Below are 113,550 nucleotides of genomic sequence, written 5' to 3'. Positions count from 1 at the left end.
AATGCCGGCTTTTTGCCTGGCTCGCGAATAATTGTGCATATAAAATAAGCATACAAAATAACGGCTATTTTGTATGCAATTTTATCTTGCCTTGGAGGTCGGAATTGGGTCTTATGCAACCAATCCAACAAAACCATCAGGGGGAACAGATGATTTTAACGCGCAGGTTGTTGACCAGAGCTCTGGCCATTACCGCCATCGGTGTATCCGCCGGCTTTTCGCTGCCAGCGGGGGAGGCGCGGGCAGAAACGCCGGTGAAATTCACGCTCGACTGGAAGTTCGAAGGTCCGGCCGCCGGTTTCCTGCTGGCACTCGACAAGGGGTACTTCAAGGCCGAGGGCCTCGACGTCACCATCGACAGCGGCAACGGCTCGGTCGAAGCCATTCCGCGTGTCGCGACCGGCGCCTACCAGATGGGTTTCGGCGACATCAACTCGGTGATGAAATTCCTCGATGAGGATCCAAGCCAGAAGGTCAAGGCCGTCTATATGGTTTATGAGCGGCCCACTTTCGCCGTTGTTGGCCGCAAGTCGCTTGGCGTCACCGGCGATCCGAAATCGCTGGAAGGCAAGAAGCTCGGCGCGCCGCCGCCGGATGGCGCTTTTGCGCAATGGCCGGCTTTCAAGCAGGTCGCCGGTCTCGATGACGGCAAGATCAAGATCGAATCGATCGGTTTCCCGGTGCGTGAGCCGATGCTCGCCAAGGGTGATGTCGATGCGGTTTTCGGTTTTGCCTTTTCGGTGATCCTCAATCTCAAGAAGCAGGGCATCGGTGACGATGATATCTCGACCATTCTGATGGCCGAGCACGGCTTGAATCTCTATGGCAATGCAGTGCTGGTAAACACTGATTTCGCTGAGAAAAACCCTGAAGCGGTGAAAGGTTTCCTGAAAGCGCTGGCGAAGGGTTTTGCTGATTCCGTCAAGAACCCCGAAGAGGGCGTGGCTGCTGTTCTCAAGCGCAACGAAACGCTCGACAGTGCCATCGAACTCGAACGCCTGAACATGGCCAACAGCATGAACATCAAGACGCCCTATGTGGTGGAAAACGGTATGGGCGGCGTCGAGCCAAGCCGGCTTGCCGCCTCGCTGGAGACGCTCAAGGTGTCCATGGGCCTGAAGGGCAACGTCAAGGCGGAGCAGGTGTTCGACGCGACCTACCTGCCGGCCAAGGCAGAACGCATGCTTCCCTGATGGGTAAAATGAGCGGGTGCCGCAGGTTTCTTCTCCCCGCCGGGGAGAAGTCCGCGGTAGCGGGATGAGGGAGCAAGCTCTCGGTCTACCGCTGACGTTTCCCCCCTCATCCGACCCTTCGGGCCACCTTCTCCCCCCTCGGGGAGAAGAAACAAGCGGCAACGCCGGGTATGGCCGGCAGCCTAGGGAATTGCGGCGGGAGTAACGAAGGCCATAAGCGCCCGTTCCAGCCTGAAAATGGGGATCGCGATGTCACATCTCGTGGAAATAGATAATGTCGACATGCGCTACGGCGGGTCGGCCGGCACGCTGGCCGTCTCCGGCTTGAACCTGACGGTCGACAAGGGTGAATTCGCGGCCGTGGTCGGCCCGTCTGGCTGCGGTAAGTCGACCCTGATGAAACTGGTGACGGGGCTGCATATTCCGCAGAAGGGCAATGTCATCGTCGCCGGACGGCAGGTCACGGAGCCGGTTTCCATTGTCGGCATGGCGTTTCAGAACCCGACGATGCTGCCCTGGCGCACGACGCTCGAAAATATCCTGCTGCCACTGGAGATCGTCGAAAAACATCGCCGTCGCCTGCGCGCCCACAAGGCGGAATATGTTGCGAAAGCCGAGCGCCTTCTGGAAATCGTCGGCCTGAAAGGTTTTGGCTCGAAGTATCCGTGGCAGCTTTCCGGCGGCATGCAGCAGCGCGCCAATCTTTGCCGTGCGCTGATTCACGAACCGGAACTGCTGATGCTGGACGAACCTTTCGGTGCGCTCGATGCTTTCACCCGCGAGGAATTGTGGTGCGTCATACGCGACCTGCACGCCGCGCAGCGCGTCACTATCATCCTGGTGACCCACGATCTGCGCGAGGCGACATTTCTGGCCGACAAGATTTTCGTGATGAGTGCGAGGCCGGGCCGGGTGCTCGCCGAACACCGCGTGCCATTTGCACGCCCGCGCCAGCTCGACATCATGTATGACAAGGGTTTTAACGACATGGTGCAGGAACTGCATGGCGAAATCGCGCAGGCGAGGGTGGCGGCATGAGCGCGATCGTGGAAAGCACCGTGGCGGCCGAACCGCCGAAGCCGCTGATCGCCCGCGTCAACTGGGTGAAAGCCGCTCCCTGGCTTTATACGCTGGCGCTCTTCGTGGTGTGGGAACTGCTCGTCCATGCGCTGAAAATGCCGCCCACGATCCTGCCATCCCCGGTAAGGGTGGGCCAGGCCATCATGCAATATTGGTCGCCGATCTGGAAAAACTCGCTGCAGACGCTTTATACGACGACACTGGGCTTTGCCCTTGCCGTGGTCGCCGGTCTTGCTATTGGCCTGTTCATTGGCTGGTCGAAAACCATCTATGCCGGGCTTTATCCGCTGATGATCGGTTTCAACGCCATCCCCAAGGTGGCGCTGGTGCCCATCCTCGTCATCTGGTTCGGCATCGGCACGGTTCCCGCCGTTCTGACCGCCTTTTTGATCTCCTTCTTCCCGATCGTCGTTAATGTGGCGACCGGGCTTGCCACCATTGAGCCGGAAACCGAAGACGTGCTGCGGGCACTCGGTGCCAAGAAGATGGACATCATGTTGAAGGTCGGTATTCCGCGGTCCATGCCCTATTTCTTCGGCTCGCTCAAAATCGCCATCACGCTCGCCTTCGTCGGCTCGGTCGTCTCGGAAACCGTCGCCTCCAATTATGGCCTCGGCAACATGATGAGTTCGGCGCAGAGCCAGTTCAATGTGCCGCTGGTCTTTGCCGGCCTGCTGATGCTCGCGGTGGAAGGCATCGCCATGTATGCCATCATGGCCTGGCTCGAAAAGCGCATGACGGGCTGGGCGCATCGCTCCACCATGGGGCAGTGAGTCTTTCTTTTCCCCGCCGGGGAGACGGTGGCCCGAAGGGCCAGATCAGGGGGCGAAGGCAGAGATATGCGGAGAGCTTGCCCCCTCAACCCGCTGCCGCGACCTTCTCCCCGGCGGGGAGAAGGCGAAAGACTTGCTTGCTCGGCATTCCTCACGCTCCGGAAAGCCGCGAGCCTGCTATAGCTCAATGCGCCGCCATTTCCTTGACGATATCGGCGCCGTCCATCAGGAACGGATAATACGTTGGCCAATTGGTCACTTCGTCCAGCAATGCCTTGCGGTCGTTGCCCCAATAGAGATGGTAATGGCCCGCCTTGACCGGGGCGATGGAGTGATCGCTGAACTGGATGAATTGCGGTGCGGCCTCATCGCCGCCGGTTTTCTTGAAGATGTAGCGGACCCCACGATTGCCCTTCTTGTAGGTCAGGATTTCGTGGCCGTCGCTGACATAGGTGCCTTCAGCGGGTTTGCCATCTTCATAAAACGCCACGCTGTCGCTCTTGATGACGATACGGTTCACGTCGGTCTTGTAGCCGACCTCGTAATAGGCGCGGTATTCGGCGGCCGTCTTGTCGCCATGAGCCGCCTTTTCCGCCATGACGGGATCGAGCGAGCCGTTCAGCAGGTAGGGATAAACGGATTGCCAGTCGCCTTCCCAATCGGAAAGTGTGCGTGGTTTCACCTGGGCATCCTCGAAATAACCCTTGTAGATCTGCTTTTCAGCTTCGGTCATCTGATGGCCGTGATCGTGCCCGTGCTCATGGCTGTGGGCTGCGGATTTGTCGCCACCGGCAGCCATTGCCGTGGTCGCCGCCAACAGCATGGAACCAAGTGCGACAGCGCCGGTGAGGCGGGTGATTGTCTTCTGCATTGTTTCGGCTCTCTCCTAAGACAAGTTACGTAATAACATTACGTATGAAGCTATAGAGATCGCATCAGCCGGATGCAAGTGCGCTACAGGGCGAGGCAGCGAAAAAGCGCGACGGCTCTTGCAGCCATCGCGCTTGCAGCAAAATGGGGGTGACGTCTCAGGCCGGCTGTGCGCTCACTTCCGCCTTACGCTCGTCGAACGCGAGTTTCATCGCTTTCGTCACATCGCGGGTCGTCGCGAAATAGCTGTCGCTACGCACCCAGTAACGCAACTTGACGGTGGCGCTGTCGGCGCTCACAGAATCGACAAAGGTGACAGGGGCTGGGTCAAGCAGCACCCGGCTTTCCGAGCGTACGACATTCATCAGCATGTCCTGCGCAGCGGCGAGATTCTCATCGTTTTTCACCGTCAGGCTCAATTCGTGACGGCGAGAAGGAAAGCGGCTGAAATTGGTGATCGGCACGTTCCAGAGCGTCGAGTTGGGCGCCAGACGGTAAAGGCCGTCGCTGGTCTTCAGCTCGGTCGCAAACAGCCCGATCTCGATGATCGTCCCGCTGACGCTGCTGGTTTCGATATATTCCCCGACCCGGAAGGGACGCAGCACCAGCAGCATGATGCCGGCGGCAATGTTCTGCAGCGTTCCCTGCAGCGCGAGGCCAATGGCAAGACCGGCGGCGCCGAGGGCCGCCAGAATGGAGGCCGTCTGCACCCCGAATTGGCCCAGCACCATCACGATGACGAGAATGAGGACGACATAACGAATGGCGCCCGCGAAGAATCCGGCGAGCGTCGCATCGAAGCCGCGAATGCGCGACAGGCCCTGAAAGGCCCAGCGTTGAAGAAAGGCAGCGGCCAGCCAGCCGACGATTAACAGCAGAAGTGCACCGATCACCGAAAAGGAATATTGCACCGCCAGTGCGCTCGCCTGTCTTACGGCCGCTTGCGATGCGACAATGATATCCGTTGCCTGTTGTTCCATGAATCGTCCCGTGATTTTATTTGCGTTCAGGGTTGGTAACGACTGCGTTCCGAAGGGGTTCCGCCAAAAGGGTTGTCAACTGCGAAGTGGCAGCACGAAAGGCACATTGCCATCTGTGTCCGCGCCCCTGCCAATCGCCTTGATAGCCGCCTCCAGACGACCCTTCCGGCCGAGCAGCCGGTCGCCGATGGCGATGATGCGGGCATTCGGAGTGGCATAGGGCGAGGCGGCGCGCAGACGCAGCGCAAGTTCAGTCTCATCCTGATCAGGGTAAAGACTGAGCGCGGCGATGACGGCAGCCGCAGGCGAGCGCGAAACGCCCATCCAGCAATGGATAAGCAACGGGGCCGTCTGATCCCATTCATGCGCGAACTCGATGAGCTTCAGCACATGCGCATCGTCAGGGGCGATAAGATTGCCGGTGCCCTTGAAGGAGATGTCGTTCATCGCAAGCGTCAGATGCCGTTCGGCGGCAATGACCGCGGGGCGGTGAAATGTCTGCTCCCTGGCGATCAATGTCACCATTTCCCGGGCCTTGTGCTTCACGGCCATTTCCGCGATCCGTCCGAGCGGTGAAACCACGATGGCCGTCATTTGGCACCCCCGGGGTTCGTCCCGCGCATGGCCTCGATGGCCTCAAAACGCTGGATGAACAGCTTTTGCGCTTCCGTGGAGGGAAGCGGCGTGATGTCGAACATGTCGCGGGTAATACCGCGTGGCAGGCCGAAAAATTTTTGCGCCTCGGCCGTGGAAAAACCGGCAAGCTCCGTCGCCTCGAAAAAGGCGGCGACCGTGTCGGCCTTCTTGATGCGGTCCTTCAACTCGCGCGATGCATGCGGCGGCAGGCCGAAGCGCAGATGCACGGCGGCCTCAAGCCGCTTTTCTACAGTCTTGTAACCGCCGCCGACCACGGATTTGAACGGAGAGATCATGTCGCCGATCACATATTCCGGCGCATCGTGCAGAAGCGCCATCTGCATTTCATCGGCGGTCGCGGCCGTGCACATGCGGCAGAAGATCGTCTCGACGATGAGGCAGTGCTGAGCGACTGAAAAGGCGTGGTCGCCACGCGTCTGGCCGTTCCAGCGGGCAACGCGGGCAAGCCCATGGGCAATATCGGCGATTTCCACGTCGAGCGGCGAAGGGTCGAGCAGATCGAGCCGCCGTCCGGACAGCATGCGCTGCCAGGCGCGCGGGCCTTTGACGGAGGCCACCTCTATTCCTCCGCCTGTGCCGCCGGATCGGCCGCCGGGAAGGAAAGACCGCTCCAGGCGGGCAGGGCAACGGCGACGGGAACAGTTTCCGCGAGAAGCGGCGTGCCGGACGCGAGCGCCGCGGCAATGCGGTCGATGCGCGCGATGGCGAGTGCCTTGTTGCCGCAGACGGTGCCGAGCGTACCGACGGATTTGCCCTGTGCGGTAATGTCCACGCCGCTGCCGGGGAGGGCGTCCTGCGCTGAAACAAGGACAACACGCCGCCTTGCCGTACCGCGATGTTTCATGCGCGATACAACTTCCTGGCCGACAAAGCAGCCCTTCTTGAATGACACCCCGTCGTTCACATCCATCAGCACGTCATGCGGAAAAGCATCCTGCAGCGCATAGTCGCGGCCAGCTTCGGCAATGCCGTATTCGACACGCAGCACATCATAGACGGCTGCGTCGCCAGCGGCAGTTGCGCCCGGAATGCGGAATAGATCGAGACCCGCCTTGGCGAAACGGCCGTCCCTTAACGCAGGCTGAGGTGCCTGTTCCTCCCAGAAAACGCTCACACCTTCGGCGGCTTCCGCTTTCAGATCGACGGGAGCGCGCAGCTTGTACATCGTCAGGCGGCGCAACAGCGCTTCCTGTTCGGAAGCGGTGATCTCGATGAGATAGTCCGTTCCGTCGCGCGCGATGAGGAAATCGAACAGGATCTTGCCCTGAGGGGTCAGAAGGGCGCAGGCGCGGGCTTCCCCTTCAGGCAGATGCTCCACATCGGTGGTAATGAGATTGTTCAGAAACTCCTCGGCGCCGGTGCCGGAAACCCGGATCAGGCGGCGGTCGGCAAGAAAAGCGGAAGGCATGGCGTCACCGTTCGGTTCGTCGAGACTATGCGTCTGGGCAACAGCACATGTACCGGTGCCGGACGCTCATTCCGCACAGTTAGGATTTTTGCAAAAGAACGGCAAGCGCCGGGATAGGATCAATCGCCGGCGGTAAAGAACTTCCACTTGCCATCAGGCGAGATGCCGATGCGATAGAAGCTGTAATTGCCGTATTCCTGCATATCCGCAAGGTCGCCGGCAGTGATGATGCGCAGCAGTTCCACTTTTTCCGGCGGTGTCAGCGTATTGAGCGGCTTTCCGGCGAAATAGGGGAAAACATAGGCTTCGTCCGGCGTGCCGGCATCAATATGGGCGTAACCGGTCGACAGGAGGTCGATGATGATCGCCAGCACTTCCAGCCCGTCGGTATCTCCTGAATAGCTTTTCAGTGCTGCGATCGGGTCTTCGCCGTCATTGCCGTCGATACGGAACTCTTTCTGGCCGGCAGCGATGAATGGCCGCAACTTTTCAATATCGCCCGTCGCTGCCGCGTCGATGATCTGTTGGCGCAGCTTGCGTACGGCTTCCGGTGCCTTGGAAATATCGTGTTCGATGACCACTGACATTTCGGGGGTATTGTCCGGCTTGGACGATTGCTGGTTCGTCTGCGCGGCAGATCGGTCGACCAGAGGGTCGGGCAGGGGAATGCCTTCCGAATCGCCCTCGATTTCGTCCGGCTCGGCGGGCGCGGTCTGCTCAGGCTGTTCGCCCTTCTGAGCCTGTGGCTCGCCTTCGTTGTTCTGGGCCGGCTTCAGCTCGGAAAGCGCAAAGGCTTGGCCCGGCAGGCCAATCGACCCGGCGGTCAGAGCGAGCACGATGGATAGCAGGGCGGAAGAGCGCAAAAGCCCCTTGCTCAGGCAAGACATGATAGACCCCGGCTTTACTGTATCACCCGCTGCGGAGAAAATTCGCCTTGAAGCATGCGCTGACGCAGCGATTCCAGCATTGCTTCCGCGCCAGCCTCGCCGTGGATCCGGATGGTTTCGCGCATGGCCAGAGCGATTGCAGCATCGGCGATGATCTCCGGCTCGATGCCGTCGGCCATGCCGTCAGCCCATGCCTCGTTCTGGTGTTCCAGAGCGACCTGCATCTTTTCATGCACGATCATATCGTCGATTTCGTTACGGCTTGTCTGCATTTTTCATCCTCGACAGGGCGGGCAAGTCCTTACCACCCTGTTAACAACACTAGCAGCCTTTTATCAAAACGGCACGGGCTGCGGCGAAAAGAGGTTAATAATCCTCTAATTTCCGAACCTGGACGCGATTTCCTGAGCGAGTGTTGCCCCTTCGTTACGGTAGTTCTCTTCTGCCATGATGGCGGCGCGTGTGCAACTGGTGTGAATGGCCGCAAAGGAGCGGTATCCACGGTTGAATGCAGCCGTCATGCGCTGACGTCGTTCAGGTTCGTTGGCCGTGTCCGCAGCCAGAAGGTCGCCCATCGATTTGCGCCAGTCCTCCGGTCCGGAAGAAGGGCACAGCGTTCTCAGATATTGCACCGCACCCAATATTTCCGACAGCCGTGCCAGCTTGTCGTCATAGGGCGCGGGTTTGGGAGGTGCCGTGTCCGCAGGACGTGCCTCGGATGCTGCCTTGGAAGGCTGCGCGTAAACGGCGCCGTTTTGCCCGGTCGGCAGCATGGTCAGGAAAAGAGACAGGAAAATGGTTGGTCGTATCAAAATTTTATTCTGCCCCACACATACTCGTGAACATCCGGCGGGCGGACGGGTCTAGATAATCGCGATTCTGCCCTGCTGGCAATCATGCTAGCAGCCGCTCGGCGCATTCCACCACGCTTTCCGGGGCCGGCATTCGGCGGATTTCCGCAAGCGTGTACCAGCCTGCGTCCGCTGCGTCATCGCCGACGGTCACAAGCGGATCGGCATCCGTTTCCACGGTGAAGACGGAGAGCAAAAAATGGCTCGTCAGGGTCCCATTTGCATCGTGCGAGGGAAGATCGTAGGTCGCGAAAAGTTGCGGATCGCGTGCGACAATGCCGGTTTCCTCGTGCAGTTCACGTAGCGCCGTCTCGGCCGGCGTTTCGCCTTCCTCGGCCCGGCCGCCGGGAAAGGCGAACATGTCCTTCGACGGGGGATTGATGCGGCGCACGAGCAAAAGCCGGTCGCCATTTCTGACGATGGTGGAGGAGGCGAGGCGGGGCTTGATACGAACGGTCATGTAAGGTTTCGCGTGTCTCGGTCGGACGGTCTGGAAAAATCGATTCCGGTTTCTGCGCCGATGTTATAGTCCAGAATCGGTTCGATTGTGCAGGCAGAAGACGGTGGAATGAAGATCTATCTTATCTATGCGTTGGCGGCTCTTGCCGAAATTGCCGGCTGTTTTTCCTTCTGGGCCTGGCTGAAACTTGGCAGAACGGCGTGGATATTGTTGCCGGGCATGTTGTCGCTGGCCGCTTTTGCCTGGCTCCTGACGGTGGTGCCAGCGGAGGCCGCAGGCAGGGCGTATGCCGCTTATGGCGGCATCTATATCGCCGCTTCCCTTTTGTGGCTCTGGGGGGTCGAGGGCCACGCGCCGGACAAATGGGATATCGCCGGCGGTGCCGTTTGTCTCGCAGGGGCCACCATCATCCTGTTCGGGCCGCGGGGTTGAGGAGAAACATATGTGCGGACGTTTCGTCCTGAAAGCGACGCCGGAAGAGATTGCCGATTATCTTGACCTGATCGGGCTAGAGGATTTCCCCGCCCGCTTCAATATCGCGCCCACGCAGCCGATATTGATTGTCATGGAGGGTGAACGGCAGGAGCGCGGCAGCAACCTGCCCAATCGCCGGGCAGTGCTGGTTCGGTGGGGTTTCCTGCCCGGATGGGTCAAGGACCCGAAGGATTTTCCGCTGCTCATCAACGCGCGTTCGGAAACGGCAATCGGCAAGGCCTCCTTCCGCGCCGCCATGCGCCATCGCCGTGTGCTCGTGCCTGCGACCGGCTTTTATGAATGGCGACGTCCGCCGAAGGAAGAGGGCGGCAAACCCCAGCCCTATTTCATTCGCCCGAAGAAAGGCGGCATCGTCGCCTTCGCCGGTCTCATGGAGACATGGTCTTCGGCCGATGGTTCGGAGGTCGATACCGGCGTTATCCTCACCACGGCCGCCAATGCCGCCATCGGGCGCATTCACGACCGCGTGCCCGTTGTCATCGCGCCTGAGGATTTCAGCCGTTGGCTCGATTGCAAGACCCAGGAACCACGCGAGGTCGCCGATCTGATGCGGCCGGTTCAGGATGATTTCTTTGAGATGATTCCCGTCTCGGACAAGGTCAACAAGGTCGCCAATGTCGGCGCCGATCTCATCGAGCCAGTGCCGGAAAGCGTGCCGCTGGCAAAGATCAAACCGGCGAAGGACGAGGGGCAGATGTCGCTGTTTTGACGTCTTTGCGCAGCGTGTGAGGCTGGTTATCTAAGCTCTGACATTGCCGCCAATTCTTCTCCCCGAGGGGGAGAAGGTGGCCGAAGGGTCGGATGAGGGGGCTACGGCAGAGATATACGGTGGGCTTGCCCCTCATCCCGCTGCCACGGGCTTCTCCCCGGCGGGGAGAAGAAACAAGCCTCATCCGCTGGCTCCCCATGCCTCAGTTCCGGAAGAAACTCAGCCGTTCCGCCCGATCTTCTGCAAACCTTCCTGGATCATGATATCGGAATAGACGCGGTTGCGGCCGTTCGCCTTGGCGAGATAGAGCAGCTGATCGGCGGCATTCAACTGGTTGTCGAAGGGCTCGCCCTTCTCGATCTCTACGACGCCGAGCGAGATCGTCAGTGCGAGGCTGCTGCCGCTCAATTGTCGGCCGCTTTTTTCCACATGGGCGCGCAATTCTTCGCAGAACGCATAGGCGGCGTGGGCATCCAGGCCACGCAGGAAGACCGCGAATTCCTCGCCGCCCAGACGGGCGGGGATATGGCGGTGCGCGTCGCACTTGTCGTGCAGAAGCTCCGCCAGCTTTTTTAGAGCCCGGTCGCCCGCATCGTGCCCCAGCGTGTCGTTGATCTTCTTGAAGTGATCGATGTCGAGGATGGCGACGGCGCCATTTTCGTCATTGTCATTGATAACGTCCATGAGCGCACGGGTGCGCTCGAAAAAGGAGCGGCGGTTTGGCAAGCCTGTCAGATGATCGCGCTCGGCCAGTTCGCGCAGGCGCTTGAGCTGTTTCAGCGTTTCTATGTTGTTGTCGATACGGCACTGCAACTCTTCCGGCACGAAGGGGCGATAGACGAAATCCGACGCGCCCGCCTTCAGGAAGCTTGCTGAAAGCAGCCGGTCCGTGGAGGATGATATGCCGATCACGCGCAGATCCTCCGAGGAGCGGCTGTCGCGAATGCGGCGCGTAAGTTCGTAACCGTCCATATCGGGCATGTGATAATCGGTGATGACGAGCTGGATGGACGGGTCCTGCGCCAGGATTTCCAGCGCGCGATTGCCCGAATGCGCCTCGCTGACCTTGAAGTTCTGCCGTTCCAGAATTTCCACGAGGCCGGAGCGCGCGGTCCGCGCATCATCACCACCAGAACGGAAAACTGTCTGTTGGTCAGAATCCTGTCGACAGTTTTGACCACCGCGTCGACGGTGCGGTGACCGTCCTTGACGATATAGTCGATGATCTTCTTCTCGGCATAACGCTTGCGGGCCTCCTCATCCACTGTCGCGGTGAAGACGATGGCGGGCACTTTGCGTTCGGAGAGCAGCGCCAGAATTTCACCCTTCGGAGCGTCGGGAAGATTGAGACCCGTCAGCGCCAGCGTGAAATCATGAGCGCGCAGCAGGGTATCGGCCGCGGCCATGCTGTCGCAGTGGATCACCTCGGCCTGCGTCTCTTCCGAAAGGCGCGTCTTCAGCAGCATGGACAGAGCAACGGAATCTTCAATCAGAAGGATTTTATCCTGCATGCCGCCCAAGCCCCCCATGGCCGTCTTCATGATGTCTCCACGAAACTTCATTCTTTCGCCACCGCACGTCACGGTATTGAAAATCTTGGTAACCGCAGAGGAATGAATCTCTAAAGTAGAAAATTTGTAATTTCTCAGTAATTGATGCGAGACTGTCCGTACAGTCGTCTCGTGGAAGTCGAATACTTTAGCATGGTTTTGTTGCAGTCACGTTACACTATAACGGATCGGCTCCATGGTCCTGGCCGGAATGGCGCATGACGGTAGCAAAAGAAAACGGCGCCATTCATAGCGCCGTGTTGTGCTCGGTTATCCCGGATTGACCGTCTTCGGTCAGCTGACCTATCAGGCGCCGACCTGTCCGATTTAAGAAAAATCGTTTATTTTCAAGCGGTTTTGGCTGCGGGCTTGCGCTTCAACATCAGCGCTGCGGCCGCGACGGCCTTCAGTCCGAGCGGGCGGTAGTGGCTTTTGAGGTCCGGCTTTGCCTGCGGCTGTGCCTTCGTCTCGTTCGTCATTTTCTCTCTCCACAATTCACGCCAAACGCCGTTGCGATGCGTGTGAGCCCCTTCTTTCGCGGCTAATCTTGACGGATTCGAGGCGGAAAACGCGAAGCCGGCCGTTCAGGGTGCGACATTTTGCGCCACGGCGCAGATAGGTGAAGCAAGAAAAATGATACCTGCGGTTTTAAATGCTGCGATCGAGGCCATTGCCGCCATTTCCGTCGTCATGCGCGTCCTCTTCGATCGTAAGCGTACCGTAGCGGCGGTGCCAGAGCCGCGCGCTGATGGGAATGAAGACGAGATAGGCGGCAACGGTGAGAACCAGCACCTCCCAGGTGAAGCTCATCAGCATGGCCACATAGAGAACGACGACGAGGATCATCGGCAGCACGAGATCGCGGCGGATACGGCTTGTGCCTGATTTTCCCGACCAGACCGGGAGGCGGCTGATAAGGAGATAACCGATCAGCACGGTATAGGCGGCAGCGACATAAGCGAATGGCTTGTCCGGCTCGACGCCGAGGAAGCCGAGATAGACCGGCAGCAGCACCAGCATGGCACCCATCGGGGCAGGGACGCCGACAAAAAACTCGTTCTGCCATGGCGCCTTGACCGGCCGTTCGATCATCACGTTGAAGCGCGCCAGGCGCAGACCCGCGGCGATGACATAGATGAGGGCGGCGATCCAGCCGATCGACCGCGCCTGATCGAGAAGATAGGCATAGACCACCAGCGCGGGCGCGACACCGAAATTGACGATATCGGCCAGACTATCCATCTGTTCGCCGAATTTGGACGTCGCTTTCATCATGCGGGCGATGCGCCCGTCTATGCCGTCGAGGAAGGCCGCGAGCAGCACCATGCCAACGGCGAGTTCGAAACGCCCTTCGATGGCCAGCCGCACGCCGCTGAGGCCGGCGCAGATGGCCAGAACGGTGATGAGATTGGGAACAAGCAGGCGAAAGGGAATTTCTCTCAGGCGCGGCCCGCGGCCGCTATCCTTTCTGCCCTCATGTTTTCCGTTCTGCGGCGGTTCGGCGATCGGCGTTTCCATGGCGCATGTCTTTCCTGATCGTCATCAGCCGCGGCGGCTGAGGAGCGGACCCTTGGCGGAACCGAACTCTGCCAGCACGGTCTCGCCGGCGATTGCCGTCTGACCCACGGATACACGCGGCTGGAAGCCTTCCGGGAGGAAGATGTCAAGGCGCGAGCCGAAGCGGATAAGGCCGAAACGCTCGCCGGCATCGACGGGCTCGTTTGGCTTGACCCAGCAGACGATGCGCCGAGCGACCATGCCGGCGATCTGCACCACGCCGACCTTGCCATGCGACGTTTCGATGACGAGGCCGTTGCGCTCATTGTCCTCGGAAGCCTTGTCCACCTCGGCATTGAGAAACAGGCCGGGACGGTAGGCAACATTGACGATGCGGCCGCGGACCGGCGAACGGTTCACGTGGCAGTTGAAGACGTTCATGAACACCGAGATACGCACCATCGGCTCCTTGCCCAGCTCCAGTTCCAGCGGCGGGATGACGGTCTGTACGGCGGAAACCCTGCCATCGGCGGGGCTGATGATCAGGTCGTCATCCTGCGGCGTCACGCGCTCGGGATCGCGGAAGAAATAGGCGCACCAGGCCGTCAGCACCAGGCCGACCCAGAACAGCGGTTCGGCGATCCAGCCGAGCACCAGCGATGCCACGAAGAAAGCGGCTACGAAGACATAACCTTCCTTGTGGATCGGTACGATGGTGTTGCGAATGGTGTCGAACAGATTCATATGGTTCCTTGCTCCGGTTTTGTCTGTCGCGTCTATATGTGGTCGTGATACGACATGATCCATACGGACGTGCGACAAATTTTGCCTAGCTGGTTACAGCCAAACGGACCGCCCGGCAATGGTCCCCTTGCCATGCGGGGGCCGTTATCAGGCGTTTATGCGCCTCAATGCGCTGGTTCGCCACGGTCCACGACACCGAGATCGTCGGTTTCGCGAACATGGCGCAGCATCTCTTCGGCCCGGATAGCTTCGCGCTGGCGGCTCCACATCGAGGCGTAAAGACCGTTCTGGGCCATCAGGGATGTGTGCGTGCCGCGCTCCGCGATCAGCCCTTCCTTCAGCACGATGATTTCATCTGCGCCGATCACCGTCGAGAGCCGGTGGGCGATGACCAGTGTGGTGCGGTTTTTCGAAACGATATCAAGCGCGCTCTGGATTTCCTGCTCCGTATGCGTATCGAGCGCCGAGGTCGCCTCGTCGAGGATCAGGATCGGCGGTGCCTTGAGGATCGTCCGGGCAATCGCCACACGCTGCTTTTCGCCACCGGAGAGCTTCAGCCCGCGCTCCCCGACCATGGTGGCGTAGCCATCCGGAAGCTTTCCGATGAAGGCGCTGATCTGGGCTGCATCCGCTGCCGCCGTGATGTCTTCGTCATTCGCCGAAGGGCGACCGTAACGGATATTGTAGGCCAGTGTATCGTTGAACAGCACCGTATCCTGCGGAACCATGCCGATGACGGAACGGAGGCTCTTTTGCGTCACGTCGCGGACATCCTGCCCGTCAATCGTGATCGCCCCTTCCTGGATATCGTAGAAACGGTAGAGCAGCCGCGAGATCGTTGATTTTCCTGCACCCGAAGGCCCGACAATGGCAACTGTCTTGCCCGCCGGCACGTCGAAGGAAATGCCCTTCAGGATCGGTCTCTCGGCATCATAGGCAAAATGCACGTCGCGGAACGAGATCGCGCCGGGACCGGCGGCGAGCGGCGTCGCACCCGGCCTGTCGGTAACCTCGGCTTCCACTTCCAGAAGCTCGAACATCTGCTCGATATCGGCGAGGCCCTGGCGGATTTCGCGATAGACGAAACCGATGAAATTGAGCGGCACGGAAAGCTGCAGCAAAAGTGCATTGATGAAGACGAAATCACCGATCGTCTGTTCGCCGCGCTGCACGGCAAGCGCCGACATCACCATCATGACGGTGGAGCCAAGGCCGAAAATTACACCCTGGCCGAAGTTCAGCCAGCCGAGTGAGGTCCAGATCGAGATCGCCGATTTTTCGTAACGCGCCATTGCGACATCGAAGCGCTGCGCCTCCATCTCTTCATTGCCGAAATATTTGACGGTCTCGAAATTCAGCAGCGAGTCGATTGCCTTGGTATTGGCATCGGTGTCGCTGTCGTTCATCGCGCGGCGGATGGAGATTCGCCAGTTGCTGGCCCGGACAGTGAACCAGATATAGGCCCAGACGGTGATGACCGTGACGAGAACGTAGGAAAAGCCGTAGGACGCCCAGAAGATGATTGCCGTCAGCAGGAATTCGATGAAGGTCGGTGCGGTGTTGAGGATGGTGAAGCGGACAATGGTCTCGATGCCCTTGGTGCCACGCTCGATAACCCGCGAGAGCCCGCCGGTCTTGCGCTCCAGATGGAAGCGCAGCGAAAGCCGGTGCATGTGTACGAATGTTCTGTAGGCCAGCTGGCGGACCGCGTGCTGACCGACGCTGGCGAAAAGCGAATCGCGCAGCTGGTTAAGCCCGACCTGTATCAGCCGCGTCAGATTATAGGCGATGACAAGGGCGACCGCGCCCAGCAGGAAGGCCGGGACCAGCCCCGCCATATCGAGCCTGCCATTCAGCGCGTCCGTCGCCCATTTGAAGAAATAGGGGACGGAGATGAGGACCAGCTTGGCGACAACAAGGTATACGGTGGCCCAGACCACCCGCATCTTCAGATCCCACCGCCCCTCCGGCCACATATATGGCCAGAGATTGATCAGCGTCTGTGTGGGATTGCTGGAATCCGCAGAAATGGTTTTTTTCTTCGTGGCCATCATACTCTCCGGGCACTGCCGGAAGCCGACAGCATGACGGCGGCTTTGGTCAAGCCGCCGCGCGCGTCACAGATAGGATCGTTGCGGATTTACCGCAACGGTTCAGTTGCTCAAGAGCCACCTTTCAGCCGCTTGCGGTGAAGTTCTTCCGCATTCGGCAGGGCCTCTTTCGGCACGCCGAAAATCTGGCCGGGCTCGATCAGGTCAGGGTTTTTGATCTGGTCCTCATTGGCGAGATAGATCGTGGTATAACGGACGCCCTGGCCATAGACGCGGCGCGAAATCTGCCACAGCGTGTCACCACGGCGGATGATGACGCTGTTCTGGCTTTCGGCCAGCGGCGCCTGCTCGAAGGTCTGCGGACCGGCTGGCGCCTGTGGCGTGGGAGCGGGCGGCGCGGTGATGTGGAGTTCGGCAAGCCTGCTGGCCAGCGAAGCCAGCCCCTTGCCGATTGCCGCCACGTCATTCGGCCAGGCTTCGACCGATGTCAGCAGCTGGCGCGCCTTGGCGGCGATGTCGCCGGCGAAGGCTGTGAAGTCCGGCTCGGTGGCTGCCGCGGTGCGGAACTCCGAAAGCGATTTCAGCGCGATCACCAAGGCGGAGCGGCCGGCAATTGCCTGATCGAGCGCCGGTGTCGCCTGGTCCCTATAGAGATTGGAGAGGATGCCGAAGGCCTTGGCGACATCGGTGCGCAGCTTTTCGAAAGCGGCGCGGTCGCTTGCCGTGCTCTGGTTTTCGGCCGGCGCTGCAGTCGTGGCCGCTGACGAAGAACCAGACGGCGTCTGCATCGCGACGGTTGCCTGGTCGGTCTGCGGCCTTTCGAACGGAACGCGCACGCGCACTTTCGCGGTGCCGTCGGCATTCAGCTCCTCGACGGTGATGATGTGGCTGCCAACGGCGAGATCAACGTCGCCTTCGATGACAAAATGCCCGGAGGCTTCCGTCGTGGCCTTGCCGATTTCCCTGTCATCGACCAGCGCGCGAACCGTCGAACCGGCGGGCGCGGAACCCGCGACGAAAATCTTCGATCCCTCGAACTCGACGGCAGTGACCTGGACGCTCGACGTCAACGGAGCGGCGGCAGCGGCCGCGCCGGCAAGCGGTACGGAGGCCGCATTGGCGTTGGTCGCAGCCGTTGCCGCAGGCTGTTGTGATGGCGTTTGCGGCTGAAGCGCCGGAGGGGCCGCCTCCGGCATGGCGAGGACCCGGCTTGCCTTGCCGGGCTTTGAAACCATGGCCAGAAGCTCGCCGGCCTTGCCTTCCGGAACGGAAACCGTCGCCACTTCCTCAGACTGCGTCGCCTTGCCGGCGGTATCGGTCGAACGCAGCACCAGTTCATGGTCGCCGGGCGGCAGGGGATTGTCGAAAACGGCTGCGAAATCGCCGGAGCCGTCGATCGTTGTCTGGGCGACGACCTTGCCGTTGCTCAGGATTTCAAGTTTCGCACCCGGCTGCGCCTTGCCGGCAACAACCGCCGAACCATCAGGCTCGACGCGCAGGACGTCGAAAGTCGGCGCGCCGGAAGAGGTCTGCGCGGCATCGGCTGGCGCCGCCGCCGGCTTCGCCGCTTCGGGCGCGCCATCGTCGGTGCCGGCGAAGACGCCCGCGAGACGACGCACCTGCGCCGCCGCTGCCGCCGCATTGTCAGGCAGGCCGCGCAGGAAGGCCGTGGTGCGCTCGGCGGCGGTGCGGGCTGTGGTGATGAGCCGCGACGTCGTTTCATCCAGCGACTCGGGAATTTCGATATTCGTCAGTTCCTTGAGCGAGGTCTCGACCTTCTTGCGCGCCGCTGCGAAATCGGCGTCGGAGGGAACCTTGCTGTCGGCGAAAAGCGTGGTCAGATCCTTGATCGACTGTGTGGCGGAAGCCGCCAGACGGCCGACCTTGTCGGCGATATTGGCGGTTTCTTCTGCCGCATCGGACAGGATGTCGCCCGCCTTGTCGGCGCCCATTTCCACGCTGTTCTTCACGGCGTTGCCCGCCTCGTTGATGGCGTCGCCGATCGGCTTGCCGTCGTTTGAAATCCGCGGCAGGACGAAAAAGATCATGAGCAGGGATGCAATCCCCAACACGATCAGCGCCAGCAAACCGGCTTTATTGTTTTTCATCCTGGGTGCTCCGGATAATTCAAGCTTTTCACACGAGTTGAGATTGCTAGCGTCTTACCTAGCGCCAGACAAGCGGTGAGTGGCCAAAAGGCCATATTTGCAAGGGATTTCCCAAATTTTCTTGACGTGCCGCATCGCACATAGTTCCTTCCCTTCATGACGGACAAAGATACAGCGATTCGATCCATCTGCGTTTATTGCGGCTCCCAGCCCGGACGTGATCCCGCCCACATGGAAGCAGGCCGTGCGCTTGGGAAATCCATTGCCGAAAACGGCATTCGCCTGGTTTATGGTGGCGGCACCAAGGGCATCATGGGCGCAGTTGCCAGCGGCGTTCTTTCCAATGGCGGCGAAGTGACGGGCATCATACCGGAATTTCTGGTCGATATGGAGGCAACACGCCATTCTCTCGGACAATTGAACGAGCTTGTCATCACAAAGGACATGCACGAGCGCAAACACATGATGTTCGAGCGCTCGGATGCTTTCGTCACCCTGCCGGGCGGTGTCGGCACGCTGGAAGAGATCGTGGAGATCATGACCTGGGCGCAGCTCGGCCGTCACGCGAAGCCAATGGTCTTCGCCAATATCAACGGTTTCTGGAACCCGATGCTGGAACTCGTGCAACATATGCGTGACCAGGGCTTCATCCACCGTGCGCATCTTCTCAACCCGCTCATCATTGACGAGGTGAAGGATATCGTCCCCGCCATCATCGACCGCGCGCTGGCGCAGCAGAACCCTGAAGGCGACCCTTCGGTGATTTCGCGCCTGTAGGCCCGGCGATTGTTAACGGCCGCTCAGGCGGCTCGTTACAATTTTAAATGTATATTAATATAGATTTAACGGCGGCATCCTTCCGCCCGTCCTTTTCGTGGCCCGGCGACTGATCCTGTGTCACCGTTTCCCAGGCGTTGGTTATCGCGGAATTTTGCTCCGCCGCCTCGGGTGGGTGTCATCGGCAATGATTGCTTTCGTGATGCGGCTGAAGAGCCGGACGCATTTCATTATCAAGAGAAACCCACTGCGGGGCAGGGAGGTCGTGTTCGGTTCGGTCGCCCGCCGCCGGGCGGAGGCAAAGACGCGGCTTGCGATCGTCATCGCCGTCTTCATTGCGATATATGGCGTTGCCGCGGCGCGCCTCGTTCAATATGGGCTCGCCGAACCCGTTTCCACCGCATGGATCAATTCCGGCGTCAACGCCATCGCCTCACGGCCTGACATCGTCGACCGCAACGGCACGCTTCTGGCGACCGATCTCAACATGGTATCGCTTTATGCGGATCCGCGCAGGATCGTCGATCCGGACGAGGTGGTGGAAAAACTCGCGACCGTCATTCCCAATCTGGATTGGCGCGAGACGCATCGTAGATTGCGTTCGGATACAGGCTTCCAGTGGTTGCGACGCCAGCTGACACCGCGGCAGCAGGCGGATATTCTCAATCTCGGCATACCGGGTATCGGTTTCCGCCCGGAAAAACGGCGGTTTTATCCGGGCGGCCCAACCGCTTCGCATATTATCGGCCACGTCAATGTCGACAATCAGGGTCTCGCTGGCATGGAGCGTTACCTGGACCAGCAGGGGCTGGCCGATCTGCGCGCTGTGGGTCTTGCCAGCGGCACGCCACTGGAACCGGTGCGGCTGTCCATCGATCTCAGGGTACAAAACATCGTTCGCGACGTGGTCGTGAAGGCGAAAAGTGCCTATCAGGCCGAAGCCGCCGGTTCGGTGATCCTCGATGTGGAGACGGGCGAAGTGCTGGCCATGGCTTCCGTCCCGGATTACGATCCGAACGAACCTTCCCGCACCCTCGCTGATGGCAGCGTCGACAAGGAGTATGAAAAAGGCTGGTTCAACAGGATGAGCAACGCCACCTTCGAGATGGGCTCCACATTCAAGAGCTTCACGCTCGCCATGGGTCTGGATGCCGGGGCGATTACGCTCAATTCGGTGGTGGATGCGTCGCGGCCGATCCGCATGGGCGGCTTCACCATCAGGGATTTCAAGGGAAGAAACCGGCCGCTCTCCATTCCGGAAGTGTTTCAATTTTCATCGAATATCGGCACGGCGGCGGTGGCCGACAGGGTCGGTGTCGAGGGCCATCAACAATTCCTGACGAAGCTTGGTCTGCTGACCAGAATGGACACGGAAATGCCCGGCGTTGCCACGCCGACCCAGCCGAGAAACTGGAAGAAGATCAATTCCGTCACCATCTCCTTCGGCCATGGCGTTGCTACCACTCCGTTGCAGACGGCGGTGGCCGCTGCAGCCCTTATCAATGGCGGAAGCCTGATCTCTCCGACCTTCCTGCCGCGTTCGAAAGAGGCTGCGGCATCGCTCGCGCGCAGCGTCATCAACGACAGGACGAGCGCCGACATGCGTTACCTCTTCAACTGGAACGGCATCAAGGGTTCCGGCCGTGGCGCACAGGTGGAGGGGTTTCATGTCGGCGGCAAGACGGGGACGGCAGACAAGGTGATCAATGGCCGTTACGCCAAGGACATCAATTTCAACGCCTTCGTGGCCGGTTTTCCCATGCACAAGCCGAAATATGTCGTGCTGACCATGATCGATGCGCCAAGGACCGGCGTGAACGGCGGCCGCACGGCAGCCTCGACAGCGGCCCCCATGACGCGCGAGATCATCGCCCAGACGGCGGGCCTCCTCGGTGTCAAGCCGCGCTTCGGCTATGAGGGAAACCCGCAATTGCTGGTGGATTACTGACGCCTGGCTACCTCACTCCTGTCTCAGGGAGCAGGAGTGAGAAAGGATTTGGTCATCGCTTGAGCCGCAGCAGGCTTGAGCCGGTGTAGATCGCAAGCGCCACCCAGATCATTGCGAAAGCCGCCAGACGCACCATGTCGAACGGTTCCTTGAAGACGAAAATGGCTATCAGGAAGATCATCGTCGGCGCGATATATTGCATGATGCCGATGGTGGAGAGCTTCAGCAGTTTCGCACCATTGCCATAGAGAATGAGGGGAACGGCGGTGATGAGGCCGCTTGCCGCCAGAAGCCAGGTATCGGCGGAATTGCCGCCCATGAAATGCGCCTGTCCGCTGAACGCAAGCCAGATCATGACCAGCACGGCGGGAATAGACAGCAGCATGACTTCCAGCAGGAAGCCCTGCGTCGCGCCTATGGGCAGGGTTTTGCGGAAAAAGGCGTAAAAGCCCCAGGAAACGGTGAGCGCGATGGAAACCCACGGCAGGCTGCCCGCATGCCAGGTGAGGATGGCCACCGCAACCGCCACGAGGCTGATGGCGGCGATCTGCGCCGGATAGAGTTTTTCCTTCAGCAGTACGGCACCGAGGAAGATGCTGAACAGCGGATTGATGAAATAGCCGAGCGCGGCATCAAGTGCGCGGCCCGCGCCGATCGACCAGATGTAGACGCCCCAGTTGATACTGATGAGCGCAGCCGTAAGACTCGCCATCGCAAGCATCTTCGGACTTCTCAGCGCCGTACGGATTTCAGCCGTGCGCCCGAGCACGATCAGCACCACCGCTGCGATCGGCACCGACCAGACGACGCGATGCACGATGACCTCGATCGGTGAAATATGTGCAACCGCCTTCATGTAGAAGGGCAGGAAACCCCACAAAAGATATGCGGAAAGCGCGAAAGCAAAACCGCGCGCGCTGTCGCCGCCCTCTTGGGCTGGAAGCGTTTTGTCGAGTGCCATGGGAGTACCGCCAATTGTTCGGATGGCGTTTTATAACGGATCGGCACAATGGCGGCCAATTCATTTCCGTGAAGGGTTCATGAGAAAAACTGCATGAATAAAAGGCGCTTTGCCTTTCAAACGTGCTGATCAGCGCCGGGTAAATGATTCCCGCAGGAAACCCCTGCGTGAATCATCATCTTATCCTGCCGCTACAACGTGCTGAAATAAATACTATTTCCCGGCAAAACGGTCGTTAGCGCGGATCAGTTGATCGAGAATGCCGGGCTCGCTCATCGCATGTCCCGCGGCCTCGATAATGTGGAAATCCGCGTCCGGCCAGGCCTTGGCCAGCTGCCAGGCATATTTCAGCGGGCAGGGCATGTCGTAACGTCCATGCACGATGACACCGGGAATATTCCTGAGCTTGCCGGCATCGCGCAGCAATTGTCCTTCCTCAAGCCAGCCGCCATTAACGAAGAAGTGGTTTTCGATGCGGGCGAAGGCAATCGCGTATTTGTCTTCACCGAAATCCTCGACGCGGTCGGGATCGGTGACGAGTGCAATGGTCGCGCCCTCCCATTGGCTCCATGCTTTCGCGCATTCCAGCTTCTTCGTTTCGTCAGTGCCTGTGAGATAGCGATTATAGGCCTGCATCATCTCGCCGCGTTCGGATTCGGGAATGGGTGCGATGAATTTTTCCCATTGATCCGGATAGATTTCAGAGACGCCGAACTGGTAGTACCAGTCGAGTTCCGGCCGGGTGACGGTGTAGATACCGCGCAGGACCAGTTCGCTGACGCGGTCCGGATGGGTTTCGGCATAGGCGAGCGCCAGCGTCGAACCCCAGGAGCCGCCGAACACCAGCCATTTCTCGAAGCCGCAGAGTTCACGCAGCCGTTCAATATCGGCAACCAGATGCCATGTGGTGTTGGCTTTGAGTTCCGCGTGTGGCGTGGAGCGACCGCAGCCGCGCTGATCGAACAGGATGACATCGTAAAGATCGGGATCGAATACCCGGCGATGGGTGGGATTCACTCCGCCGCCTGGGCCCCCGTGCAGGAAGACCGCCGGCTTAGCGCCGCGTGTGCCCACCCGCTCCCAATAGATCGTGTGGCCGTCACCCACGTCGAGCATGCCGGTCTCGAAGGGTTCGATCTCTGGATAAAAGCCGCGCAGTTCTTCAGTCATGTTTTATCGTTCCTCAGGCGGCCATTCGGCCGTGTCATGATCCGGATGTTGGTAGGAGGTGATCTCGGCCTCATCGACGCCCTGTTCGACTGCCGGTTTGGCGAAGAGTTGCTCGATCCACGGCATACGCTTGTGGATGTTCACCTGCACCTGCGGCTCTATCTTCTCGGGATGGTCGAAAGCGCCGATCGCGATCTCCACGCCGCCGGGATAATGATAGGTCAGCGGTGTGCCGCACTTGTTGCAGAAACCGCGATGGATTTTCTGCGACGAGCGGAAGAGGGCAGGCTGGCCGCGTGTCCAGGTCAGATGTGCCTGATCGGCAGTCACAAGTGCGCCAAAGAAATTGCCGAAATGTTTCTGGCACATGCGGCAGTGGCAGATGGAGGCCCTGCCGAGCTTGCCCGCATGGAACCGTACGGCGCCGCACTGGCAGCCGCCGGAAAAACCCGTTTCGCTCATTGTCTGTTCTCCGGTGGCCAGTTTTCGGTGTCGTGGTCGGGGTGCTGATAGGAAACGAGATTGGCAAGGTAGTCCACCTGCGTCAGGTCGTCCTCGGTCGCAACGGCGGGCAGGGTGTGGAGGTTGTCGACAAAACCGATCTTCCGTTCCACGCCCCACTGGATGGTTGGCGGCAGCGCGGCGGGATCGTCGAAGGCGCCGGCCGCCACCGCAATGCCATCCGGAGCCTCATAGGTTAGCGGCGTGCCGCATTCGGGGCAAAAGCCGCGCTTCACGACGCTGGAGGACTGGAAGCGTTTCGGCTCGCCGCGCGTCCATGTGAACTCCACATTGCGAACTGAAACCAGTGGCGCGTAATAAGCCCCGAAAGCCTTCTGGCACATGCGGCAATGGCAGATGGAACTGTCTTTCAGGTCGCCAGTGGCGCGAAAACGGACCGCGCCGCATTGGCATCCGCCGGTATATGTCGTCATCTTCGGTCCTCCCGGATCGTTCTGATAATGTGGAGACAGACATTATCTAAGTCTGTGAGGACGTCATGGTTCCAGAAGCGGAGGATGGTCCAGCCGTCTTTTTCAAGCCGCACGGTTCTTTCATGATCGTAGTGTAATGCTGCCTCGGATGTATGTTGAGAGCCATCGATCTCGATAATAAGTCGATGATCGGAACAGGCGAAATCGACGATAAAACCGGCAATCGGCATTTGTCTACGGAAACTCAAGCCTTCCAGGCGATGGGCGCGAATTGCGTTCCAGAGTTTCAGCTCGGCATCCGTCATTACTTTCCGCATTTGCTTCGCGTATTTGCGATGCATTGGGTCTACATCTGCATGCGGCATGATCTGGCTCGCCGTTTAGTGCCTCGCCTTAGATTGGTTGAGGGAACTTAAAATCGCAAGCGTATTGTGGTGGGCGAGGATACCCCCCTCTGCCCTGCCGGGCATCTCCCCCACAAGGAGGGAGATCGGCATGACGCGCCTGCGTCGCTCCATTTCGACCGAAGAGAAATGCGGGGCCTAACAACGAGTCGATCTCCCCACCTGTGGGGGAGATGCCCGGCAGGGCAGAGGGGGGTAAACCGCAAGCCGCAGCCTCAAGCGCTGGACGCAAGCCCTACCGCTTCAACTCCCAGGTCGTCGTCCGCTCGCCGGTCTCCTTGTCCTTGCCATCCTTCAACTGAATGCCCTTCTCCGAAAGCTCATCGCGCAACCGATCAGCCTCTGCAAAGTTCTTCGCCTTCAGCATCTCCAGACGCAATTCCACCAGAGCGTTGACCGCCGAAACGATGGCCTCGTCCATTTCAGTTGTCTTCGGCAGCACGCCCAAGAGGGCAGCACTCGCCGCGAAGGCCGGCAGCTTGGATGGGTTCACATTGGCCGCGTGTGCCGATGCATGCAGCGCCTGCACGGCCGCAACGGTGTTGAGATCGTCGGCAAGCGCCTCGAGCACGGTTTCATCCGGCGCGGCATCGGAGGCTTCCGCCGCCGGCCATTTGGCGAGCAGGCGTTCGGCCTCTTCCAGACGCTTTACCGAAAAATCGATCGGCTCTCTATAATGCGTCATCAGCATCGCAAGACGCAGAACCTCGCCCGGCCATTTCCGGCCGCCGAATTTCTCCGTGTGCAGCAATTCATAGATCGTCACGAAGTTGCCCTCGGACTTCGACATCTTGCGGCCTTCCACCTGCACAAAGCCGTTATGCATCCACACGTTCGCCATGACATGCGTGCCGTGCGCGCAACGGGACTGGGCGATTTCGTTCTCGTGATGTGGGAAGATGAGGTCGAGCCCGCCGCCGTGAATGTCGAAAACGTCACCGAGGTAGCGGCCGGACATAGCCGAGCATTCGATATGCCAGCCGGGACGGCCGCGGCCCCAAGGGCTTTCCCAGCCGGGCTCGTTGTGGGAGGAAAGCTTCCACAGCACGAAATCGCCGGGGTTCTTCTTGTGGGCATCCACCGCCACGCGCGCGCCCGCCTGCTGCTCGTCCAGCGGACGCTTCGAAAGCTGCCCGTAATCCGCCATGGAGCGAGTGTCGAACAAGACCTCGCCACCGGCCGCATAGGCGTGGCCGCGTGCGATCAGTTTCTCGATGATGTCGATCATCTGTGCGATATTGTCGGTCGCGCGCGGTTCGACACTTGGCTGAAGGCAGCCCAGCGCCGCGACGTCCGCATGGAACTGGTCAGCCGTCTTTTCCGTCACGGCGTGGATGGCATCGTTGAGCGGCAGATGCGGATAGTCCCGCAGCGCCCGCGCATTGATCTTGTCATCAACGTCAGTGATGTTGCGGGCATAGGTGACGTGATTTTCGCCATAGACATGGCGCAGCAGCCGGAAGAGAACATCGAACACGATGACGGGTCGCGCGTTGCCGATATGGGCGAAATCATAGACCGTCGGGCCGCAGACATACATGCGCACGTTTTCAGGATCGATGGGCGCAAATTCCGCCTTTTCGCGGGTCAGCGTGTTGTAAAGTTTCAGGCGCAAGGACATGCGGCAATTCCCTAGAGGCAGTCAGTTGTCCTGACCGGGCCGTTTGTCTGTAAGACCTTGCGGGAGACGAAAACGAGCCGGCCGGTGGCGAACCAGCAAAATTATTTCAGCAGCAGGTGCAGATCGTCGTTTTCATGACTTGCGTTATGGCGCGGCGGTCATGCGCGGTCAAGCGTTTCTCTCGTGACGTTGGCTGACCCGCCGACCGGCATCACTCCGGCGGACGGTAATCCACGAACCGGTTTTCCCGGACCAGGAAGAGCTTGCCGGTCTCTTTGAGATCGGGCGAAGCAAGCGGCAGGATGGCTGCGGCTACCTCTGACGGATGCGGCACGGTGGCGGGATCTTCGCCGGGCATGGCCTGCGCGCGCATTGCCGTGCGCGTGGCGCCGGGATTGATGCTGTTGACGCGAAGCGCGCTCTTCTGCGTCTCCGCCGCCCAGGTGCGGGCAAGTGCTTCCACAGCTGCCTTGGAGGTGGAGTAGACGCCCCAGAAGGGACGACAGCTATGAGCGGCACCCGAGGACAGGATCAATGCCCGACCGGCGTCAGATTTGAGAAGCAGCGGCTCGACCGAGCGGATCAGCCGCCAGGTGGCGGTGACGTTGATGGTCATGACCCTTTCGAAAACCTTTGCCTCGATATGGCCGACCGGCGAGATGACGCCGAGGACACCGGCATTGGCGACCAGAATATCCAGCTTGCCCCAGCGCTCGTAGATATTGGCGCCCAGCGCATCGATGGCTTTCATGTCGGAGAGATCGAAGGGAACCAGCGTCGCGGTGCCGCCGACGGCCTTGATGGCGTCGTCCAGTTCCTCAAGGCCGCCCACCGTGCGGGCGCAGGCGATGACATGCGCGCCGGCCTTGGCGAGTTCCAGCGCGGTGAAATAGCCGATGCCGCGCGACGCGCCGGTGACGAGAGCGATGCGGCCCTTGAGATCGATAGTCATGGTCTCCCCCGAAATGATTGCGCTTCCTTGTACGAAGCCGCAGCCGCCTGCTGCAAGCAATTAAATTGCCGCAGCTCGCGGGCTGATAAAAGGCAAGAAAAAAGCGGCCACCGGAGACCGGTGGCCGCTTGTTCTTTCGGGATTATCAGCCGTTGCTGGCCAGCATGGAAATCTTGCTGCCCATCGCCTCGCCGTTTTTGTCGAGGAGGCGGGTCGGATAATCGCCGGTGAAATAGTGGTCGGTGAACTGCGGCCGCGCCTGATTGCGGTTTTCACCGCCCACCGCGCGATAAAGCCCGTCGATCGACAGGAACGCCAGCGAATCGGCGCCGATATATTTCGCCATCGCCTCGACATCCGCATACTGGTTCGCCAGCAGCTTGTCGGCATCAGGTGTGTCGATGCCGTAGAAATCCGGATGGAAGATCATCGGGCTGGCAACGCGGATATGCACTTCCTTGGCGCCGGCCTCGCGGATCATCTGCACGATCTTGACCGAGGTCGTGCCGCGCACGATGGAATCATCCACCAGCACCACGCGCTTGCCTTCGATCATCGCCCGATTGGCGGAATGCTTGAGCTTGACACCGAAGGCGCGGATCTGCTGGGTCGGCTCGATGAAGGTGCGGCCGACATAATGGTTGCGGATGATACCGTATTCGAAGGGAATGCCGCTCTCCTGCGCAAAACCGAGCGCTGCGGGCGTGCCGCCATCGGGAACGGGCACCACCACATCGGCTTCGAGCGGTGCTTCCTTGGCAAGGTTCATGCCCATGTTCTTGCGCGTCGTGTAGACGTTGCGGCCGCCGACGACGGAATCGGGACGGGCGAAATAGACATATTCGAACAGGCAGAGACGCTCCGGCTGCGGTTTCGAGGGCTTGCGCGCATCGATGGTGATCGAACCGTCAGGCTGGATCTCGCAGATGATGACTTCGCCGTTTTCAACGTCGCGCACGAATTTCGCGCCGATGATATCGAGAGCACAGGTCTCCGAGCAGAAGATAGGCTTGCCGTCCAGCTCGCCCATGACCAGCGGGCGGATACCGATCGGGTCACGCGCGGCAATCAGCTTGGTGCGGGTCATCGCCAGCATCGAGTAACCGCCTTCCATCTGCCTGATGGCATCGATGAAACGGTCGGCGGTGGAGGCATGACGGGAGCGCGCGATGAGGTGCAGCACCACTTCGGTATCCGAGGTCGACTGACAGATGGCGCCCGTCGCGATGATCTGGCGGCGCAGCGTCAGGCCGTTGGTGAAGTTGCCGTTATGGGCAATCGAAATACCGCCTTCTTCCAGTTCGGCAAACAGCGGCTGTACGTTGCGCATCGCCACTTCGCCGGTGGTGGAATAACGGGTGTGGCCGATGGCGATGGAGCCGGGCAGGCGGGCAAGCGTTGCAGGATCGGTATAATGATCGCCGACGAGGCCCATATGGCGTTCCTGATGGAAGCGCTTGCCATCGAAGGAGACGATGCCGGCTGCTTCCTGGCCGCGATGCTGCAGGGCATGCAGGCCAAGCGCGGTCAGCGCCGAGGCGTCGGCATGGCCGAGAATGCCGAAAACGCCGCATTCTTCATGCAGCGTATCGCCGTCGATCTCTTCCTTGAAAGTGGTCCCATGGAATGTGGAATGCGAAAGCGGCTCAATCATCCGGCTTGCCCTTGCTCTCTACCGAGAAAAAAGAAAGACCTCGCCGGCGAGTATCTCTCCCGGTCGGTCCGTCTGTGTCGTGCTTGATATTTAGCACAAATAGCGCGCCTTGCATGCATTGCAAGACGCGACACTGTGTCAATTATTCGTTGCCGGCGGATTTGTTGCCGGCACATCTTCGGCAGGCGCCTGCGTGGTCGTCTGTTCCTGCGGTTTTCCAAGGATGCGAGCGCGAATCTGCGGCTCGATATCGTCAGGCAGAACCGCCTCCAGCTTGCCCACCAGCCCGTCGAGGAAGGGCTTGGACTTCGCCTGCGTCACCCATTCCGGCTGCGTCTTCACATCCACCAGCCAGTTCCAGAAGGCGACCGCAACCACTAGAAGCAGAATGCCGCGCGCCGCGCCGAACAGGAATCCGAGCGTACGGTCCAGTGCGCCGATGCGGCTGTCGATGATGAAATCGGCAATGCGCGAGGTGATGAAGGAAATCACGATCAGCGAGACGAGGAAAACGACGCCTGCGGAACCGGCAATGGCGATCTTGTCGTCATCGGTATAGTTGCGCGCATAGGGCAGCAGGACCGGATAAAGATAATAGGCGGCGGCGACCGAACCGGCCCAGCTCGCAATCGACAGGATTTCGCGGGAAAAACCGCGGACCATCGCGAGAATGGCGGAGAAAAGAACAACGGCGATGACGATGCCGTCGAAAATTGTAATGGGCATATACCAACTCCGGAGGTGCGACGCCCTGTCAGGCGCTGCCTTGCCAATTTTGCGATCCTCTTACACCACTGTTTCCTTTGGCGAAAGGATCAATATTCGTCGTCCTCAACCTGTTTGAACCGGTTGCCGGAGCCGGCGATGCGGGCCACGAGGTCCGGAAGGCTTTCGATTTCCGTCCAGCGCCCCTTGCCGCCTTTCGGCAATTCAGCCGAAGCAGAAGGCAGAAGTGCGGCGGAAAAGCCGAGTTTTTCAGCTTCTTTCAATCGCTGGCCCGTGTGCGAGACCGGGCGCACCGCGCCCGACAGGCTGATTTCGCCGAAATAGACGCAATCGGCGGGGAGGGCAAGACCGGCAAGCGAGGAAACCAGCGCAGAAGCAATAGCCATATCGGCGGCCGGTTCAGAAATCCGGTAGCCGCCGGCGACGTTGAGATAGACATCGTGCTGACCGAGCTTCACGCCGCAATGGGCCTCCAGTACCGCGAGAATCATGGCGAGTCGCGACGAATCCCAGCCGACCACCGCGCGGCGCGGTGTGCCGAGCGAGGTTGGCGCGACCAGCGCCTGCACTTCAACGAGCACGGGGCGTGTGCCCTCGATGCCTGCAAAAACCGCAGCGCCCGGTGATTTTTCGTTGCGTTCTCCCAGAAACAGTTCGGATGGATTGGACACTTCCCTGAGGCCGCGATCCGACATTTCGAACACGCCGATTTCATCGGTCGGCCCGAAGCGGTTCTTGACGGTTCGAAGAATGCGGTAATGGTGGCCGCGGTCACCTTCGAAATAAAGGACGGCATCGACCATGTGCTCCACCACGCGCGGGCCGGCGATCTGGCCTTCCTTGGTGACATGGCCGACAAGCACCATGGTCGCGCCCGTCTGCTTGGCGAAACGGATCATCGCCTGCACGCCGGTGCGCACCTGTGTCACCGTGCCGGGGGCGGAATCGGCGGTATCGCTCCACAATGTCTGGATGGAATCGATGATGACGAGATCGGGCCGCTTGCCTTCGGAAATCGTCGCCAGAATATCCTCGACATTGGTTTCCGCCGCCAGAAGCACATCGGTTTCCGCAGCCCCCAGACGTTGCGCACGCAGACGCACCTGCGCCACCGCCTCTTCGCCGGAGACATAGATGATGCGATGGCCGCGCCGCGAAAGGGCGGCGGCCGCCTGCATGAGGAGCGTCGATTTGCCGATACCGGGATCCCCACCGATCAGAACGGCCGAACCGCGCACGAAACCGCCGCCGGTCGCCCGATCAAGTTCGCTGATGCCGGTCGGGATGCGGGGGGCTTCTTCGATTTCACCTGATAGTGAGGTGAGTGTGACTGGCCGGCCCTTCTTGGGAGCCTTGCCCGGGCCGGATCCGATGCCGCCCATCGGGTCTTCCTCGACGATGGTATTCCACTCGCCGCAGCCTTCGCATTTTCCCGCCCATCGGGTATGAACCGTGCCGCAGTTCTGGCACACGAATTGAGTCTTGGCTTTGGCCATCTATGTCAGTTTTCTTCTTGTTTGAAATGATCTGCGGAGATGTCTTGGTGGCCGTGGAGGACGCGCAGGACCGTAAGCTCATTCTCGTTGACGCGGAAGAAAATCACGCGGTCCCGATAGGCAATGCTGCGAAGCCCTGTTCCATAGCTGCTTCGTGAGACGCCGGACAGGCCGAGCGCCGCTAGCGATTCGACCTTGTCAAAAATTTCAAGCGCGAGACGGTCGGCCGCGGCCGGATTTTCCACTGCGATATAGGCGTGATCTTCAGCGACGTCCTGCCTTGCCCGCGTGGTCCAGATAACGGTCCGGATATTAATGATCGGTCCCCGTTTTTCGTTGCGCGGACAGGTTCTTGATGTCGCTCAGGAAAGCATCTCGCGACCGATAGCTGTGAACACGGCCAGCGTCAGCATCATCAATTCCTTCCTGCAGCAGCAGCTTGAGTGCCGCTTTCTTTCCCTCATCGCTGCCCAGCAAACGAAGTCCAGCAGAAATCACTGCATCCGCATCGCTATAGACGCCAGCTGCCACCTGCTCCTCGATGAACTTCTCGTCCTGCTCGCTCAAATGGATTTCGGGCATTTCGATCTCCTTTTGTTCTCTTTTAACACAGGTCGCGTGAGCTTTCCAAGCGCTAAAGGCGCGTCTCAATCATCCGCCATCAGATATTGCCGCTCATATCGCAGACCAAGTCCTGTCAACATCTCATAGCCGATCGTTCCTGCCGCCCGTGCAGTCTCGTCTACGGGCACACTGGGACCGAAAAGCTCGACATAGTCTCCGGTTCGAATGGCATTGGCCGGAACATCCGTCACGTCGAAGATGGTGAGGTCCATGGTGACGCGGCCAGCAACCGGCACCTTGTGGCCGTTGACGACACCGTATGCGCCGCCATGGCCCATTTCGCGCAGCGGAATGCCGGAACCGGACAGCGAACGCTGGTATCCGTCCGCGTAACCGACAGTCGCGATGGCGAGGCGGCTTGCGCGTTTCAGCAGAAAGGTGCCGCCATAACTGACGGTCTGGCCTTCGCCCGCATCGCGGATCTGGATGATGCGCGCTTCGGCTTTGGCGACCGGCCGCATGGGACTTGCAACGTCGTTGACCGCCTCTCCGCCATAGAGCGCTATGCCGGGACGGGTAAGGTCGAAATGATAATCCGGGCCGAGAAAGATACCGGCGGAAGCCGAGAGGCTCGATTCGATACCTTCGAAAGCAGTGCTAACCATCCGGAATGATTCGAGCTGAGCCCTGTTCATCGGCGAGGAGGGCGTGTCGGCACAGGCGAGATGGGAAAGCACCAGAACCGGGTCAAAACTTGCCGGCCGGGTCACGTCGTCGGCCAGAAACAGCGCATCGTCGAGCGGCAGTCCGAGACGGTTGAAGCCGGTGTCCACATGCAGTGCGCAGGGGTGATCACCACGCTCGGCCACCGTCGCCATCCAGAAGGAAAGCTGCTCCTCGGAGGCAAGAACCGGCACCAGATCATTGTCGAAGACCTGCCGTTCCTGGCCCTGCCAGATGCCTGACAGGACGAAGATGCGTGCTTCAGGTGCATAGGAACGCAGGGTCTCACCCTCGGCAACCGTTGCCACGAAGAAGTCGCGCGCGCCGGCATGGTAGAGCGCTGCGCCGCAATCCTCGATGCCGAGGCCATAGGCATCAGCCTTCACGACGGCCGCTGTCCGCGCCTTACCGGAGCGTCTCCTCATGTCCCGCCAATTATCGGCCAGCGCACCGAGATCGACGGTCAGCCGCAGTGGCGCGTGTTCGAAAGCGTCGGTTTCGGTTTCAGCGAATGTATCCTCGAAGTCGTCTGTCATGCCATGCGTCCGGTTGATTTTGGAACCGACCAGACCCTAGCACTTTTGTTCAAGACGGTAAGGATCGAATGCTCTAAACTTCGCTCATGCACAATGTTTCGCAGGAACAGGCCCTCGATTTCATGCCCGTCGCCACGACGGAAACCACGCGTTTCTGGCGAGACGAACGTTTTGGCGGCATGGAATGCCTGAGTGCTACGTTTCTCACCCATGAATATTCGCCTCACGCCCATGACACGTTTTCGATAGGCGCCATCGAAAGTGGCTCGCAGATTTCCACCATTCAGGGCACTACCGAACAGACGGGGCCGGGGCATCTCTATCTCATCAATCCCGACGAGATTCACGATGGTGCACCAGGCGGCGGCGGTTACCGTTACCGGATGATCTATCCCGACACCGCACTGCTGCGCGATATCATCGAGGATGTGACAGGCAGGGCCTTCCACGGTACGCCTTCATTCCCGAAGTTTCTGCCGCGCGATCCGCAGATGGCGGCCGCCTTTCAGATGGCGCACCGGCGTCTGGAGGAGAAATCCGGTGCCCTCGAGGCGGATGAGGGCATGTTCTCGGTTCTCGCCGCCCTTTTCGGCAGGCATGGCAGCGCCATTATTCTGCAGGTCGAAACGCGCGAGAAAACGGCGGTTTACACCGCCCGCGACTACCTTTCCGACAATTACGAGACCGATATCGGCCTTGAGGAACTGGCTTCCATTGCCGGTCTCAGCCGCGCACACCTTATCCGTGCTTTCAGGAAAGAGTTCTACATCACCCCGCACGCCTATCTGACCGACGTGCGCATCCGCAGGGCGCGTCGGCTTCTGCGCGCCGGCGAGATGCCGGCCGAGGTGGCGGCGATGTGCGGTTTTGCGGACCAGGCGCATTTCACCCGCCATTTCAAGGCGCGCACCGGCATTACCCCGGGCCAGTTTCGCATGGGGTGATGCCGGCACACGCATTCCTGTGTGACGTCACTTTCGTACAAGACCGGTGGATGTCTTACGCGTAATCGCTCTCCTGAAAGGGAGAAAGCGATGTCAATATGGGACAAAAGGACGGAATTCGTCGCGGGATTACGGGCCGCCGCGCCATTGCTCGTGGCCATGGTGCCGATCGGCGTCGTGTTTGGCGCGGTCGCCATCGGCAAGGGCCTGTCGCCGCTCGAAGCCTCGCTGATGTCGCTGCTGGTCTTCGCCGGCGGCTCGCAATTCGTGGCGATGGACTTATGGACCCATCCGGCTAGCTGGAGCGCGCTCGGCTTTGCGGCGCTGCTCGTCAATCTGCGCCACGTGCTGATGAGCGCTTCCATCGCCGGCAAGCTGGACGATTTCCGGGGCTGGCGGAAATATGCGGCCATGCTGGTGCTGACGGATGAATCCTGGGCGTTGTCGGAGTTTCGTGTCATCGCCGGCAGGCTGACGGCGGGTTTCTTCACCGGCGCTGCATTGTCGATCTATATCGTCTGGAACCTGGCCACCCTCACCGGTGCTTTGCTGGGTTCGGTCATGGGCGACATGTCGGTCATCGGGCTGGATTTCGCCTTTCCCGCGGTGTTTATCGTGCTGCTCATAGGGTTCTGGAAGGGCCGGGAAACGGGCTCGGTGCTTCTGGCAAGCGCCTCCGCCGCCTTTCTCACCCATGCGCTGGTACCCGGAGCCTGGTATATCGCCGCCGGTGCGCTCGCGGGCCTCGCTGTCGCCGCCTTCGGCCATGATGAACAGGCGGAGCAGCCGGCATGACGCTCGACCTTAATACGCTGCTGACGATTCTCGCCATGATGGCGGCAACCGTCGCAACACGCCTCGGCGGCCTGTTGCTTGTCAGTCGGTTTACCCTGACCGCGCGCCTTAAAAAGGCCCTCGGCGTAGTGCCGCCCGCCGTCCTGATGGCCGTCGTCACGCCGACTGCGCTTGCCAGCGGACCGGCGGAAACCATCGCCTGCGCGGTCACCGCTGTCGCGGCGCTGCGCCTCAGCCTTCTGCCGGCGGCAACAGTCGGCGTGGCGGCCGTGGCGCTGCTGCGCGGAATCGGTTTGTGAGAAAAAGCCACCAACGTCTTGAAAGGACTCGAGCCTTGTTTCCGGAACGTGGGAAATAGCCGAGACGGTAAACATACGGCAATTATTGCCGCCTCAATGTTCTTCGTATTGGCTGAAGCTCGGATCGGCCAAGTCCGTAAAGCGGGTGAATTCGGACTGGAAGGCAAGCTTCACGGTGCCAGTCGGTCCGTGACGCTGCTTGGCGATGATGACGTCAGCCGTGCCTTTTACCTTGTCGAACAGCGCTTCCCACTCGGCATATTTCGGATCGGCAGGATCGCGCGGCTCCATGTTCTTGACGTAATATTCCTCGCGGAACACGAACAGCACCACGTCGGCGTCCTGCTCGATGGAACCTGATTCACGCAGGTCGGAAAGCTGCGGGCGCTTGTCTTCGCGGCTCTCCACCGCACGGGAGAGCTGTGACAGCGCGATGATCGGAACATTGAGTTCCTTGCCCAACGCCTTCAGGCCCGTGGTGATCTGGGTGATTTCCTGCACGCGGTTTTCGCCGCTCTTGCCGGAGCCGGTCATCAGCTGAACGTAGTCGACCACCAGAACATCGAGGCCGCGCTGGCGCTTCAGGCGGCGGGCGCGCGCGGAAAGCTGGGCAATCGAGATACCACCGGTCTGGTCGATGTAAAGCGGCACCTTCTGCATCATCTGTGAGCAGGCGACGAGTTTTTCGAAATCGGCCTCGGTGATGTCACCGCGACGGATTTTCGACGAGGAAACTTCGGTCTGCTCTGAAATGATACGCGTTGCCAGCTGTTCGGAGGACATTTCGAGCGAGTAGAAACCGACAACGCCGCCATTTTTCGCCTTGAACGAGCCGTCCGGCTGCACTTCCTGCTCATAGGAAGCGGCGATATTGTAGGCGATGTTGGTCGCAAGCGAGGTCTTGCCCATACCCGGACGACCGGCAAGCACGATAAGGTCGGAACGCTGCAAGCCACCCATGCGGGCGTCAAGCGAGTGGATGCCGGTGGAGATGCCGGAGAGGTTTCCGTCGCGCTCGAAGGCCGCGCCCGCCATGTCGATCGCCAGCGCCACCGCGTCGTTGAACGACTGGAAGCCGCCGTCGTAACGGCCGGTTTCCGCCAGTTCGAACAGGCGCCGTTCGGTGTCTTCGATCTGTGCCTGCGGCGGCATGTCGAGCGGCGCGTCATAGGCGATGTTGACGACATCCTCGCCGATCTGGATCAGCGCGCGGCGCAGCGCCAGATCATAGATCGCCCGGCCGTAATCTTCCGCGTTGATGATCGACACGGCTTCTGCCGCCAGACGCGCGAGATACTGCGCCACCGTCAGGTCGCCGATCTTGTCGTCGGCCGGCAGGAAGGTCTTGATCGTCACCGGATTGGCGGTCTTGCCCATGCGGATGATATCGCCTGCCACCTCGAAAATCTTGCGGTGCAGCGGTTCGTAGAGGTGCACGGGCTTCAAGAAGTCCGATACGCGGTAATAGGCGTCGTTATTGACGAGGATGGCGCCGAGCAGCGCCTGTTCGGCCTCGATATTGTTCGGCGCTTCGCGGTAATGCGGTTCCGCCGGTTGCGCGGGGGTGATCTTTCTCACAGCGTCGTTCATGGTTTGCGCGATCTCCCTTTGCCTGTTCTTACACCTCGGGTTTGGCTTTCTGTGCCATTGCAGTCAATGATATTGTTGCAACACTCCATGGCAGGCCGACGTCCGCTGAGCGAAGTCGGATCACATCTTCAGTTGTCCCCAGCAATCCACAGGCGGGATGGGGACAAAGCGGGAAATTTCCCGGCAACGTGATTCGCCGCCATGAGTTTACCGCATGGCAGACCCGGCACGAAAGAAACTTGAAAATCGTCAGCCTTACGAATAAATAGGCAGAAAATAAGTAGTGTACTAATTATAAGGCTTGCTGACATGTCCCGCGAGACCGACAAGGAACAGCTTCTCGATGAAGTTTCCGCTTTCACCCGCAAACTGCGCGCGTTTTTCGATGCGCGGGTAGGGGAAAGCGGGCTGACGCTGGCGCGTGCGCGTGCGCTTTTCGCGCTCTCGCGGCGCGGACCGTTGACGCAGACGGAGCTCGCGGAGGAAATGGAAATCGAGACGCCGACACTGGTGCGAGTGCTTGATGGCATGGAGAAGCAGAACCTCATCGAACGCCGATCCGATGAGAACGACCGGCGTGCCAAACGTATTCACATGACGGCGGAGGGCGAAGAAACCTCGCAGACGGTGCAGGAAATGGCAAAGTCGCTGCGTTCGGAAATCGCCGCCGATATCTCCTCGCAGGAGCTGGCAATGGCGCTGGATGTCATGCGGCGGCTTTCGGCCAATCTGCAAAATCTTGCAGCGGGGAGGGCGCAATCGTGAGCACCTCTTTACCGCTAACGGCAGCGTCGGACGCCGCCGAAAAGGACAGGCCCGCCAATGGCCCCACAGAGACGACGGGCCCGGCTCAATCACCGGACGCCGGCGCCGGGAGCGGCACGCAGGCTCCGTCTGCCGCAGCTGCACCTCAGCCGGTGGAGCGGCCATTGTGGCTGCGGCTGTGTTTCATTTTTGCAGGCCTGTCGTTTTTCATTACGCAGGGCCTCGGCATGAACCTCGTCATGGCCAATATCTACCAGCTGCAGGGCGAGTTTTCGGCGACGGTGGCCGAGGTCGCCTGGTTATCCGCTGCCTATATGGCACCCTATGCCACCTTTTCCATCGCCTTGTTCAAGGTGCGCGCGCAATATGGCCTGCGGCCCTTCGCCGAACTTTCGATCATCGCCTTCGTGGTTGCTTCCTGCCTCAACCTCTTCGTGACGGACCTGCATTCGGCCATCGTCATCCGCTTCGTCAGCGGCATGGCCGCCGCGCCGATTTCCTCGCTCGGCTTTCTCTATATTCTTGAGGCCTTTCCGCCCGCGCGAAAATTCTCGCTGGGATTCAGCATTGCACTGACAGGTACGCTGTTGTCGGCGCCGCTTGCGCGCATGGTGTCACCCTCGCTGCTGGCGATCGATGGCTGGAACGCCCTTTATTCAATGGAGGTCGGTTTTGCGCTGATTTCCTTCGCCATGATTTACGTCCTCAAGGTCACACCGCCGCCGCGTGCGAAGGTGATCGAGCGTATGGATATCCTCAGCTATCTCCTGTTTGCGGGCGGTCTCGGTTGCCTTGCAGTCATGCTGACGCTCGGCCGGTTCTACTGGTGGTTCGAAACCTGGTGGCTTGGCGCGCTGCTGGCGACATCCATCGCGCTTCTGACACTGATGGCTTTCATCGAATTGCCGCGTAAGAACCCGTTGCTCGACCTGCGCTGGATTTTCTCCAAAACCAACCTGCACGCCATTGCCGTCCTGCTTGTCTACCGGGCGGTCTCGTCGGAACAATCCTCCACCGCGGTCAGCTTCTATCAGCAGCTTGGCTTGCTCAACGACCAGACCACCATGCTTTATGCCCTCGTGCTGCTTGCCACCATTCTTGGCGGGGCGGCCTGCGCATGGCTGATGTTGACGAAATATGTCGAAACCGCCCATGTCATTGCGCTGACACTGATCGCGACTGGTTCCTTTATGGACAGCCAGTCGACGAACCTCACCCGCCCCGAACAGATGTATCTCAGCCAGATGATGATCGCCTTCGGTGCGGCCATGTTCCTGCCGCCTGTCATGGCGAAGGGTTTCGGCGCAGCACTGGCACGGGGTGCGCCTTATCTGGTGAACTTCATCACCATCTTCCTGTTTACGCAGATCACCGGTTCCATGCTGATGACGGGCCTGCTCGGCAGTTTCGTAACGCTGCGGGAGAAATTCCACTCCAATGTGCTGGTGGAGAACATCCTGCTCACCAACCCTCTCGTTGCCCAGCGTGTCTCCCAGCTTTCCGGTGCTTACAGCCATGTCATCACCGATCCGGCATTGCTGAAGGCGGAGGGATTGTCGCTGCTTGGCCAGCAAGTCAGCCGGGAAGCCTATGTGCTTGCCTATAATGACACGTTCCTGCTCATCTCCGTCGTTTCCGCGCTGGCGCTGGCCGCGCTTTTGATCCACCTCGCATGGTTGCGCATCCGCCCCTTCCTTTTCCCGGAGGACATCGATGCCGCACCGGCCCCCCAGTCTTGAACCTTCCAAGAGTGCCAAAATGTTGAAGAAGTTTTTTACTCCCGTTTCCATTCTCGTGCTGCTCGGCGGTTTCGCCGGTGTTGCGCTCGTGCTTTACGCCTGGCGGCTGCCGCCCTTTCTCTCGACCGTGGAAATGACCGACAACGCATTCGTGCGCGGTTACGTCACGACCATGAGCCCGCAGGTCAGCGGATATGTCGTGGATGTGCCGGTGAAGGATTATCAGGAGGTGAAGCAGGGTGCTTTGCTGGCGAAGATTGATGACCGTATCTATCGCCAGAAACAGGCGCAGGCGGAAGCAACGCTCGATACGCAAAAGGCGGCTCTCGATAATTCCCGCCAGCAGGAAAATGCAGCCAATGCCCATATTCTTTCCAGCCAGGCCGCGGTCGACAGCGCCGAAGCCTCGCTGAAACAGGCCCAACTGGCATCCGACCGGCAGGATAATCTCATAAAAAGCGGCGTGGGAACTTCCAGCCTTCAGGAAGAAGCCCATGCCGCACTGGAAAAGGCGCGGGCATCGCTCTCGCAGGCGAAAGCCGCCCTTGAGGTTTCACGGCAGGATCTGCAGACCATCATCGTTAACCGCAGTTCGCTGCAGGCTGCGGTCGCAAATGCCGAAGCGGCCGTCGAGCTTGCCCGGATCGACCTCGCCAACACCGAAATCCGTGCGCCCGTGGATGGCAGGCTCGGCGAAATCGGCGTGCGCACTGGCCAATATGTCACCGCCGGCACGCAGCTGATGGCCGTTGTGCCGCATGATGTCTGGGTTATCGCCAATTTCAAGGAGACCCAGCTTGCGGGCATGCAGGTCGGCCAACCTGTGACGATTTCCGTCGATGCGCTGCATCGCCGGAAGCTGACCGGCCATGTGGAGCGTTTTTCGCCCGCCACGGGTTCGGAATTCGCCGTTATCAAGCCCGACAATGCGACCGGCAATTTCGTGAAAATCGCCCAGCGTCTCGGTGTGCGCATCACCATCGACGCGGATCAGCCGCTGGCGGCAGAACTTTCGCCGGGCATGTCTGTGGTGGTGCATGTGGACAAGAGCAAGGCGCCCGATGGGGCGGAGACGGCGGCGAGGTAGTCTGGCGTTGAGTTTGCGGAGGGATAACCCCTCTGCAAACTCAGACCACGCAAACAAAAAACCCCGGATGTCGCCATCCGGGGTTTTCCTTTGACCGTTAGGCCAGATCTTACTCGTCGTCGCCGTCGCGGTCAGCTTCCGGATCGAAGAAGTCTTCCGGACGCAGCGCGTCTTCGTCAACGCCGTAGATGGCGTCAGCGGAGGTGAGGCTTTCGCCCTTGGCCTGACGCTCTGCTTCTTCAGCCGAACGGGCAACGTTCAGCTCGACCTGCAGCTCGACTTCGGCGTGCAGGTGCAGGGTAACGTTGTGCAGGCCGATGGTCTTGATCGGCGTGTTCAGCTCAACCTGGTTGCGGCCGATGTTGAAGCCTTCGGCAGCCAGGATTTCAACGACGTCGCGAGCAGCAACAGAACCGTACAGCTGACCGGTTTCGCCAGCCGAACGGACAACGATGAAGGACTTGCCTTCGAGTGCTTCGGCAACCTTCTGGGCTTCCGACTTGCGCTCGAGGTTACGAGCTTCGAGCGTTGCGCGCTCGGTTTCGAAACGGGTCTTGTTGGCGGCGTTGGCGCGCAGCGCTTTGCCCTGCGGCAGCAGGAAGTTACGGGCATAGCCGTCGCGAACCTTGACGGTTTCGCCCATCTGGCCGAGCTTGTTGATGCGTTCGAGAAGAATAACGTCCATCTTCTTGATCCTTTCTATGGTTTGGTTTCGTTCGTAGTGTCGGTTTTCCGCGCCGGCGTCAGGGAGATCGTGCTGCGCACGTCGCTGAGGCCGAACACGAGAATGATGAACAGCGGAAAGACAAAGACCGCCGAGAGATATGCGAGAATGAGGACCGGCAGGCGCCAGTCCTTGCCGCGGGCGCGCTTGTGCAGCGAGGCATAACCCGCCATCAGGAAGCCCGCGCCAAAGGTGCCGCAGATGACCGCGCCGATCATGGCCGCCACGCCGCCAAGGAACATGGCGAGAATGCCGGCCAGGAAAATGAAGATCGCGTTGCGATGCATGCGCAGTGCCGAGGGAATGTCCTCACGCGGGCGCAGGCCCTTGCCGAAAGAGCCGACCAGCCGGGTCGCGAAATAATAGGCCGCAAACAGAAGGATGACCCAGAGGCCGCCCTGAACGATCGGCAGCATCAGCACCAGCAGCGATTTCGTTTGCGCCAGCGCCTCTGCATTGGGTTCGAACAGCGGTTCGCGGTTCTGCACCGAGGTCATCATGATATCGACCATGCGCGCGACCAGATCAGGGCCGTAACCGATCATCCAGCCAAGAATGACGACGGCGACCGAAACCAGAATGCACAGGTGCAGCACGATGCCGGAGAGCGGATACCAGGCAAGCAGATCATCCGGGCCGCCGATTTCGGAAGCCGGGCGCGCCAGATTGGCGAGATGCGAAAGCCAGCCCGCCGGGATCAGCGTGAAGATCGCGATGGTCAGCGCAAACAGCGGCGACATGACCAGCGCACCGATGATGGCGGTGGTGATGATGGCGACGATGGCGGCGCGATTACCCCAGCCCATGCCTGCGATCAGGATCGGCATGGCGGAACCGGCATAGAGCAGGAAAGAAAAGGACGACTGTGCCGTTGCGCCAAGCGTTAAAAACGCGGCGCATATGCCGGCGAGAACGCCGGAGATCAGCACTGTCTGGTTCAACTTTTGCACTTCGCTGTCCTGCTGAAACTAAGCAGTTAGAGGATCGCTCGTGAGAGCCTCATCCCCAACATGGGATTTAGAGTATCGATCCGCGCCCAACGCGGAAGGATCTGGAAAAGCGAGGCCGCGTTAAACGCAGCCTCGCTTCAATTCATTACGCTACAACGTAGGGCAGCAGGCCGAGGAAACGGGCGCGCTTGATCGCCTGGGCGAGTTCGCGCTGCTTCTTCTGGGAAACGGCCGTGATGCGGGAAGGAACGATCTTGCCGCGCTCGGAAATGTAGCGCTGCAGGAGACGTACGTCTTTGTAGTCGATCTTCGGAGCGTTGGCGCCGGAGAAGGGGCACGTCTTGCGACGGCGGTGGAACGGGCGGCGTGCCTGGGAAGAGGATGCGTCAGCCATTGGTCAATTCTCCTTATGCACGGTCTTCGCGCGGACGGCGCGGACGGTCTTCGCGAGGACCACGATCTTCACGCGGGCCACGGTCCGGACGGTCGCCATCGCGGCGCGGACGGTCGTCACGGTCGCGCTTCTGCATCATCGCGGACGGGCCTTCTTCGTGGGCTTCGACGGCGATGGTCATGTAGCGAAGAACGTCTTCGTTGATGCGCATCTGGCGCTCGACTTCATGGATGGCGGCCGCCGGAGCGTCGATGTCCATGAGAGCGTAGTGAGCCTTGCGGTTCTTCTTGATGCGGTAGGTGAGGGACTTCAGACCCCAGTTCTCGATGCGTCCGACTTTGCCGCCGAACGATTCGATAACGCCCTTGTACTGCTCGACAAGTGCGTCGACCTGCTGGGCAGAAATATCCTGCCGGGCAAGGAAGATGTGTTCGTAAAGAGCCATTTAAGCTTTGCCTTTCTTGCGTTTCGTCCTTCACCCGGCAACGGCGCTAAGCCTCAACGACTGCTCCTGAAAAGGCGTGAGCCTTAAAGCAAGAAAAGCGTTGTTCGAGACGGTCGAGAGCGGAGACACGGGAGGCCGGAAAAACCTTATGGTTCCTGCTGTTCCGTGACCGGAACCAGCCCTCCGTTCAGCCACCAGCCAATTGGACCGGGTGTTGTGAACAGCGCGCTTATACGGATTTTTGCCCGGAATGCAAGGGCAGAGGCGAAAAAGCGCGCCGCTCGATCATCAGATCGGCATTGGATATTGCCGGTGAATGGCTGCGATGCCCGTCAGCACGTCCTCGGAAAGAGTGACATCCGCTGCCGCAATATCAACCTTCAGCTGCTCTATCGTGGTGGCGCCGATGATGACGGAGGCCATGAAGGGGCGCGTCAGGCAGAACGCAATGGCGAGCTTTGCGGGGTCGATACCATGCGCGGCGGCAAGCTCCAGATAGGCCTTTACCGGAGCTTCCTGAAGCGGCTGCAGACGGCCACCGAGATCCTTGTTGATGGTTCCGCGTGAACCGGCGGGACGGGCGCCGTTCTGGTATTTGCCGGTCAGCAGCCCTGCTGCCAGCGGTGAATAGGCGAGCAGGCCGACATCTTCATGGTGGGCGACTTCCGCCATGTCCAGATCGAAGCTGCGATAGAGCAGGTTATATTCGTTCTGGATCGTGGCGACGCGCGGCAGGCCCTTGGCTTCGGCGATGTCGATATATTTCTGCGTGCCCCAGGCGCTTTCGTTGGAAAGGCCAATGGCGCGGATTTTTCCGGCCTTTACCAGTTCGCCGAGCGTTTCCAGCTTTTCGGTAATTTCGGCAAGCGTGCGCGCCGTGTCCTGACCGGAAGCGTCAAAGCTCCATGCTCCACGGAAATGATAGGTGCCGCGATTCGGCCAGTGGATTTGGTAGAGGTCTATATAGTCGGTCTTCAGGCGCTGGAGGCTGGTATCGACAGCCTCACGGATCGCGGCTGCGTCGATATCGCGACCGCCACGAATGTAATCGCGTCCTGAGCCGGCAACCTTGGTCGCGAGCACGACCTGATCGCGCTTTCCGGTCTTTTCAAACCACGAGCCGATATAATCTTCCGTCCGGCCCTGGGTCTCCGCGGAAACGGGCGTGGTGGGGTAAAGCTCTGCCGTATCGAAGAAATTCACACCGTTTTCGACGGCGTAATCCATCTGCGCATGCGCTTCGGCTTCGGTATTCTGTGTGCCCCATGTCATGGTGCCGAGGCAGATTTCAGACACGGAAATATCCGTGCGGCCCAATAGTCTCTGTTTCATGGAAATGTCCCGGTGCTTGGCCAGATAGTTTGGAAGGTGGTGTGAAAGTAATGGGGAATTGCCGCAGTGCAAGAAAAAATATGATGAAAAGAAAGGGGAAAACAGCACGACAAAACCCCTCACACCGGGCCGGCAGGCGGCCTCAAGCCTTGACTTCGCTGGTGGGAATGTGAATGGAAGTCGACAAGAATAAAGGCAAGGCCAGACAAGAAGGACGACATCCCATGGGTATTGCATTCACATTTCCCGGTCAGGGAAGCCAGGCTGTTGGCATGGGCAAGGAGCTGGCGGATACCTATCCGGAAGCACGCGCCGTGTTTCAGGAAGTCGACGAAGCGCTCGACCAGAAGCTTTCCGACATCATGTGGAACGGCCCTGAAGAGACGCTGACGCTGACGGCCAATGCCCAGCCGGCCCTCATGGCCGTCTCGATGGCGGTCATGCGCGTTCTTGAGGCGCGCGGATTAAAACTGTCCGATACCGTTTCTTATGTCGCGGGCCACTCCCTCGGCGAATATTCGGCGCTCTGTGCCGCCGGTACTTTCTCGGTTGCCGATACCGCCCGTCTTCTGCGCATCCGCGGCAATGCCATGCAGGCCGCCGTGCCGGTGGGTGAGGGCGCGATGGCCGCAATCATCGGGCTTGAGCACGATGCCGTTTCCGCCATTTGCGACGAGGCTGGCATTCTCGGCGTGTGCCAGATCGCCAACGACAATGGCGGTGGCCAGCTGGTTATATCAGGCAGCAAGGCGGCTGTCGAAAAGGCAGCGGCAATCGCTTCCGAAAAGGGCGCCAAGCGCGCCATCATGCTGCCGGTCTCCGCTCCCTTCCACTCCGCGCTGATGGCGCCGGCGGCGGAAGCCATGCGCGAGGCGCTGGCCAAAGTCGAAAAGCACAATCCGGTCGTTCCTGTCATCGCCAATGTGCGTGCCGCCCCCGTTTCCGACGCCAATGAGATCGCCGGCCTCCTGGTCGAGCAGGTGACGGGCCAGGTGCGCTGGCGTGAGACGGTGGAATGGTTTGCCACCAACAACGTGACCCAGCTTTACGAAATCGGTTCCGGCAAGGTGCTGACGGGCCTTGCCCGCCGTATCGACAAGACGGTGAATGGCGTTGCCGTCAACGGTGCTGCCGATATCGATCAGCTTCTCGCCACGCTTATCGGCTGAGGCGGGATTTCTCCCGCAGCCGCATTCCTCAGGGCGCAACAACGCTCACCATTTTCAGTCCGAAGCTCTAAAGAAGGAATAGGACATGTTTGATCTGACAGGCCGCAAGGCCCTCGTAACCGGCGCGACCGGCGGCATTGGCGAAGAAATCGCCCGCCTTCTGCACAAAAAGGGCGCAACTGTCGGCCTGCACGGCACCCGCGTTGAAAAGCTTGAGGCGCTGGCGACGGAACTTGGCGACCGCGTCAAGATTTTCCCGGCCAACCTCGCCGACCGCGCCGAGGTCAAGGCACTCGGTGAAAAGGCTGAAGCCGAGCTGGAAGGCGTCGATATCCTCGTCAACAACGCCGGCATCACCAAGGATGGCCTGTTCGTTCGCATGAGCGACGAAGACTGGGATAACGTCATCGAAGTGAACCTGACGGCGATGTTCCGCCTGACGCGCGAGCTGACGCATCCGATGATGCGCCGCCGTTTTGGCCGCATCATCAACATCACCTCCATCGTCGGCGTTACCGGCAATCCCGGCCAGGCGAACTATTGCGCTTCCAAGGCCGGCATGATCGGCTTTTCCAAGTCGCTGGCGCAGGAAATCGCCACCCGCAACGTTACCGTCAACTGCGTAGCCCCGGGCTTCATCGAAAGCGCGATGACCGGCAAGCTCAACGACAAGCAGAAAGACGCCATCATGGGCGCCATTCCCATGAAGCGCATGGGCACGGGTGCCGAAGTCGCCTCTGCCGTGCTTTATCTCGCTTCCAACGAAGCGGCCTACATGACCGGCCAGACCCTGCACGTCAACGGCGGCATGGCGATGATCTGACGGCACGTAAGTCCGTCATGAAAAGGATTGCGGCGCTGTTTAAGCACCTTCTTGGGTAGCTGGCGCCGCAAGGCCCCGCTGACCGGTTTTCGGCGAAATTGCCTGTCATACGCTGTGCTTAGCGCGTTTTCAGGCTTTTCGACCGATTGAAACCATGTTAAGCGGGCCAAGACTGTGAACAGTCGTCCCGGAGAGACAGGAAGCCGTTGCGATTTTGCGTGACGATGTCTAGCTTGGACCGGGTTGAACGGGTTTGCCCGCAGTGCCGGATTTGAACGGCGCATGAGGGCTTCTAACAGGGCAGGGTGCCGCGAGGCATTCCCTTCAAAATAAAGGTCGAGGAAACCGACATGAGCGATATCGCAGAACGCGTAAAGAAAATTGTAATTGATCATCTTGGCGTTGACGCCGACAAGGTTGTTGAAGGCGCCAGCTTCATTGACGATCTGGGCGCTGATTCGCTCGATACCGTTGAACTGGTCATGGCTTTCGAAGAAGAATTTGGCGTTGAAATTCCCGACGACGCTGCGGATTCGATCCTGACCGTCGGCGACGCTGTCAAGTTCATCGAGAAGGCCCAGGCCTGATCGACCCGCATGGGGAGGTGCAATATCCTCCCGTCTTGGCCCGGCTTGTCCGGGCCAATGTTTTATCGGCCGGTGGCACGTGCTCCGACAGGTGCTCGTTTCCGGCGATGCATGAGGTTACGGCCCGGAACGGTAGCCGCGATTCTCATGCCGTGATTTTGAAATGCTGCGCCATTGCGTGAACACCCCGTGGTGCCCGATGTCGCAGAAGACCGATGATTTGGATAAGGGCGGAGCATTGGCGATGAGGCGTGTCGTTATCACCGGTACCGGCATGGTATCTCCTCTTGGATGTGGAACGGAAGTGACCTGGGAACGGCTGTTGGCCGGCCAGAACGGCGCCCGTCTCGTGACTGAATTCGAAGTCGAAGACCTTCCTGCAAAGATCGCCTGCCGCATTCCCGTGGGCGATGGTTCCAACGGCACCTTCAATGCCGATGACTGGATGGAACCCAAGGAACAGCGCAAGATCGATCCCTTCATCCTGTATGGCATGGCTGCCGCCGACATGGCGCTTGCTGATGCAGACTGGCATCCTGAAACCGACGAAGACCAGATCGCAACCGGCGTTCTGATCGGCTCCGGCATCGGTGGTCTGGAAGGCATCGTCGAGGCCGGTTATACGCTGCGTGACAAGGGCCCGCGTCGCATTTCCCCGTTTTTCATTCCCGGCCGCCTGATCAATCTCGTATCCGGCCAGGTTTCCATCCGCCACAAGCTGCGCGGACCGAACCATGCCGTGGTGACGGCCTGCTCGACCGGCGCGCACGCTATCGGCGACGCCGCCCGGTTGATCGCGCTCGGCGATGCCGATGTCATGGTCGCCGGTGGTGCCGAATCGCCGGTCTGCCGCATCGCGCTTGCCGGTTTTGCGGCCTGCAAGGCCCTTTCCACCCAGCACAATGACAATCCGGAAAAAGCCTCGCGCCCTTATGATCGCGACCGCGATGGTTTCGTCATGGGCGAGGGTGCTGGCATCGTCGTTCTGGAAGAGCTGGAGCACGCCAAGGCGCGCGGCGCGAAGATCTATGCGGAAGTGGTCGGTTACGGCCTTTCTGGTGATGCCTATCACATCACGGCACCGTCCGAAGATGGCGAAGGCGCCTACCGCTGCATGTCGATGGCGCTGAAGCGGGCGGGCCTGACGCCTGACGATATCGACTATATCAATGCCCACGGCACATCCACCATGGCCGATACCATTGAGCTTGGAGCTGTCGAGCGTCTTGTCGGCGAATCGGCCTCGAAGATTTCCATGTCTTCCACCAAGTCGGCCACCGGCCATCTGCTCGGTGCGGCGGGCGCCATAGAGGCGATCTTCGCTACGCTTGCAATCCGCGACAACATCGTTCCGCCGACGCTGAATCTCGACAATCCCGATGTCGAGACCAAGATCGATCTTGTGCCGCACAAGGCGCGCAAGCGGCAGGTCAATGTGGCGCTTTCGAATTCCTTCGGCTTCGGTGGCACAAACGCCTCCCTCGTGCTGCGCCGTTACGAAGCGTAAGTCGCGGCGGCTGTGGCCGTCGCGATGGCGTCCGCGCCGCATACCGTCCCCGGCGGTGCGGCGCTCTCCTGCCGGACGCTTTAAAAGAATGTTCTTTCCTTAGAAGAACGTGGTTCGGCTTGCGAAAGCCATTCCGGTTTTCGCGCCGATATTGTAGTCATTGATTGGGAGAGTTTGCCGGTCTGCTCGATTTCGGACCACAGGTATCTTTCCCCCATCGGCTTTGTCCGAGGTGATATTCGTGAGGCAGAACAAGAAGGCTTCACGGTGTCTTTATGTGGTGCAGGAAGCCATTCCGAACCTGTTTTTGCCGCATTACCTGCGCAAAAAGCGCTGACAACGCCGAACTGAAAAGGACCGACGGTGAGCGACACGAACCAGAACAGCCAGGGACCATACGGACAAAACGGCGCGGGCGAAGGCAATCGCGGTCCGATCATTCCGAAATCCCCGACGGAAGCCTTGCGGCCGGAAAAGGTGCCGGCGCCGCCGAAGCGCTCCCGCAAGGCCCATGGCCAGCTTGTCATCTTCCTGAACTTCCTGATGACGCTTGCCGTTGCCGTTTGCGTCCTGGCGATCGCCGCCTTTTATTACATGATCAATGCGTTTCAGGAGCCGGGGCCGCTTGAAACGAATACACATTTCACCGTGCGTAATGGTGCCGGTCTCATTGAGATCGCCAATAATCTCGAGCGCAACGACATCATTTCCAACGCACGCGTTTTCCGTCTGATGGCCGGCAGCTATCTGCAAAAGGACCAGACGTTGAAGACCGGCGAATATGAGATCAAGGCCGGCGCATCGATGAAGGACATCCTGATGCTGCTGGAATCGGGCAAGTCGATCCTTTATTCCGTGTCGCTGCCTGAAGGGTTGACGGTCAAGCAGATGTTCGCCCGCCTTGCTGCCGACGAGGTTCTGGATGGTGAACTTCCCGCCACCTTGCCACCGGAGGGTAGTCTGCGTCCGGATACTTACCGCTTCACCCGCGGCACCAAGCGCGAAGAAATCATCAATCAGATGAGCGCGGCGCAGGACAAGCTGATCGACATGATCTGGGAACGGCGTGATCCCGACCTGCCGATCAAGACCGTCGAGGAGTTCGTGACGCTGGCCTCGATCGTCGAAAAGGAAACAGGCAAGGATGACGAGCGCGCCCATGTTGCCTCGGTCTTCTACAACCGCCTGAAAAAGGGCATGCGTCTGCAATCCGACCCGACGATCATCTATGGTCTGTTCGGCGGTGACGGTAAACCTTCGGATAGGCCGATTTATCAATCGGATCTCCAGAAACAGACGCCGTTCAACACTTACGTGATCAAGGGCCTGCCGCCATCGCCCATCGCCAATCCCGGCCGGGCCGCACTGGAGGCGGTTGCCAACCCATGGCGCACGGATGATCTTTATTTCGTGGCCGATGGTACGGGCGGTCATGTGTTCGCAAAGACGCTGGACGAGCACAATGCCAATGTGCGCCGGTGGCGCAAAATCGAGGCCGAAAAGGCGGCTGCCGGAGCGAATCCCGAAGTTGTCGTGGATGGTCAGCCCGGTGGTGCAGAGGCGGAAAAACCGGCCAATAACTAACTGATAAATCACGGCCGGGCCTTGTGACCACAAGGCCCGGTTTCGTGCGGCTTGACGGGGGGATTCCATATATGACGTTGCAATCGATGACCGGCTTCGCGCGCAGCGAAGGCACCTCCGGCCGCTACCGCTGGGCGTGGGAATTACGCTCGGTAAACGGCAAGGGGCTGGATCTGCGCCTGCGTCTGCCTGCCGGTCTGGAAGCCTTGGAAACCGGGCTGAGGGAAATCGCGGGCGCGCATCTTTCCCGCGGCAATATCCAGGCGGGACTGGCGCTCTCAGTTGCCGAGAACCGGCTCGAGGCGGTCATCAATCGCGATGCTCTCGCCGCGGTTCTGGCGCTCAAGAAGGAACTGGGCGATGTCGTCGACGACAAGCCATTGAGCTTCGATACGCTGCTTACGTTGCGCGGTCTGGTCGATATTCGCGAGGCGGAAGACGATGTGGAGGCGCTGGCTGCGCGCAACGGCGATGTGCTGGCTGGCTTCGCTGTTGCAGTCGAAAAGCTGAAGGACATGCGCGAGCGGGAAGGGGCATCTCTGTTCGCCATCCTTTCCGGTCATATCGACCGGATCGAGCAGCTTGTGAACATCATTGAAAGCGATCCCTCCCGTCACCCGGAGCAGATCGCGGCGAGGCTTGCTCAGCAGATTGCGCTGATTGGCGATGGCATGCACGGGCTTGATCGTGACCGCCTTCATGCCGAGGCGGCGCTGATCGCCACCAAGGCGGATCTGCGCGAAGAGATCGATCGGCTGCATGCCCATGTGCAGGCCTCTCGGGAGCTTTTGGCCAATGGCGGTCCGGCTGGCCGCAAGCTCGATTTTCTTGCACAGGAATTTAACCGTGAGTCGAATACAATCTGTTCCAAATCGAACGCCAGTGCGGTAACCGCAGCAGGTATAGAGCTGAAAGTGGTTATCGACCAATTCCGCGAGCAGGTCCAAAATCTGGAGTAGACCCATGGCCCCGGTGAATATTTCTCCCGTCACGATCGCCCGCAGGGGGCTGATGCTGGTGATTTCTTCGCCTTCCGGCGCGGGCAAATCCACGATCGCGCGCAACCTGCTTGAGAAAGACAAGAATATCAGCCTTTCCGTCAGCGTCACCACACGCGCTCGACGGCAGAGCGAGATCGAGGGCATTCACTACCACTTCATCTCCAAGCGCGATTTCGAGCGCATGCGTGATAATGAGGAATTGCTGGAATGGGCCGAGGTTCACGGCAATTTCTACGGCACGCCGCGCGAGCCGGTGGAAGATGCCATGGCCGCCGGCCGCGACATGCTGTTCGACATCGACTGGCAGGGTGCCGAGCAGTTGCAGGACAAGATGAAGGCAGACGTGGTCTCGATCTTCATCCTGCCGCCGACCATGACCGAACTGCAATCGCGCCTGCACCGCCGCGCCGAAGACACCGAAGAGGTGATCAAGACCCGGCTTCTCAATTCCCGCGCCGAAATCGAGCACTGGCGCGACTATGACTACGTCATTCTCAATGACGACCTGCAGGCCGCTTTCGAGGCCGTCGAAGCAATCGTCAAAGCCGAACGCGTCCGCCGAGACCGCCGCCATGGCATGTTCGATTTCGTGCGGGCTTTGCTGGAGGAAGAGCCGAAGCTCTGATTTATGCGATGAGTCCGCGCGCCAGCCATTGCCGTGACAATCGCTCGTCCGCCGCGTCTTCCGCCCAGCCATGACCTGTATTGATCGTTTCGAGCACGGCATCAGCCCCGGCTGAGACCAGTTGCTCGGCCAAATGCGGAGCGTCGGAGGGGTGACGCCGGTCGTCGTTGACGCCTGCAAGCAGAAGTACGGGGTACCCCGCGAGGTTCGGAAGAGGCTGGTCTTTTCTCGGAGACAACGGACGAAGCAGGATGGCGCCTTTCGACAGATGATGCGCTTGGCACATGGTTTCAGCCGCGACGATCGCGCCGTTCGAGTATCCGACGAGAAGGGGCTCTTGCGCCGTCTGCTGACATACAAAGGCAACGAAGCCGCACAGTCTGGTTGCCTGATGTTTCAGATCGTCGATATCGAGTTCTCTGTCGGGTTTTCTGCGAAAAAATGCGAAACCATTCTCCCAGGGAACCGCGCCCCTCGGCGCATATAACGCACCCTTAGGAAAGACGGCGCGGCCAAAAGAAATGAGGTCGTCTTCCGTTCGTCCCGATCCATGCAGCAAGATGACAGCGCAATCCGGCGTTTCAGCGGGAATATCAAGCTTATAGTGAAAACCGGCATTCTCCACGCACTTGCTCCTCCATTCGCAGGTGTCCAGGAACCGTTGCTTCCGTTCGGAACGGCGAACATCTGCCAGATGTTACAGGCAATTCGCCAGTGTCACGAATTCCTCCACTGAGAGCGTCTCCGCCCGCCGCGTGGGATCGATACCAGCCTTTTCAAGCAGCGCCTCGCCGCCGAGGCTTTTCACGCTCTGGCGCAACATCTTGCGGCGCTGACCGAAGGCGGCTTCGGTCACTTTTTCGAGCTTGGCGACGTCGCAGGGCAGCGGCTTGTCCTTCGGCAGCAGATGCACGACGGTGGAGGTTACCTTCGGTGGCGGGCTGAAGGCCTGTGGCGGGACATCGAAGGCCATTTCGGCAACCGTACGCCAGCCGGCGAGAACGCCAAGGCGGCCATAATGGTTGTCGCCTTCTTCCGCCACGATGCGCTGCCCGACTTCCTTCTGGAACATCAGCGTCATGGAGAGCCAGAAGGGCGGCCATTGCTTCGGCAGAAGCCAATTGACCAGCAATTGCGTGCCGACATTGTAAGGCAGGTTGGCGATGATGCGCACCGGCTCGCCGACGGGGACCAGAGCCTCGAAATCGGTCTGCAGGGCGTCTCCCTCTATGACCTCAAGCCGTCCGGGGTAATGCGCCTCGATTTCCGCCAGTGCCGGCAGGCAGCGACTGTCCCGTTCGACAGCGATGACCTTTTTCGCCCCGAGCGAAAGAATAGCGCGGGTGAGGCCGCCGGGACCGGGCCCGACCTCAATGACAGTCACGCCTTCGAGCGGTCCCGCCGTTCTGGCGATCTTCTGGGTAAGATTGAGGTCGAACAGGAAGTTCTGTCCGAGCGATTTCTTCGCATCGAGCCCATGACGCTGGATGACGTCCCGTAGCGGTGGTAGTCCGTCGATGGCCGCCATTATGCGCCGGCCCGGCTGCGGAGGGAAATGTCCGCCGCCATCTTGAGTGCCGCCACGAGGCTCGCCTCATTGGCGATGCCCTGGCCGGCAATACCAAAGGCAGTGCCATGGTCTGGCGAGGTGCGAATGAAGGGCAGCCCGAGTGTGACGTTGACCGAATCGTCGAAGCCCAGCGCCTTGGCGGGAATGAGCGCCTGATCGTGATACATGCACACTGCCACGTCATAACGCTTGCGGGCGGCATCGTGGAACATGGTGTCAGCGGGCAGGGGACCGAACGCATCGATTCCGTCCTTGCGCAGCCGCATGGTCGCGGGGTGAACGATATCGCGATCCTCCGTGCCGAGTGCGCCGTCTTCACCCGCGTGCGGGTTCAGCCCGGCAACCGCCAGACGCGGAGCTTCGATGCCGAATTTCCGTCGCAGATCCGCATCGATGATCCGGCAGGTCGTGACGATCAATTCTTCCGTCAGCGCGGCCGGCACGTCTTTCACGGGAATATGGATCGTCACCGGCACGACACGGACCTTGGGGCCGGCGATCATCATGACAGGCGTGACTTGTTCACCGGTCTGGCGCAAGGCGAGATCAGCCAGAAACTCCGTGTGACCGGGGAAACCGAAGCCAGCCTCGTAAAGCACCGATTTTGCGATGGGATTGGTGACAACGGCCGCAGCCTTGCCCTCAACCGTCAGCGAAACGGCGGTTTCGATGGCCTTGATTGTGGCATGGGCGGCGCCGACATGCGGTTGCCCCGCCTGCACGTCGAAGCCAACGGAAAGAGGTAGGATCGGAAACGCGTTTTCGAAAAGGCCAACGGCACTGTCCGCATCGCAGGTCTCGATATTGAGCGGCACGCCGATCAGCGACGCGCGGCTTGCCACCACATCGGGGTCGCCGATGAAGATGAAGGGGGGCACACCGTTTTCCCGGCGCTTCGCCCAGGCGGTAATGGCGATATCAGGGCCGATACCGGCTGGATCTCCCTGTGTCAGGGCAAGCGGCAGGGATGCATATGTCACGGAAAGACCCGGCTCTTGTATCAATATCAGGTGTTGACGATCTGCGCCTTCTTGCGCAGCTCATCCATGTATTTCTTTTCGTTCGGGTTTTCGCCTTCCTTGGCCTTCATCAGGTCTTCGGACTTGAACACCATTTCCGCCGCATAGTCGTCGGAAACCTGGCGCTGCTTGCAGATGGCCAGATATTCGACGCCCTTTTCGGTCACGCGCGTGCCGGTGGTGCCGCCTTCCTTGGTCTTTTCTACCAGAGCCTTCCAGTCTTCCGGCAACTCAGGCGCCAGAATGCGGCCGAGGTCCTTGATTGCCACATCACGCATGGTCGCGGCAAAGCTCATCGCCTGATCGCAGCCGGGATAACGTTTGCGCGAGGCTTCAGCCTCCGCCTTGCGCTTGCCAGTGATGGCGTTGCGCTTTGCTTCCGGGATAACGAAGATGACCTGCTGCAGGAAATATTCCGTGGTGACCGGTTTGTCGCCTCGCTCCTTCAGGCGGGTGACAAGATCCTGCGTTGACATCTTGCCGCGCGCGCCATAACGGGCGTTCACAAGGCGCGGCCAGCTCATCTGAACGGCGATGAAGGCCTTGAAGTGGTCCGCGCCAACACCCGCCTGCGCCAGCACCTTCGTCAACTGCTCCGGCTTCATCTTGTTGTTGCCGGCAAATCGCGCGAAGGCAGCATCGACATCCTCCGTACTGACCGACATTTTGACGCGGGCGATTTCTTCGCGCTTCAGCGCTTCATCGACAAGCTGCTCACGCGCCTTTTCATTGAGGTTGCCGGACTGGCGCTGCAGCTTCAGGAAGGCGACGCGCTTGGAAATGTCGTCATTGGTGATCGGGGTCTTGTTGACGACGATCTTCACGGTGTTATCGGCAAAGGCCTGACCGGCATAGGGCACGATGGCCATGGGAACGGCGAATATCGCAAAGGCAAAAGCAGCGCCACGCAAAGCCGACTTTCCGAAATTCATCATATCCTTCTCCCTTTCGTCAGGCAGGGTCCTGTTGCCCTGTCCCGCCAATCTGTTCGTCTGGTAACAGGGATTTTGCCTTCCCCCGCCTTTCAGACCTGCACATGTGCATCCGCACCGCGAATTTGCCACGTATATATCATCGTGATCCGCAAAACGGCAATGTGTCGGTTTGTTGAAAGAAACCCGATACTGTCATGCCGGGTCGACACTGGCGCGTTGTTGCGGCAAAACCGTGACTACTACTGGTCTGATAGCAAAAAGGCAGGCCACAATGCTGTGCGGCCCGCCTTTAAACTCAGTAATTGTTCGGCTTCCAGCCAATATCCATGTCGTTCCAGTCTTCGTTCGCGGAGCCGACGCTGATATCGCCAAGGGTACGGAAGGCAAGACGGGCATTGATCGACCAGTCATTGGCGGCCTGGCGGCTGGAGTTGATGTTGCCTTCGTCGGAATAGCTGACCGTCAAGATCGTGCATTCATCCTGATAGGCGATACCAATCCGGCGTTCGGCGGCAAACTTGCCGTTCAGATCGTAGTTGATCGAGCCGAACAGCGACCAGTTATCGTCCATGCGCAGTGAACCGGATGCCTGGATGATATCGCGGTCTTCGTTATAGCCGTATTTCGGCTGCGCCTTGACCTGCGTATAGCTGAGCCTGCCGTTGATGCGGCGATCCGAATAGCTGATGCCCGTTTCAGACCGGTTGATTTCGAAATTGTCCTTGTCGAGACGCAGGCTCGAGGACAGCGAAAGACCGATAGGTGCATCGAATGCAGCCATGGCGACATAATCCGAACGATCGGATTCGAGGCCGGAATCGGCGCCGACATTCAGAAGATCATAGGAGGCGAAGGAATTATCGCCAGCGAGATGGAAGGACTGGCCGGCAATGGCGCGAACACCGTAACCATTGTCGAAAGTACCGTTGTAACGGAAGCCGATATTGGCTCGTGTGCCGCCTTCGATCCGGTCGAAGCCCGAAAATTTGTCGCGCTCAAACAGGTTTGTGGCGTCGAACACAAAGGCTTGTGAGTCCTCGTTCGGGAAACGACCGGAATATTGCTCGTTCGGCCGCACGAAAATCTGCGCGATGGGCTCGATCACGTGGCTGCTGTTGAGAGCCGTGAACAGCCAGGGATAACGCACCTCAAGGCCACCGGTGACCATGCCGCGCAAGGCAGCATCGTCATGGATCATGCCTTCATAGGCATAGGATGTGCCGCCGGAGGTGAAGCTTGCCGCAGTCATGTCGGTCCACAACGCGTCGCCGCGCGCCGCAAGGATCGGCGTGATCTGAAGACCGCTATCCATCGTGATGGTGCGCTTCCATTCCGCTTCCGTGGTCCAGCGCGTGTAAGAGCCTTCCAGACCGTTGAAGCGCGGGAAGCCGCCCATCGCGTAGGAATCCTGCGTCGAACGGCTGATGCTCGTGAAGTTCGTAGTCAGCGAGAGCTCGCCGCCATAGATCGGATCCGGCAGGAAGTAACGATAGTCAACGACCGGATGAACGATCGCCTGCTTACGTTCCTTGAGCTCGGAATTATCCGTGTCCTGAACGTTGAAGTAATAACCGCGGGCGTCGAAGCTGTTACGTTCGCCAGTGCCTGTCAGATAAATCTGATTGGTCTGGACGTCGTTCTTGTAGCCTTTCAGGCTGTAGGTACGCGAAAAATTGTTATCCGACTGCACCATGGCGTCCCAGCCGAAGGCCCAGCGCGGGTTGATGCTGAAATCGCCCTTGCTGGCAACCATGCCGCGCTGATCGTTCAGCGCGTCACTCGTTCCGGCAATGAACGTATCCGAGGACTGCTGGCTGATGCCGGCGATCGTCAGCGTGTGCATGCCGGTTTCGAAACGCTGGCGCAACTCAGCCTGAAGAAGCAGGCCCTGTTTTGTGTAGTAGGTCGGTGTGACCGTGAGGTCGGACGTATCGGAAAGAACCTGGAAATAGGGGACACCGATACCGAAGCCGAGCTTGTTGGTCATGCTCATCTGCGGGAACAGGAAGCCCGACTTCCGCTTCACCGTATTGTCCGGCACCGTCAGGAACGGGATATAGGCGATCGAATGGCCGAAAAGCTGCAGACGTGCTTTTTCAAGCCGCACCGTATGGGTCTTGCCGTCCTGAATGACGCGCTCGGCCTTGACCTGCCACAGCGGCGCCTTTTCCGGGCGCTCGGCGCAGGGCAGACACGCGGTGTAGACACCGTTGTTGAGGACCATCAGGTCGCCTTCAAGGCGCTCGGCGCTTTCCCCGGCAATGCGGGTATTGTCCGTGGTCTCGACGCGCAATGCGTTGACGAAGCCCTGACCGAAGTCGTCGGTCACGTCCATCTCGTCGGCATAGATCTTGTTGCCACCCGGCTCGATCAGCTCGATGTTGCCATGGGCGACCACGCGACCGGTCTGCTGGTTATATTCCACTTGCTGGGCCACCATACGGTAGCCCGAATATTTCATGCGAACCACGCCCTTCGCGATGACGCGCTGGGAATCGCGGTTATAGGTCAGTTCATTTGCTGTAAGCAGGAGTTTCGAATCGTCTTGGCTTGCCGACGCAAGCAAACCATCCTGGCCGAAAGCGACCGGGCTGGATGCCAAATACGCGCACACAGCGGCACCTGTCAGAAGGGCCGTCCAAAGCCGCCTGATATTCCCGCGGTCAATTACCGCCACTTAGCCGTCCTCCTGATGAAGCAGAATGGTTGCCCCCAAAGCCAACGCCACGATGACTGGAACCCAGACCGCGACGGTGGGAGGGACAACACCACCACTCCCGAATGCCCTTACGAGCACGGTTACTACATAAAGCACGAAGCCGGAAACGATTCCACCCAGAATCACGGAGCGCGACTGGGCGAAGCGGCTGAACTTTAATGAAACGGTCGCGGCGATCAAGGTCATCGCAACCAGAAGCAGGGGCGTCGATAGCAGGAAATGATACTGCGTCTCAAGCGCCTTTGAAGATAGTCCAAAGGACTTTGCAACTTCGATCTTGTGAGAAAGGTCAAAGAAAGCAACGGTTTCCGTCTGCGTCATGCGCTCTTGGACGAATTCCCGTCTCAGATTGGTACTGATCTGCATGCTCTCTTGCCGAACTGGCACATGTCCGGCCCGCGTTTCAGAAACGCCGTTAAGAAGCCAGTAACCATCTTCCAATTTAGCCGACTTCGCATCCTTCCGCGAGACGATGTTTCCGTCCTTGTCGAGGTCGATGAGAACCACGTCGAGAAGCATCGTTCCGTTGTCTTCGAAGCTCTTGGCGCCGATGATCGTATCCTGGCCGCCGCTCGACTGGCGCATCCACGGAATGATCTGCTGCTGGCGTCCGCCGCCCGCTTCGTTTCGCAGGCCGGCTTCCATGGCGAGCGACTTGTTCTGGCCCCACGCTGCGATGGGGTTCAGGACAGTGACCGACAGGATGCCGATGAGGACCGCGCCGAGCACGAAGGGGAGAATGAACTGCCAGGCGGAAATGCCGGCGGCGCGCGTCACGACCAGTTCGTAGCGCCGGTTGAGCGAGATCAGCGTCGTCATGCCGACGAACAGCGCAATGAATGGTATGGTCTGCTGCAGGATCAACGGCAGGCGAAGCGCGGTCAGGCCAAGCGCGGCCGGAACGGAATAGCCGGGCAGGCCGGACATGCGCCGCGCCGTTTCGCTGAAGTCGGCAAGGTAAATGATCGAGGATACGCCGATCACGAACCAGATGGCCGTGATGAGATATCGTTTCAGGAAGTACCGGGCGAGCGTGTTGAAGATCATGCGTTGCCGCTCCCCGAATTGCGCGCCAGCCGGCTGGAGAAGAGACGGCGCAACCGGCCCGCCGCATCGGTTACCATCCTCGGCATTTTCGGTTTACGGCCGGTGATCAGCACGAAGGCGGCCGCAGCACCGCTGAGGCCCGGAACGGCATAGACCAGAGGAATGAAGGCTGCGCTCTGCTTCACCTGGTTCGTGACGTAAAAACCGAGCCAGCGAAGCACGAAAGCCGTCACCAGCGCCGCGACCATCGGATGCATGCGCGCCTCGCGGTGCGAACGGGCGTCGGCGGCGATGACCAGCGATATCAGCGCAAAAGAAAAGGCGAACATCCAGTCCGACAGTCGCTTGTGCAATTCGCTGCGGAACGTCTCCGGCGAGCGCTTGTAGCTCGCATTGTTTTCATCGGGCGAGAGAAGGAAACCGAGGCTGGCGTCGCCCGGAGAGAGCGAAGGCTCCGAATCCTGCTTTTCCGACATGGTCGAAAGGTCGAAGGCATAGGACAGGAACTTGACGATCGAGACCTTGCCGTCAGGCGTCTTCTGCTGCACCTCGCCGTCGCGCATGGTGAGCGACGTACCGCTTTCGTCGATCATGCCTTCCTTGGCATAATAAATGAGATCGAAATTCGGATCGCGGCGGTCGGCAACGAACAGTCCCTTGAGAATACGACCCTGCCGTTGGGCAATCTGCACGTAAAGGCCGTCCTGGATGGTACGGAACGTCTTCTCCTCGATCACGGAGGAGAGAAGGTCGGCATAGGCCGCAGCCACCATCTGCCGGGCCGAACTGCGGGCAGGCGGCTCGACGAAATTGGTGATGGTGAAGGAAAGCGCGCTCAGGACGGCGGCCAGAATGAGAACCGGGCGATACATGATCGAACGCGGAGATCCGGCCGCATCGATGATCGCGAGCTCGGAATCATTGTTCATCGTCGTGAAAATCTGGGTGATGCCGATGACGAGCGCGAAAGGCAGCACGACGGGAATGAGCGTCGGCAGGATCATCGTCGCGAGCGCCATGAAGGAACCCATCGACTGGCCCGTATCGGTCACGAGATTGATTCTCTGGAGAACCTGGATGGTCCAGATGATGGCCAGCACCGGCAACAGCGCGACCAGAAACATCTGCGTTGTCCGCCGCAGGATATAGTTCTCGAGAAGCTTCATACGGCCCTGTTCGACATTGTTTTTCCCTGCGATCGCTCGCCGAGTTTCCGCCTATCTAATCGCATCGTTTGCAATTGGCTATTCCGGCAGGCTCACAAATATGTTTTGCGCGACAATTTTTCCGCCGCCTGTGTCTTTTTGTGGAACAAGCTGTCGGTTTCATGACGGGAGTTCGCATTCACTAAAAATGCATTTCCTTTAACGGCTGTGGGGCTTTAAAGAATGCGGGGTTGCGCCCGGGGCCGAAAAGGCCATGATCATGCGCATCGTGCAAGTCGTAGAAGAAGAGCAGGAAAACATGTCCGCCAAATTCGATATATCTTTCGCCAATTCCGCCTCGCTGGAAAATGCCCTGGCCGTGATGCTGCAGGCCTCGGGTGATGCGAAGGCCGTCGCCGGTGCTTCCGAAGCCGATCCGGGTGGTGTGATCGAAAGGGCGGCGAAGATCGCGGGCTTTTCCGCAAAATCCATGACGACGCTCGATGTTATCGCGCCGCAGGGTTCCGCTGCCGACCGGCTGCTGGTCATCGGAATCGGAAAGCCGTCGAAGCTGGTCGCCCATGACTGGCTGCGTGCCGGCGGTACGGCGGCTGCCCATTTCAAGAGGGCGGACAAGGTCGTTGTCTATCTCGATGCGCCGGGCGTAGAGGTTGGCGCTCAGGCGGCGGCGGATTTCGCGCTTGGTCTTCTGCTGCGCGCCTACAGCTTCGATGCATACAAGACCAAGAAAAAGTCCGAGGACGAAAAGACGCCGAAGAAGGTGGAGATCATCATCGTCACGGCCGCCCATCAGGATGCGGAAAAGGCTTTTGCCGTCTCCGAGGCGGTTGCGGGCGGCGTTATACTGGCGCGCGATCTCGTCAACCTCCCTCCGAACGTTCTCGGCCCGGTCGAATTCGCCGAAAAGGCGGAAGAGTTGCGCAAGCTCGGCGTCGAGGTGGAGGTCCTTGGCGAAAAGGAACTGAAGAAGCTTGGCATGAATGCCCTTCTCGGCGTGGCGCAGGGTTCGGCCCGTCCGCCGCGGCTTGCGGTCATGCAATGGAACGGCGGCTCCAAAAAGGATGAACCCGTTGCCTTTGTCGGCAAGGGGGTCGTTTTCGATACCGGCGGCATTTCGCTGAAGCCCGGCCTCAACATGGAAGACATGAAGGGTGACATGGGTGGTGCTGCAGCCGTAACCGGCTTGATGCATGCGCTTGCGGCCCGCAAGGCCAAGGCAAACGTTATCGGTGTCATCGGCCTTGTCGAGAACATGCCTGATGGCAACGCCCAGCGCCCCGGCGACATCGTGACTTCCATGTCCGGCCAGACCATCGAGATCATCAATACCGACGCCGAAGGACGGCTGGTTCTGGCCGATGCGCTCTGGTACACCAAGGAGCGTTTCAATCCGAAATTCATGATCAATCTCGCAACACTGACGGGCGCGATCACCGTGGCGCTCGGCAATCTGCAGGCCGGATTGTTCTCCAACGACGATGAACTGGCAACGCGGCTTTCGCAGGCCGGCGAGGTGACGGCTGAAAAACTGTGGCGCATGCCGCTCCACAAGGATTACGACAAGATCATCGATTCCAAATTTGCCGACATGAAGAACAGCTCGGGCCGCCTGGCGGGCTCCGTCACCGCTGCGCAGTTCCTCAAGCGCTTCGTGGGTGAAACACCGTGGGCGCATCTCGATATCGCCGGGACAGCCATGGGCTCGCCGCTGACCGAGATCAACCAGTCCTGGGGATCGGGTTACGGCGTGCGTCTTCTGAACGAACTCGTTCGCGCCCATTACGAAGATTGAGACGAGCGGAGCGGCACGCCAGCGCATGACTGAAATTCTGTTCTATCACCTGACGGAATCGAAGCTGGAGGACGCGCTGCCGCCCTTGCTCGAGAAATCGCTGGAACGCGGCTGGAAGGTCGCGGTCCAGACAGTGGGCGAGGAGCGCCGGGACTTCCTCGACACGCATCTCTGGACGTTCCGCGACGACAGCTTCCTTCCGCACGCCACCGACACTTCGCCAGTACCGCAAAACCAGCCGATTCTCCTGACGGCATCGGACGGGAACGCCAACGCCGCGAGTGTTCGTTTTCTCGTCGATGGCGCCGAGCCCCCGGCAGTGGAGGCTTATGAACGCATCGTCTTCATGTTCGACGGATACGATGCCTACCAAACCGAAATGGCGCGAAACCACTGGAAAAGGCTGAAAACGGAGGGGCATTCGCTGACCTACTGGCAGCAATCGCCGGAAGGGCGCTGGCAGAAAAAGGCATGACCCGTCCCCCGTCTGACTACCTTTGCAACGGGAAAATGGCCGGTAAGAAATCGCATGTGGTGTCGCCCGTGACGGTTGTTTTATGAACGCATGCAACATGTACGCTTTTAGACGCGTTATCAGCAGACAGAGGGGATATGCGATGGGACAGATGATGCCACGACCGGATCTGGAGCTGGAACGACTGGTAGCAGTGCGGTCCGTTGTGGCTTTCAAGAATGCGGAAACCGCTGAATTGAAGGCGATCTCGCAACTGGCGCAGGGCGTATTCGGGGTGGCACGCGCGGCCGTGCATATTCTGGATGAGGACTGGCTCCACATTGCCGAGCAGGCAGGGCTGCAATTCCAGGAATGCCCCCGTGACATTGCGATCTGCGACCGTGTGGTCGTCACGCAGAATATTCTGACTGTTACGGATCTGAGCGCTCATCCTGAATTCGGCTCTTTGCCTTATGTAAAGGGCGCGCCCGACCTGCGGTCCTACGCTGGCGCCCCGATCGAACTCGAACCGGGTCTGGTGGTCGGGACTTTTTGTCTGCTCGACCCGCACGTTCGGGAGTACACCGCTGCGGAGGTCGATAATCTCCAGTATTTTGCGACACTCGCGGGCGCGCTTTTGAGATTGCAGAAGGCGAACTTCACCATGAGCCTTGCTGCCCGGGAACTGCGCGATGCGGCCATGACCGATCCGCTCACGGGCTTTTATAATCGCAAGGCTCTGGACGCGATCGTTGATCTGGAACTTGGCGCCGCGCTTTGCGAGAAAGACACTTTCGGTGTTCTCTATCTCGATCTCGACGGCTTCAAGACCATCAATGACACGCTTGGCCATGCGGCAGGAGACAGGGTGCTGGTCGAGGCATCCACCCGAATCCGCGATGCTGTAAGAGAAGATGATGTGGTGGTGCGCATGGGGGGCGACGAATTCGCAATATTCGTGCCGCGTCCGGATTCATCCATGCTCATCAGTGGCCTTGCGGAAAAACTGCTCCACGCGTTTCGGCAACCGTTTCATGTGGAGGGTGAGAGCGTGCTTGCGCGCCTCAGCATCGGCGGCGCCATCGCGCCGCAGGCGGGCGCGGATCGCGCGACGCTGCTGCGGAGCGTCGATGAAGCCCTGTATCAGGCCAAAAAATCGGGGCGCGACCGGTTTGTCAGCCGCGCCCTCTGAAAGATTGCCTTGAGAAGCGTTTCGCTGCTCAGTCGTAGAAAGAATCCACGAATTTGTGGCGGCCGAGCAGGAAAGCATCGGCCACATGAGTCAGCGGCGCAAGATCGACGTCCGAGCGGCCTGACTTGATGATCTCGGCGAAGCGCTCGTAAAGGGCCGGATATTCCCGTTCCGGCTGGGATAGTTTTTCCTCGCCATTGATCGAAAGCTTCGCCCCGCCTTCCGAAAGCACCATCCGCCCCGCGGCGGTCTCGGCCACGATGTCCCAGCTCTGCTTGCCGGTCTGACGCCAGTCGAACTCGGCATGGACGGGCATTTTTGTCACGTCCGAGAAATGCAGGTCGGCCGCGATCGGCGCGTCGCGGTTTTCCGGGAATTCAAGCGTCGCCCTGGTCAGGAACAGCGCGCGCGGCAGGATATGGGTGATGATGGAAAGCGCATTGATGCCGGGATCGAACACGCCGAGACCACCCGCCTGCCAGATCCATTCCTGGTTCGGATGCCAGTGGCGCACATCTTCTTTCCAGATCACATGAACGCTGTTGATCGTCGTGGAGGCTAGAAACGCCTTGGCAGCCTCGACGCCAGGTGCATAACGCGAATGCCAGCTTGCAAACAGTGACAGGCCTTTAGAATCCGCGAGGCGGACGAGATCCTGTACCTCCGAAAGCGTCGCGCCCGGCGGCTTTTCGAGGAAGACGTGCTTGCCGGCATTCAGTGCCGCATAGGCCGCCTCATAACGATATTGCGGCGGCATGCACAGAGAGACGGCGTTGATATCGGGTACGGCCTCGAGCATCGCCTCGATGGTGCCGTAGGATGCGACGCCATCCACCGTGCCATGGCGGCTTGCGGTGCAGATCAATTCAAAACCCGGATTGCCTGCAATGGCGGGAAGATGCTGGTCGCGAACGATTTTGCCGACGCCGACGATGGCAAGCTTGGTGGCTGACATGAAGTGGAACCCGTGTGTGAGTGCTGCCTAAGATAAAGTGTGATTTTTACAGGTTTTTAGCAGAAACGCCCGCAGGAGCAAGGTGATCGTTTCGGCGCGACGCGTCTTTTCCAGCCGATGACTTCACGGAAACTTTCGATACACATTATCGATCGTGTAATGGTTGATCATGAAAATATTTCTTTGTAATTTTCAGTGATGTTTTCGATGGCCGGGCTGTCTTAATCCAATTTTTTAGGTATATTCTCATTTTGTTAGAGTTTTATGTATTTTTAACTTGAGTATATTTTAAAGAGCGGGTCGTGGTGGTTTTATTCAAGGCTGACCGTCTGTCTGGCTTCGTTCAGAAAGTCAACGAAAGCAGCCGGCAATTCAATACATACGGATTGATCTTCGGCATCATCCTCTACAATCTCTACGTATTCGTGGACATCAGTCTGGTGCCGGAAATCATCTGGCTGGATCTGACAGTCCGCCTGATGATCATCACACCGCTTCTCTTTCTTTATTTCCCCGCGCGATATTATGCGATCAGGATGCGGCCGGACGGCGTGGCGCATGAGGTCCTGCACGGGCTGGGTTGCATGTTGGTCGTCGCCTCGATCATGTTCATCTATGCCAATGCGCAAACCTCGTCGGCGAGCGAATATTACGTGGGTATCGTCACCGTCGTCCTTTATATGAACACGATACATCGCAAACCGTTTTCGCTTGCGGTCATGGGCACGGTTGGCTGCATGGCGGTTTTCATCGTCGGCATGGAATATGTCACGGTCACGAGCGAGGTGGCCAAGCTACCGGCCATCATGTGTTCCGCTGGCATCAGCGCCGTCTCGCTGTTTGCGGCCTACCGCATCGAGCAGGTGGAAAGAAAGGACTATCTGGCCTCTCTGCGGGAGAAGACCCTGCTGCAGCGGATTCAAAGTGCAAATCACGAGCTTCAGCAGCTTTCCAATACCGACCAGCTCACCGGAATTCGCAATCGCCGCAGCTTCGAGGAGGCGGCGAACGAGGCATCGGTCAGTAGCGGCCGGCCGCGGGCGCTCATCCTTCTCGATGTCGATTATTTCAAGAACTACAATGACGCAGAAGGCCACGTCGCCGGCGATGACTGCCTGCGCAGGATTGCCGGCAGGCTGCGTGGCGCCCTGCGCAGGGACGATGGCGACAGAAGTTTTATAGCCCGTTACGGTGGGGAAGAATTTGTCGTTCTGCTTGCCGATTGTACCGCTTCCGCTGCGCTTGCCATTGGCGAAAGACTGAGACTTGCCGTAATCGACGAGGCCATCCCCCATCTCAACCGTCCAGACAGACAGAAAATCGTCACGGTCAGCCTCGGCATTGCCGTTTCCGGCGACGGCAGGGAAATCATATACGAGATGGTGAACCGGGCCGATATGGCGCTTTACGAGGCAAAACGCCAGGGCCGCGACCGGCTGGTGCTGGCCTCCGGGCATATGGGAATGCCGGCGGAGCTGTACGGGGTCGAGGCCATGATGTCCGGATAGGGCTGATGGCTTGGCGGCGCCATAAATTTTGCCTCGCGCAAGCGGGATTGTTGAAGGCCGGCCACCGGAATTCCGGGGCAAGAACACATAATAATCGGGGAATGCAGATGATGGAATTGATCGCCGCACAAGCGGCAGCGTCCGCTGCCGAACTTCCATTCCTGCTGCTTCAGGCGGCCGCGGTGGTTGGCATGGTATCCGTGCTGATCCTTCTGCGGCGGAACATCGCCCTCGAGGATCCCCGCTATAAAATCTACTATGGCCTCGTCTTCGGAATGACAGGTTTTCTGCTGACGCTGCTTGTTTCCGAATTCATCAAGCTGCCCTCCAAGCCTTACATCCGCTCCGATCTGCTGTTCCTCGCGGGGGTGCTGGGCTCATGGCAGGGCGGGCTTATCAGCCTGTCCCTCGTCGCAGCCGGGCGTTTCGTGTTCGGCGGCCCCGTGCTGTTTTTTGCGGCTCTGCAGGACATGGTCGTCATTTCGGCCTGCGGCATCATCATGTATGGCTGGATGCGCGACCGACGCCTTGCCGATCTGGGAACTCGGGATATTCTCACCGTCTTCGCCGTCAGATTCATGGCCGCGCTGCTTGCCATCACAATCTCCTTCGTGTTTGGTCTGATCGACCAGACGCTGTTCTTGAGCGCAATAGGCCGCCGAACGCTGGGAGCCGTCGCCGTTGGCCTGCCGATGATCGTCTGCCTGTTCATCCTGCTGCGCAGCGAGGCGCGCGCGCGCGACGAGGCAAAGAAACGCGAGGTGGCGGCGCGGACGGATTCATTGACCGGACTGCCCAACAGGCGCGCCCTCAAGGACCATATGGAAACGGTCATGCGGCAGGAGCCGGCCGTTTCGCACGCCCTCGTTCTGATCGAGATCGTCAATATTGCCGATGTCGCCGCCTGCGAGGGGGAGGACTGGAGCGATATTTTCTGGCCCAGGCTGGCGCGGGAAATCTGCGATGGGGAATACGGCCTGCTGTGCAGCGCCCATGCACCTTGCAGCTTCATGTTCGGTGATACGACACTTGCAGTTGTCATGCGGGAGATTTCGCTGGAGAAGTCCGAAGGTACGAAACTCATGATGCATCTGCATGAGGGGTTGAGCACCTTTTGCCGCTCGGCGGAAGCGGGGCCGGTGCCGCATCTCAAAATCGGCGCGGCAAGTCTGGACAGGCTTTCCCGGCAGAACGTGGCCTCGTTCTTCAGACATCTCAGTCTGGCGCTCAAGGGAAGCGATCATCCCGTGCAGATTTTCCCCTTTTCCTTTGCCGAGAAGGCGACACGGGACGAGACGGTGCGGCAGATGCTCGTCAACTGGATCAAATCCGGCAGGCCGCCCATTTGCTATCAGCCGAAATTCGAAATGCGCAATCGCCGCATGATCGGTGCTGAGGCGCTGCTGCGCGCGGTCGATGCGCGGGGGCAGGCGCTTTCGCCCTATTATGTGCTGGAGATCGCCGAACGTCATCGGTTGCTGGCGGAATTCGAATGGTCGACGATCGAAGCCGTGGTGAACGACCTTCGCGATCTGCATGATTTCGATGCGGATTTTCATCTCGCGGTGAATATTTCCGCTTCGTCCTTTGCAACCGTGCACTTTGCTGACCGGGTCGTGGCGCTGCTGCAGGAAATGGCGGTGCCGGCGCATCGCCTGGCGATCGAAGTGACGGAGATGAGCAGGATTCCGACCAACGACGTCGTGCAGCAGAATTTCGATGCGCTGTTCGCCGCCGGCGTGCGACTGGCGCTCGATGATTTCGGGACCGGTTATGCCGCGCTCACTTTGCTGGCGCGGTTCCCGTTTGAAGAGGTCAAGATCGATCACTGGATGACGTCGAGGCTGGATCAATCGCGGTTCCGGGAGGCCATTGCGCTCGCCTTCGAGAGCGCGGAGCGTTATGGCGCTAAGCTGGTGACGGAAGGTATAGAAACCGAGGAGCAGAGCAGGCTTCTCATGCAGATGGGTATTCGCTTCGGGCAGGGTTATCTTTATTCCCCTGCCGTGCCGCTCGCACGGCTGCAGTCCCGCAGGGCGTGTGCCTAGCGCCAAGGGCGCCGCTCACGTCTTCCCGCGCCAATGATGGATCAGCAGTAAATTCGGCTGGGGCCGGATTGAATGTTCTCACTGTCTGTGCTGAGAAAAGTCACCTGTTGAACGAATGTCATGATCCGCTCTGTCGGTCATGCGGGCGAGCCGATGCTTGAAAAAAACGATGCATGGAACGACATGCCCGGAACGCCGGTCGAGCGCCGACTGAACGAAGCGGCCAGGGGCGCTGCTGCGGCCGGCCGCTCACTTGATGCCACCGCCCATTCCCTTTCCGGCAGCCGGCGCATGGCGCACGCGCCATGGCCGCTGACGGGGCGGCCGTTTCTCAAGTTGTTTCTGGTCTGGGCACTGCTTATGGCAGCCGTCGTGTCCGCACTGGCGGCTTATCAATATGTCAGCCTGCTCGGCGAATTGGCACGGCAGAGCGATGCATTGCAGGCTGAGGCATCCCGCCGGGCCGATCAGCATGATGCCCATGTGACGGCGCTTTCGGCGGTGGCGCAGGCGCAGCAGGGGGCGGATTATCGCCTCTTGCTCGATGTCGCGGCACCCATTCTGCAATTTTACCCGCGTATTGACGAGGTCCAGCTGGTTTCCCTCAACGAGGCGGGGCCTGTTGTCGGCACACGGCCGCTGGAGAGCGAGCTGGCAGCGACGATCCGCGAGGCGGCATCGGTCTTTACCGGCCGGCCGGCTCTGGTGGCGAGCGATCTCAGACCCGGCCATTACATGATCGTCAAGCGCAGCCCCAATAGCGGGTCGGCCTCGAAGGTGCTGGTGCTTGCCGTCGATGCCGGGCGGCTTCTCGCGTCCGACGCTGCGTTCTGGTCGGAAAAACAGGCGGTGATCCGTCTTAAAATGCCTGGCGGGACAGTCCTTCTCGGCCCACCCACGATGCCGGAAGCGCCGCAATATGTCCGGCAGCTCAGCAGCGCCAGCCAGCCTCTGACGCTGGAAGTCGCGCTCGCAATCACCTGGCGGGACCTTTTGCCCGGCCGCGCCCTGCTGGCGGGCGTGGCTGGCGCAAGCGTCGTTTTCGTGCTCTGTATTGTCATGACAAGACAGAGGACGCGCATGCGCGCCGCCGAGAGACGCGCCGAACTGAGCGGCATGGAAGCGAGACTGACCCACGCCTCGCGGGTTAACGCTCTCGGAGAAATGGCGAGCGGCCTTGCCCACGAGCTTACCCAGCCCCTGACGGCGATATTGGCGCAGGCGCAGGCGGGGAGACGGCTGCTTGCCCGTCAGGATGTCACGGCTCTTTCCGGTGCTCTCGACGATATGATCGATCAGGCGCGGTGCGCCGCGAATATGCTCGACCGGTTCCGCAACTGGTCGCTGCCGCACCGCCAGCCGGTCGCGGCGCATGACCTGCGCGCCGCCCTGCGCAATGTCGATGCGCTGCTTGCCGGCGAAGCCGCCCGGCATGACGCCAGCATTGATATCGCGATGCCGGAAGTGCCGCTTCCGGTGCGGGTCGATCCCGTCGAAATAGAACAGGTCATGTTCAATTTGCTGCGCAACGCGCTTGACGCACTCACTGCCATTGAAGGCAGACGTGCGATCACGGCAGGATTGAGCCGGAACGGTGATTTCGCCGTTCTCGATGTTGCCGATAACGGCCCCGGCGTAGCGCCCGAGCTGCTCGACCGGTTGTTCACACCTTTCACCACCACGAAAAACAACGGAATGGGGCTGGGGCTTGCCCTCAGCCAGAGGCTGGTGGAACGCGCCAGCGGTGAAATCCGATACGTCGCGAGTGAGAATGGTGCCCATTTCCGGGTTGTCCTACCGCTTGCACCGGAGGCACGGGACCCATGACGCTGCCCGTCTATCTGGTTGATGACGATGACGCCGTGCGCAAGGCGCTCATCCTGCTTCTCTCCACCGTCGGCATAAAGGCGAAGGGCTTTGCTGATCCCGTGGCGTTTCTCAGCCAGCTTGCCGCCCTCGAGCCGGGCTGCCTGATCCTCGATATTCGCATGCCCGCCATAACCGGATTGAAATTGCAGGAGAAACTGACGGAAGAGGGGATAGACTGGCCGGTCATCATCATTTCCGGTCACGGCAACATCGAAGCCTGCCGCCGGGCCTTCCACAATGGGGCGGTGGATTTTCTCTCCAAGCCGGTCGACGAACAGGATCTCATCGACGCGATCCAGAAAGCGCACCGGATATTGGCCCGCACGCTTGACGCAAAAGCGCTGCAGGCGGAGAATTTGGCACTCCTGTCGCTGCTGACCGCGCGGGAGCGGGAGATACTCGAACGCATCGCGCTCGGTTTTACCTCGCGCCAGATCGCAGACGGACTTGGTCTGTCGCCACGCACGGTGGACAGCCATCGCGCCGCCATTGGCCTGAAGCTCGGCACAACCTCGCAGGCGGAAATGACAAGACTTTGGCTGGAAGCGGGTGCGGATCGGTAGAACTACCGAGCAGCCGGAAAGTCTTACGGATTCGCGGCTCAACGCCATCCGCTTAAACTGCAGTCCTCATCAAGCAAGAGGACCTTTTCATGATCCGCAACCTTCTCGTTGTTTCCACTCTGCTCGCTCCTTCGGTCGCCCTGGCGCAGACGCTGCCGACCGCACCTTACCTGCCACTCGAATTGGCGGAAAAGGCTGCCAGTGCGGCACTTCAGGCCTGCTCGGCCAAGGGCAACGCTGTCACCGTTGCCATCGTCGCCCGCGACGGCGCCGTAAAGACGGTCCTGAAAGCAGATGGTTCGGGTCCGCACACGGTCTCCAGCGCCACCGGCAAGGCATTCGCTGCCGCATCGCTCGGCCGTGATATCGGCGAGATCGCCGAATTCATCGCCTCCAAGCCCGCCAATGATGGCCTCCGCAACATGGATGAGCGCATGGTCATTCAGGCAGGCGGGCTGCCGATCAAGATCGGCGACGCGCTCGTCGGCGGTATTGGCGTTGGAGGCGCGCCGTCGGGTGCAATCGATGCCGAATGTGCGCGTGAAGGTCTGAACACGATCGGCGCGAAGTAAGTTTCGTCAATGCGATATGGCGGCTTCGCAAGAGGCCGCCGCTCCTGTGCCGTTGCGCATCAGCCGGCCATTGCTTCCTCGTATTCACTGGAAAGCATCAGCCATTGCTCTTCTGCATCCGATAGCCTGGCAGCGGCTTCGCCACGCTCCTTGACTTTCTGAGCGGCTTTGGCAGGGGCTTTTTCATATAGCGCCGGGTCGGCCAGTTCGGTGTCGAGCGTCTGAATCAGTTTCTCAAGTTTTGCCGTCAGGGATTCGATTTCGTTGATCTTTTTCTTCAACGGCGCGAGTTGGGCACGCTTTTCCGCGCTTGCCTTGCGCTGATCGGCCTTGGAAGCCTGATCGGCAACGGTGTCGCTCTTGTCGTCCTTCTTTTTACCGGAGGAAACGACGAGATCGCGATATTCCTCCATGTCGCCTTCGAACGTCTTGACCGTCCCGTCGGCCACCAACCACAGCCGGTCAACGGTCGCCTCAATAAGATGGCGGTCGTGGGAAATGAGGATCACCGCGCCATTATAATCATTCAGCGCCTCGATCAGCGCCCGGCGGCTGTCGATATCGAGATGGTTGGTCGGTTCGTCGAGGATCAAGAGGTTGGGTGCGTGGAAGGCAGCAAGGCCCATCAGCAGGCGAGCCTTTTCGCCACCGGAAAGGTCTTTGGCAGCCGTCGCCATCTTTTCCGTCGCAAGCCCCATCTGCGCCACGCGTGACCGCACCTGCGCCTCCGGTGCCAGCGGCATCAGCTTGCGCACATGTTCGACCGGAGTTTCATCCGGCACCAGATCGTCGAGCTGATGCTGCGCGAAGAAGCCGATCTTAAGGCCGGGCGCGACGCGAAGATCACCCGCCTGCGGGGCGAGACGGCCGGAAATGAACTTCGCAAAAGTGGATTTGCCGTTGCCGTTGGAGCCGAGCAGCGCAATGCGGTCGTCATTGTCGATGCGCAGGTTGAGGTGTTTCAGAATGGACTTGCCCGGTTCATAGCCGACCGCGCCGCCATTGATGGCAACGATCGGCGAGGCCGGCTGTTTTTCCGGCTCAGGAAACGTGATCGGCTGCACATGATCTTCGATCACGGCGGCGACGGTGCCCATGCGCTCCAGGGCCTTGATGCGGCTCTGCGCCTGACGGGCCTTGGTGGCCTTGGCGCGGAAACGGTCGATGAAGCTCTGCAGGTGTTTGCGCGCGGCGTCGTTTTTCGCCTTGGCTTTCATCTGCAATTCGTCGGCCTCGGCCTTCTGCCGCTCGAACTGATCGTAGCCGCCGCGATAAAAGGCCAGCTTCTTCTGGTCGAGATGCACGATGGAATTGACGGCGTTGTTCAGCAGATCGCGATCATGGCTGATGATAATGACAGTGTGCGGATAGCGGCGGATATATTCTTCCAGCCACAGCGTGCCCTCAAGGTCGAGATAGTTGGTCGGCTCATCGAGCAGCAGCAGATCGGGCTCGGCAAACAGCACCGAGGCGAGCGCCACACGCATGCGCCAGCCGCCTGAAAAGGAGGAGGCGGGGCGGAGCTGCGCTTCATGATCGAAACCGAGACCGGCAAGAATGCTCGATGCACGCGCTTCCGCCGAATGGGCATCGATATCGACAAGCCGCATCTGGATCTCTGCGATACGATGCGGATCGGTTGCGGTCTCCGCCTCCGCCAAAAGCGCGCTGCGCTCCTTGTCAGCGGAAAGCACGATGGAGATGAGAGATTCCTCCGTGCCCGGCGCTTCCTGTGCCACCTGGCCGATGCGGGCCTGTTTCGGAATGGTCACCGAACCGCCTTCTGCCGCGAGATCGCCGGTGATGATGCGGAAAAGGGTGGATTTGCCGGCACCGTTGCGGCCAACGAGGCCCGCCTTCACACCGGCGGGAAGTGTCACGCTGGCGTGGTCAAGGAGCAGACGCCCGGCGATGCGGGCCGAAAGATCGGTAATCGTAATCATGGCGTCGTTTTGGCCGAACTGTGTGACCAAGGCAAGAGCAGGCACGCCACACCGCGGCAGTTATGAGGTCGGAAATGAAGAGGCGGCAAACGGGGACAAGGCGCGGGATGGCAGCTCGTTTTCCGGATATAAGCCCATCCTGAAGGCTTGCCGAAATGTCCTAGCAACCCAACTGCGCGAGATAGCTGTCGCGATTGTGCTGCGCGAGGTCCCTGCAATAACCGACGACGCAGTTGCGGGTGCCGCACCGGGCGCAAAGCAGGGCCAATTCAGCCTGGCTGAAGAATTCCGCGGGCGTTGCCGTGCCGTCCACTGAGGCGACGCCGATTGAAACCGTCAGATGCTCGCCGCCGCCCTCACTCGTCACGAAGCGCAAGGCTTCGACGCTTTGCCGCAGACGTTCAGCGATCGCCTCAGCCGTGTTTTGCGCAACGCCTGCAAACAGGAAAGCAAATTCGTTGCCGCCGATGCGGGCGACAAAATCATCCTTCTTGATCGTCTTGCGAAAGAGCCCAGCAAGCCGCCGCAGGGCCTTGTCTCCGGCGGCGGGGCCGTATTTGGCGTTGATCTCGCGGAAATGGTCGATATTGAGGAGCATCAGCGATGTCGCGGAGGCGGCCCTGTCTCCGGCAAAAAGCTCTCCGAGTTTTTCGAGGAAAGCCGCCCGGTTGGGCAGCGCCGTCAGCACGTCGCGCAGGGAACCGGCCTGCAGTTCGGCGCGCCGCCTCTCGACGTCATGTATTTTCATCAGCCCCATGGAGATGAAATGCCTTAGGCTGGTCTGTTCCTCGTGGATGTCGTCCAGCAATCGGGCGACGCGGTCGGTGGCCGGGGACCCAACAGTTTCGTCTTCGCCAAGGCGTCCGATGAAGGCTTCCGTGCGCCTCTGGCCAGCTTCCAGCCGTGCGGAAATCTGTTTCAGCGTTTCAAAGGCCTCGCTGGCCATCTGTTCCGCTTCGATGCGGGAGAAGCCGGGCAAATTGTGCCTCTGGCCAACCAGATCGATCTCGTGCTGTTGCGGCGCGTTGCCGAGAGCCAGGATGTCTCGCCCCATGGCCGGGTTATGGCCCGACAATATTTCGTAGATCAATTCATAATTGCGCGGCAATGGTGCAATATTCATCCTGGCGATGAACTGCGCGACCTTGGTAAGGACAAGACTACTTCTCGCCTGTTCGCGTTTTTTATCGCCAGCAGATGTCATCGCTGTCAGCTCCAGTATCGATGGTCTTATCAATCGAACGAAATAACCGTTTTCTGAATGGCCAAATCATAGGCGAGACGGCTTAAAATTGGCTAAACCTGCGAGCGAAATTCATCACCTCCAGGTTTTATTTCGCCCCTTGGCGAACGGAACCTTTCAAACGTCCTTTGATTGATAACATGACAAATGCTGATTTGATTTCCGGCTCCCGCCGATTTTATATCGCTTGGTCGTTATTGCAGAGAAGGTGCAGCCCATGACGAATTCCCGAACCCTCTATTCGCTCTGCGGAAGCGATGTCTCCAGGCCATTTTCCCCCCATTGCTGGAAAACCGTGTTTTCGTTGGCGCATAAGGGACTGGATTTCGAAGAGCGTCCGTTGCCCTTCACCGTCATCCCGACCGTGGAGGATGGTTTTTCGAAGACGGTGCCGATCCTGCGGGACGGCGACCGCCTGGTGAGCGACAGTTTCGAGATTGCCCTTTATCTGGACGAGGCCTACCCGGAGCGGCCATCGTTGTTCGATGGGGAGGGCGGCAAGGCCATGGCGCGCTTTGTCGAAAGCTGGTCCCAAACCCAGCTGCATCCGGCCATCGTCCGTATCGCCGTGCTGGATATCCACAATATGCTGGATGAGCCGGATCGTCGTTATTTCCGCGAAAGCCGGACAAGGGCGCTTGGCCGCCCGCTCGAGGATGTCGTCGCCAACCGCGAAGACGAGATCGCGGCCTTTCCTGCCTTGCTCGCTCCCATCCGCCGGATGCTGAGTTTTCAGCCCTTCATCGGCGGCACGTCGCCGCTTTTTTCGGATTACATCGTTTTCGGCGCGCTGCAATGGGCGAGGATCACCACCGGTGCGGATCTCTTTTCAGATAATGACCCTGTGCGCGACTGGTTCGAAGGGTGCCTCGATCTTTACGATGCAAGGGGCCGCAGTGTGACAGCGGCGTGAAATGTCTGCCGTCAGTGCCGCAATCTCGTTGATCCCCCTTGTTTTCGGGCCTTTGGGCGGGTAAAGACCGCCCACTTTCTCTGAAGGAAAAGGAAACGGACACATGGCGATTGAACGCACATTTTCGATGATCAAGCCGGACGCAACCAAGCGTAACCTCACGGGCGCGATCACCAAGGTATTTGAAGACAACGGCCTGCGCGTCGTCGCCTCCAAGCGCGTCTGGATGAGCAAGCGCGAAGCCGAAGGCTTCTACGCCGTCCACAAGGAGCGCCCCTTCTTCGGCGAACTCGTTGAAGGCATGACTTCCGGCCCGACCATCGTTCAGGTTCTGGAAGGCGAAAACGCCATCCTCAAGAACCGCGAAATCATGGGCGCCACCAACCCGGCCCAGGCCGCTGAAGGCACCATCCGCAAGACCTTCGCGCTTTCCATCGGCGAAAACTCCGTTCACGGTTCCGACGCTCCGGAAACCGCCGCTCAGGAAATCGCCTATTGGTTCGCCGAAACCGAAATCGTCGGCTGATTCAAAGTCTCAACGGCTTGAATCGCTCTATCAGGCGATTGCTCGAAGCTGCTGAAAAGACTCGAAGAAGCGGAGCCGAAAGGCTCCGTTTTTTTGTTTCTGGATGCGATAAGGGGATGCCGCACCCGCCTCCATCATCATTCCTGTGACAAGCACAGGCACGAGGAGAGGTTGCACTCGCTCCGTCAGTCCCTACGACGCCGGGCACCCCTGAGCCGGCCGCATATCAATCGTTCCGTCAGGTTTAAACACCTCCGGATTGGGCGTATAGAGCGGGCCGACGACCAGCGGCTTGGCGGGGAGAGCTGACTGGTCGGTATCGGAGCGGATGGTGGTCTCGATCGTCTGCAGAATATCGCCATCCGGCCCTTTGATGCGGACGGTGACCCTGTAGGGCCGATCCTGCTTCACACATTCGACCGGCGGGCTCTGAACGGTGATCCTTTCGTCCTTCGGAAAAATCTTCTCGCGGGTGGTGAGGTCGGGCCCTCCGCGAGGGTTTTCGAATGTTGCTTCAACGCTGCTGCCGTCGCGAATGGGGGCAATACGCTGCAGCGTCACCAGATAGGTGGCAATGGCCACGCGATAGTTGAAGACGAACATGCGACCGGAAACCTTCGCCACCTCGCGCGGTTCTTCGCGCTGACAGCCGGAAAGGGTGAGTATCGCCACCATTGCCAGCAATGGCAGGCCGGTTCTCTTCATGACCGCGTCTCCTTCCTGCGGTGATAGTGCCGGCTGGCTTTCTGCCGGTTGCCGCACACCGCCATATCGCACCAGATCCGGCTTCTGTTTCTGCTGCGGTCGATGAACAGCCAGCCGCAATTGCCGCAGATCCTCAACCGCTGCCGTGGTTCGTCCGTAAGCAGCGACAGTGCGGAGTGGGCGGTGGCATTGGCGAGATGTTCTGCCTTCGGGAACATGCGCAGGGCGGCGCCGCAAGCGAAGAGAAACTGCGCCAGTTTCCCGTCGTCCTCGCCGCCATCGGCGATGGACGAGCGAAAATAATCGTCGATTGCCTCGCGCAAATCGAAAAGAACCGGCCGTCTCTCTTCGTCGGGCGCGACGAGGGCGGGAAATCTTTCTCGCTCCGCACCAAGCCGTGTCGCCGCTTCGGCAAAGGTGGCGATCTGCCCGGCCACGGCGAAGCGGTCTACCGATCTAGCGGCGTCTGAACGCAGGATCACGCTATTGGCAACATCCAACGCCAATGCGCCGCCCGCGAAACGATGTTCTGTCCAGCGAAAGGTCATGCCGCACATTATAACTATCAAAACAGGTTTTAATAGTTATAATCACAGCAGGAGGACGCGCTTGGCCTATTTCCTGCAACAATTGCTGAATGCAGTGCCGGTCGCCGCGCTTTATGCGGTTCTGGCCTTTGGTTATGCCATCGCCTTTTCAGTCACCAGACGCGCCGATGTCACCTATGGTGCCATATTCGCCTTTGCTGGCCAGACCTGCCTGCTTTTTGCCGATTTCGGCTGGAACCGCCTGTGGCTTGTTCTCCCGGCGACATTGGCGCTGGGGGCAGGGGCGGGCCTGTTCGGCGGGCTGTGGGCGGCGGGTTTCATCGGCAGGGTGGTGATGCGGCCGTTAGCGAAAGCCTCTCCCAACGCGGTGACGGTCGCTTCCATCGGGGTGTTGATAGCGCTGACGGAAAGTGCAAGGCTGGCCGCCGATACACGGCAATTATGGCTCCCGCCGCTTTTGTCGGAGCCGATACGTTTCTGGGCCGATGGCGGTTTCGCCGTGACGCTGACGCCGATGCAAATGCTGAATACGACGGCCTTCAGCCTGCTCATTTTCGCCGGATCGTTTTATCTTGGCCGCTCCGCTTTCGGCAGGCGCTGGAAGGCAGTGTCGGACGATGCTTTTGCTGCAGCCTTGTGCGGGGTAAATGCAGGCCGGATATTTCTCATGTCCTATTGCGCGGCGGGTCTCGTCGCCGCCATCGCGGGCGTGCTGGCCACATTTTATTACGGCACCATGGATTTCGGGGCCGGTCTGGTCTTTGGCCTGAAGGTGGTGCTGATTTCTGCGGCGGGCGGTTATGCCAGTCCGCTCATCTGTGGGCTGGGGGCCGCCGCCGTCGGTTTTGCGGAAACTTTCTGGGTCGGTTACGGACCGGCCGCCTGGCGGGATGCGATGGTTCTCGCGATGCTGGTTGGCTGGCTGGTTATCATGCGCAGCAGGGTTGAAGCGCCTTAGGGCATTGACGAAAGCGGTGCCCGCTTCCACCGGACCATGCGGGCAGAATACGGCGTTATCGCCACTTTTCCCTGGCCGTATCGTCGGTTGTCTTTGCCGCAACCCACTCGCCCGCCGTTCCATCCTTGCCATGTTCCTTTTTCCAGAACGGCGCGGATGTCTTCAAGTAGTCCATCACGAAATTCGCGCCATCGAAGGCTGCCTGTCGATGCGATGAAGCGGCGATAACGAGGACGATATTTTCGCCCGTGGCGATCTTGCCATGGCGATGGATGGCGGTGAGGCCAAGCAGGCCGAAGCGTTCCATCGCGAGCTTGGCGATGCGCGTCATTTCCGCTTCCGCCATGCCGGGATAATGTTCCAGTTCCAGCGCCGCGAGCGTGCCGCCATCATCCCGGCAGAGCCCGGTGAAGGCGACAACCGCGCCGATGCTCCTGTCACCTTCCGTTAGCCGGCGGGTTTCTTCCGCTGCGTCGAAATCATCTGCCTGGACACGGACGGTCGGCTGCATTCGCTCATCCCCCCGTCATCGGCGGAAAAATGCCGATCTCGCGCGCGCCGACGATGCTTTCATCATGCTCGACGTGTTCCTGATTGACCGCAACGCGGATGACATTGGGAAATTCGAAGGCAGCCTCGTAATTTTCACCGCGTGTCGCAAGCCAGGCAATCAGCTCGCCGGCCGTAGCGATGGAGGAAGGGAGGTCCAGCTCCTCTTCATCCGTGCCGATCTTCTCGCGAACCCAGGCGAAATAAACGATCCGTGTCATCATTCTTCGTCCACGATGTGCTTGAGGCCAGCCTTGAAGTAATCATAACCGGTATACATGGTGAGCGCTGCGGCCAGCCAGAGAAGCGTGATGCCCATCTCGGTCGTGTAGGGCAGAACCTTGTCGCCGGCAGGACCCGCGAGCAGGAAAGCGATGGCGACCATCTGGATGGTGGTCTTCCATTTGGCGATGCGGGTGACGGGAACGCTGACCTTCAGCGCCGCCAGATATTCGCGCAGGCCGGAAACAAGAATTTCACGGCAGAGAATGGTGATGGCCGCCCAGAGCGACCAGCCGGCAATGGTGCCGTCGGCCGCCATCAGAAGCAGGACGGATGCGACCAGCAGCTTGTCAGCGATCGGGTCCAGCATGCGGCCGATATTCGACGTCTGGTTCCAGATGCGTGCCAGATAACCGTCGAGGAAATCGGTCAGCGAGGCGATGATGAACAGCCACAGTGCCGTCCAGCGCGCAAAATCCGAACTCTCCAGTTTTCCTTCAACGTAAAAGCAAAGGACAATGACCGGAACAGCGAGAATCCGGCCATAAGTGAGGAGGTTGGGAATGCTGTATGCGCGCGAAGCCATGGGGAAACCTGTCAGTCTGAGATCAGCTGCCTTGATGCCGCCGCTAGGGCATAGCGTCAACACGTGATTATGTTTTTTTAGCAGGTCAGCCCCGCCGTTCTGCGTCAATCGCTGCCGCTCTCGTGGAAGTGATTGTAAATTTGCCGCGCCACCGTCTCGGAAATGCCGGTGACGGCCATCAGGTCATTGAGGCCCGCGCGGGAAACCGCCTTGGCGGTTCCAAAATGCTGCAGCAACGAACGTTTGCGCCCCGGTCCGATTCCCGAGATTTCGTCCAGCGGATTGCGCACCATTTCCTTCTTGCGCCGGGCCCGGTGCGATCCGATCGCGAAACGGTGCGCCTCGTCACGCATGCGCTGAATGAAGTAGAGCACGGGATCACGTGGCGGCAGGGAAAAATCGCTGCGCCCGTCCGCGAAGAAACGTTCACGGCCCGCCTCGCGGTCCACGCCTTTGGCGACGCCGATGGCGGTCACGCAGTCGCGAATGCCGAGTTCGTCGAGGATGGCCCGCACCGCCGTCATCTGCCCCTGACCACCATCGATCAGGATCACGTCCGGCCAGGCGGGGAAGGGCATGTCGGCAGCTTCTTCTGCTGTCGGTATGCGCTCGCGATCCGGCTTTCCTTCTTCTTTCAGGAGGCGTGAGAAGCGGCGGGTCATCACCTCCCGCATCATGCCGAAATCGTCGCCCGGCGTGATGTCGGTCGATTTGATATTGAACTTGCGATACTGGTTCTTCACGAAACCTTCCGGCCCCGCCACCACCATGCCGCCGACCGCATTGGTGCCCATGATGTGCGAGTTATCGTAGATTTCGATCCGCCGAGGCACGTAGGCAAGGCCGAAAGTCTCGGCAAAGCCCTTCAGCAGCCGCGCCTGAGACGAGGTCTCCGCGAGCTTGCGGCCGTGCGCCTCGCGGGCATTGGCAAGCACGTGATCGGTAATGTCCTTCTTCTCGCCACGCTGCGGCACGCTGATCGTGACCTTGTGCCCGGCTTTTTCACCGAGGGCGGCCGCCAGCAGTTCCTGTTCCTCCACCGTTTCGGAAAGCAGGATCTGTTTCGGCACCGGCTTGTCGTCGTAGAACTGCGCCAGAAACGCGTTGAGAATTTCCGAGCCGGGCAGGGAAGGATCGGCCTTGGGGAAATAGGCGCGGTTGCCCCAGTTCTGGCCGGTGCGGAAAAAGAACACCTGAATACAGGAAATGCCGCCTTCGTGGTGGATGGCGAAGACATCCGCCTCTTCAATGCCGGCGGGGTTGATGCCCTGGTGGCTCTGGACGTGCGAAAGTGCCGCCAGCCGGTCGCGATAGATGGCGGCGCGCTCGAAATCGAGGTCTTCGGAAGCCTCGTTCATTTGTCGCGCAATTGCGGTCTTGACGCTCTGGCTCTTGCCGGACAGGAAATCCTTGGCTTCCTTGACCAGCTCCGCGTAGCCCTCGTCGCTGATCTCATGCGTACAGGGCCCGGAACAGCGCTTGATCTGGTACAGAAGACAGGGACGGGTGCGGGTTTCGAACACACTGTCTGTGCAGGTGCGTATCAAGAAGGCGCGCTGCAGCGAATTGATCGTGCGGCCAACCGCGCCGGCGGACGCGAAGGGTCCGAAATAGTCGCCCTTGCGCGCCCTTGCTCCCCGGTGCTTGAAGATCGCTGGGGCACGGTTGTCGGCGGTGATGAGAATATAGGGGAAGGACTTGTCGTCGCGCAGAAGTACGTTAAATCGCGGCCGCAAGCGCTTGATTAGATTCGCTTCCAGAAGAAGCGCCTCGGTCTCCGTGCGGGTGGTGACGAATTCCATGTGCGTGGTGTGACGCACCATCTGGGCGATGCGGTTGGAATGCACGCGGCCCTGCGCATAATTGCCGACGCGCTTTTTCAACGAGCGTGCCTTGCCGACGTAAAGCACGTCGCCCGCCTCGTTGAACATGCGATAGACACCCGGCGCATTTGGCAGGTGTTTGACGAATTCGCCAATGAGGTCCATGCCCTTCAGGCCGGATTCGTTCTTCCATCCCGCATTCCAGTCCATGCCGGCGACGTCGCGCGGAGCCTCGGCCGTTTCCGTTGCGGCGAGGCTTGCATCGTCATCTTCGTCGTCGGTGTCATCGAAGAGAATACCGCCATCAGGCAGCTTCTTTCCGTTCATTCAGGTATCTCCGCCACGTCAGGGGTTTCCCAGCCAAGGTGCTGGCCGCCGTCGAGCGCGATCATTTGTCCGGTGACCGACGGCGTGTCGTAAAGAAAGCGAATCGTCCGCCCGAACTCGTCCGGCGCAGGACCACGCTTTAATATAAGGCCGTCGATCTGCGCCTGAAAGTCCTCGGGCGCCTGTCTTTCGCTTTTGAAGGTGGGCCCAGGCCCGATGGCATTCACCCTGACGCGCGGAGCGAAGCTCTGCGCCATCGTCCGCGTGGCGGTCCAAAGCGCTGATTTCGAAAGGGTGTAGGAATAAAAGCGTGGCGTGAGCGCAAGCACACGCTGGTCGATGATGTTGACGATCAGCCCGGATTTATCGGCGGGCAACTGTTCGACAAAGGCGGCGGCGATGAGGGAAGGCGCCCGCACATGCACGGCAAAATGCGCATCGAAGATATCAGGGTCAGGCGCTTCCGCCGTGTCGCCGAGAAAAACAGACGCATTGTTGACGACGACGCCGATGGGGCCGAGGGCGGAAGACGCCTTTTCGATGAGCGCCGCTGTCGGGGCTGATTGTGTCAGGTCCGCCTGAACGGCTGCAGCCCGGCCACCTTTCTGCCTTATTTCGTTAGCGAATTCCTCCGCCTGCGCGATCGATTCATTGGCATGGACCACGATCGCAAAGCCGTGGCTGGCCAGATCGGTGGCGATAGCGCGCCCAAGCCGCCGCGCGGCCCCGGTAATCAAGACTGTCTTCGGTATATCTTCTTTCACAGCGGACCTGCATTTGCTCTTACACGCCCTATTTGCTGGATATAAATGCAAATCGCAAGCTGTCACTCGGCCCGAAAAGAATTGGGCGATTTTTTATTCACAATGCAATTTCGGTTTAATTTTAATATAACGAAGTTTAAAGGCGATCTATTTTTGTTTAGCCTTCTGTTAGGGTTAATAAAACCCTTGTGGCAATTAGGCAACGTCTAATTCTAGTCACGCGTCTGCCCCAAACAATTCACATTTTGGCTCTTTGATCTCCGCATTCTCCCATCAAATTCGGTTTCCAGAGGGGCGATCAACCCGACGAATTATGCCGCGTCTGAAAACAATGTTTTGAGTACAGAGCGGTCCTGAAAGGAGAATAACATGCGTATTTTCGTAGCAACCCTTATGGCTTCGACCATGGCCGCCGCTGGCTTTTCGGCTGCTCACGCCGCTGACGCCGTAAACGAAGTGCCGCAGGCACCGGTTTCCTACGACCAGCCAGCACCGGTCAAGGACTGGTCCGGCGCTTACCTCGGTGGTACCGTCAACTACGATTGGGGCCGTTTCAGCTCCAGCAACGACGGCCGTGACGCCAAGGGCGCTGGCGGCGGTCTGTACGGCGGTTACAACTGGCAGAATGGCCAGATCGTTTACGGTGCCGAAGCTGACGTTAACATGGGTGACGAGCGCGGTTCCGCCGGTACGGTCGCAGGTCGCTCGGTCGAAGGCAAGCAGGGCGTCAACGGCTCGCTGCGTGGCCGCGTTGGTTACGACATGAACCCGTTCCTGCTCTATGGTACGGCCGGTCTTGCTGTCTCCGACAACAAGGTTCGTGACGGCGTCAACAAGGACAGCGCCACGGCTCTCGGTTACACGGTTGGTGCCGGTGTAGAAGCCATGGTGACCGACAACATCACCGCCCGTCTGGAATATCGCTACAGCGATTACCAGAAGAAGGACTACACGCTCGGCAACGACGCCTTCTCGCGCGGTTATGACGACCACTCGGTCAAGGCCGGTATCGGCGTCAAGTTCTGATCCTTTCCGGATCGGTCAAAGAAAAGCCGGGGTCATGCCCCGGCTTTTTTGTGTCTGTAATTTGCCGTTGAACGCCCGGCAAAAAGCCGGGTGTTCTGCGCGGTCACGTCAGGCGGCGGCCTTCATTTCCGTATAGGCGTCGAAACGCTTGCCGAAGGTTTCCGGCCACGCCGCCAGCGCATCGCGCCCTTCGGCCCACTCGCCCGCAAAACGCAGGTCTAGATAACCGATCATCGCAGCCAGCGCGAAATGGCCGCCGTGCAGCTTCTTGCCGGTCTTCGGCAGGTTGGCGTTGAGATGGTCGAGCCCGCGCACCACCTTGCTCCACTGCTTGTCGATCCAGGGCTGGTGAATTTTCTCTTCCGGTCGGAAACGGCGCTCGTAGACGATGGCCAGCAGGCAATCCATGATGCCGTCGCACAGCGCCTCCAGAATTTCCACATCCGTGCGCTTGCCGTTCTTTTTGGGGTAGAGTTTACCGCCTGAAAGACGGTCGAGATAATGCATGATGGCCACGCTGTCGTAGACCGATCCGCCATCATCAAGCAGCAGCACCGGAATCTTTCCCAGCGGATTATTGTCCATCAGCGTTGCCGGCTCGGCGTTGGTGTCAACGCGAACGGAAGTTATGTCGATGTCGAGATGACGGGCCGCCATGCGCACCTTGGCGGAGTAGGGGGAGGCGGGCGAATAGAGCAGTTCCATGGTTGGGTCCCTGTGGGTTGATCAGCGAATGGGGATGATTTCGGTTGAACTCGCGCGGCAGCCCTTGCGGTCAAGCTCCGGGCAATCGCGGAATGTCATGTCCCGGTTAAGGCAGATGCGCACTTCTTCAAGGCGCTTGCCGTCGCAGCTGATGGAAATGCCGCGTTTCGACAGGCCGGGATTGGCATCGGTAAAGGCGGTTTCTATCGCATCGGCTGAAAGCGTGGCTGTTTCGGCGCCGGAGGCGATTCTCTCCGGCAGCCGGATGGCCTCGAAGGCGGCCCGCGTCGCCGAGAAATAGTCTCGCTGCGACAGGCCGGAACAGGAGCCGTGTTTGCGCCACTGATGGCCGATCAGGCCCATGGAGGGCATGATGTCGAACATGGTGCGGCCAATCGCGTCCGGAACACGCTCAGGCTCGTCGCTTCGGCAGAATTCGGGATAGCCGTTTTCGTTCTGCGGCCATAGCCCGTGCACCACGAATCCGTAACGCCTGTCGCTGCCGCACTGCTGTCGGTTGCCAGAGCCTTCGGAGCTGGCGCAGAATGCCGGTGACCATGAAAGCGAGAGCACATAAAAATCGAAGCCGCTTCCGCGCGGCGGAGGCCTCTTATCCGGCTTCGCTTGAGAAACCGAGCGCCCTGGAGCGTCCGGCCCGGAATTGCCGGCGGTCTGCGATTGGGGTTGTGTCTGCCGGTCGGCCGGTGTGGTTGGGGCCGGATTTTGCTGCGCGAACCATAAGGCGCCGAGCGACAGAAGGCCCAGAGCGATGAAACCGGCATAACGCTTCATTCCGTGTACGTTCCCCGGAAAATGGACGACCTCATATCGCCGGCAGGCGACGATCCGGTCTTACATCAACTTGTGAACGGGGCAAACCGCCAATCTTTGATGAAAAGGTTGAAAGCTTCGCCGCATAACGAATAGAGTCGAACGAATCTCCGCAAAAGATGGAACAGGCTGGGGTGAAGCTGGAGGAAATAGGCGGGCATGACCGCATGAAATTCAAGAAATATATCTGGCCCGTCGTTGGCTTTGCGACGATCGGTTTTTCCGCCTGGTTGCTCTTTCACGAATTGCGCGGCCTGTCGCTCGATGATCTCTGGGACAGCCTGAAGGCCATTCGGGTGCGGGACTGGTTGTGTTCGGGTCTCTCCACCCTGCTGGCCTATGCCGCGCTTGCCGGTTATGACCGCATCGCGTTGCAGCATCTTGGCCGCAAGGTGAACTGGCTCTTCATCACGCTCACCTCCTTCACCACCTATGCGCTGTCCCACAATGTCGGCGCGTCGGTGTTTTCGGGCGCCGTGGTGCGATATCGGGCGTATACGTCGAAGGGACTAAGTGTGGCGGAAGTGGGCGTTCTCGTCGGCCTCTGCTCTTTCACCTTTCTCATCGGCACGATCATGCTGATCGGACTGGTGCTGCTTTACGAGCCTGACATCACTGAACGGTTCACGGGCATACTGCCGGTCGAAGCCTCAACCACGACAGGCGTCGTGCTGCTCTTTTTCGTCAGCCTTTATGTTCTCGGCAGCCTGCTCAGGCTGAAGCCTCTGAAGATCGGCTCCTTCGTGTTGCCATACCCGGCGCCGAAGCTTGTGGCGCAGCAACTGGTCATTGGCCCCATCGAGCTGATCGGCGCGGCGGGCATCATCTATTTCGCGCTGCCGGAAGCCGGCAATCCCGGCTATATGGTCATTCTCGGCATATTTCTGGTGTCGTTTTCCGCAGCGCTCATTTCGCATGCGCCGGGCGGATTGGGCGTGCTGGAACTCGTCTTCGTCACCGGCCTGCCGGACATGAACCCGGCCGACGTCATCGCAGCGCTCCTGGTCTTCCGCCTGTTTTACCTCATCATCCCCTTCATCATGGCGCTGTTCGTGATCCTGTTCTTCGAACGATCACAGCTTGCCGCGGCGCAGAAAAGGGAAGGGTTGAGGTAACTCAGCCGTCTTCCGGCTTTTCCTCGCCGCGCAGCCAGAAGGCGCGCTGCGAGGCGAACCTGTCCTGCGCCAGCCTTGTCTTGAGGTAAGGCAGCAGCGTGTGCAACTCTTCTTTCAGCGTGTAGGGCGGATTGACGATGATGAGGCCGGAGCCGCTCAGCCCATCCAGCCGGTCGCTCCTGACGGAAAGTTCCGCGCATAGCATCTTCGGAATCTCGAAGGATTGCAGCCGCTCGTGGAAATCCTTGATCGGCGCGCCTTTCTTGAGCGGATACCACAGGCAATATGTGCCAGTGGAAAAACGTCGGTAGGCCTTGTTCAAACCATCGGCCAGGCGCTGATATTCATTCTCCAGCTCAAATGGCGGATCAACGAGGATGAGCCCGCGTTTTTCTTTCGGCGGCAGATGCGCGCCAAGCGACAGCCAGCCATCGAGCTCGGTCACCCGCACCTGATAGTCACCTTCGAATAGCCGCGCGAGCGCGCGGCTGTCATCCGGGTGCAGTTCCATGGCCGAAAGCCGGTCCTGCGGGCGAAACAGCATACGCGCGAGTTTCGGTGAGCCGGGGTAGAATTTGACACCGCCTTCAGGATTGAGTTCCTTCACGGCGGCAAGATAGGGCTCCAGCAGCTCGGCGATAGGGGCGGGCAGATCACCCTCCATCAGCTTTCCGATGCCGGTCTGCCATTCGCCGGTTTTCTGCGCCTCTTCAGACGTCAGGTCGTAAAGACCGATGCCGGCATGGGTGTCCAGTACCCGAAAGGCCTTGTCCTTGTTCTGCAGGTAACGCACGAGGCGGGCGAGAACGGCATGTTTGAGGACATCCGCGAAATTGCCGGCGTGATAAATGTGGCGGTAGTTCATGGATGTGTCTCGCTTGCCGTTTATCCGGATGAATGGTCAGGATGAATATTCTTGATGGACGTCACTTCGGCCTTTTTGCCGCATCGTTGATGCAATATACAAAAGACATGAACGTTGCGACCCCGATTTCCGCTGAAAAAGCCGCCCTGAAGGCCGAAGTCCGTATCGGACACACGGTCTGCCCGCATGACTGTCCGAGCGCGTGCGCGCTGGAGGTCGATATCAATGCCGATGGCCGCATCGGTCGTGTGCGCGGCGCCAATGCCAACACCTATACCGCCGGCGTGATCTGCGCCAAGGTGGCGCGGTATTCCGAGCGCATCTATCATCCCGGTCGTCTGCTGACCCCGAAGCGCCGCAAGGGCGCAAAAGGGGCGGGTGACTGGCAGGAAATTTCCTGGGAAGCGGCGCTGGACGAGATCGCCGACGCTTTTGTGAAGGCAGAAGCCCGGCACGGCGCGGAGGCCATCTGGCCCTATTTCTATGCGGGCACCATGGGGCAGGTGCAGCGCGACTCCATCGAGCGGCTGCGCCACGCCAAGAAATATTCGGGCTTCTTCGGCTCGATTTGCACCAACATGGCCTGGACCGGCTATGTGATGGGCACGGGCGCCTTGCGCGGCCCCGATCCGCGCGAGATCGGCAAGGCCGATGTCGTTGTCATCTGGGGCACCAATGCGGTCGCCACGCAGGTCAATGTCATGACCCATGCGGTCAAGGCCCGCAAGGAACGCGGCGCGAAGATCGTCGTGGTCGATATCTATGACAATCCGACCATGAAACAGGCGGATATGCGCCTCGTCGTCCGGCCGGGCACGGATGCGGCGCTGGCATGCGCCGTGATGCACATCGCCTTCCGCGACGGTTACGCCGACCGTGGTTACATGGCGCGCTTCGCCGACGACCCGGCCGGGCTGGAGGCGCATTTGAAGACGAAGACGCCGCAGTGGGCATCAGAGATCACGGGCCTTTCGGTCGACGAGATCGAGGATTTCGCGAGGCTGGTTGGCGTCACGAAAAAGACCTTCTTCCGGCTCGGATATGGGTTTGCCCGACAGCGCAACGGCGCGGTCGCCATGCATGCAGCGCTTTCGATCGCCACGGTGCTCGGTTCCTGGCAATATGAGGGCGGCGGCGCGTTCCACAATAATGGCGACATCTTCCGGCTCAACAAGGCGGAGCTCATGGGCACGGCCTATGCCGACCCCGACGTGCGCCAGCTCGACCAGTCGCAGATCGGCCGCGTGCTGACGGGGGACGCCGAAGCGCTGCGCCATGGCGGTCCGGTGACGGCGCTGCTCATCCAGAACACCAATCCGGTCAATGTCGCTCCCGAACAGAGGCTGGTGAAGCAGGGCTTCCTGCGCGATGATCTCTTCGTCGCCGTGCATGAGCAATTCATGACGGAAACGGCCGAGCTTGCCGATATCGTGCTGCCCGCCACCATGTTCCTCGAACATGACGACATTTACCGCGCCGGCGGCCAGAATCACATCTTGCTTGGTCCTAAACTGGTGGAGCCGCCCGAAACGGTGCGTACCAACCTCTTCGTCATCGAGGAGCTGGCAAAGCGTCTCGGGATCGACCACATGCCGGGCTTTGGCCTTTCAGCGCGCGATCATGTCGATCATATGCTGAAAGTCAGTGGCTGGGGCGACTTCGATACGCTCGCCGAAGAGAAATGGATCGATGCGCAGCCACCGTTCGAGGTCGCGCATTATCTTGAAGGCTTCGGTTACGGTGACGGGAAGTTCCGTTTCAGCCCCGATTGGGCAACAGGGCCGTCTCCCAACAAACCGCCGAAGAACATCGGCGTGATGGGGCCGGTGTCGGAATTTCCGAAATTCCCGGATCAGGTCGATGTCATCGAGGTTGCGGATGCTGACCATCCCTTCCGACTGGCGACATCGCCCGCGCGCAACTTCCTGAATTCCACTTTCGCGGAAACCAAAACCTCCGTGCAGAAGGAAGGTCGCCCGGAACTGATGATCTGTCCTGAGGATGCCGCCATCAACGGCATTTCTGATGGCGACATCGTCCGCATCGGCAACGGGCGAGGCGAGGTCCGGCTCCACGCGAAAATCGTGGAAGGTGCTAGGCCGGGCGTTTTGATTGCCGAGGGACTTTGGCCGAACAAGGCGCATCTGGACGGCGAGGGCATCAACGTGCTGACCGGTGCCGACGCCGTCGCTCCCTATGGCGGCGCGGCATTTCACGACAACAAGGTTTGGCTGCGCAAGAGCTGACGGAAGATTTTGAATGACGAAGTTCGACAACGTGAAAATTGAAATTCTGAAAGACGAAACGCTTTCAAAGAACTGGTATCACCTCCGCAACATAACCTATAATTACACCAATTCCCGTGGCGAAACGAAAGTCATCAGGCGCGAAGCCTATGACCGTGGCAACGGCGCGACGATCCTGCTGTTTGATCCACGACGCCAGACGGTTGTTCTGGTACGGCAGTTTCGCATGCCGGCCCATGTGAACGGTCATCCCGGCTGGCTCCTTGAAGCCCCGGCCGGCCTGCTGGACGGCGATAATCCGGCTGAAGCCATTCGCCGCGAGGTGACGGAAGAAACGGGCTACGTCGTGAGGGACGTGCGGTTCCTGTTCAAATCGTTCATGTCGCCCGGTTCTGTCACCGAGATCATTCATTTCTTCGCCGCGATTGTCGAATCTTCGGATCGTGTCGAAGAAGGCGGCGGTGCGGCCCATGAGGACGAGGATATCGAGGTCGTGGAAATCCCGCTGGACGACGCCATGAAGATGATCGAGACGGGCGAGATATGCGATGGCAAGACGATCATGCTGCTGCAATGGGCGGCCTTGAACCGCGCCTCCCTGACAGCCTGAGATTTCATCATCTTTCGGAGACTCTTATGAACGTGTCGCTCTTAAAGTCGCCCGCTGCCGGGACTGACCGGATCCGGCTGGTGGAAAAGGAAACCGTCTGGAAGGGCTTCGTGCATTTGCAGAAGCTCGTTTTTGACCAGCGCATGCCTGACGGCAAGACGATCCGTATTGTGAGGGAGGTCCATGATCACGGCCTCGCCGCCGCCATTCTCCTTTATGACCCGAAACGCGACAGCGTGGTAATGGTACGCCAGTTTCGCCCCGCCGCCTTCGTCAACGGCGACCCGCACTTCATGATCGAAGTTCCGGCAGGGCTTCTCGATGGCGACGATGCCGCTGATGCAATCCGCCGTGAGGCGATGGAGGAATCCGGTTACGCCGTCGAAAAGGTTGAATACCTCTTCGACATGTATGCCAGCCCTGGCACGCTGACGGAAAAGGTCAGTCTCTTCGTCGCCTGCATCGATCTCGACGTGCAAGCGGGCAGCGGCGGCGGGCTGGAGGATGAAGGCGAGGATATCGAGGTTCTGACCTATGGTCTCGACGAAGCCTTCGGAATGATCGCCTCGGGTGAAATTACGGATTCGAAGACGATCATTCTGCTGCAATGGGCGATGTTGAATCGCGACCGTCTTCTTTCCAGAGCGTAATTTTATCCGCGGTTACGTTTGAGCGCCCTGAGCCCTCGGCCCGTATAGCGGCAATGAGCTTGGGACAGGTCTGAGGGGTGTTGACTTTGACCAGACACTCTACGACCTCATCTTCGAGCTTAACCACCAACTCGTCCCCGCCTTCAACCTTGGTGATTAAAACCGGCCTTTGACACCAGCGCCTACGAAAAGAGACTGCATATCGCCGCCCCCCGCGTTGTTGTAGACGAGGCCGGTTGAGCTTCCGGATGGCGTAGCGGTTTTATCGCCGCGAGAAAAACTGGTATATTCGTAAGCGCCGTCGAGATAGAGGGAGGCATTGTCAGTCAGGTCATAGGCTATGCCCGCTTTCGCTCCGAACATCCCGCCTATGTCGAATTTATCGGCAAAACGTAGCGAACGCATCCAATGATCGTCCGTGGCTTTTGCATAGACCATTGCGCCGCCTTCTAGACCCGCATTCAGCGACCAGTTGCCGAATTTACGTCCACCGCTCAGGTTGCCGTAAAACACCGGAATTTGCTGTCTGTAAGTAATCGCTTTTTCGCTGTTTCCGAACGCACCGACATTATCGCGGAAACCTCGGGAGCTGTAGATGTAGTTTCCGCCATATGAGGACCATTGCACGTCGGTGTAACGAAAGCCGATGCCGGCGCTGAGGTGTTGCAGCGGGTCCTCCAGCAGGGTGCGGTTTAATTCTATACTTCCGGTCAGGTAGTGGTCCAGCCGCGTGTCGCCGTGCTCTGAACGGTGGCTCCACCCATTCTTCGATGTATCTCTGTAAAACGGGCTGAGCCAATCGTAGTCGGTCATGAAGCCATCACCTGCAAAGCCGATACGACCTTCCGTTTTGATGCGCCAATCGGGTGAAAGCTCAAATCCAAGCGATCCGCGCAGAGCCATTGCGTTTGTCGTTTTCCAGTCGAGCTGACTGTTTTTATGACTGCCGCTATAGAATTTTTCCGTTGCCTTAATGTTGAGAACGCCGGCATCCAGTGAAGCCGTAATGCCGTTTTGTTCGGCGGCGAGTGGCAGGCAGGTACCCATCAGTAAAGCCGCAGAAAGCGGCAGGGGAAATCTCGAAAATCGCATAATCGCTCCTGAACGTCCGGAGGGCCTGAAGTAGAGGCCGTTGCGGTCATTAAAGACGATTATGGTAAATGATCGGTTTATTTCACCGAAGATACCAATTCTGATTTATCTATGTACTTTAGAAATAGCTACATCACGAGGCAGAAACAAGGATGGAATACTCGGTTTTACTTTCGTTCTTGTCGAAAACGGCTTTTCCGCCTTCCATCCGTACCCTGCCTTCGGCGAGTAATTTCAGCGCCAGTGGATAGAGCTGGTGCTCGACGGTGAGAATGCGCGCAGCCAGGGTATCGGCCGTGTCGTCGGAAAGAACCGGCACAGCCCCCTGCGCAATCGTCGGGCCCTCGTCCATGCCTTCGGTGACGAAATGCACCGTGCAGCCGGAAATCTTCATGCCGCTGTCGATGGCACGCTGATGCGTATGCAAACCGGGGAAAAGCGGCAGCAGGGAAGGGTGGATATTGATGATGCGGCCTTCATAGGGGGCAATGAAATCCCCCGAGATCAGCCGCATATAGCCGGCGAGACAGATGATGTCAGGCGCAATCTCCCCAAGAGCGGCCAGAATGGCGCCCTCATGTTCCGTCTTGCTCGCATAGGTCCTGCGTTCGAAGACGAGGGTCGGAATGCCGAAACCCCGTGCCTTTTCCAGCCCGCCGGCAGTTGCCTTGTCCGAGATCACGCAGGCGATTTCCGCCGGAAAATCCGCCGTCTGGCAGGCCTTTACCAGCGACACCATGTTGGAGCCGCTGCCGGAGATGAAAACGACGACACGTTTGCGGCCGGACGACAGGGTGGCGGGCATCATAGGGCGAGGGCGCCCTTGTAGATCGTGCCATGCGCGCCTTCTTCACGGGCGACCATGCGGCCGAGCGGGAAGACGGTCTCGCCTTGGGCCGTGAGAACTTCGGTGACCTTTTCGGCATTTTCAGCCGAAACCACGACGATCATGCCGACGCCGCAATTGAAGGTGCGCAGCATTTCCTTTGCTTCGACACCACCGGTTTTCGCAAGCCAGGAGAAGACGGCGGGAACCTCTATCGCTTCGAGATCGATCTCGGCGGCGAGATGTTTGGGCAGAACGCGCGGAATATTCTCCGGGAAACCGCCGCCGGTAATATGCGCCAGTGCCTTCAGCGCGCCGGTCTCGCGGATCGCCTTCAGAAGCGGCTTCACATAGATGCGGGTTGGAGTCAGCAGCGCTTCGCCCAGCTTCTTGCCATCGGCGAAGGGAGCGGGTGCATCCCAGTCGAGTCCGGAGATCGATACGATCTTGCGCACCAGCGAGAAGCCGTTGGAGTGGACGCCGGATGAGGACAGGCCAAGAATGACGTCGCCCTCGGAAATGTCGCCGGCGGGCAGAAGCTGGCCGCGTTCGGCCGCGCCCACGGCAAAGCCCGCGAGGTCGTAATCACCATCTGAGTACATTCCCGGCATTTCAGCGGTTTCGCCGCCGATCAGCGCGCAACCGGATTCGCGGCAGCCGGCGGCGATGCCGGAAACGATCGCAGCGCCCTGGTCGGGATCGAGCTTGCCGGTGGCAAAATAATCGAGGAAGAACAGCGGTTCTGCACCCTGAACCACGAGATCGTTGACGCACATGGCGACGAGATCGATACCGACGGTGTCGTGATAGTTTGCGTCGATGGCGATCTTCAGCTTGGTGCCGACGCCGTCATTGGCGGCCACCAGAACCGGGTCGGTGAAGCCAGCGGCTTTCAGATCGAACAGGCCGCCGAAGCCGCCGATTTCGCCGTCCGCGCCGGGACGTCGCGTGGAACGCACCGCCGGTTTGATCTTCTCGACCATCAGATTGCCGGCGTCGATATCCACCCCTGCGTCACTATAGATAAGACCGTTCTTGCCCGACTGGCTCATGGCTCTCGTCTCCGCTGGTTCCTTTGGCGTCGCCATTCGCACGGGACGGGGCCTGATGCAAGGGTTTGAGTGGCAAAACCTCCGGTTTTTAACGGCTTTGACGTTCCGCGATGGCCGCTCTCGGCAGCATTTGCCGCAATGCGGCGAAGGTGGGACCGGATATTCTGCGTTGCCGGCTTTTTCAGCCCCCCTTATCCCTTTGCCGACGCAGTCTTGACCATGTGCCCACGCCCATCCTATCTCCATGATGCGGGACGACGATGCGGTGACAGAAGGATGAACGGATGCAACCCCATGTAAGCGGTACCAGCCTGCGCCGGCAGGTGTTTTTCTGGATCGGCGTGCTTGCCGTCTTTATCCTCTTCCTGATGGTCTTCAGCTCCATTCTCCTGCCTTTCGTGGCTGGCATGGCGCTAGCCTATTTTCTCGATCCGGTGGCCGATTGGCTGGAGAGGCGCGGCCTCAGCCGGCTGATGGCCACAGTCGTCATTCTCATCTCCTTCGTGCTGGTCTTCGCGCTGTCGCTCATCATCATCATTCCGCTCATTGCCGCCCAGGCCTCGGAATTCATCACGCGCATCCCGCAATATATCTCGTCGCTGCAGCAGCTGATCGCCGGCGCGGATACCAATCTCCTGCCGGACTGGGTGAGCAGCCAGATCGACGCGGTAAAGGAGAACTTCTCGAAACTCCTCACCGAAGGTGCGGGTTTCATCGGCACATTGCTGACGCAGATATGGAATTCCGGCAAATCGCTGGTCGATGTCGTGTCGCTCCTGGTGGTCACCCCCGTCGTCGCCTTTTACCTGTTGCTTGACTGGGACCGGATGATCGACAAGGTCGACAGCTGGATACCGCGCGATTACGTGCACACGGTGCGCCAGATCGCCCGCGACATGGACAAGACCATTGCCGGTTTCGTGCGTGGGCAGGGCTCGCTCTGCCTCATTCTCGGGGTTTATTACGCCGTCGGCCTATCGCTGGTCGGGCTTAATTTCGGCCTTTTGATCGGCCTTTTTTCGGGCCTCATCAGCTTCATTCCCTATATCGGCTCCATGGTCGGCCTGATCCTGGCGGTTGGCGTCGCCATCGTGCAGTTCTGGCCGGATTATCTCTATGTCGTGCTGACCCTCGTCGTGTTCTTTTCCGGCCAGTTCATCGAAGGCAATATCCTGCAGCCGAAACTTGTCGGCAGCAGCGTCGGCCTGCATCCTGTCTGGCTGATGTTTGCCCTCTTCGCTTTCGGCGCGCTTTTCGGCTTCGTCGGGCTTCTAGTCGCGGTGCCGGCTGCGGCGGCGGTCGGCGTGCTTGTCCGCTTCGCCTTGTCGCGGTATCTTGAAAGCGATCTTTACCACGGGCACGCCGCCAACCTTCCCTGGGAAGCCAACCTCACCCTGGAAGAAAGGGAAACGTCCTCCGGCAAGGTTGACTCTCAGAGCTGACAATGACTGACCCAATCAAAACCGACAACGCCCGGTCGAAGGCCGAGCAGCTGCCGCTCGCATTTTCGCATCCGTCCGCCTCCGGCCGGGAGGATCTCCTCGTGTCGGCTTCGCTGGAGGCCGCCGTCAGCCTCGTTGACGCATGGCCGCACTGGCCCTCGCCGGTGGTCGTGCTGGCAGGGCCGCCCGGTTCCGGAAAATCGCACCTTGCCAATATCTGGAAAAATATCAGCGAGGCTCGCGAGATTCATCCGCAGGCGGGCGCGGATGCCGCGCGCGCGGCCGAAAGGGGGGCGGTGCTGTTCGAGGACGCCGATCGGCGTGGTTTTGACGATACCGAACTCTTCCATGTCATCAACAGCGTACGCCAGAATGGCACGACGCTTCTGATGACCAGCCGGCAATGGCCGTCGGCCTGGCCGGTCACGCTGCCGGATCTGCGCTCGCGCCTCAAGGCCGTGACGGTGGTGGAAACGGGTGAACCGGACGAGGCGCTGCTGGCGCAGGTGCTGGTGAAGCTCTTCGCTGACCGGCAGCTTTACATGGATGACAAACTCATAGGCTACATCGTCAACAGAATGGAACGTTCGCTCGATACGGCGCAGACGATCGTAGAGCGGATCGACAGGCTGGCGCTTTCGCGCGGAACGAGGATCACCCGCCCACTGGTCGCGGAAGTCCTCAACGCGATGGACAATGCCGAGAGACATAACGGACCGGACGACGATTGACTGTCACAGTTCCGTCGTCAAACTGTTATACGGGCAAGAAGGACGATCGCGGGATGCAGCAGGATCACGGATTGGAAATTGGTCAGGGGATGGAACAGGGCATGGACGCTGTCGCGCAGGAAGATTTCAACAAGGTTCAGCCGCAGACCGAGGGCGAGAACCTCTGGGATAGCCCCGCGCGTTTCATCAACCGCGAATTCTCCTGGCTCCAGTTCAACCGCCGTGTCCTTGAGGAAACGCTGAACACCGATCACCCGCTGCTGGAGCGGCTGCGTTTCCTGTCCATCTCGGCGGCCAATCTCGATGAGTTCTTCATGGTTCGCGTCGCCGGCCTCGAAGGCCAGGTGCGCCAGAAGATCACCGTCAGGACCCCGGACGGCAAGACCCCGGCAGAACAGCTCGAAGATATTCTGAAGGAAATCGACAACCTGCAGATGGAGCAGCAGGCCTCGCTTGCCGTTCTGCAGCAATATCTTGCCAAGGAAGAAATCTACATCGTACGCCCGGCTGCGCTTTCGGATGAGGATCGCAACTGGCTGGAGACCGAGTTTGAGGAACGCATGTTCCCGGTGCTGACGCCGCTCTCCATCGATCCGGCGCACCCGTTCCCCTTCATTCCCAATCTCGGCTTTTCCATGGGCCTGCAGTTGGACAGCGTCAACGGCCGCGAGCCGATGACGGCGCTTTTGCGCCTGCCGCCGGCGCTCGACCGCTTCGTGCGGCTGCCTGATGAAAAGAACGCCATCCGCTACATCACGCTCGAGGATGTGGTTGGTCTGTTCATTCACCGGCTCTATCCCGGCTATACCGTTCGCGGTTCCGGCACGTTCCGCATCATCCGCGATAGCGATATCGAGGTGGAGGAAGAGGCCGAAGATCTGGTGCGCTTCTTCGAAAGCGCGCTGAAACGCCGCCGCCGCGGTTCCGTCATCCGCATCGAGACCGATAGCGAAATGCCGCAGTCGCTCAGGCAGTTCGTGGTGCACGAACTCGGTGTGCCGGATAATCGCGTCGCGGTTCTGCCCGGTCTTCTCGCGCTCAACACGATCTCGGAAATCGTGCGTGCCCCGCGCGACGACCTGAAATTCGAGCCCTACAATGCCCGTTTCCCGGAGCGCGTTCGTGAACATGCCGGCGATTGCCTCGCTGCGATCCGCGAAAAGGACATGGTGGTTCACCATCCCTATGAAAGCTTCGACGTGGTGGTGCAGTTCCTCCTGCAGGCTGCGCGCGATCCCGAAGTACTCGCCATCAAGCAGACGCTTTACCGCACCTCCAACGACAGCCCGATCGTTCGCGCGCTGATCGACGCCGCGGAAGCAGGTAAATCCGTCACCGCGCTGGTCGAGCTCAAAGCGCGTTTCGACGAGGAAGCAAACATCCGCTGGGCGCGCGATCTGGAGCGCGCCGGCGTGCAGGTCGTGTTCGGCTTCATCGAACTCAAGACCCACGCCAAGATGTCGATGGTGGTGCGCCGCGAGGATGGCAAGCTCAGGACCTACTGCCACCTTGGCACGGGCAACTATCACCCGATCACGGCGAAGATCTATACCGACCTGTCCTTCTTCACCTGCAACCCAAAGATCGCCCACGACATGGCGAATATCTTCAACTTCATCACGGGTTACGGCGAACCGGAGGAGGGCATGAAGCTGGCCGTCTCGCCCTATACGCTACGCGCACGCATCCTCAAGCATATTCACGAGGAAATCGAGCACGCCAAGCGCGGCGCGCCGGCGGCGATCTGGATGAAGATGAATTCGCTTGTCGATCCAGAGATCATCGATGCGCTCTACCATGCCAGCGCCGCCGGTGTTGAGGTGGACCTCGTCGTGCGCGGCATCTGCTGCCTGCGCCCGCAGGTGCCCGGCCTGTCGGACAATATCCGCGTCAAATCCATCGTCGGCCGCTTCCTGGAGCACAGCCGCATCTTCTGCTTCGGCAATGGTTTCGGCCTGCCGTCGGACAAGGCGCTGGTCTATATCGGCTCTGCCGACATGATGCCGCGCAATCTTGACCGCCGCGTGGAGACGCTGGTGCCGCTGACCAATCCCACCGTGCATGAGCAGGTTCTTTCACAGATTATGCTGGGCAATCTCATTGACAACCAGCAGAGCTACGAGATACTTGCGGACGGAACGTCGAGGCGCATCGAGGTGCGTAAAGGCGAAGAACCGTTCAACGCGCAGCACTATTTCATGACCAATCCCAGCCTTTCCGGACGTGGTGAAGCCCTGAAATCCAGTGCGCCCAAATTGATTGCCGGGTTGATTTCGTCCCGCAAGAAACAGGCTGAATGACTCGATCAGAAGCACAGGGGCGGCTGACCGGCCTTGCCCCCGTTTCCGTCATAGATATTGGCTCGAACTCCGTTCGTCTTGTCGTATATGAAGGTCTTTCCCGCGCGCCTGCGGTGCTGTTCAACGAAAAGGTGCTTTGCGGGCTTGGCAAAGGTTTGGCGCTGACGGGGCGCATGCATGAGGAAGGTGTGAGCCGCGCGCTCCTGGCGCTCAGGCGTTTTCACGCCCTCTCCGAGCAGGCGCAGGCGCAGCAGCTTTATGTGCTGGCCACGGCCGCGGCCCGAGAAGCGGAAAATGGTCCCGATTTCATTCGTGAGGCCGAAGCCATCCTCGGCTGCGAGATCGAGGTTCTGTCGGGTGAGAAGGAAGCGCTTTATTCGGCCTATGGCGTGATCAGCGGTTTCCATGATCCTGATGGCATCGCCGGCGACCTCGGGGGCGGCTCGCTGGAGCTGATCGACATCAAGGGCAAGAGCTGCGGCGAAGGCATCACCCTGCCGCTTGGCGGTCTGCGGCTTTCGGAGCAATCGGACGGCTCGCTGGAAAAAGCGGCGACCATTGCCAGAAAACACGTCAAATCCTTCGCCAAACTTCTGGCGGCGGGTGAGGGGCGCACCTTTTACGCCGTCGGCGGCACCTGGCGAAATATCGCCAAGCTGCACATGGAGATATCCGGTTATCCCCTGCACATGATGCAGGGTTATGAATTGCCGCTGGAGGAAATGCTGAATTTCCTCGAGGAGGTCATCGTCTCCCGGGATAGCAAGGATCCCGCCTGGCAGGCGGTCTCCAAGAACCGCCGCTCGCTGCTGCCATTCGGTGCCATCGCCATGCGCGAAGTTCTGAAGATGATGAAGCCGGCCAGGATCGCTTTTTCCGCACAGGGCGTACGCGAGGGTTACCTTTATTCGCTGCTGACGGAGGCGGAGCGCGAATCCGATCCGCTGCTGGTTGCCGCCGACGAACTTGCCATTTTGCGCGCCCGTTCTCCGGAGCATGCGCGAGAACTGGCGGACTGGAGCGGTCGCACCTTCCCGGTTTTCGGCATCGACGAGACGGAAGAGGAAAGCCGCTATCGGCAGGCCGCCTGCCTGCTGGCCGACATCAGCTGGCGCGCGCATCCCGATTACCGCGGTCTGCAGGCGCTCAATATCATCGCCCACTCGTCCTTCGTGGCGATCACCCATCCCGGGCGCGCCTATATTGCACTTGCCAATTATTACCGCTTTGAAGGCCTGAACGACAACGGCACCACCGAGCCGCTTGCCGCCATGGCGGGGGAGCGTCTGCAGGAACTCGCCAAACTGCTGGGCGGCCTGCTGCGCGTCGTATATCTTTTTTCAGCCTCCATGCCGGGTGTCGTGGATCACCTGAAATTCCGCAAGACAGATAATCCGGATCTCGATCTGGAATTTGTGGTGCCGCATGATTATTGCGATTTTGCCGGCGAGCGGCTGGACGGACGTTTGCAGCAACTGGCGAAGCTGACGGGCAAGCGGCTGGCCTTCGTGTTCGAATAAGGAGCGGCGGAGTTTCCGTTCACGACAGAAACGACATTGGCCCCGTGCTAGGACCAGCGCTCGCAGAACGCTTCGATATCGTTTGACTGAAAGTCGCCAAGCCGCGCCATGATTGTCTCGAAGGGCCAGTCCCACCACGCAATAGCGGTAAGCTTCTGCGCAATCGATCGTGAAAAGCGCTCGCGAATGATTTTTGCGGGTACGCCGCCGACGATGGTATAGGGCGGCACGTCCCTGGTCACCACGGCGCCGGCGGCCAGCACCGCGCCGTCTCCCACCTTGACGCCCGGCAGGACGATGACCCCGTGTCCGATCCAGACATCGTGACCGATAACGGCGCGATCCTGCTTCCGCTGCGCGAAAAAGGCATCGTCGCGCACCGCATCGGCAGAGTAATATTCCGGGCAGTAGCTGAAACGGTGCATGGATGGCCGGTCCATCGGATGGTTGGGAGCGCCTATCCTGACCTCCGCGGCGATGGCGCAGAACTTCCCGATGATCGCATCCCCCACCATGCAGCGGGGACCAAGATAAGAGTAGTCTCCGAGCTCAACATTATGCAGCGAGGTATCGGCCAAAATCTCGCAGCATCTGCCGATGCTCGAGTCTCTTACGCTGGCTGTTGCATGAATGACGGTCTCTGCGAGCTTAGGGCGCTTGATCTGTGCGGTCGAATCCATTGCAGTCTCCCGATTTTGCGCCTGCTTAACCGGGCATGATGAAGGCCCTATGACGCGAGACGGCGGAGCATTCCATCCGTGACCGGCATACCCTGTCAAGTTCAGAACACGTCTCTTGCTTCGTGTGACATTCTCTCCTTACAGATCGGCGTCACCTGCCGGCGACATTCGGGCGCATTATCGTTTCCAGTAGTGCTCCGTTATGTTTTGAGCATTCCGAATGATATGACCGGCGATTTCTGGGTCGCCGCCCTCGAAGGTCTGCGGGTCGGCCCCGCATAACAACAAAAAGAGCTGTTGATGCGCGACCGCGGCAAAATAATCCCGGGGTGGTGGCTGCATGTCTGACCCGGCCGCCTCGAATGCTTCGGCGACTTCTTTGCTGGCGCGCTCAACCGCTGCATGAACACTCGCCATCATCGCCGCTTCCTTGCGTTCCAATATATCCTGAACCTGCCGTTCTGCCGGTGTCAGAACCGGACAACTCTCGCTCATTAAATGTCTCTCCTGTGGGTACAACCATTTCGCCAAGCAATATTATCGCGTGGATTGTGTCCGCTTTGCGGGAAACATAAATCTCGGTCTTGAAGTGTAGCGCGCCGGTTGACCTCCATGCCGTGCGGATCGAACAGCAATGGGCTGTCCTTTTTGCAAGCCGTTCAGCCGTGGCCGAGTGCCTTTCGAATGCAGGCGCTGAGATAGGCATATTGCAGCGGCGTTATCGTCGCCATGACTTCGGTCCGATTGGCGGGATGATCCTGATAACCCACCGGCAGATCGAATTGGGTGAAGGTGAAATCCCAGCGGACGCCATCAATGATATTGTAGAAGTGTTGCGCGCCGCTGACAGCGGTTTTCGCAATTTCGCCACCGAAAATGTCCTGAACCACCAGGGCAGTGACGCTTCCTTGCCCCCTGGCTGGATTTTCGCGCGACCAGAGGCCGCTGGTCTCGCCCGACCAGCTTCTCTTCAGGGCGTAGTACAGTCTTTCGGCATGGTCCTGCATGAAACGTCTTCTTTTCCGCAAGCATGTTTCTGTCGCGGCCGGAAAATCGGGAGGAGCGCCGCGCAGACGTTCGTGTCTGCCAGCGCTCCGTCCGGATCATTGGTGACCGTCAATGCAAATGACGGCAGCCGTGGCCTCACTTCGCCTCGAGCAGGTCCTTGACCTCAAGCAGAACGAATTCGTTGTCATCAGCCTTGTCCAGCGCCCGCCCGGCAGAGAAAGGCAGGTTGTTGTCATTGCCGACGATGATATGCGTGGCATCGACGCGGTCGACATTCTCGATGGTGACGAAAGGCATGTCGTAGAAACCGTTGCCGCCGCCCTGGCGCTTCTTGTTATCAGGGTCGGAGATCTTCATCAGGTCGATATAGCCGATCTTGCGGGCGGCCTTGCCGACATTGGCGTCGTTGAATTCGATCTTGTAGATGCGCTTGACCTTGGCTGGGCGGGCGAAGCAGTCCGCAGTGGGAGCCTTCGGGTCGGCGCAGGCCTTGTCGGCCGTGCCGGCGCCGTTGTCGCGTTCGATGACGAGGGCAGTGGTCTCGTCCAGCATGTTGAAGTCACCGATCGCCTCGCCGCCTTCCGCCAGCGGATAAAGCCAGCTGCGACCGGTCCACTCTTTCCTGGCGGTGTCCAGTTCGATGATGCGCAGCGCGGTCGCGCCGTCTTCGGTCTTTTCTACCTGGCCGTCCGCCATATAAAGCGGTCCTTCGAGAAGGCCGTAGAGCTTTGAGCCGTCCTTGGAGAGCGCCATGCCTTCATAACCGCCGGAGCGTTTCAGGTTGAAAGCGGGCATTTTCTGAGTCGGGTTGCCAGGCAGTGCGAGAGCCGGATGGTCGGGAGACTTCACCTCGATATCACCGGCCTTGGTGGAGATCACATCGGTCAGCTTGCCGTCGCGGGTGAATTTCAGGATGTAAGGACCGAATTCCTCACCCACCCAGAAACCGTCGGCAACAGGCTGAATGGATTCGACATCGAAATCGGCGCCCGTCAGGTAGCGCTTTTCCGTGCCTTCCAGAACGATGGGGAAGGGCGATTTCATGTCGGGGTCGGAGAGAAACACGGTTTCAAGCGCATTGACCTTGCCGGCTTCCCAGTCGAACTTCAGATGGTGAAGCATCAGCATGGCGTCGCTCGAATTGAGCTTGGAGCCGAAACCGTTGTCGGAAAGGCTCCAGAAGCTGCCGTCCGGCATGGCCTTGATGCCGGAAAAGCCCTGCATGGGCTGGCCGTTGAACGGCATGGAAAGGCCCGTCAGGCGCACGCCGTCCTTGCCGGGCACGGTGCCGAGGCCTTCGGCGCGCTTGCGGTCGGCTGTGGTGAACTTGGCGGAGGTCTTGAGATGTGCCGGCGCATCGGCAGGCGCGGCGATGATGGTGTTGGCCGGTAGAATGGCATGTGAAACCAGCTTTGCCGGAAACTCCTTTTCCGCTGCCTGCGATGCAGAAGCGAGCGCGAGAACCGCGCAAGAGGCGAAAAGAACGTGCTTCATGTTGAGACCCCTCTCAGTACCTGTTGAAGACAGGATTGACGCGATAGGGGGAGCACATGACAGAGAGGTGATTGCCGTTTGAAGCTTTGATGAATTTTGATGACGGCGCCGCTGGCAAGGTGACGGCGACGTTGCTTCGCCCTAAGCGGCGGGGGCCTGATACTGGCTGAGCGTGCAGACACCGAGCGTCTGACCACGGCCCTTGACCGCGTGCTCGCCGAGATATTCGCTGCGCACGCCCTTGGGAAGCACCAGCTGATGGGCGAGGTCGGCGGAAATCAGCACGGGATGGCCAAGCATCTTGCTCAGCGATTCGAGTCTGGAGGTCGTGTTCACCGTATCGCCGAAATAGGTGATCTTGTGATGGTCGACGCCGATTTCCGCAGTGATGACAGGTCCGCCATGGATGGCGAAGCGCAGGCGCGGCACTTCACCGAAGCGGGAAAGCCACATGTCGCGCTTTTCCTCGATGGTCGCCTGAATATCGAAAACGCAGCGCACGCAGGCCGCGCGCCTTATCGCCCTATGGTACGGCCAGGTGATGATCGCGGCGTCGCCGATGTAATCGTCGATGACGCCGCCGTGTTTCCTGACCGGTGCGGCATAGCTCGCGAAGATTTCGCCCAGAAATTCCTGTGCCTTCAGGTCGCCATGGGTTTCGGCGAAGGAGGTGGAGCCGACAAGGTCGATGAAGATGAAGACACGGTCTTCGCTCACCGGTCTGCGATAGCGCCCGAGAATGAGGTCGATGAAGATATCGCGGCCAAGAAGTTCACGCACGCGCATGATGAAGACGATGATGCCGCAGACGATGAGCGTGAAGACCAGCGTCTGTACTTCGGCATGAACGGCGCGTTTCCAGGTGCCGGGAAAGATGCCGCTCAGCCACAGGATCGTGCCGCCCAGCCCGAAGCCGCAGAAGACGAGAACGGCATAGATGACAAGACCGACGGCAATGTAAACCGGTGTCGGCAGGGCGCTGACCTGCCGCGACAGGCCGGGCATGATGTAACCGCGCTCGAAGGCGAGGATTGGCGCGCAGGCAAACAGCGCATAGGTCGCGCCGATGAGCGCGCCACCGCCATATTCCAGGAAGGCGTAGGCCACGCCGCTGCCGGCCACGGCAACGAAGAGCACCACGTAATCCAGAATGGGCAGCAATTTTCTCATGTCGATTCTTGATCTCGGGAAGGGCAGGCCCGTCGCTCCTTGCGGGCAAAGCTTCTGTTCAGGTCATATGCGACATTAATGTGGAAAAAGCGCTGGAAAAAGTGAGCAATCGGTAAGGTTGCATAAAGGATCGGAAAGCCTGTTGCCCGGTTGCCGCAACGGGCGGGGCCCGCACCCCGCCTAAGTTGATATTGTATAATCGATGGCTTCACCGATTTTGTCGCCCGACGCGCCGTCGGGCGATTCGGGTGTTCGGCCAGCGCCCTTCAGACGCAGCGCTAGCGAATGAGGCGATACGCGGTATGAGAAGGTCGCGGAAAGAGCGAGCGTTACGACTCGTTCGCCGCAACCTCTACAGCCTCGACCTTCTTGCCGGCAAAACGCAGGGCGACCTCACCATTGATGAGCTTCAGCGCCACATTGCCGAAAAGCTCCCGCCGCCAACCGGTCAGCGCCGCCACCGTTGCCTTTTCGCCCTCGGCGGCGATCTTGTCCAGATCGTCGCTATTGGCGATGACCTTGGCGGCGACGCCGTGCTTGTCAGCTGTCAGCTTCAGCAGAACCTTCAACAGTTCCACGGCAGCGCCCGAGCCTTCCGGCGCGTGGCTGTGACGCGGTGCCTTCGGCATTTCTTCTTTCGGCAGCGCCAGCGCCGCATTCACCGTCTCGACGATGGCGTTGCCGGACGCGGAGCGTTCCCAGCCCTTGGGAATGGTGCGAAGCCGCGACAGCGCCTCGGCATCCTTTGGCTGCTGCTGAGCGATTTCGAAGATCGCATCGTCTTTCAGCACGCGCGAGCGAGGCACGTTGCGGGAGCGCGCCTCCCGCTCGCGCCAGGCGGCGACGAATTTGAGGATGGCAAGCTCGGTCGGCTTGCGCAGGCGCGATTTCAGCCGCAGCCAGGCATCGTCGGGATGCATGTCATACGTGTCGCGAGACTCGAGAATATCCATCTCTTCGGTCAGCCACAGCGAGCGGCCTTCACGCTCGAGCTGGGCTTTCAGCGAGAGATAGACATCCCGCAGATGGGTCACGTCGGCCAGCGCGTAATCCAGCTGCTTTTCGGTCAGCGGGCGGCGGCTCCAGTCGGTGAAACGCGAGGATTTGTCGATCTGCACGTTTTTGATCTTCTGAACCAGCTGGTCGTATGAGATCGAATCGCCGAAACCGCAGACCATGGCGGCGACCTGCGTGTCGAAGATCGGATGCGGAATAAGCCCGCCGAGATGGTAGATGATTTCGATGTCCTGTCGCGCCGCGTGGAAAACCTTCACGACGTCGGGATTGGCCATCAACTCGAAAAGCGGCGTAAGATCGAGGCCCTTCGCCAGCGGATCGACCAGCACCTCGAGAGTCGGGCTTGCCATCTGCACGAGGCAGAGTTCCGGCCAGAAGGTGGTTTCCCGCAAAAATTCGGTGTCGATGGTGATGAATTCCGATTTCGCCAGTTCCGTGCAGGCCTCGGCGAGGGCGGCGGTCGTTTCAATCATTGCAAATGGCCACTCGTGAAAATTATCCGTCTTACTTTCCCTTTGCCGGGCGCATGTCAATACAAAGCCCGTTTTTGAAGGCCTAACGATCGTTTTTCTCCGGCGGATTGGGCTCCGACCCATTCTTTTTAGGTGGTGCGGGTGCGGCGAGCTTCTGGAAATAGGCCGAGGTGCGCAACAGCGAACTGAAACGCCAGTTCCTCTCCTCAAGCGGAACGCCCTCGCGCACCTGCAGCCGATATATGGTGTAGGCGATGAAAACGATCTGGATCGCGGCGGTATAGCTGAAGAGTGCCTTCGGACCGAACTGATCGATCAGGACGGAAGCGAGAAGCGGCCCCACGGTTGCGCCCACCGACCAGAAGAACAGCAGTCCGGCTGACATCATCGCATGTTCGCCTTCCCTGGCGTGATCGTTGCCATGCGCCGAACTCAGCGAATAAAGCGGCAGGGCGAAGGCGCCGAAGATGAAGACGCCGATGATATTGCTCCATTCATCAGTACCGGCGAAGAAAGCGAGAAAGAGCCCGACGACGACAGAGGCCGCCGTGGTGGCGAGGATGATGATGCGCCGGTCATAACGGTCGGAATAAACGCCAAGCGGATATTGCAGCACCACACCGCCAATAATGCCCGCACTCATGAATGTGGCGATGGCGGTGACGGAAAAGCCTATCTGTTCGGCATAGATCGGGCCAATATTGCGGAAGGCCGCCATGCTGAGGCCGACTGCCACGCAACCGACGACGGCAAGCGGGGAAATGCGCCAGACGGCGAAAAGGTCGAAGGGAATCTGCTTCGGCGGGGCAGGGTTGGATTTGTCGGCAAGCGAGATCGGCACCAGAGACAGCACCAGCGCTATCGCGATCAGCGAAAACACCACCGGACCTTCGACACCCATCACGGCAATGACATATTGCGCCAGTGTCACGGAGCCGAGATCGACGAAACGATAGATGGAAAGCGTGCGAGCGCGATTGGAATTCGTCACCTGGGCATTGATCCAGCTTTCGATGGCCGCAAAAAGACAGGCGACGGCAATGCCGATGACGAAACGCATCAGCATCCAGAATAGCGGGTGGATGATGAGCGGCATGGCGATCGAAGCGGCCGAGGCGACCGCTGCCATGGTCGCGAAGGTTCTGATATGGCCGATCTTTCGCAGAAGCCGCGTCACCGAAATGCAGCCGAGTGCGAATCCGATGCTGTAGGCGGCGCTGATGACGCCGATGGTGCTGGCGGAAAAACCTTCGGAGATGCCGCGCAGGGCAATATAGGTTCCCTGCAGGCCGTTGCCGCCGATCAGGATGCCGGCGGTGACGAGAAGCGGGATGAGGGGTCTGATCTGGCTCATTGCGGGCCGACTCGGTTTGGCGGGCTGAATATGCACTATCTAAAGCCACGGCGGGGGAAAGGACAGGCTGAAGGCGACATTGTTGCGCTTTGCCTTGACAAATCAGGCTGGCCATGCGCTTTTCCGGCAAATTTCGACAGTGCCGCCCATCTGGCCTCCAACGGGCCCACGACACGTTCCAGGATAAAAAAATGCATCGTTACCGCAGCCACACCTGTGCCGCTCTCCGCAAGTCCGACGTCGGCGAAACCGTTCGCCTTTCCGGTTGGGTTCATCGCGTGCGAGATCATGGCGGCGTTCTCTTCATCGACCTTCGCGACCATTACGGCATCACCCAGGTGGTTGCCGATCCTGACAGCCCGGCTTTCAAGGTTGCGGAAACCGTACGCGGCGAATGGGTCATCCGCATCGACGGCCTCGTCAAGGCGCGTTCGGAAGACACCGTCAACAAGGGCATGGCGACCGGCGAGATCGAACTTTACGCTCAGGAGATCGAGGTTCTCGGCGTCGCCAAGGAGCTGCCGCTGCCGGTCTTCGGTGAGCCTGACTATCCGGAAGACGTTCGCCTGAAGTACCGCTTCCTCGACCTGCGCCGCGAAACGCTGCACAAGAACATTGTCAAGCGCACGCAGATCATCTCCGCCATGCGCACCGGCATGGCCGATGCCGGCTTTGCCGAATATACGACGCCGATCCTCACGGCCTCCTCGCCGGAAGGTGCACGCGACTTCCTCGTGCCGTCGCGTATTCATGAGGGCAAGTTCTTCGCGCTGCCGCAGGCGCCGCAGCAGTACAAGCAGCTTCTGATGGTGGCGGGTTTCGACCGTTACTTCCAGATCGCGCCGTGCTTCCGCGATGAAGACCCGCGCGCCGACCGCCTGCCGGGCGAATTCTACCAGCTCGACGTCGAAATGAGCTTCGTGACCCAGGAAGATGTCTGGACCACGATGGAGCCGATGATGACTGCCGTCTTCGAAAAGTTTGCCGAAGGCAAGCCTGTCACCAAAGAGTGGCCGCGCATTCCCTATGATGAAGCGATCCGCAAATACGGCTCCGACAAGCCGGACCTGCGCAACCCGATCGTCATGCAGGCCGTGACCGAGCATTTCGATGGTTCGGGCTTCAAGGTCTTCGCGAACATGATCGCCTCCAACCCGAAGGTTCAGGTCTGGGCAATTCCGGCCAAGACCGGCGGTTCGCGCGCATTCTGCGACCGCATGAACGCCTGGGCGCAGTCTCAGGGTCAGCCCGGCCTCGGTTACATCTTCTGGAAGGAAGAGGACGGCAAGGTCGGCGGTTCCGGTCCGCTCGCCAAGAACATTGGCGAGGAACGCACCGAGGCGCTGCGCCAGCAGCTCGGCCTCGAGGCAGGTGATGCCTGCTTCTTCGTCGCCGGTGATCCCGCCAAGTTCTACAAGTTTGCCGGTGAGGCGCGCACCCGCGCTGCCGATGAACTGAACCTGATCGATCGCGACCGATTCGAAATGTGCTGGATCGTCGACTTCCCCTTCTTCGAATACAACGAAGAAGAAAAGAAGATCGATTTCGCCCACAACCCCTTCTCCATGCCGCAGGGTGGTCTGGAAGCGCTGGAAGGGCAGGACCCGCTCTCCATCAAGGCCTTCCAGTATGACGCCGTCTGCAACGGCTTCGAAATCGCCTCCGGTTCGATCCGTAACCAGTCGCCCGAGTTGATGGTCAAGGCTTTCGAAAAGGTTGGCCTGTCGCAGACCGACGTTGAAGAGCGCTTCGGCGGTCTCTACCGCGCCTTCCAGTATGGCGCGCCTCCGCATGGCGGTTGCGCTTTCGGTATCGACCGTGTGGTCATGCTGCTGGTCGGTGCGAAGAACCTGCGCGAAATCACGCTGTTCCCGATGAACCAGCAGGCGCAGGACCTTCTGATGAACGCGCCGTCGCCGGCAACGCCGACGCAGCTTCGCGAACTGGCGCTGCGCGTCGTTCCGTCCAAGAAAGACTGATCGTGTTGAAGACGCTGCTCGACCGTGTTCGCGCAGCCTTCACCCGTGCATTGGCGGCCGCGCTTGCGGCCGCTTTTGCGTTCTGGGTCGCGCATCGCTGGCTAGGCCATCCGCAACCCGTCTTCGCGGCAATCAGCGCGCTCATCTGTCTGGCGCCGGGAATTCCAAGCCATGTTCGTCAGGGCCTCGGCTTGATGGTGGGCGTCACCGTCGGCATTCTCGTCGGGGAAATAGCCCTCCTGGTCCCGCATGATTTCGCCGAAATCAGGCTGGCCTCGGCGACCTTCATCGCCATGATCCTCGCCTCCATGTTCGGCCTGCCGCCAGTCGTACCGATACAGGCTGGTGCTTCCGCCATGCTCGTGCTCCTCATGGGGCCGCAGGTTGCCGGCCTTGTCCGCTTCATCGACGTGATCGTGGGTGTCGCGACCGGTGTCACCGTAGCGCTGGTCTTCTTTCGCGAGCGGCTGAAACTTTAGCCGTCACCACTGGTGGATGAGGAATTTTCCGTCTTTTTCTCGCGAACGCGGCAAAGACACAATTTTACCGCGAGTCGAACCCACTTCCGCACATAATCAGCCGAAATCCGATCCCAGTATAGCCCTGCGTCCACCAGGAGGATGCAAGTCTAACGCAGATTTTAAACTTGGGACGGCGCCGACCGAACGTTGAATCCGGTTCGCGCGATAATATTGGTAAGGATTTCAGAATGGTTCATCAAACGGAAAAAGACCCTGCCATCGCGGCCGGGCATATGCATCCGGCCACGCACCGCACTCATTTCGCGGCCGGGCTGCGCTCGCCGGGCGCGAAATTTGTCATGATCGGCTTCATTTCGATGGTCTTGCTGGTGCCGCTCCTGCTGGTCTGGGCATTGACGGAAGAACGCGCCTCGCGTGCACAAGAGGTATCCGGACGGATCGCCCATGGATGGGGTGGCGATCAGGTGGTGAATGGACCTTATCTTGCCGTGCCCTTCGATGTGGAACGCCGCCGCGAGGTCAATGGCCAAAGCGTCGTTGATCGTGTGACGGAATGGGTGCTTGTCATGCCGGAAACACTAAAGGTCACGGCTGATCTCAAGGCCGAGGAAAAGCAGCTGTCGATCTATAGCTTGCCCGTTTATAAAGGCGATCTCGCGCTTGCCGGTCGCTTTGGTTCCGGCATCCTGACGGATCTCGCCCGTTTTGCTGGCACGCCCCGTCTCGATAACGCCGTCCTGGTTCTCAATATCGCTGACATGACAGGCATCCGGTCCAGCGCAGGCGTCCGGATAGACGGCGGGCCCGTTCTGCCATTTGATCCCGGCATGCGGGACATGTCCGCAACGGCAACGCATGACGACCCGCAGGCGCGAATGATGTCCGATGCCGGAGTGCATAGGCAGATTGACAGAAGCCTCATTGAAACCGGCTTTGCCTTCGATATCGCCTTTTCGCTGAACGGGTGGGGCAGTTTCGCCGTCGCGCCGGCAGGTCAGACGACGAGTTTTGCCGCAAAAGCCAATTGGCCACATCCGGGTTTCGAAGGCCTGTTTTTGCCGGAGGAAAAAACGATCACCGCCACGGAGTTCAATGCCAGTTGGACCATTCCGTATCTCGCACGGGGCTTGGATCGGGTTGTTGAAGGCCCGCGATTGCCGCTCTCCAACAGTCTGATGACAATCAATCTCGTAGAGCCAGTGAAATTTTACCAGATCATCGCGCGGACACTGAAATATTCGATCGGGTTCATCTCTCTCGTTTTCCTTGCCGTCTTTATCGTCGAACTCAAGGGCGGCACCATCGTGCACTGGCTACAATATGTGCTGACAGGGCTGGCGCTGATCGTTTTTTATGTACTTCTCCTGGCGCTTTCGGAGCACACGGGATTCACCATTGCTTATGTCGCCGCCGCACTTTCAACAGCGGTGCTGATCTCCTTTTATCTCGGCAGCGCAACCCGTAGCCGAAGGAACGGCATTGCCCTGTTCAGCGTGCTCTCACTCGCCTACAGCGTCATGTACCTGGTGCTGAATGAAGATGAATATGCACTGTTGGCCGGTGCGGTAATCTCGTTCATCGCCATAGCCGCCACAATGTTTGCGACGCGCCGCGTTGACTGGTCGGGAGCGGGCACTGCAGGTGAGGGCAGGATAATCGCACAGGGCGAAACAGCCTGAGCGCCACTGCCGCCCCCAAAAGCGGGACGCAAGCTGCGACCCGCTTTTGGCGTTGATCGTGAGATAAGTTATCGGGAGCTGACGACATTTCCGGATGTTAATTGAGCACAAAAGGAAAGCCCCGGTGCAATGGACCGGGGCTCTTTCGTCTTATTCGTTTGCCGTCACCGTGACGCCGAGCATTTTCGGCAAGGTGTTCGGCGCGCCCATGGCAGCGCCCATGATCATGGGGAAGGGGACCGGCTTTTCCGGCGCTGCCGTGATCGAGAAGTTCTTCGGATCGTCGATATAGGTGTTGATCGCCGCCGACACCATGTTCTGCAATTCGGGAACGTTGAGCGAGGCCATCATGATCGGCGCCATGCCCTTGATGGTCTGTGCAAGCTGGTCGCCCGTCATACCCTGCTGGCTCGCCGCATAATCGATCGCGCGCTTGGTGATGCTGGCGTCTTCGAAGCTGATCTCGGCGTTGACGAAGGAGAGTTGCTGCATCAGGCCGAGCATGGCAAGGCTCGCGGCCTGGTCTGCCTGTTCCTTGTTCGGGTTGGCAGCCTGCGCCTTCACCGTTTCCTGCATCGACTTGATGAAGGCGAGCGTGTAGCCGGAGAAACCGAACGACATGTTCAGGCGGCCGACATCATCGAGGTCGATCGCGTATTCCTCGACATCAACAGTGCCGGAAGCCACTTCCCAGCTGCCGCTCATGGTCATGTCGCCGGAAAGCGCCTGCAGCTTCAGTTTTTCGATTGCATCCTTGGTGGCGGGGTCGGTGACGTCGCTGAGGTCGGCCTTGAAGCCGGAGGCGTCGAGGTCAAAGCCGATCGAGTTCTTGTCGTCGCTGACCGACATCGTCGCACTGGTTTCCTCGAGCGAGAAAGCCTGCTTCCCGTCGACGGACACGGAAATCGGGCCGCTATGGGCTTCGTCGTAGAACATCAGCGCATCGACGGTGCCGGTGGTGGCATCAGCGGGGATGACGAGGCCGGACATGTAGATGTCGCTGGCCTTGATCTCGACCTTGTCCTGCTTGTAGTCGATATTGTCGAAGCGGGCGTTCTTGATCTTGTAGCCGCCGTTGTTTTCCTCGACGCCATCAAGCGTGATATTGCCAACCGGGATTTTCTTGGCCGGGTCGGCAGCGGCACTGAGGGTCACGTCGTTCAGCGTCACCGTCGAGCCGTTGACGGCGACGGAGCCTGCATCAATTTGACCGCCCTGCGCGGCATAGGCCGCATTGATCTTCTTCAGCACATCCCCACCATCCAGCGCGAAAGCCGGCGCGGAAAGGGCAAGAAGCGCGGCGCTCGCAAAAAGAACCTGCCGGGTGGATTTCAGTCTCATGATGTTTCTTCCCTCAACGTACGGCTGCAAACCGAGCCTTAATGCTAATGGTGATACTTATATTCGCTGATAATCAAAGGTCTAGGGTATTTAGATCGATTCCCATGACGGCGGCATTGCGGCATTTGCAGCGCGGTTAACAAAAAACCGCATGGAAGGGCTGGTTTCATCCACAGCCGCGACCCCTGTGTTTCTTGCCGGGAATCGCCATTTCCGCTAGTCAAGCACCATGGGAAAAAATCTTGTACCTCCGTCCGGCGGAGACGATAATATTCATCCGGTCGATTTGAAGGCAGCGCTCGAAGAGCGCTACCTCGCTTACGCCTTGTCCACGATCATGCATCGTGCGCTTCCGGATGTCCGCGACGGCCTGAAGCCGGTCCATCGCCGCATTGTCTATGCGATGAGCGAAATGGGCCTGAGACCCAATTCCGCCTTCCGCAAATGTGCCAAGATTGTCGGTGAGGTGATGGGTAACTACCACCCCCACGGCGACCAGGCGATCTATGATGCGCTGGCGCGTCTGGCGCAGGATTTCTCGCTGCGTTATCCCCTGGTCGACGGGCAGGGCAACTTCGGTAACATTGACGGTGATAGCCCCGCCGCCATGCGTTACACCGAAAGCAAGATGACGGCGGTGGCCGAGCTTCTGCTGGAAGGTATCGGGGAAGACGCGGTCGATTTCCGCGACACCTATGACGAATCCAATTCCGAGCCGGTGGTATTGCCCGGCGCTTTCCCCAATCTGCTGGCGAACGGTGCTTCCGGCATCGCTGTTGGCATGGCGACGTCGATCCCGCCGCACAATGCGCATGAACTGTGTGACGCGGCGCTGTACCTCATCAAACATCCCGATGCGACCGTTGAAAAGCTGGTGGAATTCATTCCCGGTCCCGACCTGCCGACCGGCGGCGTGATCGTTGAAAGCCGCGAGAATATTCTCGATGCCTACAAGACCGGCCGTGGCGGTTTCCGCGTGCGCGCCAAGTGGGAAACGGAAGATCTGGGCCGTGGCGGTTATCAGATCGTCATCACCGAAATTCCGTTCCAGGTGCAGAAATCGCGGCTGATCGAAAAGATCGCCGAGCTGCTTATCGCGCGCAAGTTGCCGCTTCTGGAGGATGTCAGAGACGAATCCGCCGAGGATGTGCGTATCGTTCTGGTGCCAAAGAGCCGCACCGTCGATGCGACGCTGTTGATGGAATCGCTCTTCCGTCTCTCCGATCTTGAGAGCCGCCTGCCGCTCAACATGAACGTGCTGTCGCTCGGCAAGGTGCCGAAGGTGATGGCGCTGAACGAGGTGCTGACGGAGTGGCTGGCGCACCGCAAGGACGTGCTGGTCCGCCGCTCGCGCCATCGTCTGGCGGCAATTGATCGCAGACTGGAAATTCTGGGCGGCCTGCTCGTCGCTTATCTTAATCTTGATGAGGTGATCCGCATCATCCGCGAGGAGGATGAGCCGAAACAGGTGATGATGGCGAAATGGTCGCTGACGGACCTGCAGGCCGAATCCATCCTCAACATGCGGCTGCGCAACCTGCGCAAGCTAGAGGAATTCGAAATCCGCAAGGAATTCGACGAACTGACGAATGAGAAGGCCGAGATCGAAGCGCTGATCGCCTCTGATGACAAACAGTGGCAAACCATCGCCTGGGAAATCGGCGAGGTCAAAAAGAAATATGCCAAGGCGACCGAACTCGGCCGCCGTCGCACGCAGTTTGCCGACGCTCCTGACGCCGATATCGAGGCCATTCAGCAGGCGATGATCGAGAAGGAACCGGTCACCATCGTTATCTCGCAGAAGGGCTGGATCCGGGCGCTGAAGGGTCACATGTCTGACACCTCGACCCTGACCTTCAAGGAAGGCGACGGTCCAAAGCTTGCCTTCCCGGCGCAGACGACCGACAAGCTGCTGCTGCTGACGACGGGTGGCAAGGCCTATACGCTCGGCGCCGACAAGCTGCCGGGCGGACGCGGCCATGGCGAGCCGATCCGCATCATGGTCGATATGGAAAACGATCAGGATGTCCTCACCGCCTTCGTGCATGATCCGTCGCGCAAGCTGCTGCTCGTTTCGACGGCCGGGAACGGCTTCGTCGTGGCGGAAAGCGAAATGGTCGCGAATACCCGCAAGGGCAAGCAGATCATGAACGTATCCATGCCCGATGAGGCCAAGCTCGCGGTTCCCGTTACCGGCGACCACGTC

The 113,550-nt window shown here is 59.6% G+C and carries 108 protein-coding genes and 1 pseudogene (1 of these 109 only partly in view); 44 read left to right on the top strand and 65 right to left on the bottom strand.

All coding sequences use genetic code 11. The features are described 5' to 3' along the window. Positions 1-149 precede the first annotated feature (149 nt). From FHW77_RS15265 to FHW77_RS15255, 3 genes are all read left to right on the top strand, one after another. Positions 150-1,193: an ABC transporter substrate-binding protein gene (locus FHW77_RS15265; RefSeq protein WP_004440943.1), complete on the top strand. Its 1,044-nt coding sequence runs from the start codon at positions 150-152 to the stop codon at positions 1,191-1,193. 249 nt (positions 1,194-1,442) lie between these two features. Continuing rightward, the gene (locus tag FHW77_RS15260) at positions 1,443-2,231 is read left to right on the top strand and encodes an ABC transporter ATP-binding protein (protein WP_004440947.1); all 789 of its coding nucleotides are present in this window, start codon (positions 1,443-1,445) and stop codon (positions 2,229-2,231) included. Next, positions 2,228-3,046, top strand: coding sequence for an ABC transporter permease (locus FHW77_RS15255; RefSeq protein WP_004440949.1), 819 nt, complete (start codon positions 2,228-2,230; stop codon positions 3,044-3,046). Before FHW77_RS15260 ends, FHW77_RS15255 begins: the two co-directional genes overlap by 4 nt. Positions 3,047-3,230: 184 nt before the next feature. On the opposite strand, the gene FHW77_RS15250 is transcribed toward FHW77_RS15255, so the two are convergent. The 9 genes from FHW77_RS15250 to FHW77_RS15210 all read right to left on the bottom strand — a co-directional run bounded on the left by FHW77_RS15250 (position 3,231) and on the right by FHW77_RS15210 (position 9,159). Continuing rightward, on the bottom strand, positions 3,231-3,917 hold the full coding sequence (locus tag FHW77_RS15250) for a ZinT family metal-binding protein (RefSeq protein ID WP_182590598.1): 687 nt from the start codon (positions 3,915-3,917) through the stop codon (positions 3,231-3,233). 157 nt (positions 3,918-4,074) lie between these two features. After that, on the bottom strand, positions 4,075-4,896 hold the full coding sequence (locus tag FHW77_RS15245) for a mechanosensitive ion channel family protein (protein ID WP_004440955.1): 822 nt from the start codon (positions 4,894-4,896) through the stop codon (positions 4,075-4,077). Positions 4,897-4,971: 75 nt separating this feature from the next. After that, positions 4,972-5,490 carry a tyrosine phosphatase family protein gene (locus FHW77_RS15240; protein ID WP_004440958.1) on the bottom strand — a complete coding sequence of 173 codons (519 nt, stop codon included), beginning with the start codon at positions 5,488-5,490 and terminating at the stop codon, positions 4,972-4,974. After that, positions 5,487-6,110: a YfbR-like 5'-deoxynucleotidase gene (locus FHW77_RS15235; RefSeq protein ID WP_004440959.1), complete on the bottom strand. Its 624-nt coding sequence runs from the start codon at positions 6,108-6,110 to the stop codon at positions 5,487-5,489. Before FHW77_RS15235 ends, FHW77_RS15240 begins: the two co-directional genes overlap by 4 nt. 2 nt (positions 6,111-6,112) lie before the next feature. Then, entirely contained in the window at positions 6,113-6,961 is an 849-nt protein-coding gene (ygfZ, locus tag FHW77_RS15230) for a CAF17-like 4Fe-4S cluster assembly/insertion protein YgfZ (RefSeq protein ID WP_004440961.1), read from the bottom strand. 119 nt (positions 6,962-7,080) lie between these two features. Beyond that, positions 7,081-7,848 (bottom strand): hypothetical protein, encoded by a 768-nt coding sequence (locus tag FHW77_RS15225; RefSeq protein ID WP_004440964.1) that lies wholly within the window; start codon positions 7,846-7,848, stop codon positions 7,081-7,083. Positions 7,849-7,862: 14 nt separating this feature from the next. Next, complete coding sequence (locus FHW77_RS15220; RefSeq protein ID WP_003501987.1) at positions 7,863-8,120, bottom strand: hypothetical protein; 258 nt, start codon at positions 8,118-8,120, stop codon at positions 7,863-7,865. A 105-nt stretch (positions 8,121-8,225) separates the two neighbouring features. Then, complete coding sequence (locus FHW77_RS15215) at positions 8,226-8,660, bottom strand: TIGR02301 family protein (RefSeq protein ID WP_034495832.1); 435 nt, start codon at positions 8,658-8,660, stop codon at positions 8,226-8,228. 82 nt (positions 8,661-8,742) lie between these two features. Beyond that, on the bottom strand, positions 8,743-9,159 hold the full coding sequence (locus FHW77_RS15210) for an NUDIX hydrolase (RefSeq protein ID WP_004440976.1): 417 nt from the start codon (positions 9,157-9,159) through the stop codon (positions 8,743-8,745). A gap of 108 nt (positions 9,160-9,267) precedes the next feature. On the opposite strand from FHW77_RS15210, the gene FHW77_RS15205 reads away from it, so the two are divergent. After that, positions 9,268-9,591 (top strand): YnfA family protein, encoded by a 324-nt coding sequence (locus tag FHW77_RS15205; protein ID WP_004440978.1) that lies wholly within the window; start codon positions 9,268-9,270, stop codon positions 9,589-9,591. Positions 9,592-9,601: 10 nt separating this feature from the next. After that, positions 9,602-10,363, top strand: coding sequence for an SOS response-associated peptidase (locus tag FHW77_RS15200; RefSeq protein WP_004440981.1), 762 nt, complete (start codon positions 9,602-9,604; stop codon positions 10,361-10,363). A 219-nt stretch (positions 10,364-10,582) separates the two neighbouring features. Here the strand turns inward: FHW77_RS15200 and FHW77_RS15195 are convergent. The 6 genes and pseudogenes from FHW77_RS15195 to FHW77_RS15175 form a co-directional block, all read right to left on the bottom strand. Continuing rightward, a pseudogene (locus FHW77_RS15195) lies at positions 10,583-11,874 on the bottom strand (GGDEF domain-containing response regulator). Between the two features lie 386 nt (positions 11,875-12,260). Then, positions 12,261-12,392, bottom strand: a complete 132-nt coding sequence (locus tag FHW77_RS26750; RefSeq protein ID WP_004440985.1) for a hypothetical protein — start codon at positions 12,390-12,392, stop codon at positions 12,261-12,263. 169 nt (positions 12,393-12,561) lie between these two features. Next, positions 12,562-13,431, bottom strand: coding sequence for a CDP-diacylglycerol--serine O-phosphatidyltransferase (gene pssA / locus FHW77_RS15190; RefSeq protein WP_004440987.1), 870 nt, complete (start codon positions 13,429-13,431; stop codon positions 12,562-12,564). A gap of 24 nt (positions 13,432-13,455) precedes the next feature. Next, the gene (locus FHW77_RS15185; protein ID WP_153775372.1) at positions 13,456-14,217 is read right to left on the bottom strand and encodes a phosphatidylserine decarboxylase; all 762 of its coding nucleotides are present in this window, start codon (positions 14,215-14,217) and stop codon (positions 13,456-13,458) included. Between the two features lie 101 nt (positions 14,218-14,318). Further along, positions 14,319-16,205: an ABCB family ABC transporter ATP-binding protein/permease gene (locus tag FHW77_RS15180; protein ID WP_004440995.1), complete on the bottom strand. Its 1,887-nt coding sequence runs from the start codon at positions 16,203-16,205 to the stop codon at positions 14,319-14,321. A 110-nt stretch (positions 16,206-16,315) separates the two neighbouring features. Then, complete coding sequence (locus tag FHW77_RS15175) at positions 16,316-18,313, bottom strand: LysM peptidoglycan-binding domain-containing protein (RefSeq protein WP_004440997.1); 1,998 nt, start codon at positions 18,311-18,313, stop codon at positions 16,316-16,318. Between the two features lie 156 nt (positions 18,314-18,469). On the opposite strand from FHW77_RS15175, the gene FHW77_RS15170 reads away from it, so the two are divergent. Both FHW77_RS15170 and FHW77_RS15165 read left to right on the top strand, forming a co-directional pair. Further along, a complete protein-coding gene (locus tag FHW77_RS15170; protein ID WP_004440999.1) occupies positions 18,470-19,090 on the top strand; it encodes an LOG family protein in 621 nt (206 codons plus the stop codon). Between the two features lie 187 nt (positions 19,091-19,277). Further along, complete coding sequence (locus FHW77_RS15165; protein ID WP_004441000.1) at positions 19,278-21,038, top strand: peptidoglycan D,D-transpeptidase FtsI family protein; 1,761 nt, start codon at positions 19,278-19,280, stop codon at positions 21,036-21,038. 52 nt (positions 21,039-21,090) lie between these two features. On the opposite strand, the gene rarD is transcribed toward FHW77_RS15165, so the two are convergent. The 13 genes from rarD to alr all read right to left on the bottom strand — a co-directional run bounded on the left by rarD (position 21,091) and on the right by alr (position 32,780). After that, positions 21,091-21,999 carry an EamA family transporter RarD gene (rarD, locus tag FHW77_RS15160; RefSeq protein WP_034495824.1) on the bottom strand — a complete coding sequence of 303 codons (909 nt, stop codon included), beginning with the start codon at positions 21,997-21,999 and terminating at the stop codon, positions 21,091-21,093. Between the two features lie 213 nt (positions 22,000-22,212). Beyond that, a complete protein-coding gene (gene pip, locus FHW77_RS15155) occupies positions 22,213-23,169 on the bottom strand; it encodes a prolyl aminopeptidase (RefSeq protein WP_034495822.1) in 957 nt (318 codons plus the stop codon). Between the two features lie 3 nt (positions 23,170-23,172). Further along, a complete protein-coding gene (locus tag FHW77_RS15150; RefSeq protein ID WP_004441005.1) occupies positions 23,173-23,631 on the bottom strand; it encodes a GFA family protein in 459 nt (152 codons plus the stop codon). Then, on the bottom strand, positions 23,628-24,104 hold the full coding sequence (locus tag FHW77_RS15145) for a GFA family protein (protein WP_004441007.1): 477 nt from the start codon (positions 24,102-24,104) through the stop codon (positions 23,628-23,630). The genes FHW77_RS15150 and FHW77_RS15145 overlap by 4 nt, the downstream gene beginning before the upstream one ends. Then, a complete protein-coding gene (locus FHW77_RS15140; RefSeq protein ID WP_004441009.1) occupies positions 24,101-24,469 on the bottom strand; it encodes an endonuclease domain-containing protein in 369 nt (122 codons plus the stop codon). The genes FHW77_RS15145 and FHW77_RS15140 overlap by 4 nt, the downstream gene beginning before the upstream one ends. Before the next feature lie 274 nt (positions 24,470-24,743). After that, positions 24,744-26,129 (bottom strand): cysteine--tRNA ligase, encoded by a 1,386-nt coding sequence (cysS, locus tag FHW77_RS15135; RefSeq protein ID WP_004441011.1) that lies wholly within the window; start codon positions 26,127-26,129, stop codon positions 24,744-24,746. A gap of 211 nt (positions 26,130-26,340) precedes the next feature. Further along, on the bottom strand, positions 26,341-27,081 hold the full coding sequence (locus FHW77_RS15130; protein WP_004441013.1) for an SDR family NAD(P)-dependent oxidoreductase: 741 nt from the start codon (positions 27,079-27,081) through the stop codon (positions 26,341-26,343). A 145-nt stretch (positions 27,082-27,226) separates the two neighbouring features. Then, positions 27,227-28,735 (bottom strand): amidophosphoribosyltransferase, encoded by a 1,509-nt coding sequence (gene purF / locus FHW77_RS15125; RefSeq protein ID WP_004441015.1) that lies wholly within the window; start codon positions 28,733-28,735, stop codon positions 27,227-27,229. Between the two features lie 138 nt (positions 28,736-28,873). Next, positions 28,874-29,461 carry a CvpA family protein gene (locus FHW77_RS15120; RefSeq protein ID WP_004441017.1) on the bottom strand — a complete coding sequence of 196 codons (588 nt, stop codon included), beginning with the start codon at positions 29,459-29,461 and terminating at the stop codon, positions 28,874-28,876. Between the two features lie 89 nt (positions 29,462-29,550). Continuing rightward, positions 29,551-30,957 carry a DNA repair protein RadA gene (gene radA, locus FHW77_RS15115; RefSeq protein WP_004441018.1) on the bottom strand — a complete coding sequence of 469 codons (1,407 nt, stop codon included), beginning with the start codon at positions 30,955-30,957 and terminating at the stop codon, positions 29,551-29,553. Positions 30,958-30,962: 5 nt separating this feature from the next. After that, positions 30,963-31,256, bottom strand: coding sequence for a type II toxin-antitoxin system RelE/ParE family toxin (locus tag FHW77_RS15110; protein ID WP_034495818.1), 294 nt, complete (start codon positions 31,254-31,256; stop codon positions 30,963-30,965). Positions 31,257-31,269: 13 nt separating this feature from the next. Continuing rightward, a complete protein-coding gene (locus FHW77_RS15105) occupies positions 31,270-31,539 on the bottom strand; it encodes a type II toxin-antitoxin system ParD family antitoxin (protein WP_004441020.1) in 270 nt (89 codons plus the stop codon). Between the two features lie 65 nt (positions 31,540-31,604). After that, a complete protein-coding gene (gene alr / locus FHW77_RS15100) occupies positions 31,605-32,780 on the bottom strand; it encodes an alanine racemase (protein WP_004441022.1) in 1,176 nt (391 codons plus the stop codon). Between the two features lie 86 nt (positions 32,781-32,866). Between alr and FHW77_RS15095 the strand changes: the two genes are divergently transcribed. The 3 genes from FHW77_RS15095 to FHW77_RS15085 all read left to right on the top strand — a co-directional run bounded on the left by FHW77_RS15095 (position 32,867) and on the right by FHW77_RS15085 (position 34,818). Beyond that, positions 32,867-33,724: an AraC family transcriptional regulator gene (locus FHW77_RS15095; protein WP_064263196.1), complete on the top strand. Its 858-nt coding sequence runs from the start codon at positions 32,867-32,869 to the stop codon at positions 33,722-33,724. A 90-nt stretch (positions 33,725-33,814) separates the two neighbouring features. Continuing rightward, positions 33,815-34,519 carry an AzlC family ABC transporter permease gene (locus tag FHW77_RS15090; RefSeq protein ID WP_004441025.1) on the top strand — a complete coding sequence of 235 codons (705 nt, stop codon included), beginning with the start codon at positions 33,815-33,817 and terminating at the stop codon, positions 34,517-34,519. After that, positions 34,516-34,818, top strand: a complete 303-nt coding sequence (locus FHW77_RS15085) for an AzlD family protein (RefSeq protein ID WP_004441027.1) — start codon at positions 34,516-34,518, stop codon at positions 34,816-34,818. Before FHW77_RS15090 ends, FHW77_RS15085 begins: the two co-directional genes overlap by 4 nt. Before the next feature lie 93 nt (positions 34,819-34,911). Here the strand turns inward: FHW77_RS15085 and FHW77_RS15080 are convergent, their stop codons facing one another. Further along, a complete protein-coding gene (locus FHW77_RS15080) occupies positions 34,912-36,408 on the bottom strand; it encodes a replicative DNA helicase (protein WP_004441029.1) in 1,497 nt (498 codons plus the stop codon). Between the two features lie 309 nt (positions 36,409-36,717). Between FHW77_RS15080 and FHW77_RS15075 the strand changes: the two genes are divergently transcribed. The 3 genes from FHW77_RS15075 to FHW77_RS15065 are packed head-to-tail and all read left to right on the top strand — an operon-like array spanning position 36,718 to position 39,999. Then, on the top strand, positions 36,718-37,173 hold the full coding sequence (locus FHW77_RS15075; protein ID WP_004441032.1) for a MarR family winged helix-turn-helix transcriptional regulator: 456 nt from the start codon (positions 36,718-36,720) through the stop codon (positions 37,171-37,173). Then, positions 37,170-38,912, top strand: a complete 1,743-nt coding sequence (locus FHW77_RS15070) for an MFS transporter (protein WP_004441033.1) — start codon at positions 37,170-37,172, stop codon at positions 38,910-38,912. Before FHW77_RS15075 ends, FHW77_RS15070 begins: the two co-directional genes overlap by 4 nt. A gap of 19 nt (positions 38,913-38,931) precedes the next feature. Next, positions 38,932-39,999, top strand: a complete 1,068-nt coding sequence (locus FHW77_RS15065; RefSeq protein ID WP_034496251.1) for an HlyD family secretion protein — start codon at positions 38,932-38,934, stop codon at positions 39,997-39,999. A gap of 109 nt (positions 40,000-40,108) precedes the next feature. Here FHW77_RS15065 and rplI read toward each other — a convergent pair whose 3' ends face one another. The 5 genes from rplI to FHW77_RS15040 form a co-directional block, all read right to left on the bottom strand. After that, positions 40,109-40,684 (bottom strand): 50S ribosomal protein L9, encoded by a 576-nt coding sequence (rplI, locus tag FHW77_RS15060; protein ID WP_004441037.1) that lies wholly within the window; start codon positions 40,682-40,684, stop codon positions 40,109-40,111. A 14-nt stretch (positions 40,685-40,698) separates the two neighbouring features. Further along, on the bottom strand, positions 40,699-41,673 hold the full coding sequence (locus FHW77_RS15055) for a hypothetical protein (RefSeq protein WP_004441038.1): 975 nt from the start codon (positions 41,671-41,673) through the stop codon (positions 40,699-40,701). A gap of 145 nt (positions 41,674-41,818) precedes the next feature. Continuing rightward, complete coding sequence (gene rpsR / locus FHW77_RS15050; protein WP_003502063.1) at positions 41,819-42,067, bottom strand: 30S ribosomal protein S18; 249 nt, start codon at positions 42,065-42,067, stop codon at positions 41,819-41,821. 13 nt (positions 42,068-42,080) lie between these two features. Next, on the bottom strand, positions 42,081-42,512 hold the full coding sequence (gene rpsF, locus FHW77_RS15045; protein WP_004441041.1) for a 30S ribosomal protein S6: 432 nt from the start codon (positions 42,510-42,512) through the stop codon (positions 42,081-42,083). A 288-nt stretch (positions 42,513-42,800) separates the two neighbouring features. Next, entirely contained in the window at positions 42,801-43,844 is a 1,044-nt protein-coding gene (locus FHW77_RS15040) for an aldo/keto reductase (RefSeq protein WP_004441042.1), read from the bottom strand. A gap of 224 nt (positions 43,845-44,068) precedes the next feature. Between FHW77_RS15040 and fabD the strand changes: the two genes are divergently transcribed. The 7 genes from fabD to gmk all read left to right on the top strand — a co-directional run bounded on the left by fabD (position 44,069) and on the right by gmk (position 51,140). After that, positions 44,069-45,013, top strand: coding sequence for an ACP S-malonyltransferase (gene fabD / locus FHW77_RS15035; RefSeq protein ID WP_004441044.1), 945 nt, complete (start codon positions 44,069-44,071; stop codon positions 45,011-45,013). Between the two features lie 85 nt (positions 45,014-45,098). Continuing rightward, complete coding sequence (fabG, locus tag FHW77_RS15030; RefSeq protein ID WP_004441046.1) at positions 45,099-45,836, top strand: 3-oxoacyl-[acyl-carrier-protein] reductase; 738 nt, start codon at positions 45,099-45,101, stop codon at positions 45,834-45,836. A 350-nt stretch (positions 45,837-46,186) separates the two neighbouring features. After that, a complete protein-coding gene (locus tag FHW77_RS15025) occupies positions 46,187-46,423 on the top strand; it encodes an acyl carrier protein (RefSeq protein ID WP_003502080.1) in 237 nt (78 codons plus the stop codon). 244 nt (positions 46,424-46,667) lie between these two features. Beyond that, positions 46,668-47,930 (top strand): beta-ketoacyl-ACP synthase II, encoded by a 1,263-nt coding sequence (fabF, locus tag FHW77_RS15020; protein ID WP_004441057.1) that lies wholly within the window; start codon positions 46,668-46,670, stop codon positions 47,928-47,930. 363 nt (positions 47,931-48,293) lie between these two features. Then, positions 48,294-49,514: an endolytic transglycosylase MltG gene (gene mltG, locus FHW77_RS15015; protein ID WP_004441060.1), complete on the top strand. Its 1,221-nt coding sequence runs from the start codon at positions 48,294-48,296 to the stop codon at positions 49,512-49,514. A gap of 71 nt (positions 49,515-49,585) precedes the next feature. Beyond that, positions 49,586-50,473, top strand: coding sequence for a YicC/YloC family endoribonuclease (locus FHW77_RS15010; RefSeq protein ID WP_004441061.1), 888 nt, complete (start codon positions 49,586-49,588; stop codon positions 50,471-50,473). Between the two features lie 4 nt (positions 50,474-50,477). Beyond that, a complete protein-coding gene (gmk, locus tag FHW77_RS15005; protein WP_004441063.1) occupies positions 50,478-51,140 on the top strand; it encodes a guanylate kinase in 663 nt (220 codons plus the stop codon). 1 nt (position 51,141) lies between these two features. Here the strand turns inward: gmk and FHW77_RS15000 are convergent, their stop codons facing one another. The 7 genes from FHW77_RS15000 to FHW77_RS14970 form a co-directional block, all read right to left on the bottom strand. Beyond that, positions 51,142-51,765, bottom strand: a complete 624-nt coding sequence (locus tag FHW77_RS15000) for an alpha/beta hydrolase (RefSeq protein ID WP_004441065.1) — start codon at positions 51,763-51,765, stop codon at positions 51,142-51,144. Between the two features lie 72 nt (positions 51,766-51,837). Then, the gene (rsmA, locus tag FHW77_RS14995) at positions 51,838-52,668 is read right to left on the bottom strand and encodes a 16S rRNA (adenine(1518)-N(6)/adenine(1519)-N(6))-dimethyltransferase RsmA (protein ID WP_004441067.1); all 831 of its coding nucleotides are present in this window, start codon (positions 52,666-52,668) and stop codon (positions 51,838-51,840) included. Further along, a complete protein-coding gene (gene pdxA / locus FHW77_RS14990) occupies positions 52,668-53,690 on the bottom strand; it encodes a 4-hydroxythreonine-4-phosphate dehydrogenase PdxA (RefSeq protein ID WP_004441068.1) in 1,023 nt (340 codons plus the stop codon). Before pdxA ends, rsmA begins: the two co-directional genes overlap by 1 nt. A 26-nt stretch (positions 53,691-53,716) precedes the next feature. Next, positions 53,717-54,664 carry a SurA N-terminal domain-containing protein gene (locus tag FHW77_RS14985; RefSeq protein WP_006700162.1) on the bottom strand — a complete coding sequence of 316 codons (948 nt, stop codon included), beginning with the start codon at positions 54,662-54,664 and terminating at the stop codon, positions 53,717-53,719. Between the two features lie 295 nt (positions 54,665-54,959). After that, positions 54,960-57,341 carry an LPS-assembly protein LptD gene (locus tag FHW77_RS14980; protein WP_004441072.1) on the bottom strand — a complete coding sequence of 794 codons (2,382 nt, stop codon included), beginning with the start codon at positions 57,339-57,341 and terminating at the stop codon, positions 54,960-54,962. Continuing rightward, positions 57,342-58,430: an LPS export ABC transporter permease LptG gene (lptG, locus tag FHW77_RS14975; protein WP_004441073.1), complete on the bottom strand. Its 1,089-nt coding sequence runs from the start codon at positions 58,428-58,430 to the stop codon at positions 57,342-57,344. Continuing rightward, positions 58,427-59,596 (bottom strand): LptF/LptG family permease, encoded by a 1,170-nt coding sequence (locus FHW77_RS14970; protein WP_004441075.1) that lies wholly within the window; start codon positions 59,594-59,596, stop codon positions 58,427-58,429. The genes lptG and FHW77_RS14970 overlap by 4 nt, the downstream gene beginning before the upstream one ends. A 298-nt stretch (positions 59,597-59,894) precedes the next feature. On the opposite strand from FHW77_RS14970, the gene FHW77_RS14965 reads away from it, so the two are divergent. The 3 genes from FHW77_RS14965 (at position 59,895) to FHW77_RS14955 (ending at position 63,034) form a co-directional block, all read left to right on the top strand. Then, positions 59,895-61,388, top strand: coding sequence for a leucyl aminopeptidase (locus FHW77_RS14965; protein ID WP_034496248.1), 1,494 nt, complete (start codon positions 59,895-59,897; stop codon positions 61,386-61,388). Positions 61,389-61,413: 25 nt separating this feature from the next. Then, a complete protein-coding gene (locus FHW77_RS14960; RefSeq protein WP_004441079.1) occupies positions 61,414-61,863 on the top strand; it encodes a DNA polymerase III subunit chi in 450 nt (149 codons plus the stop codon). Between the two features lie 142 nt (positions 61,864-62,005). Continuing rightward, positions 62,006-63,034, top strand: a complete 1,029-nt coding sequence (locus tag FHW77_RS14955) for a GGDEF domain-containing protein (RefSeq protein WP_004441080.1) — start codon at positions 62,006-62,008, stop codon at positions 63,032-63,034. A 28-nt stretch (positions 63,035-63,062) separates the two neighbouring features. Here the strand turns inward: FHW77_RS14955 and FHW77_RS14950 are convergent, their stop codons facing one another. Continuing rightward, positions 63,063-63,989, bottom strand: a complete 927-nt coding sequence (locus tag FHW77_RS14950; RefSeq protein WP_182590597.1) for a Gfo/Idh/MocA family protein — start codon at positions 63,987-63,989, stop codon at positions 63,063-63,065. A gap of 302 nt (positions 63,990-64,291) precedes the next feature. On the opposite strand from FHW77_RS14950, the gene FHW77_RS14945 reads away from it, so the two are divergent. From FHW77_RS14945 to FHW77_RS14925, 5 genes are all read left to right on the top strand, one after another. Continuing rightward, a complete protein-coding gene (locus FHW77_RS14945; RefSeq protein ID WP_004441085.1) occupies positions 64,292-65,497 on the top strand; it encodes a GGDEF domain-containing protein in 1,206 nt (401 codons plus the stop codon). A gap of 107 nt (positions 65,498-65,604) precedes the next feature. Then, a complete protein-coding gene (locus FHW77_RS14940; protein ID WP_004441087.1) occupies positions 65,605-67,545 on the top strand; it encodes an EAL domain-containing protein in 1,941 nt (646 codons plus the stop codon). A gap of 120 nt (positions 67,546-67,665) precedes the next feature. After that, entirely contained in the window at positions 67,666-69,372 is a 1,707-nt protein-coding gene (locus tag FHW77_RS14935; protein ID WP_034495810.1) for a sensor histidine kinase, read from the top strand. Beyond that, a complete protein-coding gene (locus FHW77_RS14930; RefSeq protein WP_004441091.1) occupies positions 69,369-69,977 on the top strand; it encodes a response regulator transcription factor in 609 nt (202 codons plus the stop codon). The genes FHW77_RS14935 and FHW77_RS14930 overlap by 4 nt, the downstream gene beginning before the upstream one ends. Before the next feature lie 89 nt (positions 69,978-70,066). Further along, positions 70,067-70,549 (top strand): GlcG/HbpS family heme-binding protein, encoded by a 483-nt coding sequence (locus FHW77_RS14925; protein WP_004441094.1) that lies wholly within the window; start codon positions 70,067-70,069, stop codon positions 70,547-70,549. A 59-nt stretch (positions 70,550-70,608) separates the two neighbouring features. Here the strand turns inward: FHW77_RS14925 and FHW77_RS14920 are convergent, their stop codons facing one another. Both FHW77_RS14920 and FHW77_RS14915 read right to left on the bottom strand, forming a co-directional pair. After that, positions 70,609-72,492: an ABC-F family ATP-binding cassette domain-containing protein gene (locus tag FHW77_RS14920; protein WP_044458763.1), complete on the bottom strand. Its 1,884-nt coding sequence runs from the start codon at positions 72,490-72,492 to the stop codon at positions 70,609-70,611. A 160-nt stretch (positions 72,493-72,652) separates the two neighbouring features. After that, positions 72,653-73,696 (bottom strand): GGDEF domain-containing protein, encoded by a 1,044-nt coding sequence (locus tag FHW77_RS14915; protein ID WP_004441098.1) that lies wholly within the window; start codon positions 73,694-73,696, stop codon positions 72,653-72,655. A gap of 256 nt (positions 73,697-73,952) precedes the next feature. Here FHW77_RS14915 and FHW77_RS14910 point away from each other — a divergent pair, with 256 nt between their 5' ends. Beyond that, positions 73,953-74,648: a glutathione S-transferase family protein gene (locus tag FHW77_RS14910; protein ID WP_004441100.1), complete on the top strand. Its 696-nt coding sequence runs from the start codon at positions 73,953-73,955 to the stop codon at positions 74,646-74,648. Positions 74,649-74,751: 103 nt separating this feature from the next. Then, positions 74,752-75,174, top strand: coding sequence for a nucleoside-diphosphate kinase (gene ndk / locus FHW77_RS14905; protein ID WP_003496769.1), 423 nt, complete (start codon positions 74,752-74,754; stop codon positions 75,172-75,174). A gap of 192 nt (positions 75,175-75,366) precedes the next feature. Here ndk and FHW77_RS14900 read toward each other — a convergent pair whose 3' ends face one another. Both FHW77_RS14900 and FHW77_RS14895 read right to left on the bottom strand, forming a co-directional pair. Beyond that, positions 75,367-75,879 (bottom strand): hypothetical protein, encoded by a 513-nt coding sequence (locus FHW77_RS14900; RefSeq protein ID WP_004441104.1) that lies wholly within the window; start codon positions 75,877-75,879, stop codon positions 75,367-75,369. Next, positions 75,876-76,436, bottom strand: coding sequence for a CGNR zinc finger domain-containing protein (locus tag FHW77_RS14895; RefSeq protein ID WP_004441106.1), 561 nt, complete (start codon positions 76,434-76,436; stop codon positions 75,876-75,878). The genes FHW77_RS14900 and FHW77_RS14895 overlap by 4 nt, the downstream gene beginning before the upstream one ends. A gap of 52 nt (positions 76,437-76,488) precedes the next feature. Between FHW77_RS14895 and FHW77_RS14890 the strand changes: the two genes are divergently transcribed. Further along, positions 76,489-77,385, top strand: coding sequence for a branched-chain amino acid ABC transporter permease (locus FHW77_RS14890; protein WP_004441107.1), 897 nt, complete (start codon positions 76,489-76,491; stop codon positions 77,383-77,385). A 55-nt stretch (positions 77,386-77,440) separates the two neighbouring features. On the opposite strand, the gene FHW77_RS14885 is transcribed toward FHW77_RS14890, so the two are convergent. The 5 genes from FHW77_RS14885 to FHW77_RS14865 form a co-directional block, all read right to left on the bottom strand. Beyond that, positions 77,441-77,896: a molybdenum cofactor biosynthesis protein MoaE gene (locus FHW77_RS14885; protein WP_004441109.1), complete on the bottom strand. Its 456-nt coding sequence runs from the start codon at positions 77,894-77,896 to the stop codon at positions 77,441-77,443. Between the two features lie 4 nt (positions 77,897-77,900). After that, positions 77,901-78,155 (bottom strand): molybdopterin converting factor subunit 1, encoded by a 255-nt coding sequence (moaD, locus tag FHW77_RS14880; RefSeq protein WP_034496240.1) that lies wholly within the window; start codon positions 78,153-78,155, stop codon positions 77,901-77,903. After that, positions 78,155-78,742 carry a CDP-diacylglycerol--glycerol-3-phosphate 3-phosphatidyltransferase gene (pgsA, locus tag FHW77_RS14875; protein ID WP_004441114.1) on the bottom strand — a complete coding sequence of 196 codons (588 nt, stop codon included), beginning with the start codon at positions 78,740-78,742 and terminating at the stop codon, positions 78,155-78,157. The genes moaD and pgsA overlap by 1 nt, the downstream gene beginning before the upstream one ends. A 104-nt stretch (positions 78,743-78,846) precedes the next feature. Next, on the bottom strand, positions 78,847-80,892 hold the full coding sequence (uvrC, locus tag FHW77_RS14870; protein ID WP_004441115.1) for an excinuclease ABC subunit UvrC: 2,046 nt from the start codon (positions 80,890-80,892) through the stop codon (positions 78,847-78,849). Next, positions 80,889-81,656 (bottom strand): SDR family oxidoreductase, encoded by a 768-nt coding sequence (locus FHW77_RS14865; protein WP_004441117.1) that lies wholly within the window; start codon positions 81,654-81,656, stop codon positions 80,889-80,891. Before FHW77_RS14865 ends, uvrC begins: the two co-directional genes overlap by 4 nt. A gap of 369 nt (positions 81,657-82,025) precedes the next feature. Here FHW77_RS14865 and FHW77_RS14860 point away from each other — a divergent pair, with 369 nt between their 5' ends. Continuing rightward, positions 82,026-82,682 carry an outer membrane protein gene (locus FHW77_RS14860; protein ID WP_004441118.1) on the top strand — a complete coding sequence of 219 codons (657 nt, stop codon included), beginning with the start codon at positions 82,026-82,028 and terminating at the stop codon, positions 82,680-82,682. A gap of 108 nt (positions 82,683-82,790) precedes the next feature. Here FHW77_RS14860 and FHW77_RS14855 read toward each other — a convergent pair whose 3' ends face one another. Beyond that, positions 82,791-83,387 (bottom strand): glutathione S-transferase, encoded by a 597-nt coding sequence (locus FHW77_RS14855; protein ID WP_004441119.1) that lies wholly within the window; start codon positions 83,385-83,387, stop codon positions 82,791-82,793. A 21-nt stretch (positions 83,388-83,408) separates the two neighbouring features. Next, entirely contained in the window at positions 83,409-84,179 is a 771-nt protein-coding gene (locus tag FHW77_RS14850) for a ribonuclease T2 family protein (protein ID WP_004441120.1), read from the bottom strand. A gap of 206 nt (positions 84,180-84,385) precedes the next feature. Here FHW77_RS14850 and FHW77_RS14845 point away from each other — a divergent pair, with 206 nt between their 5' ends. Continuing rightward, positions 84,386-85,333, top strand: a complete 948-nt coding sequence (locus FHW77_RS14845) for a lysylphosphatidylglycerol synthase domain-containing protein (protein ID WP_004441121.1) — start codon at positions 84,386-84,388, stop codon at positions 85,331-85,333. Between the two features lies 1 nt (position 85,334). Here the strand turns inward: FHW77_RS14845 and FHW77_RS14840 are convergent, their stop codons facing one another. Continuing rightward, positions 85,335-86,198 (bottom strand): 23S rRNA (adenine(2030)-N(6))-methyltransferase RlmJ, encoded by an 864-nt coding sequence (locus FHW77_RS14840; RefSeq protein ID WP_004441122.1) that lies wholly within the window; start codon positions 86,196-86,198, stop codon positions 85,335-85,337. 41 nt (positions 86,199-86,239) lie between these two features. On the opposite strand from FHW77_RS14840, the gene FHW77_RS14835 reads away from it, so the two are divergent. Genes FHW77_RS14835 through FHW77_RS14825 form a run of 3 tightly spaced genes read left to right on the top strand, consistent with a single transcriptional unit; the run spans position 86,240 to position 89,704 of the window. Continuing rightward, positions 86,240-88,444, top strand: coding sequence for a molybdopterin-containing oxidoreductase family protein (locus tag FHW77_RS14835; RefSeq protein ID WP_004441123.1), 2,205 nt, complete (start codon positions 86,240-86,242; stop codon positions 88,442-88,444). A 13-nt stretch (positions 88,445-88,457) separates the two neighbouring features. Beyond that, positions 88,458-89,054, top strand: coding sequence for an NUDIX domain-containing protein (locus FHW77_RS14830; RefSeq protein WP_004441124.1), 597 nt, complete (start codon positions 88,458-88,460; stop codon positions 89,052-89,054). A gap of 26 nt (positions 89,055-89,080) precedes the next feature. Beyond that, positions 89,081-89,704, top strand: a complete 624-nt coding sequence (locus FHW77_RS14825; protein WP_004441125.1) for an NUDIX domain-containing protein — start codon at positions 89,081-89,083, stop codon at positions 89,702-89,704. Positions 89,705-89,860: 156 nt separating this feature from the next. Here the strand turns inward: FHW77_RS14825 and FHW77_RS14820 are convergent, their stop codons facing one another. The 3 genes from FHW77_RS14820 to purM all read right to left on the bottom strand — a co-directional run bounded on the left by FHW77_RS14820 (position 89,861) and on the right by purM (position 92,674). Next, complete coding sequence (locus FHW77_RS14820; protein WP_004441126.1) at positions 89,861-90,796, bottom strand: omptin family outer membrane protease; 936 nt, start codon at positions 90,794-90,796, stop codon at positions 89,861-89,863. Between the two features lie 133 nt (positions 90,797-90,929). Next, positions 90,930-91,604 carry a phosphoribosylglycinamide formyltransferase gene (gene purN / locus FHW77_RS14815; protein ID WP_004441128.1) on the bottom strand — a complete coding sequence of 225 codons (675 nt, stop codon included), beginning with the start codon at positions 91,602-91,604 and terminating at the stop codon, positions 90,930-90,932. Continuing rightward, positions 91,601-92,674, bottom strand: a complete 1,074-nt coding sequence (gene purM / locus FHW77_RS14810; RefSeq protein WP_182590596.1) for a phosphoribosylformylglycinamidine cyclo-ligase — start codon at positions 92,672-92,674, stop codon at positions 91,601-91,603. The genes purN and purM overlap by 4 nt, the downstream gene beginning before the upstream one ends. Positions 92,675-92,958: 284 nt before the next feature. Here purM and FHW77_RS14805 point away from each other — a divergent pair, with 284 nt between their 5' ends. The 4 genes from FHW77_RS14805 to ppx all read left to right on the top strand — a co-directional run bounded on the left by FHW77_RS14805 (position 92,959) and on the right by ppx (position 98,667). After that, a complete protein-coding gene (locus FHW77_RS14805) occupies positions 92,959-94,116 on the top strand; it encodes an AI-2E family transporter (protein ID WP_004441130.1) in 1,158 nt (385 codons plus the stop codon). A gap of 2 nt (positions 94,117-94,118) precedes the next feature. Beyond that, on the top strand, positions 94,119-94,847 hold the full coding sequence (gene hdaA, locus FHW77_RS14800; RefSeq protein WP_004441132.1) for a DnaA regulatory inactivator HdaA: 729 nt from the start codon (positions 94,119-94,121) through the stop codon (positions 94,845-94,847). Between the two features lie 101 nt (positions 94,848-94,948). Then, positions 94,949-97,147, top strand: coding sequence for an RNA degradosome polyphosphate kinase (locus tag FHW77_RS14795; RefSeq protein ID WP_034496238.1), 2,199 nt, complete (start codon positions 94,949-94,951; stop codon positions 97,145-97,147). Continuing rightward, entirely contained in the window at positions 97,144-98,667 is a 1,524-nt protein-coding gene (gene ppx / locus FHW77_RS14790; RefSeq protein WP_004441136.1) for an exopolyphosphatase, read from the top strand. Before FHW77_RS14795 ends, ppx begins: the two co-directional genes overlap by 4 nt. A 47-nt stretch (positions 98,668-98,714) precedes the next feature. Here the strand turns inward: ppx and FHW77_RS14785 are convergent, their stop codons facing one another. The 7 genes from FHW77_RS14785 to FHW77_RS14755 all read right to left on the bottom strand — a co-directional run bounded on the left by FHW77_RS14785 (position 98,715) and on the right by FHW77_RS14755 (position 105,863). Next, positions 98,715-99,347, bottom strand: a complete 633-nt coding sequence (locus FHW77_RS14785; RefSeq protein ID WP_004441138.1) for a DapH/DapD/GlmU-related protein — start codon at positions 99,345-99,347, stop codon at positions 98,715-98,717. Between the two features lie 177 nt (positions 99,348-99,524). Then, positions 99,525-99,842 carry a hypothetical protein gene (locus tag FHW77_RS14780; RefSeq protein WP_004441140.1) on the bottom strand — a complete coding sequence of 106 codons (318 nt, stop codon included), beginning with the start codon at positions 99,840-99,842 and terminating at the stop codon, positions 99,525-99,527. Positions 99,843-100,006: 164 nt separating this feature from the next. Further along, positions 100,007-100,354, bottom strand: coding sequence for a YunG family protein (locus tag FHW77_RS14775; RefSeq protein ID WP_004441141.1), 348 nt, complete (start codon positions 100,352-100,354; stop codon positions 100,007-100,009). Between the two features lie 136 nt (positions 100,355-100,490). Further along, positions 100,491-101,849, bottom strand: a complete 1,359-nt coding sequence (locus FHW77_RS14770; RefSeq protein WP_004441143.1) for an esterase-like activity of phytase family protein — start codon at positions 101,847-101,849, stop codon at positions 100,491-100,493. Positions 101,850-101,990: 141 nt separating this feature from the next. Next, positions 101,991-103,019 (bottom strand): adenylate/guanylate cyclase domain-containing protein, encoded by a 1,029-nt coding sequence (locus tag FHW77_RS14765; RefSeq protein ID WP_004441145.1) that lies wholly within the window; start codon positions 103,017-103,019, stop codon positions 101,991-101,993. 329 nt (positions 103,020-103,348) lie between these two features. Continuing rightward, the gene (rnd, locus tag FHW77_RS14760; RefSeq protein WP_004441147.1) at positions 103,349-104,509 is read right to left on the bottom strand and encodes a ribonuclease D; all 1,161 of its coding nucleotides are present in this window, start codon (positions 104,507-104,509) and stop codon (positions 103,349-103,351) included. 82 nt (positions 104,510-104,591) lie between these two features. Next, positions 104,592-105,863 carry an MFS transporter gene (locus FHW77_RS14755; RefSeq protein ID WP_004441149.1) on the bottom strand — a complete coding sequence of 424 codons (1,272 nt, stop codon included), beginning with the start codon at positions 105,861-105,863 and terminating at the stop codon, positions 104,592-104,594. Positions 105,864-106,054: 191 nt separating this feature from the next. On the opposite strand from FHW77_RS14755, the gene aspS reads away from it, so the two are divergent. From aspS to creD, 3 genes are all read left to right on the top strand, one after another. Continuing rightward, positions 106,055-107,842, top strand: coding sequence for an aspartate--tRNA ligase (gene aspS / locus FHW77_RS14750; protein ID WP_004441151.1), 1,788 nt, complete (start codon positions 106,055-106,057; stop codon positions 107,840-107,842). Positions 107,843-107,844: 2 nt separating this feature from the next. Beyond that, positions 107,845-108,321, top strand: a complete 477-nt coding sequence (locus tag FHW77_RS14745) for an FUSC family protein (protein ID WP_022555974.1) — start codon at positions 107,845-107,847, stop codon at positions 108,319-108,321. Between the two features lie 230 nt (positions 108,322-108,551). Further along, on the top strand, positions 108,552-110,003 hold the full coding sequence (gene creD, locus FHW77_RS14740; protein ID WP_004441152.1) for a cell envelope integrity protein CreD: 1,452 nt from the start codon (positions 108,552-108,554) through the stop codon (positions 110,001-110,003). A gap of 150 nt (positions 110,004-110,153) precedes the next feature. On the opposite strand, the gene FHW77_RS14735 is transcribed toward creD, so the two are convergent. Next, positions 110,154-111,344 carry an aq_1923 C-terminal domain gene (locus FHW77_RS14735; protein ID WP_004441154.1) on the bottom strand — a complete coding sequence of 397 codons (1,191 nt, stop codon included), beginning with the start codon at positions 111,342-111,344 and terminating at the stop codon, positions 110,154-110,156. 229 nt (positions 111,345-111,573) lie between these two features. On the opposite strand from FHW77_RS14735, the gene parC reads away from it, so the two are divergent. Continuing rightward, on the top strand, positions 111,574-113,550 hold the 5' portion of the coding sequence (gene parC, locus FHW77_RS14730; RefSeq protein WP_004441156.1) for a DNA topoisomerase IV subunit A. It continues 276 nt past the right edge of the window; 1,977 of the gene's 2,253 nt are visible here — the first part of the coding sequence; the start codon lies at positions 111,574-111,576; its stop codon lies beyond the right edge, outside the window.

It is taken from the genome of Agrobacterium sp. RC10-4-1 (assembly GCF_014138475.1).
Lineage (GTDB): Bacteria > Pseudomonadota > Alphaproteobacteria > Rhizobiales > Rhizobiaceae > Agrobacterium > Agrobacterium pusense.
This window is presented reverse-complemented; position numbering and strand designations above follow the sequence as displayed.

Coding starts and splice junctions, on each gene's coding strand:
- FHW77_RS15265 (WP_004440943.1), top strand. CDS start 150: ATGATTTTAACGCGCAGGTTGTTGACCAGAGCTCTGGCCATTACCGCC.
- FHW77_RS15260 (WP_004440947.1), top strand. CDS start 1,443: ATGTCACATCTCGTGGAAATAGATAATGTCGACATGCGCTACGGCGGG.
- FHW77_RS15255 (WP_004440949.1), top strand. CDS start 2,228: ATGAGCGCGATCGTGGAAAGCACCGTGGCGGCCGAACCGCCGAAGCCG.
- FHW77_RS15250 (WP_182590598.1), bottom strand. CDS start 3,917: ATGCAGAAGACAATCACCCGCCTCACCGGCGCTGTCGCACTTGGTTCC.
- FHW77_RS15245 (WP_004440955.1), bottom strand. CDS start 4,896: ATGGAACAACAGGCAACGGATATCATTGTCGCATCGCAAGCGGCCGTA.
- FHW77_RS15240 (WP_004440958.1), bottom strand. CDS start 5,490: ATGACGGCCATCGTGGTTTCACCGCTCGGACGGATCGCGGAAATGGCC.
- ygfZ (WP_004440961.1), bottom strand. CDS start 6,961: ATGCCTTCCGCTTTTCTTGCCGACCGCCGCCTGATCCGGGTTTCCGGC.
- FHW77_RS15225 (WP_004440964.1), bottom strand. CDS start 7,848: ATGTCTTGCCTGAGCAAGGGGCTTTTGCGCTCTTCCGCCCTGCTATCC.
- FHW77_RS15220 (WP_003501987.1), bottom strand. CDS start 8,120: ATGCAGACAAGCCGTAACGAAATCGACGATATGATCGTGCATGAAAAG.
- FHW77_RS15210 (WP_004440976.1), bottom strand. CDS start 9,159: ATGACCGTTCGTATCAAGCCCCGCCTCGCCTCCTCCACCATCGTCAGA.
- FHW77_RS15205 (WP_004440978.1), top strand. CDS start 9,268: ATGAAGATCTATCTTATCTATGCGTTGGCGGCTCTTGCCGAAATTGCC.
- FHW77_RS15200 (WP_004440981.1), top strand. CDS start 9,602: ATGTGCGGACGTTTCGTCCTGAAAGCGACGCCGGAAGAGATTGCCGAT.
- FHW77_RS26750 (WP_004440985.1), bottom strand. CDS start 12,392: ATGACGAACGAGACGAAGGCACAGCCGCAGGCAAAGCCGGACCTCAAA.
- pssA (WP_004440987.1), bottom strand. CDS start 13,431: ATGGAAACGCCGATCGCCGAACCGCCGCAGAACGGAAAACATGAGGGC.
- FHW77_RS15185 (WP_153775372.1), bottom strand. CDS start 14,217: ATGGATCATGTCGTATCACGACCACATATAGACGCGACAGACAAAACC.
- FHW77_RS15180 (WP_004440995.1), bottom strand. CDS start 16,205: ATGGCCACGAAGAAAAAAACCATTTCTGCGGATTCCAGCAATCCCACA.
- FHW77_RS15175 (WP_004440997.1), bottom strand. CDS start 18,313: ATGAAAAACAATAAAGCCGGTTTGCTGGCGCTGATCGTGTTGGGGATT.
- FHW77_RS15170 (WP_004440999.1), top strand. CDS start 18,470: ATGACGGACAAAGATACAGCGATTCGATCCATCTGCGTTTATTGCGGC.
- FHW77_RS15165 (WP_004441000.1), top strand. CDS start 19,278: ATGATTGCTTTCGTGATGCGGCTGAAGAGCCGGACGCATTTCATTATC.
- rarD (WP_034495824.1), bottom strand. CDS start 21,999: ATGGCACTCGACAAAACGCTTCCAGCCCAAGAGGGCGGCGACAGCGCG.
- pip (WP_034495822.1), bottom strand. CDS start 23,169: ATGACTGAAGAACTGCGCGGCTTTTATCCAGAGATCGAACCCTTCGAG.
- FHW77_RS15150 (WP_004441005.1), bottom strand. CDS start 23,631: ATGAGCGAAACGGGTTTTTCCGGCGGCTGCCAGTGCGGCGCCGTACGG.
- FHW77_RS15145 (WP_004441007.1), bottom strand. CDS start 24,104: ATGACGACATATACCGGCGGATGCCAATGCGGCGCGGTCCGTTTTCGC.
- FHW77_RS15140 (WP_004441009.1), bottom strand. CDS start 24,469: ATGCCGCATGCAGATGTAGACCCAATGCATCGCAAATACGCGAAGCAA.
- cysS (WP_004441011.1), bottom strand. CDS start 26,129: ATGTCCTTGCGCCTGAAACTTTACAACACGCTGACCCGCGAAAAGGCG.
- FHW77_RS15130 (WP_004441013.1), bottom strand. CDS start 27,081: ATGACTATCGATCTCAAGGGCCGCATCGCTCTCGTCACCGGCGCGTCG.
- purF (WP_004441015.1), bottom strand. CDS start 28,735: ATGATTGAGCCGCTTTCGCATTCCACATTCCATGGGACCACTTTCAAG.
- FHW77_RS15120 (WP_004441017.1), bottom strand. CDS start 29,461: ATGCCCATTACAATTTTCGACGGCATCGTCATCGCCGTTGTTCTTTTC.
- radA (WP_004441018.1), bottom strand. CDS start 30,957: ATGGCCAAAGCCAAGACTCAATTCGTGTGCCAGAACTGCGGCACGGTT.
- FHW77_RS15105 (WP_004441020.1), bottom strand. CDS start 31,539: ATGCCCGAAATCCATTTGAGCGAGCAGGACGAGAAGTTCATCGAGGAG.
- alr (WP_004441022.1), bottom strand. CDS start 32,780: ATGACAGACGACTTCGAGGATACATTCGCTGAAACCGAAACCGACGCT.
- FHW77_RS15095 (WP_064263196.1), top strand. CDS start 32,867: ATGCACAATGTTTCGCAGGAACAGGCCCTCGATTTCATGCCCGTCGCC.
- FHW77_RS15090 (WP_004441025.1), top strand. CDS start 33,815: ATGTCAATATGGGACAAAAGGACGGAATTCGTCGCGGGATTACGGGCC.
- FHW77_RS15085 (WP_004441027.1), top strand. CDS start 34,516: ATGACGCTCGACCTTAATACGCTGCTGACGATTCTCGCCATGATGGCG.
- FHW77_RS15080 (WP_004441029.1), bottom strand. CDS start 36,408: ATGAACGACGCTGTGAGAAAGATCACCCCCGCGCAACCGGCGGAACCG.
- FHW77_RS15075 (WP_004441032.1), top strand. CDS start 36,718: ATGTCCCGCGAGACCGACAAGGAACAGCTTCTCGATGAAGTTTCCGCT.
- FHW77_RS15065 (WP_034496251.1), top strand. CDS start 38,932: ATGTTGAAGAAGTTTTTTACTCCCGTTTCCATTCTCGTGCTGCTCGGC.
- rplI (WP_004441037.1), bottom strand. CDS start 40,684: ATGGACGTTATTCTTCTCGAACGCATCAACAAGCTCGGCCAGATGGGC.
- rpsR (WP_003502063.1), bottom strand. CDS start 42,067: ATGGCTGACGCATCCTCTTCCCAGGCACGCCGCCCGTTCCACCGCCGT.
- rpsF (WP_004441041.1), bottom strand. CDS start 42,512: ATGGCTCTTTACGAACACATCTTCCTTGCCCGGCAGGATATTTCTGCC.
- FHW77_RS15040 (WP_004441042.1), bottom strand. CDS start 43,844: ATGAAACAGAGACTATTGGGCCGCACGGATATTTCCGTGTCTGAAATC.
- fabD (WP_004441044.1), top strand. CDS start 44,069: ATGGGTATTGCATTCACATTTCCCGGTCAGGGAAGCCAGGCTGTTGGC.
- fabG (WP_004441046.1), top strand. CDS start 45,099: ATGTTTGATCTGACAGGCCGCAAGGCCCTCGTAACCGGCGCGACCGGC.
- FHW77_RS15025 (WP_003502080.1), top strand. CDS start 46,187: ATGAGCGATATCGCAGAACGCGTAAAGAAAATTGTAATTGATCATCTT.
- fabF (WP_004441057.1), top strand. CDS start 46,668: ATGAGGCGTGTCGTTATCACCGGTACCGGCATGGTATCTCCTCTTGGA.
- FHW77_RS15010 (WP_004441061.1), top strand. CDS start 49,586: ATGACGTTGCAATCGATGACCGGCTTCGCGCGCAGCGAAGGCACCTCC.
- gmk (WP_004441063.1), top strand. CDS start 50,478: ATGGCCCCGGTGAATATTTCTCCCGTCACGATCGCCCGCAGGGGGCTG.
- rsmA (WP_004441067.1), bottom strand. CDS start 52,668: ATGGCGGCCATCGACGGACTACCACCGCTACGGGACGTCATCCAGCGT.
- FHW77_RS14985 (WP_006700162.1), bottom strand. CDS start 54,664: ATGATGAATTTCGGAAAGTCGGCTTTGCGTGGCGCTGCTTTTGCCTTT.
- lptG (WP_004441073.1), bottom strand. CDS start 58,430: ATGATCTTCAACACGCTCGCCCGGTACTTCCTGAAACGATATCTCATC.
- FHW77_RS14970 (WP_004441075.1), bottom strand. CDS start 59,596: ATGAAGCTTCTCGAGAACTATATCCTGCGGCGGACAACGCAGATGTTT.
- FHW77_RS14965 (WP_034496248.1), top strand. CDS start 59,895: ATGTCCGCCAAATTCGATATATCTTTCGCCAATTCCGCCTCGCTGGAA.
- FHW77_RS14960 (WP_004441079.1), top strand. CDS start 61,414: ATGACTGAAATTCTGTTCTATCACCTGACGGAATCGAAGCTGGAGGAC.
- FHW77_RS14955 (WP_004441080.1), top strand. CDS start 62,006: ATGGGACAGATGATGCCACGACCGGATCTGGAGCTGGAACGACTGGTA.
- FHW77_RS14950 (WP_182590597.1), bottom strand. CDS start 63,989: ATGTCAGCCACCAAGCTTGCCATCGTCGGCGTCGGCAAAATCGTTCGC.
- FHW77_RS14940 (WP_004441087.1), top strand. CDS start 65,605: ATGATGGAATTGATCGCCGCACAAGCGGCAGCGTCCGCTGCCGAACTT.
- FHW77_RS14935 (WP_034495810.1), top strand. CDS start 67,666: ATGATCCGCTCTGTCGGTCATGCGGGCGAGCCGATGCTTGAAAAAAAC.
- FHW77_RS14930 (WP_004441091.1), top strand. CDS start 69,369: ATGACGCTGCCCGTCTATCTGGTTGATGACGATGACGCCGTGCGCAAG.
- FHW77_RS14925 (WP_004441094.1), top strand. CDS start 70,067: ATGATCCGCAACCTTCTCGTTGTTTCCACTCTGCTCGCTCCTTCGGTC.
- FHW77_RS14920 (WP_044458763.1), bottom strand. CDS start 72,492: ATGATTACGATTACCGATCTTTCGGCCCGCATCGCCGGGCGTCTGCTC.
- FHW77_RS14915 (WP_004441098.1), bottom strand. CDS start 73,696: ATGACATCTGCTGGCGATAAAAAACGCGAACAGGCGAGAAGTAGTCTT.
- FHW77_RS14910 (WP_004441100.1), top strand. CDS start 73,953: ATGACGAATTCCCGAACCCTCTATTCGCTCTGCGGAAGCGATGTCTCC.
- ndk (WP_003496769.1), top strand. CDS start 74,752: ATGGCGATTGAACGCACATTTTCGATGATCAAGCCGGACGCAACCAAG.
- FHW77_RS14900 (WP_004441104.1), bottom strand. CDS start 75,879: ATGAAGAGAACCGGCCTGCCATTGCTGGCAATGGTGGCGATACTCACC.
- FHW77_RS14895 (WP_004441106.1), bottom strand. CDS start 76,436: ATGTGCGGCATGACCTTTCGCTGGACAGAACATCGTTTCGCGGGCGGC.
- FHW77_RS14885 (WP_004441109.1), bottom strand. CDS start 77,896: ATGCAGCCGACCGTCCGTGTCCAGGCAGATGATTTCGACGCAGCGGAA.
- moaD (WP_034496240.1), bottom strand. CDS start 78,155: ATGACACGGATCGTTTATTTCGCCTGGGTTCGCGAGAAGATCGGCACG.
- pgsA (WP_004441114.1), bottom strand. CDS start 78,742: ATGGCTTCGCGCGCATACAGCATTCCCAACCTCCTCACTTATGGCCGG.
- uvrC (WP_004441115.1), bottom strand. CDS start 80,892: ATGAACGGAAAGAAGCTGCCTGATGGCGGTATTCTCTTCGATGACACC.
- FHW77_RS14860 (WP_004441118.1), top strand. CDS start 82,026: ATGCGTATTTTCGTAGCAACCCTTATGGCTTCGACCATGGCCGCCGCT.
- FHW77_RS14855 (WP_004441119.1), bottom strand. CDS start 83,387: ATGGAACTGCTCTATTCGCCCGCCTCCCCCTACTCCGCCAAGGTGCGC.
- FHW77_RS14850 (WP_004441120.1), bottom strand. CDS start 84,179: ATGAAGCGTTATGCCGGTTTCATCGCTCTGGGCCTTCTGTCGCTCGGC.
- FHW77_RS14845 (WP_004441121.1), top strand. CDS start 84,386: ATGAAATTCAAGAAATATATCTGGCCCGTCGTTGGCTTTGCGACGATC.
- FHW77_RS14840 (WP_004441122.1), bottom strand. CDS start 86,198: ATGAACTACCGCCACATTTATCACGCCGGCAATTTCGCGGATGTCCTC.
- FHW77_RS14835 (WP_004441123.1), top strand. CDS start 86,240: ATGAATATTCTTGATGGACGTCACTTCGGCCTTTTTGCCGCATCGTTG.
- FHW77_RS14830 (WP_004441124.1), top strand. CDS start 88,458: ATGACGAAGTTCGACAACGTGAAAATTGAAATTCTGAAAGACGAAACG.
- FHW77_RS14825 (WP_004441125.1), top strand. CDS start 89,081: ATGAACGTGTCGCTCTTAAAGTCGCCCGCTGCCGGGACTGACCGGATC.
- FHW77_RS14820 (WP_004441126.1), bottom strand. CDS start 90,796: ATGCGATTTTCGAGATTTCCCCTGCCGCTTTCTGCGGCTTTACTGATG.
- purN (WP_004441128.1), bottom strand. CDS start 91,604: ATGATGCCCGCCACCCTGTCGTCCGGCCGCAAACGTGTCGTCGTTTTC.
- purM (WP_182590596.1), bottom strand. CDS start 92,674: ATGAGCCAGTCGGGCAAGAACGGTCTTATCTATAGTGACGCAGGGGTG.
- FHW77_RS14805 (WP_004441130.1), top strand. CDS start 92,959: ATGCAACCCCATGTAAGCGGTACCAGCCTGCGCCGGCAGGTGTTTTTC.
- hdaA (WP_004441132.1), top strand. CDS start 94,119: ATGACTGACCCAATCAAAACCGACAACGCCCGGTCGAAGGCCGAGCAG.
- FHW77_RS14795 (WP_034496238.1), top strand. CDS start 94,949: ATGGACGCTGTCGCGCAGGAAGATTTCAACAAGGTTCAGCCGCAGACC.
- ppx (WP_004441136.1), top strand. CDS start 97,144: ATGACTCGATCAGAAGCACAGGGGCGGCTGACCGGCCTTGCCCCCGTT.
- FHW77_RS14785 (WP_004441138.1), bottom strand. CDS start 99,347: ATGGATTCGACCGCACAGATCAAGCGCCCTAAGCTCGCAGAGACCGTC.
- FHW77_RS14780 (WP_004441140.1), bottom strand. CDS start 99,842: ATGAGCGAGAGTTGTCCGGTTCTGACACCGGCAGAACGGCAGGTTCAG.
- FHW77_RS14775 (WP_004441141.1), bottom strand. CDS start 100,354: ATGCAGGACCATGCCGAAAGACTGTACTACGCCCTGAAGAGAAGCTGG.
- FHW77_RS14770 (WP_004441143.1), bottom strand. CDS start 101,849: ATGAAGCACGTTCTTTTCGCCTCTTGCGCGGTTCTCGCGCTCGCTTCT.
- FHW77_RS14765 (WP_004441145.1), bottom strand. CDS start 103,019: ATGAGAAAATTGCTGCCCATTCTGGATTACGTGGTGCTCTTCGTTGCC.
- rnd (WP_004441147.1), bottom strand. CDS start 104,509: ATGATTGAAACGACCGCCGCCCTCGCCGAGGCCTGCACGGAACTGGCG.
- FHW77_RS14755 (WP_004441149.1), bottom strand. CDS start 105,863: ATGAGCCAGATCAGACCCCTCATCCCGCTTCTCGTCACCGCCGGCATC.
- aspS (WP_004441151.1), top strand. CDS start 106,055: ATGCATCGTTACCGCAGCCACACCTGTGCCGCTCTCCGCAAGTCCGAC.
- creD (WP_004441152.1), top strand. CDS start 108,552: ATGGTTCATCAAACGGAAAAAGACCCTGCCATCGCGGCCGGGCATATG.
- FHW77_RS14735 (WP_004441154.1), bottom strand. CDS start 111,344: ATGAGACTGAAATCCACCCGGCAGGTTCTTTTTGCGAGCGCCGCGCTT.